We start from the raw sequence: 115,343 nt of genomic DNA, 5'->3' as shown, positions 1-115,343 counted from the left end.
GTCAGAGTTGTAATTTCTTTTTCAAAAGAAACGTAGAATAAATCTTTAACCGGATTCGGATAATATTTAAGGGTAGGTACGTCATAATCTGTTGCCGTATCAGTCGCTTTTTTATGGGAAACTGTTTTGGTTTGAGCAAAAGACAGTGAGCAGCTAATTAATAAAAGTAATAATATAGCGTAAAGTTTTTTCATATAACAATATTTAAAAAGCAAAATACTGAATATTAGTGCATTCAATTCTTCTACGCTTTACTAGTGTTGTGAACAAAATCATATTCGTTTGTTGTGTTGAAACTTTGAAGTGAGATTCAAGCGTTTCGGGAAATTTCGAGGAGATTTGTGTCGTTTTCAGATTTGCTTTATCTGTGGATCAAATAATTGAAATTGATGAGTTAGGTCATCCTTATTCAAATGATTTCAAAGACTAGCTTTAAAGTCTTTCATTTGTCATAGTAGAAAAAAAACCTTTTAAAATCTTTAATTTAAAGAGTTTAAAAGGCTTTATATAAAGTTGAGATTATAAATTTGAACCTGACGACAACAAGTAATTGAGCGATTTCAATTTTTGCATTTTGGAATTTGGATTTTCAAAATTTGGAATTTAACTCACTTAGTCTCCAAAATAGTATATATATCCTACGTTAAGCCAAACCTGAGAGTCGTTTGATTTATTTTCTTTGTATCTGTTTTTATTCGGGTTTAATCCGTCAACCCAATCAGAACTAAAACCTTGGTAACGAATATCAAGCATTAAATCACTCATGTCATTTAATCGGTAATGTACTCCTACGCCGGTTATTACAGAGAAAACTACACCGTTTTCCTCAGAAAAGCCATATTTTCGGCCATCAGAAGGGACAAGGTATTTTGGATAAGTCGTTTCCGGAGTTCCTAAAGGGCCTAAAGAAGAACTCACTTTGGTGGAGTAATAGCTGGCCATAAATCCTAAACTTAAATAAGGACTAAACACGCCAATGCTTCTTTCGTAATCATGTATTTTCATGAAAGGAGAAAATTCTAGTTGTGCACCAAGGTTTAATAAAGTAGAACTACCGGACATAGCTTTGAGCTGTTGCGTCGATAACTTAGCAGGATTTCCTTCAACGGATGCTCCAAAATGATTTAGCTTAGTGGTGTTAAATGACAATTCTGATCTGACCTTAAAATGTTCGTTAAAAAAACTACCTCTGTTGCTATTTGCAGAAAAGTTAATGAAGTGTACAATCCCCAAGCCGAAACCTGTGTTTCCTATAGTAGTGTCAAAATTATTTCTTTCGCCATAATCTGACTGAAAAGATACGGGTCCGAATATTATTCCTACTTCTTGTGCGAAAGATTGCGCATTGCTGTTTGTGGTGAACCCTAATAGGGCGAATAATGTGATTACTATAGTTTTAGGCATGAGTTTGGGCTTTCAAATCTTGGCAAATATATAAAAAACAAGTCCGAATCAAAGTATAAAATTGCGCTATTAGAAAATAAGTACTAAAATGCTTAATTTGCTACTTTTAATAGGGTTGTTTTGATCTAAATTTAGAAGTGTAAAATAGTATTTTTCGGTTTGTTTGAAAAAAATATAATTCGGTGATTCAAATGAAAAAAAATAACAGTAGAATTATCATTTTATCCTATCTTTGCGTGTCAAAACGAAAACGTTTTCTTAAACGTGTTTGCTAAGTTTACAAGGAGTGTAAATAAAATAATTTACTAGAATAATTTATTTAAAAAATGGAACAAAAAATAAATGAATTTATGGCTCTTGTCGAGTCAAAAAATCCAAACGAGCCAGAATTTCTTCAAGCCGTTAGAGAATTTGCAGAAACGGTAATTCCATTTATCGCTGAAAGAAAAAAGTACGATGGAAAAAACTTACTTCTTAGAATGGCTGAGCCAGAACGTTCTATAATTTTTAGAGTTCCATGGGTAGATGATAAAGGAGAGATAGTTGTAAACAGAGGTTTTAGAATTCAGATGAATTCTGCAATCGGACCTTACAAAGGCGGAATTAGATTTCATCATACAGTGAATTTGTCTGTATTGAAATTTCTTGCTTTTGAACAAGTTTTTAAAAATAGTTTAACGACACTTCCTATGGGAGGTGGAAAAGGAGGTTCTGATTTTGATCCGGAAGGAAAATCTGATGGTGAGATCATGCGTTTCTGTCAATCTTTTATGACTGAATTATGTCGTCATATTGGTCCTGATCTTGACGTTCCTGCAGGTGATATCGGTGTTGGTGCCAGAGAAATTGGTTATTTATTTGGTCAATACAAAAGAATCAGAAATGAGTTTACCGGTGTTTTAACCGGGAAAGGACTTGCCTATGGTGGTTCATTAATTCGTCCTGAGGCTACCGGATACGGAGTTGTTTATTTTACAGATCAAATGTTACGTACTATCGGACATGAGATAAAAGGAAAAAGAGTTGCTATTTCAGGTTTCGGAAACGTGGCTTGGGGTGTTGCTTTAAAAATTAATGAATTAGGAGGGAAAGTGGTTACCATTTCCGGACCTGATGGTTATATTTATGATGAAGAAGGTATCTCTGGAGACAAAATCGAACATATGGTCGAAATGAGAGCAACCGGAGATAACAGAGCAGAAAACTACCTTCTGAAATATCCAAATGCTGTTTTCCATAAAGGAAAAAGTCCTTGGGAAGTAAAAGTAGATATCGCTATTCCGTGTGCAACTCAAAATGAATTGAATGGTGAAGATGCTCAAAAACTAATTGATAATGGAGTATTGTGTGTAACAGAAGCTGCTAATATGCCTTCTACATTAGATGCTATTAAATTATTCTTAGATAATAAAGTATTATTCGCTCCAGGAAAAGCTGCAAACGCAGGTGGAGTTGCTGCCTCTGGGTTAGAAATGACACAGAACTCAATTCGTCTGAACTGGACTAGTGAAGAAGTAGATTTAAGATTAAAAGATATCATGGTTGGAATTCACAACCAATGTAAAAAATATGGTGCTGGTGATGACGGTTACGTAAATTACGTAAAAGGTGCTAACATTGCCGGATTTGTTAAAGTTGCAGATGCTATGCTTGCTCAAGGTGTAGTGTAATTTTAATTATAATTTATTAAATGCCTTCATTCGTCTTAAGATGAATTGAAGGCATTTTTTTTTGTTTCATTATGAAAAAAAACTCGCCACGAATTGCACAAATTCTCACGAATTAAATTTTTTAAACTTTGGGAAATCCTTTTAATCTGTGAAATCCGTGGCAAAACAAAAAAAAGTAGCCGCAGATTTTGCAGATTAAAAGGTTTTTTTTCTGATTAGTAGTTGTTGTTCGTCAATCGGATTCGGAGAAAAACAAAACAATTCGTGGAAATTCGTGCAATTCGCGGCAAAAAACCTCGCGGTCAATTGTATGAACTTTGACGGATTAGTTTTTTTCTGATGCAGCGTTGCTAATCAGCAATTGAGTTTAGGTTGTAAATTATTTATGAAGAGAACAAAATTCAAATACTTACGTTTGTAGTATATTTGTTTATCTATAGCTAGCTGATAATGAGAAAAAGGTTTTTGTGTATTTTGTTTTTGTTGCTTTTGCAATTGAGTTTTGGGCAAAACGCCTTATCCTGGCAAGGATATTTTTCGTTTAACGAGATAAAGGATGTTTCAGAAAGTTCGACAACTGTTTTTGCGGCTTCAGAAAATGCATTGTTTTCTAAAAATTCGACTACGAATACAATCAAAACAACGACAACTGTTGATGGCTTGTCCGGGCAAACTATTTCGGCATTATATTATAGTGAAAGTTCTAAAAAGACTTTAGTGGGTTACGAGAATGGTTTGCTGATTCTTGTTAATGAAAAGGATGGAGGAATCGTAAAAAAAGTTGATATTATCAACAAACAATTGCCTTCAAATCTAAAGAGAATCAATCATTTTATGGAGTATAACGGATTGGTCTATGTTTCCTGTGATTTTGGAATTGTTCAGTTTAATTTGAAAACCGCTCAATTTGGAGATACCTATTTTATAGGTGACAATGGGGCACAGATAAGTGTAAAACAAACTGCTTTTTTTAACGAATCTATTTTTGCTGCAACCTCTAGCGGAATCAGAAAAGCAGCTATTGCAAATCCGAATCTTATTGATTTTAGTCAATGGAGTACCTTAAATCCGGGAGATTGGGCCAGTGTGGAGACTTTTGACACAGAGCTTGTAGCAATAAATGCTACAGGATATCTTCATTGGTATAATTTGAATGCATTTGTTGGATTTCTTCAGCTTTCTGAGCCTTCTGTGGATTTACGTGCAAAGAATCATCATTTGTTTGTTACAACGCCTAAAACGGTTTATGTGTATAACAACCAGATGGTGCTGAATCGTCAGATTGCAAATACTCAGGTTCTGAATGATAAATTGAGTTTTACTTGTGCTACTGCGGTGGGAGATATACTTAGTATTGGTACAAAAGAGAATGGATTGTTTTCTTCGACACTTTCAGGAGTGTCCGTTTTTGAGAATAATACCCCAAGTGGGCCAGTCCGAAATAATATCTTTTCGATGGATGCGACTCCAAATGTGCTTTGGGCTGTTTATGGCGACTATGATATATTCTACAATCCTTATGGTTTAGATAGCTATGGCGTTAGCAGATACAATGCTTCGGGTTGGTTGAATATTCCTTATGAAAGTGTTTTTGATGCAAAATCAATGACACGTGTTGTAGTAAATCCAAATAATGAAAAACAGACCTATATCAGTTCTTTTTTTTCAGGGCTTTTAAAGGTTGATAATGATGTGCCAACTATTTTATATAATGAAAAAAACAGCGGTTTAGAATCGTTGACTTTTTTAGGTTCGAATTATATAGATGTACGTATAAATGGGACTGCTTTTGATAAATCAGGGAATTTATGGATAACCAACAGTTTGGTTAAAAATGGTCTGAAGGTTTTATCGCCGAATGGACAATGGCAAAGTTATTCCATGAGTTCGATTATTTCGGATAGTAATGGTACAAGTTATGGGAACATAGTCATAGATAAAAATGGCGTAAAATGGATTGGAACAAATAAAGAAGGATTGGTAGCTTTTAATGAAAAGACCAATACATTTAAGAAAATAGCAACCGGAGACGATTTAGGAAATCTGCCATCAGTAGACGTGAGAGCGGTTGCAGTAGATACTAAAGGACAACTCTGGATAGGTACTACAAAAGGATTGCGGGTTTTGTCAAATGTCAGTAGTTTTCAATCCGAGAGTCAGTTAAAAACAAATTCAATTATTATTATCGATGATAATCTGGCTCAGGAATTATTGTACGAGCAGTTTGTAACAGCTATTGTGGTAGACGGAGCAAATAACAAATGGATCGGAACTCTGGATTCCGGGGTCTTTATGGTATCGCCAAATGGACAGGAAACAAAATATCATTTTACGGTAAATAATTCGCCTTTGCCAAGTAATGCGGTTAACGATATAAAGATTAACAGTGTAACAGGTGAAGTTTTTATAGCCACTAATAAAGGGATGGTTTCTTTTAAAGGAATAGCCACCAGTGCCAATGAAAACCTGAATAATGTGTTTGTGTATCCAAATCCCGTGCGACCAGGTTATTCCGGAACTGTAAAAGTGGCCGGATTAATTGATAAAGCTAATATTAAAATAACCGATATAGAAGGGAATCTGGTTCATGAAACAACTTCCGAAGGAGGTACAATCGAATGGGATACAACCGCTTTTGGCAGATATAAAGTAGCTTCAGGCGTATATATGATTTTTATTTCGGCTCAGGACGGTGAAGAAACCAAAGTCAAAAAAGTGATGATTATTAGATAATTTTAGATTTCAAGTTTCAGGTTTCAAGTTTTATTCCCGGTTTTTCAACTTGAAACCTGAAACTTGAAACTTGAAACAAAAATAAACACCCTCACAAACAAACAGTTAAAAAAGTGCAGATCAAAACCAAAGCAATAGTAATTTCAGCTTTAAAATTTCAGGAGAAAAGTTTGATTGTGAAGTGTTTTACGCTGTCAAACGGTTTGAAATCTTATTTTGTGCGCGATGCTTTTTCGGGTCGTAAAGCCAGTCAGAAAATTGCCTATTTTCAGCCTTTATCAATATTAGAAATTGAAGCAGTTCATAAAAATAAAGGGACTTTAGAGAATTTCAAGGAAATAAAAACGGCAGTCCCTTTTCAAAGTATTCATACCGATATTGTAAAAAGTACGATGGTGATGTTTCTGTCTGAAATGCTCCATTATTCTATTCAGGAAGAAGAGAAAAACGAATCACTTTTTTTGTTTTTAGAGACCGCTTTAACCTGGTTGGATCAGCATGATGAAATTTCTAATTTTCATTTAATATTACTTCTGGAGACAACTAAATATTTAGGATTTTATCCCGATGTTTCCGAAATAGATTTGCCTTATTTTGAGATTTACGATGGTATTTTTACACTTTTTCATGGTGTAGGTTCGCTGACGGAACAGGAGAGTACTTTGTTTAAAAAATTGATTGAGCTAAAATTTGATAGCGATCAGAAAGTCTTTCATGTCCTTGAAAGACAAATACTCCTTAAAATTCTGATTGATTATTACCGTTTTCACTTAGATGGATTTAAGAATCCGAAATCTTTAGAGGTTTTAAAAGAAGTTTTCTCTTAAATTTTCGAAAGCTGCGATCTTTTTTGCTGAATTTATTAGAAATTTCGTGACTTCGTTCTTTTTTCTGTCATCTTTTATCTATTTTCCTCAAAATTCCTTACTTTCGCACCTCGTTTAAGAATAGGATAAAATGAGTACAAAATTTACTGAATACAAAGGACTTGACTTGCCAACAGTGGCATCAGAAGTATTTGATTTTTGGAAGAAAGAAAATATATTTGAAAAGAGTGTAACTACGCGTGAAGGTGCTGAACCTTTTGTGTTTTTTGAAGGACCTCCTTCAGCCAACGGCTTACCGGGAATTCATCACGTGATGGCACGTGCTATTAAAGATATTTTTTGCAGATATAAAACTCAAAAAGGTTTTCAGGTAAAAAGAAAAGCCGGTTGGGATACGCACGGATTACCTGTAGAATTAGGTACCGAAAAAGAACTTGGAATTACAAAAGAAGATATTGGTAAGTCAATTTCTATCGAAGAATATAACGAAGCGTGTAAAAAAACCGTAATGCGTTATACTGACGTATGGAATGACCTAACCGAAAAAATGGGGTATTGGGTAGATATGGAAGATCCGTATGTGACTTATAAACCTAAATATATGGAGTCTGTTTGGTGGCTTTTGAAACAAATCTACGATAAAGGTTTGCTGTACAAAGGATATACCATTCAGCCTTATTCTCCAAAAGCAGGAACAGGATTGTCTTCTCACGAAGTAAATCAGCCTGGTGCTTACCGTGATGTCACTGACACTACGATTGTAGCACAGTTTAAAACAGTTGCGGAAACTCTGCCTTCTTTTTTACAAGGTTTTGGTGACGTTCACATTTTAGCCTGGACGACTACTCCTTGGACACTGCCATCCAATACTGCGTTGACAGTTGGACCAAAAATTGATTATGTGTTAGTTAAAACTTTCAATCAATATACTTTCGAGCCAATAAATGTTGTTTTAGCGAAGAACCTGGTTGGAAAACAATTTGGAAAAGGATTTTTTGCAAGTACTGAGGAAACTGATTTCGAAAATTTCAAATCCGGAGATAAAAATATCCCGTATGCTATACTAACAGAAGCTAAAGGTGCTGATTTAGTAGAGATTCGTTACGAACAATTATTGCCTTATGTATTACCATATCAAAATGCAGAAAATGCTTTTAGAGTAATTTCAGGAGACTTCGTAACAACAGAAGACGGAACCGGAATTGTACATACCGCTCCGACTTTTGGTGCGGATGATGCTAAAGTAGCAAAAGAAGCAAAACCGGAAGTTCCGCCTATGTTGGTGTTGGACGAAAGTGGTACTGCCGTTCCTTTGGTAGATTTACAAGGAAAATTTACTTCGCATATGGGTGAGTTTGCCGGAAAATATGTTAAAAACGAATATTATGACGCCGGACAAGCTCCTGAGCGTTCGGTAGATGTTGAAATCGCCATTCGTTTAAAAGAAGAAAATAAAGCTTTTAAAGTTGAAAAATATGTTCACAGTTACCCACACAGCTGGAGAACAGACGAACCGCTTTTATATTATCCGTTAGATTCCTGGTTTATCAAGGTTACTGACGTAAAAGATAGGATGTTCGATTTGAATGAAACAATTAACTGGAAACCTAAATCTACCGGTGAAGGACGTTTCGGAAACTGGCTGAAAAATGCCAACGACTGGAACTTATCTCGTTCTAGATATTGGGGTATTCCATTGCCAATTTGGAGAACGGAAGACAAAAAAGAAGAAGTTTTAATTGGTTCTGTTGAAGAATTATATAACGCAATTGAGAAATCTATCGAAGCCGGTTTTCAAACAGAAAACCCTTTTAAAGATTTTGAAATCGGAAATATGTCTGAAGCAAATTATGATTTGATCGATTTGCATAAAAATGTAGTAGATCAGATTACTTTGGTTTCAGCTTCAGGAAAACCAATGAAACGAGAAAGCGATTTGATCGATGTTTGGTTTGATTCTGGTGCAATGCCTTATGCACAATGGCATTATCCTTTTGAAAATAAGGATAAAATCGACGAGAATAAAGATTTTCCTGCGAATTTTATCGCTGAAGGAGTAGATCAGACTCGTGGATGGTTTTATACGTTACACGCTATCGGAACTTTGGTTTTTGATAAAGTGGCGTACAAAAATGTAGTTTCAAATGGTTTGGTTTTAGATAAAAACGGACTAAAAATGTCAAAAAGTAAAGGGAATTCAATTGATCCTTTTACAACAATTAAAGAATACGGTCCTGATGCCACACGCTGGTACATGATTTCGAATGCAAATCCTTGGGATAACCTAAAGTTTGACTTGGAAGGAATTGCTGAGGTACGACGTAAATTCTTCGGAACTTTATACAACACGTATTCGTTCTTTAGTTTGTATGCCAACATTGATGGTTTTAAATACGCTGAGGCAGAAATTCCGTTAAACGAAAGACCGGAAATCGATCAGTGGATTATGTCTGAATTGCATACGTTAATAAAATTTGTTGACGAATGTTACGAAGAGTATGAACCAACAAAAGCAGCAAGAGCGATTTCTGATTTCGTTCAGGAAAATTTAAGTAACTGGTACGTTCGTTTGTGTCGTCGTCGCTTCTGGAAGGGTGAATATGCACATGATAAAATAGCAGCTTATCAGACGCTTTATACTTGTTTACTTACCATAAGTAAATTGAGTGCTCCGATCGCTCCTTTTTTCATGGATAAATTGTATCGTGACTTGACAGTTTCTACAGGATCTGAGCAATATGCCAGTGTTCACTTGGCTGAGTTCCCGAAATTTGTCGAAAACTTTGTTAATAAAACATTAGAAAGCAAAATGCAGAAGGCGCAAACCATTTCTTCTTTGGTCTTGTCACTTCGTAAAAAAGAAATGATCAAGGTGCGTCAACCTTTGCAAAAGGTAATGATTCCGGTACTTGACGACAATCAGCGTGCTGAAATTGAAGCTATTTCCGAGTTAGTAAAAGCCGAAGTAAACGTGAAAGAAATCATACTTTTAGACGATGCTTCAGGTATTTTAGTGAAACAGATTAAGCCTAATTTTAAGGCTTTGGGGCCGCGATTTGGGAAGGATATGGGCTTGATTTCTAAGGAGATACAAGGGTTTTCTGCAGATCAGATCAATCAATTAGACAAGGAAGGGACGTTAGATATTGTTATTGCTGGAAATAACGTAACTTTATCATTAGAAGATGTCGAAATAACCTCACAAGATATCGAAGGTTGGTTGGTTGCAAATTCAGGAGGAATAACAGTTGCACTTGATATAACCATCACCGAAGAATTGAAGAATGAAGGTATTGCGAGAGAGTTGGTAAACAGAATTCAGAATATTCGTAAAGATTCAGGATTTGAGGTTACGGATAAAATTAAAGTACAGCTTAAAAGAAGTGGTCTTCTGGAAGAAGCAATTCTGAAAAACGAAGATTACATTAAGTCTGAAACACTAACAGATGATTTAGTTTTTGTTGACGCTTTGGAAAACGGCACAGAAATTGAGTTTGATGATATTAAAACAACGATATTAATTTCAAAATAATATAAAAATGGTAGATGAAATTACAAGATACTCTGACGCCGATTTGGCAGAGTTCAAAGAAATAATTCAAAATAAAATACAAAAAGCACAGGCAGATCTTGATTTAATCAAAAGTGCTTATATGAACGACTTGAATAACGGAACCGACGATACTTCTCCTACTTTTAAAGCTTTTGAAGAAGGAAGTGAAACCATGTCTAAAGAAGCAAACTCTCAGTTGGCGATCAGACAAGAGAAGTTTATTCGTGATTTGAAAAATGCGTTATTCCGTGTCGAAAATAAAACATATGGTATCTGTAAAGTAACAGGAAAATTAATCGGTAAAGAAAGGCTTAAAATCGTTCCTCATGCTACAATGAGCATCGAAGCCAAGAATTTACAAAGATAATAGCTTAGATACTTAAAAATTAGCGCTCCTTTAGGAGCGTTTTTTTTATTTAATTGTTATTTTTGCCATCAAAATTTCATAAAATGTCATTACGAAAAGCGTATTTCCTTATATTTTTAGTTTTACTTGTTGATCAGCTTTCTAAAATTTATGTAAAAACAAATTTTATTCTCGGTGAAGAAGTTGTTATTGCTGATTGGTTTAGAATTCATTTTATAGAAAATGAAGGAATGGCCTGGGGAACAAAAATTCCTGGAGAATACGGAAAGTTAATCCTGACTGTTTTTAGAATTTTTGCCGTATTCGGAATTGGATATTGGTTGGCCGATGCAATAAAAAAACGTCATTCTACTTATTTAGTCGTTGCTATTGCATTAATTTTTGCCGGTGCGGCAGGAAATATATTGGATTCTGTTTTTTACGGAGTACTTTTTGACGACAGCACACATAATCTTGCAACACTTTTTTCGCCTACTCCTTATGGTTCATGGTTTCATGGTTTGGTGGTCGATATGTTTTATTTTCCAATTTGGGAAGGGAATTTACCAACCTGGTTGCCTTTCTTTGGAGGAAAGCATTTTATGTTTTTTAATGCTATTTTTAATGTTGCCGATGTGGCAATTTCTACAGGAGTCGGAATATTATTGGTTTTCAATAAAAGAGCATTCCCTAAAGGCTAGTAGTTATTTAAAATTCCAAAAATAAATAAATTCCAAATTTCAATATCTGATGCGATGAAACTTTAGATATTGGAATTTGGAATTTTTGACTTATTGGGATTCAATTTTTATTGTACTATTTTTGTCATACAAAAATTAAGCTTATGCAAAGTCCGTCTTTCTCCATTTATGATGCTTCTGCAGGTTCGGGAAAGACCTATACTTTGGTTAAGGAATACCTGAAGATTATGCTTTCCTCGCCAAAAAACGATGCCTATCGCAATATTTTGGCCATAACTTTTACCAATAAGGCGGTTCATGAAATGAAAAGCCGTATTGTGGGGAGTTTATCTGAGTTTACCAAAGAAGTCCCTTCTGATAAAGCATCCGATTTAATGGAAGATCTGTCCCGCGATACCGGACTTTCTATTATAAAAATCAAAGCAAAATCTCAGAATATCATTAAGCACTTAATTCATAATTATGCGGCTTTTGATATTTCTACTATTGATAAATTTACACATAAGGTAATTCGTGCTTTTGCACACGATTTGAATTTACCTATGACTTTTGAGGTTACCCTGGACACCGAAAATTTATTGGTAGAAGCCGTTGATGCTATTATCGCTCAGGCTGGACAGGATGAAACGCTTACAAAATTACTTGTCGATTTTACGATGGAAAAAACCGACGATGACAAGAGTTGGGATGTTTCGCGTGAAATTCTGGAGACCGGAAGGTTAGTGCTGAATGAAAACAACCGAAACGAGATCGCGCATTTTCAGGATAAGTCGATTGAAGAATTTATCGCTATAAAAAAGAAAATGTCGGTTTTGTGTGCCGATCTGGAAAAAGTAAATGCAGAGTTTGCCGCTGAATTACTTTTTTTAATTGATAAAAACGGAATTGATGTAAAGTCTTTTTCGAGAGGAACCTTCCCAAATCATCTGGAAAGCATTAGGGATGGAAAATTCAATCCAAGGAATAAAACCTTTCATGAGTTTGAGGATATTGCCATAAATAAAACAGCAAAAGACAAAGCATTAATTGAAAACCTTATCCCGGAGTTTCTTCAAACGCTGGTTAAAATCTATAAAAATTTCGAGAAGAGAGATTTCTACAAAGCTTTTCTTAAAAACATTACGCCTTTGTCTTTGCTGAATACGGTTAGTAATGAATTGGCTAAGATTCAATCCGAGCAAAATATATTGTCTATTTCCGAATTCAACGCGATAATTTATCGCGAGATTCAGAATCAGCCGGCGCCTTTTATTTATGAACGTCTGGGAGAGCGGTATCGTCATTTTTTTATTGATGAATTTCAGGATACTTCAGAAATGCAATGGCAAAATCTGATTCCGCTTATTGACAACGCGCTTGCTGGTCAGGATGATTTAGGAAATAAAGGTACTTTGATGATTGTTGGAGATCCTAAACAGTCTATTTATCGTTGGAGAGGTGGTAAAGCCGAGCAGTTTATCGAATTGAGTAAAGGAGAAAATCCTTTTAGTAATAAAGATCAGAGATTAGAACATTTAGCTACTAATTATCGAAGTTATAGTGAGGTAATTGATTTTAATAATTCTTTTTTTAGGTTGATTTCTGCCGAATTTTCAAACGAAGATTACAAAGATTTGTATGAAAATCATAGTTTTCAAAATGCAAACTCCAAAAAAGGAGGGTATGTCAACATCTCTTTTCTTCCCGTTGTAGAGAAAAATGATTTTGGAGACGAAGAGGAAGTGACAGAGAAATCAGATTTATATGTTTTGGCTACTTTAAACACAATTCTGAATGTGGTTCGGGAAGGTTTTGAATATAAAGATATTGTTATTTTGACACGTAAAAGAGGTCAGGGAATTGCGATTGCCAATTATTTAACGGAGCAGAATATTCCACTTTTATCTTCGGAAACATTGATGATTCAAAATGCAACAGAGGTGCGTTTAATAATTCACCTGCTGAAATACTTGAATAATAGTGCTGATTTAGAGGCAAAAGCTAATTTTTTGCATTTCTTAACGGGTACTTTAGAAATCGAAATGCCGGTTCATGATTTTATTGCGCAAGGAATGGCGAACAAATTTGAAAGTGATTTTGAAAAGTGGCTTTTGACTTTTGATGTTTCGCTTTCTTTTGAGAATGTCAGAAAGAAATCTTTGTATGAGGCAGTTGAGATTATCATTTCAAAATTCGTTCTTCCGACAGAGGGAAATGCCTATGTGCAATTTTTTCTGGATATTGTTTTAGAACGCGATATAAGAAATCAGGCCGGAATAGCAGATTTTCTTAGCTTTTGGGAGAAAAATGGTGAGAAATTCAGCATTCCGTCTCCGGAAGGTAATAACGCCGTTCGGATTATGACGATTCATAAATCAAAAGGATTGGAGTTTCCGGTTGTTATTATGCCTTTTGCTGAGGAAGATTATAACAGAAAACCAAAAGATAAACTTTGGCTGGATGCAGAAGAGGAAGGCTTGGGTGTTCCAAAGGCTCTGATTGATAATAGTAGTGCTGTTGAAGGGTTTGGTGAAAATGCTTCGGCTGTTTTTAATTTGAAAAAACAGGAAGAATTACTCGATAATATTAATGTTTTGTATGTGGCGTTAACACGGGCTGAGGAACAGCTTTATGTTATTTCGCAATCATTAAAAGAAAGAAAAGATGGAGAGTTTCCAAGTAATATGGCTTCTTTTTTTATCAAATACCTGATCAATAAGGGGGTGTATGATTCAGAAAAATTAGAATATGATTTTGGGAATAGGAAGAAACTTTCACCTCCGTCAAAAGCGGCCGATTTAGTGCGGACAATTCCAATGGTTGCTGAAGTTTTAAACCCGAAGAATATAAAAATCGCGCAACGTGAAGCGCTAATGTGGGGTACGCATCAACAAGAAGCAATTTCGTATGGAAATCTTGTTCATGAAATTTTAGCTTTCGTAAAAGATAAATCCGATATTGATTTGGCTGTTACCAAGGCGATAGAAAACGGTTTGGTTACTTTTGATCAGTCTGAGAAAGTGCTGCAGACACTTCGGGAAATTGTGCATCATCCCGAATTGAGCATGTGTTTTGACGGAAAAGATAAAATTCTGAACGAACAAACGATTGTTCAGAAAGAGGGTAAGATTTTGAAGCCGGATAGGGTGGTGTTGACAAAAAGTAGGGAGGCATATCTTTTAGATTATAAAACAGGGGCAGTTAATGCGAAATATACCAGACAACTTCAGGAGTATCAGGATGCAATTGAAGATTTGGGATATAAAGTGTTAAAAAAAGCGTTGGTGTATATAGGAACAGATGTCGATGTGGTAAATTTGTGATGAAATTAATCAGTTGTTAATAGCTTAATTAGGGTTAAGTTGTTAATTTTTAATATATTAAATAACTAAAAATGTACGGAAAAATAAAAGAACATTTGCAAAATGAGTTGCAAACTATTGAGGAAAACGGAATTTTTAAGAAAGAACGTATTATTACTTCAGCTCAGGATGCCGAAATTACAATTTCAACAGGTGAAAAAGTTTTGAATTTTTGCGCCAATAATTATTTAGGACTTTCTTCGCATCCGGAAGTGGTTCAGGCTGCTAAAGATGCTATGGATACACATGGTTTCGGTATGTCGTCCGTTCGTTTTATCTGTGGTACGCAGGATATTCATAAAACATTAGAGAGAAAGATTGCTGATTTTTATGGTACAGAAGATACCATTTTGTATGCAGCTGCTTTTGATGCTAATGGTGGTGTTTTTGAGCCATTGTTGGGAGAGAATGACGCTATTATTTCGGATAGTTTAAATCATGCTTCTATTATAGACGGAGTTCGTTTGTGTAAAGCGGCTCGTTATCGCTATGAAAATAGCAACATGGAAGATTTAGAGCAACAATTGATTAAGGCTAATGAAGCAGGGGCTCGTTTTAAATTAATTGTTACAGATGGTGTATTTTCAATGGATGGACTTGTAGCGCCATTAGATAAAATCTGTGATTTAGCTGATAAATACGATGCAATGGTAATGGTTGATGAATGTCATGCAGCCGGATTTATTGGGGCTACAGGTAAAGGAACTCTTGAGGCAAAAGGTGTTATGGGAAGAGTGGATATCATAACCGGAACACTTGGAAAAGCACTGGGTGGAGCAATGGGAGGTTATACCACTGCTAAGAAAGAGATTATCGAATTACTTCGTCAACGATCAAGACCTTATTTGTTCTCAAATTCACTGGCACCCGCAATTGTAGGGGCTTCTATCAAAGTTTTTGAGTTATTAGAGAAAGATACTTCATTAAGAGATAAGTTAGAGTGGAATACCAATTATTTTAAAGAAGGTATGAAAAATGCCGGATTTGATATCATAGATGGGGATTCAGCAATAGTACCGGTAATGTTATACGATGCTAAATTGTCGCAGACTATGGCTAATGAACTTTTGAAAGAAGGAATTTATGTAATCGGATTCTTCTTTCCTGTTGTGCCAAAGGAAAAGGCAAGAATCAGAGTGCAACTTTCGGCAGCCCACACTAAAGAGCACTTGGACAGAGCGATAAAGGCTTTTGAAGTTGTCGGAAAAATGTTAAAAGTTATATAATTACCACATTGGCCGAATTTTTGTAGGTTTTTTTTAACATTTCATTTTGTATTTAAAAAATTTGGTGTTACTTTTGCTTGTAATTAACTAAATTGTAATTAAAAAAAATTAAGTATGAAACATCTTAACAAACTTTTAGTTGCTGTGATGATGGTGATGGGTTTAAGTTCTCACGCGCAAGACAGTAACAATCCATGGGCTATCTCTTTTGGAGTTAATGCCGTTGACACTAGAACTAGTGCTGGTGGAGGTAATGGTTGGATCAACCAACACTTTTCTCAGCCATTCGCTGTAAAAGACAACTGGAACATCCTTCCTTCTTTGTCTTACATCGGAGTGTCTAAATATGTTGGTAGTGGTTTCTCAGTTGGTTTACAAGGATCTGTAAACAAAATTGATAAATACGTTACTTTTAATCCATCTCACCCAAATCATGATTCAAGAGGTATGGTTGTGAGTAATCCTGGTGATTTGATGTATTACGGAATTGATGCTACTATTAAATATAGCTTCCAAGAATTAATCAAATCTAAAGTAATTGATCCTTCGTTAACTGTTGGTGGTGGTTATGTTTTCTTAGGAGACAGCAGCTACGGAACTGTTAATCCAGGTGCTGGTGTTACTTTTTGGTTTACTGAGTCTATTGGTTTAGAGCTTGCTACTAAATACAAATGGTCAGTTTCTGGAGATAGAGAAGACTCAAAAGGTGTTCCAGATGCTCCATCTCACTTCCAACACACTGCTGGTCTTGTTTTCAAATTTGGAGGTAAAGATACTGACGGTGACGGAATCTATGACAAAGACGATGCTTGTCCAGATGTTGCTGGTTTAAAACAATTCAACGGATGTCCTGATACTGACGGAGACGGAATCGTTGACGCTAGTGATGCTTGTCCAGATGTTTTTGGTTTAGCTGCATTAAACGGATGTCCTGATACAGACGGAGACGGAATTGCTGATAAAGATGATGCTTGTCCAGATGTTGCTGGTTTAGCTGCTTTAAAAGGTTGTCCTGATACTGACGGAGACGGAATCGCTGATAAAGATGACAAATGTCCTACAGTTGCTGGTCCAAAAGAAAACGGTGGTTGTCCTTTCTTAGATGCTGACAAAGATGGTGTAGCTGATAAAGATGACGATTGTCCTACAGTTTACGGTCCTGCTAGTAACAGAGGATGTCCAGAAGTAACTACTGAGGCTTTAGAAGATCTTAAAGTTCAAGCTAGAGCGGTATACTTTAACTCAGGTAAAGCTACTTTCAAAACAGGAGACAAAGAAACTCCAGCTAGATTAGATGCAATTAAAGAAATCCTTAAAAACTATCCAAACGCGAAATTCAGCATTGAAGGACACACAGATAGTACAGGTTCTGCTAAAATCAATGACAAACTTTCTCAAGATAGAGCTGACGCTGTAATGAACGCGTTAATCGAAAGAGGAGTTAACAAAGAAAACTTAGAATCTAAAGGTTTTGGATCTTCTCAACCAGTTGCAAGTAACAAAACTGCTGCAGGTAAAGCTCAAAACAGAAGAACTGAAATTAAACACATTGGTTCTAAATACCAAGGTAAACTATAATTTACAGTTTAAATAAATACTAAAAGCCATTCTTAATTGAATGGCTTTTTTTATTTTTATCAAATGATAAATACTTCCTTTCTCGAAAAAATAGCAACCGTCATTATCCAGGATTATTCAGATAAACTTGCAGAAACGACTATTATTTTGCCTAATAAAAGAGCGAAGGTTTTTTTAATTGAAGCCTTAAAAAAGGAGACTTCGCATACTATTCTTTCTCCGGATATCATTAGTATTGAGGATTTTGTACAAGACGTCGCCGCTATCCGGTCTGTTGATTCAATCGAACTGCTCTTCGAATTCTATGAAGTTTATCTTTCTATTACAGAAAAACAATACCAACAGTCATTTGAATTGTTTGCCAATTGGGCAAAAACACTTCTTCAGGATTTTAATGAAATAGATCGCTATTTACTGGATCCTGCCCATGTTTTGTCTTATCTGAAAGATATTGAAGATATTAAAAAGTGGGGAATAGAAGTAGAGAACAAAACCAAGCTTTTAGAAAATTATATTGATTTCTGGAAATTGCTGCCATTGTATTATGAGTCTTTATATAATCATCTGCTAAATAAGAGTATTGGTTATCAAGGTTTGATTTATAGGGAAGCGGTTCATAATTTAAATCATTTTTCGAATACAACTACAGGACGCAATTTTCTTTTTGCAGGATTCAATGCTTTAAATGCTGCCGAAGAAAAAATCGTGCAACATCTTTTAGCTTTAGATCAAGCCAGAATTTATTGGGATGTGGATCAGGTCTTTCTTAATGATCCTTACCACGACGCTGGGCTTTTTGTGAGACGTTTTAAAGAAAACTGGAAGCATTATAAAGGAAACCCTTTCGAATGGATTGTGGATGATTTTTCTCAATCAAAGAATATTCAGGTTATTGGAACTCCAAAAACAATTGGTCAGGCTAAGCTAACGGGAAGTATCATTGAGAATATAATTTCAGAGAATCCAACGACATCTCTCGATAAGGTAGCTGTTGTATTGGGAGAGGAAAATTTGTTAGTGCCTGTTTTGTATGCATTACCTTCCTCTGTCGGCGCACTAAATATTACGATGGGGTATTCCGGAAAAAATAATCCCTCGCAAATATTGATCGCAAAATTGTTTAAAATGCATACTAATGCACTTTCCAGAAAAGGGGAGAGTTATGTTTTTTATTATAAAGATGTCTTAGATGTTTTGACGCATCCGCTAGTGGAGCCTTATGCTAATGCAGGTAGTCTGGTTCGGATTATAAAAGAGAACAATTATACTTTTATTACACACAACAGATTGATGGAGCTCAACTCAAAAGAGTCCGAGCTATTTCAATTGTTGTTTCAGAAATGGGAGAATGGATCGATTGCGGTTTTAGAGAATATATCAACTCTTTTGTTATTGGTAAAAAAGAATTTCAGCAATGATAATGAAGAGGAAAAGATCGCTAAAGCTTTTGTCTTTGCTATTTTTAAGGTGATCAATAAGTTAATTAGCTATTATTCTAAACACAAACATATTGACAATATTGATACTTTGTATGCTATTTATAAGCAGGTAATTGATGTGGCGGAAGTTTCGTTTGAAGGGGAACCCTTAAGAGGATTGCAAATTATGGGGGTTCTGGAAAGTCGTGTTTTGGACTTTGAGACCGTAATTGTAACGTCTATGAACGAAGGTAAATTTCCCGCAGGTAAATCTCAAAATTCATTTATTCCATATGATGTCAAAAAAGAATTGGGATTGCCGACTTTTAAAGAAAAAGATGCTATTTACACGTATCACTTTTATCATTTACTGCAAAGAGCCAAAAATATTTATTTGATTTATAATACAGAGAATGATGGTTTAGATGCCGGAGAACGCAGTCGTTTTATAACGCAATTGGAAGTAGAAAAACAAGTAAAACACAATCTTACCTTTGATATTTACAATCCGGTTTTACCGGCAATGGCCAATAAGCCCATGGTGGTTCCAAAATCAGAAGCTGTTCTGGAACGATTAAAAGAAATTGCTACAGTCGGGTTTTCTCCTTCATCTTTGACGAGTTATATCAGAAATCCGATTGAATTCTATTTTCAAAAAATTCTGAGGATTAGGGAGGTCGAAGAAGTAGAAGAAAATATTGCCTTAAATACCCTCGGGACCATTATACATGAAACGTTGAAGGCTTTATATGATCCTTTTGTCGGGCGATTAATTTCGGAAGCTGATATTAAAAATTGTTTTAAATTGTTAGATGCCGAAGTGCTGAAACAGTTTAAATTAGTCTATAAAGAAGGTGAAATAAAAAAAGGACGTAACCTTTTGGCTTTTGAAGTGGCAAAACGGAATGTTTCGAATTTCCTGAAAATGGAATTAGATTTAATTTCAAGTGGAGATGAAGTTCAGATTATTGCTTTAGAAAAAACATTTGAACGTGAATTACATCATCCTGCTTTGCCTTTTCCTGTTTTGATCAAAGGAAATGTGGACCGAATCGAGTTGCGTAACGGGAAGATCAGAATTATCGATTATAAGACAGGAAAAGTTGAAAAAGCCAGTGTTGTGCTGAAATCATGGAATGGATTGACACAGGAGCTTAAAAACGATAAAATCATTCAGGTGTTGGCGTATGCCTTTATGTTTGAAACGGAAGCAAAAGGAATTCCGATGGAGGCCGGGATAATTTCGTTTAAAAACCTTAAAGCAGGGTTTTTGCCTTTCGGATTCAAAGAAGAGAAAGAATTAACAATGACAGTTTCTAAAGAAATTCTTGCCAGTTATTTAGAAGAGATTGTCGTGTTGCTAAGAGAGATTTTTGATATGACCATTCCTTTCGAAGAGAAAATAAATTAAGATAACAAGAGTGTTAATACCTGGTGTAATTCTGGAAAAAGACTACTAAATGATTTACGGAATTGTAGTAGGATGGAGTAGTTTTCTTTTTTTAAGATAATAAATGACTTTTTAGGATAGAACTGTCTTGAAACCGAGAGTTTTGTAATTTAATTTTATGAAGTAAAATTCTATAATTTTAAAGGATTATGTTCTTTTTAACAAATTTATTTACAGATGCTGTTTTTATAACAATCAAAATATAAACTATAAACAAAAGTGATTCAGGGGGTTATGATTACTGCAGAAAAAGAATACCTTTGCCGAAATTTTTAAAAGAAATTTTACAAATTACAATTTTTGCCCCCACAAAAAGAGAAAAAAGGCTGTTTCGATATTTCGAAATGGTCTTTTTTTATTTGGCAGCTTTATGATCTGAATCCGATTGCTTAGGGTTGGAGGGTAAAGTTGGGATTGAGAAAAGAGATTAGATAATCTGAATATGAAGAATATAGCATACCCAATGGGTCGAAGGTTTTATAGGTTGATAAGATCTTCGACTCCGCTCAGACTGACAATTGCAATTTCAGTAAGATTTAAGTGCTAATGAGAGTGTTACCCTGAACGGAGTCGAAGGCTTTGTAGTATATAATGACTTCGACAGTACTAATTACTTAACAATAGAGTTCAGGGATGTATTATTAAAGAAAACGAGACAATACTATTTTTAGTTCTTCTTTGTTTTCAATAGAGCTCATGTGCCCGTCTTCAAAAGTTACTAATTCTACAGTTGTGTCCTCTACTTGAGTAACGGTGTCGTCGTAGTTTAATACGGGGTCTTTTTTTCCTAAAACCAATAAAACCGGGAAAAGATTCTTTTGCAAAAGTGCTTCCCTGTCTTTTCTGACTTTCATTCCTTCTAATGAGGCAATTATTCCTTGTAAAGGTGTTTTTAAGGCAATAGTTTTAGCTTTTTCAATTTCTTTAGCAAATCTGGCTCTGTTGTTTTCGCTAAATAAATTGGCAATCGCCAAACTTACAAAACCTATGTAATTTTGTTTTACGGCTTTTATAGCACGTGTTCTGTTTAATTTTTTTTCAGGGCTGTCTTCGCGTGCCGTTGAATTTAGTAATACTAATTTTTTGATCGCAGCAGGATATAATTCGGCGAAAGCCAAACCAACATAACCGCCCATAGAATGACCAATAATCGTAGTTTTTTCAATTTTTAAATGCATTAAAATCTCCTGAACGATATTAGCATTCTCTTCCATTTCGTGTATATAACCTAAACAGTCAGATTCACCGTGCCCTAACAAATCAATTGTAATGATACGATATTGATCCGAAAAAAAGGAAACATAGTCTTTCCACATGGTTTTGTTTTCGAGAAAACCGTGAAGAAATACAACTGCTGTTCCTTGCCCGGAATCGGTATAGGAGATCTTGGTGTTTTTGTATAATAGCGTTTTCAATATAATCTGTTTAATTCTGAAATATGATTAATGTAAGTTGCGGGTTGTGAGTTGTGAGATGTGAGTTTGGAATTTGATATGTTTTGTTTGGTATAAAAAAACGGATAATTTCTCAGTCTCAATTTTCACTTTTTACATCTTATATTTCACGACCAGCAACTTGAGTTAGTTAAATTAAAACGGCTCGCATTTCTGAAAGCCGTTTGTTTTTTTATGATTTTAAAAAGGAATTAATTTCCGAGAAATATTTTTCTCGTGCGTCGAGCCATCCGTAATGTTTGGAATGTTGGAGTAAAATTAATTTTGAATTCGGAAACGTTTGACGGGCAATTTCTCCAATTTCATTACTAATAATATCTTCTTTCCCCTGAATGATTAAAACCGGGTTTTTAAAATTTTTCAATTTTGCTTTGCAGTCAAAATTCATTTTTTGCATGTCTCCCCACAATAATCCGTTTATTGTAGAATTGCCTTGTGTTAGTCTTTCTGCAATTATTGGTGCATACTTCTGGTCGTAAACATAGGCTGGTGCCATTGCTCTACCTCTTCCAATTCTTGCTTCGTAGGAAGTGTCGCCCTTTTCGATTTTGTCATTCCAATAGCTCAAAGAATCTTTTTGTGATTGATTTAATCCGGCTTCGATAAGATTGGCGCCTTTTAATAAAGTCAAATCTACTCCTCCGGAAGAGGACAAAATCAATTTAGAGATGTTGTTTGGGTAGACTGTAGCATAATAGGAAGCTAACATTCCTCCAAATGAATGTCCAAGAATACTCCATTTTTTGATTTTAAGATGCTTTCGCAACGCTTCCATATCGTCGACCATTAATTGCATTGAAATGGTCTTAGCATTTAATTTTTTCAATTTGGACTTTCCCGTTCCTCGTTGGTCATAAATAATGGTTTGTTGATTTTCAGACAAGGTTTTTGCCATATCTTCAAAACCATTACTGTTCATTCCTGGACCACCGTTAATAATCAAGAGCGGTTCGCCTTTGCCGAATGTTTTATAATAAGTCAGACTGGAATCGCTGTTCTTTACATAACCTTCGGTTTGGGCGAAAGTTTTGCCAAGGAAGATCAAAAAAGCAAATAGAAAAATCTTTTTCATTACAATGCTTATGAATTCATCAAACTTTCAATTTCATCAGCTTCAATCGGAATATTACGCATCAGGTTAAAAGGTTCTCCTTTTTCCTGAACCACTACGTTGTCTTCTAAACGGATTCCGAATTTTTCGTCCGGAATGTAAATGCCCGGTTCAACAGTGAATACCATATTGGCTTTCATTGGTTCGTGAAGCAATCCGTAATCGTGCGTGTCAAGTCCCATATGGTGAGAAGTTCCGTGCATGAAGTATTTTTTGTACGCTGGCCATTCCGGGTTTTCATTTTGTACGTCGGCTTTGTCAATTAAGCCTAAGCCAAGTAACTCAGAAGTCATGACTTTACCTACTTCCACATGATATTGTTTCCATAATGTTCCCGGAGTAAGCATTTTTGTAGCTTCGTTTTTTACTCTTAAAACAGCATTGTAAACTGCTTTTTGTCTTTCGGTATATCTTCCTGAAACCGGAATTGTTCTCGAAAGATCACTGGAGTAGTTGGCATATTCTGCCGCAACATCCAGTAAAATCAGATCTCCGGCCTTACATTGCTGGTTGTTTTCGATATAATGCAACACGTTTGCATTATTTCCTGAAGCGATAATTGGAGTGTAAGCAAAACCTTTAGAACGGTTACGGATGAATTCGTGAATTAGTTCTGCCTCGATTTCATATTCGGTAACATTTGGTTTAACAAATGGCAACAATCTTCGGAAACCTTTCTCGGTAATATCACAAGCTTGCTGAATCAAATCGATTTCTTCGCTTTCTTTTATAGAACGAATACGTTGCAAAATTGGATTGCTTTTTGCTACGTTGTGAGCCGGATAACGTTCTTTCCACCATTTTACAAAACGAGCTTCGCGGGTTTCTGTTTCAACACTTGCACGGTAATGTTCGTTGGTATTGATGTACATCGTATCGGCATAGGTCATCATTTCGTTCAAGACTTTATGAAAATCCTGCAACCAATAAACCGTTCTGATTCCTGAAACCTGAAACGCGCGTTCTTTAGTCAGTTTTTCACCTTCCCAAATGGCGATATGTTCGCTGGTTTCTTTTAGAAAAAGAATCTCTTTTTGGTTTTCGTATGGTGCATCGGGAAACAAGAGTAAAACACTCTCTTCCTGGTCAACACCACTCAGATAAAAAATATCTCGGTGTTGTGCAAATGGTAAAGTACTGTCGGCACTAACGGGATAGATGTCGTTTGAGTTGAAAACGGCAACAGAATTAGGTTTCATTTCTGCCGTGAATTTTTTGCGGTTTTTTACAAAAAGAGCGCTGTTTATTTGATGATATTTCATAGTAGTATTGTTTTTTGTACTTCGAATTTCAAAATTAATGATTTTTAAAGAAGTAGAACAAAATAGGATTATTAAAGTTTTCTTATTTGTTAGGGAGGGACTTAACCGCAAAGGGTGCAAAGTATATAACTATCGTGGTACGCAAAGTGTGCAGTGTTTTGTTCGCAAAGCGGCGAAGACGCAAAGTTTTTCGCCACTGTATGTCATTCCGAAGAATGAGGAATCACACCAACAGCTCGACAAAGATTGGCGATTTTCTTTGCGGATTCTCGTGTGATTCCTCATTTTTCGGAATGACAATATTATGGCGATAATAGAAAATTGTGAGGTTTTGCACTAGAGTCTTTTAGTTTTATGATAATTATTCAGATTCGACTCTACCTTTTATTAGATTGTTTTTTAAAATTTTGTAAGAATGATCCTTTATAATTAGTATTTTCGCTTGCATAAAACCATAAAAAGAAATCATGAACAAACTTTTTACACTGCTATTTTTGATTTTTTCGTTAATCCCTTCTGCTCATAGTCAGATTCAGTTTGATAAAAGGTATGTTCAAAGTGAAGACAGATGGGTTGCTTTTCCAGCTGATAGCACAGGGAGTTATCCATATGGATTTGTCTATATAGATTCGGAAGCCGGATTAACTTTAGATTATGCAGGAACTTTTAAAATAGACGAGAAAGGGAGATTTATGCCAACGAAAATTGAGAGGCAAAGCTTAATGAAATACAGATTGCAGCCAAATAATAATTTAATAGCATTTATTCCTGAATCAAAATATACAGAATTAGAAATTGCAAAAGAACCGGATTGGCTTAAAAATTATAAGACAAATGAAGGTTCTATAGAACGGCTTTATAAGTGGGGTTATATGTATAATGGTTGGAATGAATGTGAAAAAGCTTTGGAGTATTTAGAAAAAGCAGATAAAATCAATCCAGATTATAAAGGACTTCAGGTTGAATTGGGCTTTTCTTATAATTGTCTTAAGCGTTATCCGGATGCAATAACAGTTTTGCAAAAAGCTTTAAAGCAAAATCCATTTGATGCTTATACTAATAAAGAGTTGATTTATGCAGAAGTGAAAAGTGATGATTTGGAAGCAGCAAAAAACATTTGCCGCAAAGTTTTTAAGGAAGTTAAAAACGAAACGTACAAAGGTGAGGGGGCATACAATATTCTGCAAGGTTATTATTTAAAGAAAGATGTTAAAAATTTTGAAAGTTGGCTTTCAGAATCGAGTGCTTATTTGTTAAATAATCCAACTTTTAAAAATTTAGTAGGTCAAATGAAATCTGAGTTAAATTTGAAAGATAAAAGTAATTGATTTTTTATTTGCAAAAGGTTTAAATCTGGAATTGTGCAATCTTTATATAGGCTTATATTAAATGATTTTTATTTAGATGAAATGCAGGAACTATTAATTGAAAGTAAAGGAATAAAAACGGATCAATATTATATACCGCCCTTTGAGCTAAGAGAAGGAGAGGTTGTTATTATTTATTTGCAAGCGGGGCCTTTTTTTGATATTCTGAAAGAACAATTGACCGCTATATTTACGGGGAAAGTACAGCATGAAAATGTTAGGATAATAAAACCTTTGACTTTTGCTGAGCCTTTTCATGAATCAACTTTTAAAAGAATATTTAATCCGGTTACGGTAAATAGATATCTAAGAAAAAATGCAAATTTAAATAGTGTATTCCTATCTGAAATTTTTGCAATAGATGCTTTTGCTAAAAAAGACAAGGTAAAAAATCTTGATACGAGTCAGCAGAAACGGCTTTCGTTATGTTCGGTTTTTTCAAAAACAAGAAATATAGTTTTTGACTTAAGAGGAGAAGGGGCTTTATACTTCGCTAAAACATATAAATTTGTTAAAGATGAAATTAAAAACGGTGGAGCAGCTATTTTAATTGACTGGTCTAATGAACTGAAGAATGATTGTTCGAAATTTATAACATTAGAATGGCTAGTGAATACAGAAGAATTAATGAAGATTGGTAATGGAACTGCAAGCCTTTCCAGGATGTATTGAAAAATTAGCCTCATTATGAAATTAAATATTAAAATCAGAAAAATTGAAAGTCAAGATTTAGGCTTCGTCTACAAATCAATATGTGAACTCGAAAATGAAATTCTGGATTTCGAAATATTCGAAGAAATTTTCAATGAAAACATTTCGAATCCCAACAATGTTTATTTGATCGCCGAAAACGAAAAGGAGTATTTAGGTTTTATTAGTTTTCACACACAGAAACTTTTGCATCATTGTGGCTTAGTAGGAGAAATTCAGGAGTTTTTTATTGATAAAAGTTGTCGAGGTCAGGGAATTGGCCGTCAATTAATTATTAAAATAATGCTTTATGCGAGCCAGAATCATCTGAAAAGTATTGAAGTAGCCACAAATCGGAAGCGTGTAGAGAATGTTCTGATTTATGAAAACTTAGGTTTTGATTTGACACACAACAAGTTTACTATTTCTAATTAATTTTATAAATTCTATATTTTGATAGTATGATTGACAGAGAAAATTTAATTGCAAACTACATTGAAGGTTACAATCAATTTGATATTGATAAGATGATGATTGATTTTGACAAGACTATTGTTTTTGAAAATGTTCAGAACAACGAAGTGAATATGATTTTGACGGGATTGGAGGAATTTAGAAATCAGGCTGAGGAAGCAAAGAAATATTTTTCAAAAAGACGTCAGGTAATCACTACGTTCACACATTCGGAAAATGTTACTGAAATAGAAATCGATTATCATGCGGTACTTGGAATGGATTTTCCTAACGGAATGAAAACAGGCCAGGAATTAAGTCTGAAAGGGAAATCTATTTTTGAATTTTTAGATAATAAAATTGTCAGATTGACTGATGTAAGTTAGGGTACTGCAATGAAAGAATTGAATCCATCCATAAAACACCACTTGATAGTTGGAATTCTGATTAGCGTTTGGCTTTTTGTCTTCGCCTTTATCATAAGACCTTTTGATGATGGCACTGTAAATTTTAGAGCTTGGTTTTTGATAAGTGCCGGATTTAGTTTGATGGCTTTTTTGTGTTATGCGATTCTTTCAATCCTTCAAAAAAGAGTTTATGAGAAAACATCAAATTGGAGTATTGGCTTAGAAGCGATAAGTATTATCTTTTTTTATTCGATCTATCTGATTGGGATTTATGCCTATTATAAAAGTCCAATTTTAAATGGTGGGTATAGTTTCACGGAGTTTGTTGCTATAATATTTGTCAAAGTGGCTTTGATTTTAACTCCGGTGCTTCTTCTGGCAAGAAGGTATTTGATTAAGCTGATTCCTGTAAAAGAGGATATGTTGTTATTTAAAGGAGATAATAAACTCGATATTTTGAGAATTAAAAAATCAGATTTGGTTTGTATTTCGAATGCTCAAAATTATGTTGAGATTTTTTATATCGAGAATATTGAACTTCGTTCGAAATTAATTCGTTGTTCACTTAAAAAAGTACAGCAGGATTTTGATTTTTTACTTCAAATACATCGTTCGCACTTGATAAATCCACTGCATTTTATTTCCTGGAAAGATCAAAATACGATTGCACTTACTCAAATTGAACTCCCGGTTTCTAAAAATTATAAAGAAATTTTACGGGCATTAGAATTTCGTACCTAAAAGGTTGTGTTTTGTACCTAAGTCAATAAAATTGGCACTTACTCAGGTTTCTTACTCTAGTTTTGCTTTCTTAATTTTTAAACTTAATTATGAAAACAAAACACATTTGCCTAATCGGACTGCTACTTTTTTTGATCAGTTATTTATTATTTTCTAAAATTTTACCTCATTTTCAAAAACCAATCGATTTTGCGCATTGGTTTAATTTAATTGGAGCTTGTTTGTTGTTGTCTTTTAATGATGTTTTTCCTAAAAACAGATTGAATGCTGTCGCTTCCTTTATAACGGCCTTGGGAGTTATTGCTCATATTGGCCTTTGTACAATTGACTTTGTAATGGGGAGTTTCGGTGATGATGTGCTTGCTCAATCACAATTGAGTGTTCATATCAGTAATACGCCGGAAGTTTTTTATCCGTTTATTGCTATTGGCCCATCGTTGCTTTTTGTCGGGTTGTCTGTACATGCGATACATTTTATTCGTACCCATACCATAAGTGTTTTGATGGTTGTTCTGGCGTCGCCAACAATCGGTTTTTCTTTTTTTGTTTTAAAAAATGGAGTTTATATGTTTTTGAGTTGTTTGGTTTTCGTTTTAGGATTAGGTTTTTTACTTTTTAGAAAAGAAGAAAAAATTATAGATTGAAAAAAAGAGATCAGTAAATAGGGGGCGATTGAAATTGTAAATTTTGTTTTAATTTGTATTTTCGTTTGCTTAAAACTTAACGGTTCAATTCATCTAAATTGAAAAAATATTTAAAATACCTAATTTCTCTCTTTTTGGTTTTTGCCGTGATTGTGGGCGATGGTACTTTAAATTCTCAGCCCAAATTGTCGGGCTATTATCAATTTTCTTATGTTGTATTTAGAAGAGAATCAGATTTCAAAACGCTTCGGTTATTTAAATTTATTCAGACCAAAAGTGTTGGGAGAGTCTCGTTTTTAATACTTTTCAGCTTTTTTCAGTTCAGGGACGGTTTTAGTTTACGAACCCGAACTGTTTTAAGATTATGTGAGCTTCTTCATCAGAATATAAATTCATTTATAAAACAATCCGTTTTTGTGAATGAAAGAATTATTTCAAACCATTTTCATAAAAGTTTATACAGCGCTTAAGGGATCTTTTTTCTGAGCATTTATGCTATATCAAAGCATAAGATGATATTATAATGTCTAATCATTTATCATTTTCAAAATGTATAAACAAAATAAAACACGTTTAGAGCAATCTAAGCGACCACTTCATTGGGTAAAAAGAAAAGTAATTTTAATAATGACTGCTTTCATGCTCGGAATGGCAAGCGGAATGAATATCGAAGATACAAGAATCAAAGGAAATCAGCATTATACAGAACAGCATAAGAAGGATTGATGGGGCACTTCGATTGTTATTGTAATGTTTACAGGGTGTAAAAAACGTCAGTTTTGTCATCCTTCGGAATTGATAGACGAGACGGGCTTATGCGACAACTCTTTAATTCTAACCAATAACAAGCAACAATTGTCATTCCGAAGAATGAGGAATCACACTAGAAACTCCGGCCTGTATGTCGCCAATCTTTGTCGAATTACTGGTGCGATTCCTTGTACCTCGGAATGACAGGGGAGGTGGGGTTATGCGACAACTCTGTACTTCTAACCAATAACAAGCAACAATTGTCATTCCGAAGAATGAGGAATCACACAAGAAACTCCAGCCAGCATGCCGCCAATCTTTGTCGAATTACCGGTGTGATTCCTCGTGCCTCGGAATGACAGGGGAGGCGGGTTTATGCGACAACTCTGTAATTCTAACCAATAACAAGTAACAATTGTCATTCCGAAGAATGAAGAATCACATATGAGATGAGACTCCGCAAAGAATGTCGTCAATCTTTGTCGAATTACTGGTGTTATTTACTTCGTCTATTCGCTATCGCTCGAGTCTCCTTCGAAATGACAGGGGTTGTTTCCTGTTTGTTGGTATTTGGAATTTTTTAATTGAAATTTAAAATTTTAATCCACCCATTTATAATACCTGGCCCCAATTAAAACTGGGATTTCTTTTTCGATTCGATCTAAAACCCATTCTTGTTTTGGAGTTCTGATACTTTCTTTTTGTTCTTTTTTATGAAGTCTTTCGTAAGTCTCGAAATCAATTTCTGTGCTTTGCTCTAAATTTTCAAAAAGTTTGGTTTTGGCTAAAGCCGATTGCCATTCGGGTTGAATTGTTCCTTCAAAAACTTTTGATTTAGAACCGCTTCCGTAGGCTAAGAAACCAAATTTTGTTCCCGAAATTTCTTTTTTAGTATCATAATAATGTGCCAGAGTCGATAATAATCCCATGAAAATAGAACCTGTATAAAGATTTCCGATTAAAGAAGAAGCTAATTCTGCGGGTTGTAATTTCTCCTTTACAAAATTTCTATAGTCATCAGATTTTGCTACTTCTTTAATTTTAGTTTGATAATCTGCGGGTGTACTATCATCAGCAATGATTTTATCGGCATGATCTAAAGCATAAATTTCCGACAACATTCTTCTTCCCTGAAAAGAATAAGGCAAGTGCATGATAATACAGTTCCAGGAATTGTATAAAGTTTCGGTTGTGTTTTTCAATTTCTTGAATGAAAAGTAGGCAGATCGAGTACGATCCATATAACATTGATTCGAATACTGGCCATCAAAAACCGGTTGGTCTTTGTGGATTTCGATTTCGCATTCTAAGTTGTCAAACCAGGAGTCGTTATTGTTGTTTTGTGTAATCGCTTGTTTGGAGATAGTTCTATAGGGTTTGAAAAAATCAAAAACACCTTTGGTACTGGTAGCCCAATTTTCGTCAAAAGCAATAATTCTTGGGTTTGAAGTTACCAACATAGCCAAAGCTCCGGCCCCTTGTGTATATTCTCCTGTTGAATTTAAGTCGTATTTGGCAAAATCGGTTGTAACTACAATCGCTTTTTTAGTCGGATTCAGTTTTACAAAGTCAATACAGTTTTGTAGGGCGTCAACACCACCAATACAGGCAAAAGTAAAATCAACCACATCACATTCGGCTAAAACATCTTCGCCAAACTTTTGTTCCATTAAAGCAATCAGGAAAGAACTAATAGGTTTAGAGCTATCGATAGCACTTTCGGTCCCTACATAAATCCGACTGATTTCGTTTAGGTTTATTTGGTTTTCGGTAATTAGTTTGGTTAAAGCATTTGCTCCAAAAACTACTGCATCCTGGTGTGCATCCGGTAAAGTCATTTTGATTAACCCAAGTCCTTTTTCTAATTTTTCGGGTTCTATATTTCTGGCAACTGCCAAAGTTTTGATAGGTAAGTGTATGTTGGCTACATCAAAAGAGATAGCGTCAATTCCTGTTTTCATTCTCATTTTTTTTGAAGCCGATAAAGGTAAAATTATGCTGTTAGAATTTAGTTGTTTTGAGACAGTAAAATTCTTGTGAACTTTATTTTTGAGGAAAACAAATCAAAAGGCGGTAAAAAATAACAATTTGGTAATTATATAAAAACGAGTAATTTGTTAAAATGGCTTGCAAAAAAAATCTATTTTCTTGTTTTTAAATAATTTGCAATAATCGAGGGGAAAGCTCTTTAAAATCATTATAAATAAGAGCGAAATGGTTGTAGTTGATGTCTAATTGCTTTATTTTTGTATAATTTTTTAAAACAAACTACTTAAACTCTTATGGCACAATCTGCACTATTGAATGCTTCCATCTTAAAGAAAGTGGCTATGGCTCTTTCGGGAATATTCTTAATCACGTTTTTAGCGCTGCATGTTTCCTTAAATTTTATTTCTATTATTAGTGTAGACGTTTTTAACGAAGCTTCTCACTTTATGGGATACAATCCGCTGATACAATATGTAATGCAGCCTGTTTTGGCAGTTGGTGTAATTTTCCACTTCGTAATGGGATTTATATTGACAGCACAAAATAGCGCAGCAAGACCAATTGCATACGCAAAATACAATGGAGCGGCAAATGCTTCTTGGACTTCAAGAAATATGATTATTTCTGGACTGGTTATTTTAGCTTTCTTAGGATTGCATTTTTATGATTTCTGGTTTCCTGAAGTTTCCTATAAGTATATAGTTGGAACTGCTCCGGATGCTACAAGATATTATGGTGAGTTAGTTCACAAATTTCACGATCCAATTCGTACAGGAATATACTGTGTGTCTTTCGTTCTTTTAGGTTTTCACCTTTGGCACGGATTCAGCTCTTCTCTTCAATCAGTGGGGATGCACAACAAATATTCAAGATTCTTAAGTAAAATCGGTTATGGATTTGCGGTTGTAGTACCGGCACTTTTCGTGATAATCGCTTTAGTTCATCATTTCATCAATAATTAATATCATTATATAATGGCATTAGATTCAAAAATCCCAAAAGGTCCAATTGCGGACAAATGGACAGATTATAAAAATCACATTAATTTAGTAAACCCTGCTAATAAACGTAATTTAGATATTATTGTAGTTGGAACAGGTTTAGCTGGAGGTTCTGCTGCGGCTACTTTGGCTGAATTAGGATATAACGTAAAAGCATTTTGCTTTCAGGATTCACCAAGACGTGCGCACTCTATTGCTGCACAAGGTGGTATCAATGCGGCAAAAAATTATAAAGGTGACGGTGACTCTGTTTACAGATTGTTCTATGATACTGTAAAAGGTGGAGATTACCGCGCACGTGAGGCAAACGTTCACCGTTTGGCTGAAGTTTCTGCTAATATTATTGACCAATGTGTGGCTCAAGGAGTTCCGTTGGCTCGTGAATATGGCGGATTATTAGATAACCGTTCTTTTGGAGGAACTTTGGTTTCTCGTACTTTTTATGCACAAGGACAAACCGGACAGCAATTATTGTTAGGAGCTTATTCTGCAATGAACCGTCAGATTGGTCGTGGAAAAATAAAAATGTACAACCGTCACGAGATGCTTGACATTGTAATCGTTGACGGAAAAGCGAGAGGTATTATCGCTCGTAATTTGATTACAGGAGAAATAGAAAGACATTCTGCTCACGCGGTAGTAATTGGTTCAGGAGGATACGGAAACGTGTTTTTCTTGTCAACAAATGCTATGGGAAGTAACGCTACAGCAGCTTGGAAAATACATAAAAAAGGAGCATTTTTTGCTAATCCTTGTTATACGCAAATTCACCCAACTTGTATTCCGGTTTCAGGAGATCACCAGTCAAAACTGACTTTGATGTCTGAGTCGTTACGTAATGACGGTCGTATTTGGGTTCCTGCAAAACTGGAAGATGCGAAAGCAATTCGTGAAGGAAAGAAAAAAGCGACTGATTTATCAGAAAGTGAAAGAGATTATTTCTTAGAAAGAAGATATCCTGCTTTTGGTAACTTAGTGCCACGTGACGTTGCGTCTCGTGCTGCAAAAGAAAGATGTGATGCCGGTTTTGGAGTTAACAAAACGGGTGAAGCAGTTTACTTAGATTTCGCAGCAGCAATTAAACGTTACGGAACTGAAGATGCTTATGTGAAAGGTTTAGATGATAAAGATGTTGCTTTGGTTACTAAATTAGGAGCTGCAATCGTGAAAAGTAAATACGGAAACTTATTCCAGATGTATTACAAAATCGTCGATGAAGATCCATATACAACACCAATGATGATTTATCCTGCGGTTCACTATACAATGGGTGGAACCTGGGTTGATTACAACTTAATGACTACAATCCCGGGATGTTTCTCAATCGGAGAGTCTAACTTCTCAGATCACGGAGCAAACAGACTTGGAGCTTCTGCCTTGATGCAAGGTTTGGCTGATGGTTATTTTGTATTGCCTTACACGATTGGAGATTATCTTGCACCGGATATTAAAATGGGAGAAATCTCTATAGATTTACCGGAATTCTTAGAAGCTGAGAAAGCTGTTAAAGATCAAATTGAGAAATTTATCAATAATAAAGGAACACATTCTGTAGATTATTTCCACAAAAAATTAGGAAAAATCATGTGGAATAAAGTAGGTATGGCTCGTAATGCTAAAGGTTTAGCTGAAGCTATCGAAGAAATTGCCGCTTTACGTGAAGAGTTTTATAAAGATGTAAAAGTACCGGGAAGTGCTAACGAATTTAATCAGGAATTAGAAAAAGCAACTCGTGTTGCCGATTTCTTAGAATTAGGAGAATTGTTCGCGAAAGATGCTTTACACCGTAACGAATCTTGTGGAGGTCACTTCCGTGAGGAGTACCAAACAGAAGAAGGAGAAGCACTTCGTGATGACGATAACTTTGCCTATGTGGCAGCTTGGGAATACAAAGGAAAACCGAGCGATGCTGTATTACACAAAGAACCTCTGAATTACGAAAATATTAAATTAGTACAGCGTAGTTACAAATAGATTTTGGTCAAAAGGCCAAAGTCTAAAGTCTAAAGCCTTATACTTTTGACTTTATGACTTTTGACTTTCGACTTCAAAACTTTTAAAACTTAAAAAAAGATGAAACTTACATTAAAAATATGGCGTCAAAAAAACGCCCAAGATAAAGGAGGAATAGTTGCTTATCCAATTGATGGAATCGAGCCGGATATGTCTTTCCTTGAAATGCTTGACGTTCTTAACGAGCAATTGATCAATAAAGGAGAAGAGCCGGTAGCATTTGACCACGATTGTCGTGAGGGAATCTGCGGAATGTGTTCTTTGTTTATTAACGGAGAAGCACACGGACCGGATAGAGGAGTAACAACTTGCCAGTTACACATGCGTATGTTTAAAGATGGTGATACGATTTTTATAGAACCATTTAGAGCAAAAGCTTTCCCGGTAATTAAAGATTTAGTTGTTGACAGAAGTTCTTTTGACAGAATTCAACATGCAGGAGGATTTATCTCGGTAAATACTTCAGGAAATACAATTGATGCCAACACCATTCCGATTAACAAAGACGATGCAGACAAATCTTTTGATGCTGCTGCTTGTATTGGTTGTGGAGCTTGTGTGGCTACTTGTAAAAACTCATCAGCAATGTTGTTCGTTTCTGCAAAAGTATCTCAATATGCATTATTGCCACAAGGTAAAGTGGAGGCAACAGATCGTGTTTTAAACATGGTACACCAAATGGATTTAGAAGGTTTTGGTAACTGTACTAACACCGGAGCTTGTGAAGTGGAATGTCCAAAAGGAATTTCTCTTGAGAATATAGCACGTATGAACCGTGAGTATTTAGCAGCAAGTTTGAAAGGATAATTCTAGAAATAGTTTTAAATAAAAAAAAGGATCGTTATGATCCTTTTTTTATGTTTAATAAATTAATAATTAATTCAAGTTACTAGTCTAAAAAAAGAACAGTAAGCGAGAGAAGTGAAAAATCTCTAATTTTTAAATGGTCTTTATCAATTGCCTCCAGTTTTAACTGGAGATTATTTAGTAAAAAAGCACAAAGGCTTCAGCCAAACGAAAGTTCGGCTGAAGCCTTTTTATTAGTGATCAATTCTTTACCTCCAGTTTAAACTGGAGGCAATTCAAAAAAAAACTATATTGTTTATATTCGGCTTATAATTTGCAATTAAAGAAATAATGAATTAGCAACTTGAATTAATTAGATAGTTGTAAATCATTATCTCATCGCACAATTTTATTCGTAATACAATTGAGAAGCTTTTATCTCTTCTTTTTCTTTCCCTTCCTGTTGAATAAAACAATTTAAGACAGTTCCGCCAACCTGATCAAAATAAGAAATATTGAATTTATGAAAACCTTTTTCAAGTTTTACTGCTCCGTAGGCTTCGTTTAACCAATGAATGTCGTCATTGTTAACGATTAATTCATCGTCTATAAAAAGCTTTGATCCGTCATCTGAAAGGGTCGAAATGGTATAATTTGCCGTTTCCGGAACGTAGATATATCCGCTGAATTTTAAGCCGATATAACGCTCTGTTTTTGTTTTCCATTTTTCGCTGCTTATGGTACCTTCAAAAATACCGGAATTAACAGGTTTGGCAAATTCTAAATCTTGTACTTGTTGAAATAGAGTTCCGGTGTAATAGTCGTATTTCAGACCTTGTTTGGTTGGCTTTGTGGTTAAAGCCGGTTTTAAGTCAGGATTTCTAACCAGTATTTTGTTGATAGAGCTTTTTCTGCCACTCGGACTAATCTGAACTGTTTTAATGATTCGATATTCTCCTTTTGGAATGTTTATGGTTGTCGGTTTTTCATACAATACGGCAGTTTCGTCAGGATTGTAACCGTCTATGGTATAAAAAATTTGCCCGTTTTTGATTGTTGGTTTTAGATCCAATATGTATTGTGAAGCTATTAAAGCGGTTTCATTTGAGCCAAATGGAGTTGGAACTTTGTATAATCTTTTTTGTGCTTCCAATTTTTCTAAATGATGAGGCATCTGATTTAGCGTAAAATTGATGTAATTTTTATTTTGAGGTTGTGTCCAGGCAATTTCTGCCAAAGCAAACATTCTGGGGTACAGTTGGTAGTTTAATTTGGCCGGATTCGTTAAATATTCCGACCAAAGATTGGATTGTACACCTATAATGTATTTTTGTTGATCGATTGTTAAACTGTCTACCGGTGTCGGATTGTAATTGTATATTTTGTCGACCGTGATTAATCTACCAACGGTTAGAGGCTCTTGCGGGGAATAACCTTGATTATAATCCAGATAAAGTACTTGTTCGGGATTCATGATTACAAAATGGTTTTGTTTTGCGGCGGCAATTCCACCGGATTCACCACGCCATGACATTACTGCTGCGTTGGGAGCAAGCCCGCCTTCAAGCATTTCATCCCAGCCCAGAATTTGTCTTCCGTTTGCGTTGAGGAATTTTTCTATTCGTGTTGTTAGGTAGCTTTGTAATTCGTGTTCGTTTTTTAATCCAAGATCTTTGATTCTTTTTTGGCAATTCGGACAAACTTCCCATCTTGCTTTTGGACATTCGTCTCCGCCAATATGAATGTATTTACTAGGAAATAAGGCGATAACTTCGGTCAGAACATCTTCCAGAAAAGTAAACGTTTCTTCTTTTCCGGCGCAAAAAATATCTTCAAAAACACCCCAGAATTCAATGACTTTATAAGTGCGATCCGGGAAACAGGATAAATTTGGGTAAGCGGTAACGGCGGCTGTGGCATGTCCCGGCATTTCGATTTCGGGAATGATGTTTACATAATGCGCTTCGGCGAATTTAACAACGTCTTTGATTTCTTCTTGTGTATAATAACCTCCGTAAGGATTACCGTCAAAAAAACGAGGGAATCTCTCGAATTTATTGCCTACCAAGGTTTGTGCTCTTTTAGATCCGATTTCGGTTAGTTTTGGGTATTTTTTTATCTCAATTCTCCAACCCTGGTCATCGGTTAAATGCCAATGAAAATTATTCAATTTATAATAAGACATTTGTTTGATAAAATCTTTTATAACGGCAGTAGAGAAAAAATGGCGACATACATCTAAGTGCAAACCGCGATAAGAATAACGAGGTTCGTCTTCGATGGTGACACAAGGGAGTTTTATTTCTTTTTTATCAGTTAGTTTATTCGGTAGCAGTTGCAGCAAGCTTTGAACGGCATAAAACAATCCTTCTTCAGAACCGGTTACACTGATTTTTTTTGAAGTGATACTTATCTTATAAGCTTCTTTATTTAGAGAAGCAGAAGGATTTTTGGCGGTAAAGAGAACTTCGATCGAACTCTTTTTGGAAGGTAAACCTCCGTTAACGGCAGTTTCAAAAAGTTGTGCCGTTTTAAGTTCTTTTGGACTGAATTTCTTATCCTCGAAAACAACTTTGATTTGTCCGTTTAAGCGAATACTATCACCTGTTGTTTTATAGTAGTTTGGAGCCGGAATGATAGACTTATTCTCAGAAGAATGCTGTGCGTTTCCGATAGAATAACAAAAGATCAAAAAAAATAGTAGCCTTTTTTTCATTGGTTTGTTTGTATTAGTTAAAAACAAATATATTGTTTAGGGTTTTATTTGCAAAAAATATGCAAAAGCTAAGATGGCTTAAATGTCTTTAAAATAGTATGATTAACTTTTTTATTACTTCATGTTATATTTTGTTTCGCAATATTATTGCATTAATTGATTACATTTGTTGTAACAAAAACGAATTTTCATGAGTAATGATAATGAAGCAGTAAATTATACTAAGGAAGAACGTAAAAGTCATATTCTAAAAGAAATTAACCTGCATACCCGCGTAAGTTTTGAAACACTTTCTGTGAAGTTATGTGTTTCGGAAGATACCGTGAGACGAGATATTAATGAACTCGAATCAGAGTCCTTATTGATTAAAGTTAAAGGCGGTGCTATGACCAAAGCGTACCACCACTCTTCCTCAAATCAAACTTATGCCGGCGAGTCGAAACAAATTATTGCGCAAAAAACGATAGGACTTCTTCATGATGGGATGGTTTTGTTAATTGGAGGCGGAACGACAATCAGAGAGTTTATCCGTTTGATTCCGAATGATTTAAGTTTGACTATTTTTACGGTTACTGTTTTGTCTGCTGTTGAACTTTTGGATAAGCCTAATGTTAAAATTATAATGATTGGCGGTAGTATTTCTTCGTACAGCCAGATGTGTGTGAGTGGCGATGTTTACAATCAGTTGGCGAATATTAAAGTTGATTTATTGATTTTAGGAACCAATGCTTTAGATATCGAAGGCGGTTTCTCAGATTCTGACTGGGAAACGGTTCAGGTGAAAAAAGCAATGATCCAGGCTTCTCAAAAAACAGCTATTTTAACTATTTCTGAAAAATTAGATACGGTGTTAAAAATGAAAATTGCCAGCTTATCCGAGGTAGATTATGTGGTTACCGAAGTAGATCCCGATCACGAAAAATTACAATCGTATAAGAAGGCAGTTCCAAGTTTAGAGTTTATCTAATTCCAGTTTTTCATTAAAAAATTAATCCAGTTCTGATGAAAGATGTTTTTTAGATCTTCGTCAGAATAGCCTTTGTCTTTAAAAATCAGTACCAGTTTTTGTAAATCGGCAATGGTATCTAAGTCGTATGGTCCTTGTTCTGTTCCAAAAGCGCCATCAAGATCAGAGCCTATGCCGATGTGATTGGTATTTCCGGCCAATTGACAAATGTGATCCATATGGTTAAAAACCGTTTCCAGATTGCATTGTGTTCCTAAAGGCGTAGAAACTCCTCTTTCCCAATTCGGGACCAGCATCCAGGCATCTAGAGCACCGCCGATAACAGCTCCTCTCGAAATTAATGCCTTAATCATTTCATCGCTGTATTGTCGGTTATGGTTTACCAGGCTTCTGCAGTTGTTGTGACTGGCCCAAACCGGACCGTTATAATGATCTAAAGCTTGCCAGAATGCATCATCGCATAAATGAGTAGCGTCGAGAATAATATTCAGACGCTCCATTTCTTTTAATAAATCGATTCCGTTTTGGTTCATTTTTCCGGTTGCATCTGTTCCGTTTGCGTAACGTCCCGGCCCATAATGTGCAGGTCCAATAGCTCTCAATCCATAATTGTATGCTTTTTCCAGATAAGAAATATCAACAATCGAATCAGCACCTTCTAAGCTTAGAATATAACCGATAGGTTTTTTATCGTTTGGACTGCCGTCATTCCATACGTCAATTTGCTTCTGAAGCGATTTTTTATCTGTAATAGCAACCATTTCGCCGGCTTCTTCCATGGCTTTGTACCAGGTTAGCTGTCCTTGTGTTTGTGCCCAGGCTTGTTCAGGTGAATTCCAACCCGGTATGATACTGCCCGGTTTTACAAAACGTGCTATTTGTGTGGCAACCACAATGCCAATATTGCCTTTTCGTAAATCAGGAAAGGAAACTGTTGCTCGTTCGCGATCCGGTTTGTCGGTCATTCCTTTTTCTAAATGACGTAATGTTTTGACATCATTTCTTAAATCTCTGTTCCATTCCATTGCATTCATGCTCAGGTCTAAATGGGCATCTATTATAAACATAGTGGGAATCTTAAATTTTAAATACTAATTTTTCTGTTGCGTGCCTCAATAAGCCATTGATCGCAGATTTGATGTTCGGTATTGACAATCTGAACGGTCTCATAAAGGGCGCAGGTAGGGCAGACGTGATAGGGGATGGCGTAAATAGTATCGCCAATTTTATATTCGTTTTTGCCACGGTTTTCTATAATTAAATGTTCTTCTGAGTGTGAGGTTGGGATTAAGTTTTCATCATTCAAAATCACTAATCGTTTGTCTATCGGATTCTCTGAAGCAACTGCTTTGTAACCAATATCAATGCAGAATGTTGAGGGAGTCGGTTTGGAAATAATCGTTCCGACAAGAACAGCTGCGGGTTTAAAATTTTGTTCGGGTAAATTAAGGCTGTAATTAATATCCCAGAAAACAAAAGTACCCGGACTGCATTCTACGTTTGTTTGCTCGGCATAAAAAGGAAATGTATTAGAACCTCCGGCGACTATTTTTAATTTATGGTTTAACTTTTGCTGTAGCGACTCTATTTTTTGATTGATGATTGAAAACGAATGCGAAGCTTCCAGTTTTCGTTGGTCAACACTTCCTTTGAGATGGCCGTCATAAATATGAATTCCGGCAAAATGAAGGTTTTCTAGCTGAACTATTTCTTCGGCTAAAGCCAACCAGTCCTCGGTGATTGAAATTCCGGTTCTGTTCATTCCGGTATTTAAATCCAGATAAACTGTAAGTTGTAATTGTTCTTTTTTGGCAATTTCATTTAATTCTTTTGCTGATGTAATGTTGTCAACAATGGTCGAAAATTCAGAAAAAGGGTATTTCTGAACTAGAGAAATCCATCTTTTCTGACGTACTCCAATAGGCTGATAGGCTAACAGAATATCCGAAATACGATGAATTGCAGCGAGCTCAGCTTCGGCAATTGTGGCGCATTTAATTTTGTTTATGCCGTAAACTTTAAACAAATCAAGGATTTCTCCGGTTTTATGTGTTTTAATGTGTGGTCTTAATTTCTGAACATCACCATTTACAGCTGCAATCAGCTGTTTGATATTGTATTGCAGACGATCTTCATGAACGGCCAAAAAAGGAGTGTCGATTAGTGTTTCGGAATTTATTTTCCACCATTTTTCTTCCATAATTCAGGTTCTTGTTTTTTCGATAACTTCAATTACATTTTGAAAGGCTTCAACTGATTTTTCATAAGTCAATTGCGCTAAGAGCTCTTTAGAAAATAAATTTGATCCAATTCCAACGCAGACAACGCCCACTTTAAACCATGATTTTAAGTTGCTTTCCTCTAAAGTTACACCACCGGTAGGCATTAGTTTTAAGTCCGGAAAAGGAGCTTTTATGGCTTTTACATATCCGGGGCCACCAATTTTATCAGCAGGAAACAGCTTTACTACTTCTGCACCTAATGCATTAGCGTGCAGTATTTCGTTTAGAGTAGCAGCTCCGGGAATCCAATACACGTTGTTTTGTTGGCAATACTTACCAATTTCAATATCGGTATGTGGACAAACAATGCAATCTGCTCCTAATTGATGATAGGTTTGCGCATCATTTAAGGTCAAAATAGAACCGACTGCTATTTTTAAGTCCAGTTTATTGGCATTTCTAAACGCAATCATTTGGCTGAAAACTTCCTTTGCATCATTGGAACGTGCTGCAAATTCGATGATTTTAATGCCGGTATCTGCCGCTGATTTCAATAAGATTTCGGCAGTTTGAATATTGATTTGAGTTACTAATGGAAGTACGCCTTGTGTTTTTAAAATGCTGTACATATTTGGGGAAATTTATCTGTTGATTCTGTTGCTTGTGCCATTTTTGATAAAATGACTTATTTCGGTTGGGTTGCTGATGGCAAAATCTCCCGGTATACTTTGTTTGATTACGCCACAGGCTGTTGCCCAATTTATGGTATCCTGACCAGAAAAGGTATTGGTAAGCCCGTAAAGCAAACCTGCAGTAAAGGCATCTCCTGAACCAATTTGATCGGTCACCAGTTGTATTTTATGTTCTGCGGATTCGTAAAAATGATTTTCATGTAAAAGCAATCCTTTGTATAAATGTGCCGGGCCGTCTGATTTTCTGAAACTCATCGCAAGGGTTTTCAGAAAAGGCATTTTTGTTTTTAACAACTCGAATGTCTTTTGAAAGCGATTAGCATCGGATTCGTTTGGGTCGGTTTTTATTCCGAAGTAAATTTCTATTGCATCTAAATCGGCAATGGTAATGGTACTGTAATGGAGTAGTTCCGGCATTATATCAGCCGGTTTTTTTCCATACTGCCATAATTTCGATCTGAAATTAAAATCAGATGAGATGGGTAATCCTTTTTTATGTGCGGTTATAATGGCTTCCTCGCAAACTAATGCGGCTTCATAAGAAACACCGGGACTAATTCCGGACCAGTGAAAATGGGTTGCATCATTCAAAACGTGGTTCCAATCAATTTGGTTTTCTTTAATGGTAGCAAAAGAAGAATTGCTTCGGTCATAAATAACCTGTGATTGTCTGATTTGATTTCCGGCTTCGACAAAATAGAGTCCTAAACGTTCTCCGCCATAGACGCAGTTTGAAGTGTTTACTTTGTATTTCTGAAGTTCGTTTAAAGCCAGTTGTGCTAAATCATTTTGCGGTAATCGCGTAATATAATCTGTTTGAATTCCTAATTGGGAAAGTAAAACACAAACATTGGCTTCGGCTCCGCCAACATGAACACGCATTTCATTGGCTTGCGTAAAACGATACCCGTCGGTAACATGCATCCGGAGTAAAAGTTCGCCAAAAGTTGCGATTTTTGTTTGTGAGGTATTTGTATTCATCTTTATGTTTTTTTGTACAGATTTACAGATTGAGTAATTTTTGTTATAGCCACGAATTTAATTAATTATCGCAAATCATTGCATTTAATTAACTCGGGGGAGTCGAACAATTCGTGGCATACAACTTTTAATCATTTGAATCTGCGGTATTTTTTTTAAGCCACGAATTTCGCCAATTTACACAAATGATTGCGTTGAATTAATTTGAGACAAACAATTTTCAATTATTTGAATCTGTGAAATCTGTGGTGTTTTTTTAGCCACGAATTATACTAATTTACACAAATCGTTGCGTTGAATTAATTTGAGACAAACAATTTTTAATCATTTGAATCTGTGAAATCTGCGACATCTTTTTTAGCCCCGAATTATACTAATTTACACAAATGATTACGTTGAATTAATTTGCGACAAACAATTTTCAATCATTTGAATCTGTGAAATCTGTGGCATTTTTTAACCACGAATTAAACAAATTGTTGCGTTGAGTTAATTCGTGTAAATTAGTGCAATTCGCGGCAAATAATTTTTAATACAATTCAAAGACGGCTTCTACTTCTACCGGGATATTGTCCGGTAAAGAGCCCATTCCTACTGCGCTTCGTACTCCGATTCCGTTTTCCTGACCCCAAACCTCAGCAAACAATTCGCTGCAGCCGTTAATTACATACGGGTGTCTTAAAAAATCTTCGGTGCAATTCACCATACCAAGTACTTTGATAACTCTTTTTACTTTGTTCAGACTTCCAAAATTGGTTACAATGGTAGAAAGCATGGTCAGTCCAACTTGTCTGGCGGCCAGTTTTCCTTCTTCAATGTCCATTTCGTTGCCAATTCTTCCGATAATTAGGGATTTGTCATCCCGAACCGGACCGTGTCCTGAGAGGTATAAATATTTACCATCAACTAAATAAGGTTTGTAAATACCAAGTGGCTGTGGTGCCGGTGGTAATGATAAGCCTAGTGTTTCAAATTTTTCTTGTGGTAATAAATTCATGATATTAATGTATAATTGAGTTTAAAATAAAAACGAAAATGATTCCTAAAACCGATACTAAGGATTCCATGACAGTCCATGATTTGAAAGTATCTTTCAGGCTGATATTGAAATATTCCTTAAACATCCAAAAACTCGGATCGTTTACATGGGAGCACATTAAGCTTCCGGCTCCTACCGATAATACTAAAAGATTGGGGTCTAGATGATTGGTTTGTAGTAAAGGTAGTAAAACGCTGGCAGTCATTAGGCCTGCGGCTGTTGCAGAGCCAACACAAACGCGGATTATTGCGGCCATTAGCCATGCCAATATGTAGGGGTGTATGTTTGTTTGTGTTAGTACAGCAACAATAGTGTTGTTTACGCCGCTGACGATCATGACCTCTTTTAAGCTTCCTGCGCCACCAACAATTAAAACGATTAAGGCAACATCTTTTATGGCAGCTGCGTAATCATCCATTACAGACTTTAGGCTTCTGTTCATGCGTATACCTAATGTGTAAGTGCAAATCAACAGCGAGATTAACATGATCATGCTTGGTTCGCCTATTGTTTTGCCTATGTTAAGTGCTGTTTCGTTTTTTGTAAATAAAGGCAATAATGATGTTATTGTTAATCCAAAGACCGGAAATAATGCAGAAAATAAACTAATCGAAAAACTCGGAAGTTTGCCTTCATTTGCAATTTCTTCTACATTTAGAATTTCATGATTGGATTCTGTTTTAATGTTTTTCAGCAGATTTGAAAACAATAAACCTGCGATAAAAATAGTTGGGATGGCGATTATAATTCCATAGACCAAAACAAGACCAATGTCAGCATTTAAAATACTGCTCAATGCCATTGGTGACGGATGTGGAGGCAAAAAACCGTGCGCTACTGAAAGTGACGCAAGCATAGGAATTCCTAAATATACTTTTGATAGTTTAAATTGATGGGCTACTGAAAAGATTAGTGGTACTAACAAAACAAATCCAACACTATAAAATAGAGGTATCCCTACAATAAAACCGGTAATCATCAGGCCTAAACGGACGTATTTTTTACCTGTCCATCCCATAACAGTTTTAGCTATCACATTGGCTGCTCCGGACGAAACGGTGAGTTTACCAATACAGGTTCCAAAAACGATGATCAGAGTTATGGAGCCCAACATTTCGCCCAGACCTTTTTGTACAGTCTGAGATAAAGTGTCTATCGGCAGGCCCAAAGTTAGGCCTGCTAATAAAGCTGTTATTATAAATGCGATAAAAGGATTGATTTTAAACCATGCGATTTGCAGGATTAAAAAAGCAATGCAGACAGTAAGAATTAAAATGCTCATTTATTTCTATTATATTATTTATCCCACCATGTTTTTGTTGTGAACGTATCTGCGCCCTGGCGTTTGATGGCTTCAGCTAAGTTAGCTGAATTCACCGAATATTCGCTTACAGGGTATCTTAAACGTCTTGGTATTGTTCCGTTTGTGACATTTCCGGGAAAGTTTACCGGTACTAACGCGGGGTATCCGGTTCTTCTCCAGTTGGAGTAAATTTCCTGTTCGTCTACAAAAAGAGCTACCCAGATTTGAGAGTGTATTTGATTCATTTTCTGATCAAAAGTTCCTGCTGCATTATAAGGATTTGCCGTTAGATAAGGTGTTGCATCGGTAATCGCATAAGTTGGGCCGTAGATTCCCATGTTTAGGAAAGATGCTTTTACAGCTTTTTCATATAAATCTTTATCGGTTTCGGCAGTATACCAGCCTCTTATTGCTGCTTCTGCTAAATAAAGTTGTGTTTCGGCATTACCTAAAATCATTAAGGGAGCATCATATCTGAAAACCGTACTTTGGTTAGGTTCAGAATAAGTGCCTTGTTCTGCTGCAGACGGAGCTATTTTTGTTCCGTTAGGGAAACCTTTTTGCACATCAGCGGCATTATTCTGTGTTGTTCCTTGCCAAACGCCCGCATAAACACTGATTCTTGGGTCAGCAGTTGCTTGCAGCACATCTATAAAGGTTTTGGCTAGTTTTCCGCCTTCTGTGTTTTTTTGACCAAAGGAATCTTTTGCGAAATCAAGACTTCTGGAATCTATACCGGCCGGATTTCTGTTGAAATCATTTGGTCCGTCTGTATATTTCATAAGGGCATTGTCGGTTCCGTTTATAATTACTCCGCCGGCGATGGCCTTTGTTACCCAGGTTTTGGCTAAAGCCGGGTCAACTTTTGTTAGTCTTAAACCTAAACGAAGCATTAAGGAATAAGAAAATTTCTTCCATTTCGCGATGTTACCATCATATATTAAATCGGCCTTTCCGAAACTTACTTTGGCAGGGTCTAATGCAGTTGCTGCTTCATCAAGTTCTTTTAAGAGATCTTTGTATATGAATTCCTGAGTGTCATATTTTGGAAGAAAATGTTCATTCGTATAAGCTTTTGCCGCCTCGGTATAAGGTACGTCTCCGTACAAATCGGTCATACGGTGGTAGATATAAGCTTTCCAGATTCTTGCGATGTTCAATTTGTTGCTATCGGTTGGGCTATTCTTCAATGCATTGATTACCGTTTGAATCTCATTGATAGCGGTTGGATATCCTCTGTTGAAATAGGCTGAGAAATAAACCTCATTGTTCAGGTACTTGTCTCCAACACCCGATGCTTCTTTGTAAGTAGCATAATGTTGCAGCATACCACCACATTCTAAAACATTTGTAAAGAAGTAACTGTTGTTTAAGCCATCAAGTTGAGATTGACTGAATATGAAATTAGGATTGGCGACTTCAACAGAATTAGGATTGGTGTTGATTTCTTCAAAGTCTTTGGTGCAGGCTGTCATACTACCTAGTAGTACGGCTGCTATATATAAATAAGTTCTCTTTTTCATGATGTGGTTCTTTAAAATTTAACGTTTAAACTTAGTCCGAAACTTCTTGTTCTTGGTACCCCAAATTGTTCTACACCTTGTGCATTTCCGGCACTAAATACAGATTCAGGATCTACGTTTGGTGTTTTCTTGTAAAGGATGAACAGGTTTCTTGCTATAAAAGAAACAGAGGCTCCCTGAAGTTTAGATAAAAATCCAATTTTTTCAATTGGTAATTCATAACCAACAATAATCTGTCTTAATTTTACAAAACTGGCATCGTAGACAAAATAAGAAGATATGTTTCTTAAACCATCATAGTAGGTTCTTAGGTTTGCCGGTGAGATAACCATGTTTACCGGGTTTCCATTGGTGTCAACACCTGAAATTGGTAATCCGTTTTCACGTCCTTCTAAAGTTAGTTTGGTCAATCCCATACGAGTTCCGTACAAATCAGTTCCGGAGTATAGATCTCCTCCGAATTTTCCGTCAATTAAAAAGCTGAAGGATACGGATTTGTATTTAAATTCATTACTGATACCTGCTGCCCAAGGATGAACTCCTTGTCCCAGTTCTTCAAGTGATCCTTGTGCTACAGTTGCAGTGCCATTGCTTACATTATAAACGGTGTTACCATTTGCATCTTTAAGAGGTTTGTAACCTTTGATGATACTGTACGGGCGGTTAACATCACTGTTGATTGTTACATATCCGTTTACAGAGGTTGCCATAGTAAGTGAATTTAATTGGCCTGTAAGCGATTCAACAGTGTTTTTGTTGTAAGATCCATTGATGGTAGCATCCCATGAGAAGTTTTCCGAATTGATGATTTTTCCGCTTAATAAGAATTCAACTCCGGTATTCTTCATTTTCCCAAGGTTTAGTAAGGCTGTTCTGGCACCCGATGCATTAGAAATTGTTGTTTCTACAATATCATTGGTTGTGGAACGATCATACCATGCAAAATCAAGGTTCAGGCGATTGTTGAAGAAACCGATGTCAGTACCTACCTCAACTGTGGTAGAGGTTAGTGGGCTTAACGTTGAGTTTGGAACTCTTGATCCTGTGGTGCTTTGTAATTGCTGACCGTTATGTCCGCCCTGAATCATAGAATAAGATTGATTTAAAGCATATGGATCAGGAGTTGCTCCACCTACTTGTGCCCAGGAAGCTCTAAGTTTAGTGAACGAAACCCATTCCGGCATTTTAACAATATCTGATAGGATAACACTTGTTCCTACAGATGGATAAAATATAGTATTGTTGTCTTTTGAAAGGGTAGAGAACCAATCCTGACGTCCTGTGAAGTTTAAGAATACAACATTTTTATAATCCAGATCTGCTGCAGCGTATACTGAGTTTGTTTTGGTTTTCCCATAAGGATAGCTGTACGTTATAGTGGCTAAGTTGGTTAAAGAGTAAAAATTATCCAGTACAAAGTTTGATCCGTCTATTCTGATTTCGTCTCTTAATGAAGTTCTGGAATTTACTCCAAGTAAGGCATTTAAAGAGAAATCTTTGTAGATGTTTTTCTTGGTGTAATTTAGGATGGCTTCGGAGTTGATATTTGATAATTTTACTTTTGAACCTTGTCCGTATCCAACCGGGTTGTTTAAACTGGTTTTTGGGATATAACCGTAGAAATCATAATTGGTAAAATCCTGTCCGATTCGTCCCTGAAGGAATAGTTCCGGAGTAAAGTTTACTTTTACATTCAGCATTCCGATAAAACGATTTTTGGTGTCGCTATTTTGAATTTGATTTACGGCAAAGTATGGGTTGGTAGCAACGGCAACAGGATTCCAGGCGATTTCTTTGCCATTTGCATCATATCCCGGAGATAGGTTTCTAATATCGACCGTGTTGGCTATCATATAAGTTCCCCAGTTCGGGTTGGCTTCGGCATCAGAAACGGTTGTTCTGTTGTCTGTTTTGTCAATGTTGTATTGTGCGACTACATCAAATTTTAGCCAATCTGTTAAGTTGACATTGGTTGCTATGTTAATACTTTTGCGATTAAAACTTGAATTAGGTACAACACCTTGATTGTCCATATTCATAAGAGAAAGACGTCCGGATGCTTTTTCACTACCTCCGGATAGCGCGATAGAGTTAATAAAGGTTGTTCCGGTTTGGTAGAAATTTTTAATATTATCTTTCTGAGGAGAGTATGGTCTTTTTACACCATCAAACTGAACGACATCAGTTCCGTCCATTTTTGCTCCCCAGGACCAACGTCCAAATTCTATGGCCTCGGCTTGTGTTGTGGGTTTTTTACCTAATGCCCCTGCTCCGTATTCGTATTGCCATTCCGGTTTGATTGATGGAGTTTCAAAAGTAAAAGAAGAATTATAATCTACACCGATTCCTTTTTGTGCTGCTCCTCTTTTGGTTTGAATTAAAATTACACCATTTGCGGCATTCGCGCCATATAAAGCTGCAGCTGTTCCTCCTTTTAGTACGGTAATACTTTTGATATCGTCCGGATTGATGACCGAAGTTCCGTCTCCTCTGTCTACATTAATCCTTGGAGATCCTGGTCCATTACCTATTCCCGGTAAGTTCAGCTGGGTGTTGTCTATAGGTAAATCATTTACAACATACATAGGTTGGTTGTTTCCGTTTAAGGAACCATTTCCTCGAATCACCACTCGGGTTGATCCTGTTGGTCCTGTTGCGGTGGCACTTACGTTAACACCTGCAATTTTTCCGGCTAGAGCATTTGTGATATTGGTTTCTTTTGCTTTGGTAAATTCGGTTCCCTTAAGTTCTGTTACGGCATAAGATATTGCTTTGCTGCTTTTTTTAACACCCAGTGCAGTTACTAAAACTTGCTCCAGTACATTTTCAGCCGGTTTTAGGCTTATAGTTACATTTGTAGTGCGGTCTAGGTTATATTCTGTTGTTTCATAACCCATATAAGTTATGATAATTGCAGTCTCGTTTTCCGGAACTTTTATTTTGAAATTTCCGGATTCATCAGTAATAGTTACTATTTTGTTATTGCTTTTTGCATAGATGGTTGCTCCTGCAATTGGCATTCCATCATCTTGACCTGTTACTTTTCCTGTAACTTCAATTTGATTGGTGCTTTGTTCTAAAACATGCTTTTTTATTGCAAACTCGTGGGCATTTGCTGAAAAAAACATTCCTCCAATTAAGGCTAGAGATAATAGTCTGGTTTTCATAATAATTTGGTTTTCATTACTTTAATGATTTTTTGGTTTTGATAGGTGTTCAAATATATATAATTTATTTGCAGCTAAAGCAATATTTTTGCAAAAATATTGCAATATTTTTGCAAGTTTTTTTTACTTCTTATTTTTTTATTCGAAAAAAGCTGATGTTTATTGGGGTTGTGCCATTTAGGATAAGAGGGAGTACTGTATCTTGTGTTTGGTTTTGTGAAAGCTTTTTTTTACAATGTGAGGATTGTGGGAATTCGGTTGTGTTTTGCTGTGAAAAGTGATAAAAAATGATTTCCTGCACAAAAAAAAATACTACCACCCATAATTCATTGTGAATTACAGATGGTAGTATTGGCAGTATGAAACAGGGTATGTTGGGTGAAAAATTGTGATTTAATCTACATCCCACCAAACTTTAGCGAGCCAACTATTGTTATTGTATTTTGCACTTGCAGCCTCAAAGTTGTCTTTGTTACTTGTAGATTCTTCTACCGGATAAGGCATTCTTTTAGGGACAACTCCGTTGGTTTCGGAGTCGGCGCGTGTGATTTTAATCAGAACAGGAAGATTGGTTCGTCTGTAATTGCTGTAGCCTTCCATTCCGTTTAAAAATAGAGTTAGCCATTGTTGTGTAACTATTTCTTCAAGTTCTTTTCCCGGAGTAAGGTTTTTTGTAGCGAGAAAGGCTGTAATTTCGTTATTATTTATGATGCTGGCATCTTTAAAAATTATCCATTGTCTGATTCCGGCTTCGATTCCAGTTTTGTAAAAATTTTTAACATCTCCGGAATATAGTCCTCTGAAAGAAGCTTCTGCTAAGAGTAGCATTGTTTCAGAATAGGTTAAATGCAGGTACGGCGCGGAGTTTTCGTATAAATAAGGCTGGAAAGTTGAAAGGTTAGCAACGGAAGGTCTGTGATCCCATTGGAAATTATTTGGATTAATTCCCACATAGTCTCCAGTTGAGTTTGCCTGGAACCATATCTTTTTTCTAGGGTCTGTTCCTAGTAAATCCATTAGAATACTGGTCGGATGGTCGTATATAAGTACATTGCCTTTAATTGCATGAGATAGCCCGTTACCATTGTTTAGTGCACCTGTTGTAAAGGGAAGAGTAGAGTCGTGTTTCATATAACAGTTGTCATCGTTACTGGTAAATATACCACCCGTGACTGCTTTCTGGATCTGTTCCTTTGCTAATGTGGGTTCTACTTTTGAAATTCTCATAGCGCAACGCAGTCTTAAAGAATTGATCAGCTTTTTCCATTTCGTGATGTCGCCGGAATAGAAGATATCTCCTTTTACCGGTTCAGTCCCGGATCGTAATTGATTTTGGGCTTCGTCCAGAACTTTGAAAAAGTCTGTATAAATGTCTTTTTGATTGTCGTATTTTGGATAAAAAATATTTTTGTAATATCCTAAACCTGCTTCGGAATAAGGGATGTCACCATATAAGTCAGTTAAACGTTGAAAAACCATTACTTTTAATGTTTTGGCGATAGCGTTTAAGTTGTTGAATTCGGGTTTTCCATTTGTTCTTTCGAGAACATCTACTAAATTTTGTACTAGTCCAGTGCCGTAATTGGCGTTCCAAAGTGCTTCCTGATATTCTCTGCTGGCTGTAAAATGCGCTCCGTAACGAGAAACAGACCATGATCCGCCAATGTGTTGTACAAATGCTTCTCCGTAGATAAGATTGGCTCTCCATTGTTCAAATACTCCTCCCGATAAAGCTGCCTGAATTCCTGTTATTTGGGCTGATGGATCGATGGTTACAAAGGTTTCCGGATTTGTATTGGTTTCTCTGAAAAGTTCGTCGTCTGCACAATTAGTGGTGGTAAGCAGGAGTACTGTTGCCAGTATATATTGGGTTAATTGTATAGTGTATTTTTTCATTTTGATGAGGTTAAAGGGTTAAAATGATAGTTGAAAATTAAAGCCGTAGGATCTTCTGTAAGGCAAAGAGCCATATTCAAACCCTTGTCCGTTTCCGCTGGTATAAGTTGATTCCGGATCGATATTTGGAACCTTGGAGTATATGGTCCAAAGGTTTCTGGCGATAAGAGAAAATTTAAATCTGTCAAATCCGGTACCTTTAAGCCATTTTTTTGGAAAATCGTAGCCTATGGAAGCTTCTCTAAGTTTAACATAGGAAGCGTCATAGATGAAAGGTTCCGGTGTGGTGTCGTCTCCGTATAATCCTCTCCAGTAAGTTTGGGGACTGACAGGAGTGGTGTTGTTTTGGTATCCGGTCACATTGCCGTTGTTGTCTTTAATTTGGGTTACCCCCTGTACAATAAGTCCTGCTCCGGCGGGCATTTGTTCTATTTCGGTTAATGTTTTGCCGGCAGCAAGTTGTTGTGCAACCCAGTTGTTGTATTCTTCTCTTCCTTCAATGGTTTTATCTAAGAGTCCACTGGCAGCCGCGCTGGCATTGGTCATAGAATATACATTGCCTCCAAATTTCATATCCAGATTGGCTCTCAGGCTAATTCCTTTGTAGGAGAGATCGTTGGTAATTCCGCCAATCCAGTCCGGGGCAGTTTTTCCTAAGCTTTCAAGACCTTGAGTTAATAACGGTAGTCCGTTTGGTCCGATGATAATTTGTCCGTCAGGAGAGCGTTGGAATTTTTTTCCATAAATCTCGGTAGAAGTTTGACCTACTTTCGCGACAATTTGTGCACCTGCCCATCTGGCGTTAGAGATTACTTGCAGGTCGGTTTTGTCGGTTAGTTCCAGGAGTTTGTTTTCGTTTTTTGCAAAATTAAGGGTGATATCCCAGTTAAAACCATCAGGGTTTCTAAAAATTCCGGCTGTAATCAAGGCTTCGAAACCTTTGTTTTCGATTGTACCTGCATTTGTAACAGCGCTTGTATAACCTGATGTTTGTGAGGTGTTTAATAGGATTAACTGGTCTTTGGTTTTGGTGTAATAATAGGAAAGGTCAAGTTGTAAGCGATTCTTAAAGAAACCTAAATCTACTCCTGCCTCGTAACTGGTGGTAAATTCCGGTTTTAAGGAATTGTTTGGAATGAAATTGGTTGCAATAGAGCCAATAGGATTTCCTAGCAAAGGTTTTGTTTGTATGTTGTAATTAAGGGCTGTGCTGTAAGGTGCTTCCAATGCTTTTGCGGTTCCTGCCCATGAAGCTCTTATTTTTCCAAAAGACAATACATCGCTTTTGATGTCTAAGCCATCAGTAAAAATAAAACTGGAGGATACCGACGGATAAAAGTAGGAATAGTTATTGTTATTGCCTGAACTAATGGCGGAAGCAAGAGTTGAATTCCAATCGTTACGCCCGGTAAAATCTAAAAAGAGGTAATTTTTGTAATTGGCTCTAAGATAGGTGTATAAAGAGCGTACCAGTATTTCATCATTGGTTTTCGGAGCCAAAACGCTGGATAGGAAATTAGCTTGTTTGTTTACTCCATTGGTAATCATGTCTGTAAGAGTAACGCCGGTGATGGTTCTCTGTGTGTTCCTTTGATTTGCTCCAACGCCCAGATTTATATTAAAATCCCCGAATGTTTTTTGAGCATTTAAAATGGCTTCCGTATTGTATTCCTGAAAGGTTGTGTTGTTGTTTATTAAGGAGCCGTTCTGTCTGGCTGCCCAGGTCGTTCCCTCGTTAACAAAATCGGAGCTTTCGAAGGTAAAACGATCAATTCCGGCTCTGGCGGTACCACTTAGCCAGCTTGTAAAGTTGTAGGTAGCGCTAAAATTAGCCAGTATTCTGTGTTTTTCGGTTTCGTTTCTGTTTTCGTGTAATACAAAATAAGGGTTTAGTCGGTTGGAATCGGTATTCCATGGGTAGTAATTGCCGTCTTTGTCTTCGTAATTTTTTAGCCACGCCTGATCAATGTTTGGAGCTAATGAAGCTACAGATAGTCCAAGATTGCCGGCATCATCTGATAAAGCTGGTCGGTTAATGGTGTTTTCTGTGATATAGCTGAATTTGGCATCGATTGTTAGTTTTTCTGTCTGTGAGTTGACGCCTAGTGTGAATGTGTTTCGTTTTAATCCGCTTTTAGGAACTACATCGGTAGCATCAAGATTGGAGTAGTTTAATCTGTAAGTAGTATTGTCTCCTCCTCCTGATAAGCTAAGGCTGTTGTTTGCGGTTATTCCGGTTCTGAAAAAATCTTTGATGCGGTTTTCTACATATTGGTAGGGTTTGTAGGAACCGTCAAAGATTCTGGTAGTGGTATTACCGGGAGATCCGAATTTTGGACCCCAGGCAGTGGTAGTAGAGTTTCTTCCATTTACAATGTTGTTAGGATTGGGCAGTGCGCCGTTTGATCCGGTACCGTAGTCTTTTTGATAGTCTTTGAAATTGGTACTGATTTGGTCTAAAGTCGTGGTGCTGTTCCATTCGGCTTTTAGAGAGTTCTTTTTTCCTTTTTTTGTTGTAATAACGATAACACCATTGGCGCCACGTTCTCCGTATAGTGCACTCGCGGCACCACCTTTCAATACAGAAATATTTTCAATATCATCGATATTTAAACTTGATAAGCCGTCGCCGTTATCGACACCGTCGGCATATCTTCCCGATTTAGAGCCTGTTACTGCAGCAAGTCCCGTATTTCCTAATGTAACGCCGTCTATTACAAATAAAGGTTGGTTGTCTCCACTGATAGATCGGTTTCCTCTTATTACGATGCGTGAACTACCTCCGATACCTCCGGTAGTTTGTGAGATGTTTACTCCGGCAATTTTTCCATATAAGGATTGTGCGACGCTTATGGTAGGATTGTCTGCTAAATCTTTTCCTTTTACATCCTGAAAAGAGTAGCCTAATTCTTTTCGCTCTCTTTTTATTCCAAGTGCTGTAACTACAACTCCTGAAAGTGCTGTTGCGGCGGCTTCTTTTAGTTTTACGTTAATGATGGTGGCATCACCTATAAGAATGTTTGCGGTTTCGAGTCCTAAGAAAGAAATAATAAGTGTTTTTCCTTTTTGTACATCAATAGAAAATTTACCATCAAAATCGGTGGTTACTCCTTTTTTTTCGTCTTTTATGAGTACAGTGGCTCCTGGTAGTGATATTCCATTAGAATCGGTGACGGTTCCTTTGATTGTTTTTACCTGTCCCAATGTGATTTGAGTGGTAAGAAGTAATATAAATAGTAAAATGGTTTGTTTCATTGTTTTGGTTTTAGTTAGTTCTGGTATGTTGACTTTTTTTTCTTTTCCACTAATTAGAAAGGAATTTATGATTCGCTTTATTGTAGGGGAAATGTTGTGTAAATACTACACTACTTTTTCTATCGGTTTAATATAGATTATGATTGTAGCGTTGTACTATTCAAAGCGCATTTTTATTTATGAAATTTTAGTCCAATGCTTTTTTATTGCAAGAAGACTTGTGGTTTTCATAAATTGTGGTGTTAGTGAATTGTTTAGTAAAAGGGGGTGTTTTTGTCATAATTGAATGTTTTTTAAGGGGTTAAATTTTATTTAGCGGTCAAATATATATAATTTGCATTCATTATGAGCAATATTTTTGCATAAATAATGCAATATTTTTGCAATATTTTTTCTGTTAATGTTTTTTTATTCTAAAAAGACTGATGTTTGTTGGGTTTGTGTCTTTTTTGATCAGGATTTTAAAGAGTCGGAAAGAAGATTGAATTTTTGTACTTTAAAAAAGGTATTTTTGTAAGATGAAAATCGCATTAATCCAATCAGATCTATATTGGGAACAACCCGATAAAAACCGAAATCACTTCGAACAAAAAATTAATGGAATCACTGAGGCCGTTGAGCTAATTGTGCTTCCCGAAATGTTTGCTACAGGATTTACTATGAATGCAAAACAAGTCGCCGAAACCATGCAAGGGGAGACGGTTCTGTGGATGCAATCTTTGGCAAAACAAAAAAAATGTGCTATAACAGGAAGTTTGATTATTGAAGAGAATAAACAGTATTACAATAGAATGTTGTTTGTTTTTCCGGATGGAAAAATACAGCAGTACGACAAACGTCATTTGTTTTCTTTAGCCAGGGAAGATCAATTTTATACCGGTGGGACTCAGAAAGTAATCGTGGAATATTCAGGTTGGAAAATCTGTCTTCAGATTTGTTATGATTTAAGGTTTCCGGTTTTTGCAAGAAATGTAGAAAATTATGACCTGCTACTGTATGTTGCCAATTGGCCGAAAGTACGCATAAATGCTTGGGATGCTTTGTTAAAAGCCCGTGCAATTGAGAATTTAAGTTATGTGATTGGGGTAAACAGAGTAGGGACGGATGCTAATAATTACGAACATGTCGGGCATTCTCAGGTTATTGATTTTCTTGGAAATTTTGTTTTAGAGCCTCAGGAAAATGAAGGCGTTTTTATAGTAGAAATAGATAAAGAGGTAATGCTCGAAACACGTAAAAAACTTGATTTTTTAGGGGATAAGGATCATTTTGCAATTCACATTTAATAGAATAAAAAACTTTAAGATTACTCTAAAATTATAATTTCTTCTTTTGGGTTTTTAATCCGAACAGTGATTTTTTTGTATACCCATTCTGTTCCTTTTTTGTGAGCAGTAAGATCTAGTTTTCCTGTGGCCTTACTGCCGCTTATTCTAAAAGAGGAACGAACAGAATTATTGTTGTTAGAATAAGAAGTGTTTCCTTCCAGAATAGCTAATTTATCAATAGACTCTATTTTGCCAAAAACGTCAAGAACTCTTGAATTTGTATTCGCCTGATCAATTGCTTTTTGGTAAAGTGCATTGTCGGTATAAGCCTGAGCCATATCGCTGATGTCTTTTCCTGAATTTACAGATAATAGAAGAGTGAAAAGAGCTATTAATAGGAGAGAGGAAGGCAATGACCATTTCCAGTTTTTTTTAAACCAGCTTTCTTTCTCGATAAGGTCATTGTTCATTGTTTTTCTTTTTATTAGCGTAATCTTTTAAGTGTGATTTGTAAAAAAAAACGTATTCAATAACATAGAAACATAAGTTTTCAGTACAAATAGGGTTTAAAAAGAAACATGTTTTTATTATATAGTCAAACTATGAGAGCTATTTAAAAGGCTTTCTTTTTCTTTTCAGCTTCTTTTTTCTTTTTCTCGTCCTGTTTTTTCTCTACTTCCGGATTGTATTGCACGCTTAGATCTAAGGTTTCTTCCCAGTCCCAATTGGCTCGGACATCAATCTCTTTTTGGGAATAGTTGATCTCTTCGGGTTGTATTTTTTCTAAATAATTTCCTGCATCATACATTCGGTTTTTATTGTCATCATAAATAACGCGAACTGTAAATGCATCCGGTGACAAAAGATTAAACTCAAGCTTGGTTTTTTCTTCAGAGTATTCGCTTGCGATTACAACATCTCCTTTTTTATTTGTTAGTTCTACGATAATCGGAAATCGTTTTACGTTTGTTAAATTCAATCTAAGATTGGCGTAATCTGTTAGTTCTTTTGTGTTTAATTTGTAGGATAAAGTATCGTTTGTCTTTTCGTAAAAATCAGTTAGAGCACCTGGAAAAAAGGTGAAATTGTATTTTTCCAGCGGTTCTTTTTTGAAATCAACATATAGTTTCTGGTCAAATTCATCATATTCTGTAGTGAAATCAACGGCTACAGAATCTTTGTTGACTAATTTGATTTTAGATCTGTCAAATTTTACCAATGGAGTTTCAGTTTCTAAGGTAAATCGGTCTCTGAAATTAATGGTCCCGCTTTGTACTGCCTTTATGTTCAGGGTGTCTTTTTTCTGGTCTTTAATTTTAAAAGTAAATTTCTTCTTGTAATTTTCCTTTTCAATCTCTATAGTTAAAGAGTCTGTTTTTAGGGGTTTGTACCACACTTGTAAAGAATCCTTTTTAGGGAATTGAGTCACTATAGTTTCCAAAATTTGGGAATTGTTTTTTAATACAATTTTTGGCTTTGAATTTTTAAAGTTCTGTTTTCCGTCGTATGGCAGGTATAGCCTGTTTCCGGAAGCTTGTATTGGTTTTAAAACTTTTAATGGCAGTGTTTCTTTGAATAATTTTAGTTCAAAAACACTGTCGTTTGGAACAGTAATGTAATTCTTCAGGAAGGCAATTTTGTCGTCTTTAGGGTTAAATTTATTGTTGTTTCCTTTGTCTTTTAAAGCCATCAAAAGATATTTTCCGGCTTTTAGATTTTCTAATTTAAATGTTTTTAAACTATCTAAAGTGTTCGTAATGTATCTTGGATTTTGTTTGTAAATTAAAGAGTCTTTAAAAGTATCATTGACTTCGTAAAGCATTACGGAAACAAAATTATCAACGTTTTTTTCATAAGCATCTTTGACCGTTCCGCTAATAGAAAGCGAATCAATATAACTGCCCGTAGAAAAAACATACTTAAGCTGGTTGTATGGATTTCCTTCGTTATTGTCTGTTATACTTTGTCCGAAATTTAAACTGTATGTGGTGTTGGGTTGTAAAGTGTCTCTAAGCTTTATGCTTATAAATTTACTGGCATTAGAAGGAGTGATTATAGGTTCCAGCTTCATAGGAGGCGAGATAATCAGCTGCTTGTTGGCATTTTTAAGTTTTATATATTCATCAAAAGTCAGGATGATTTCCTTGGCTTTGAAATTAGTCGTGAAATTTTTTGGTGTGCTGTATTTTAAAACGGGAGCCAGAGTGTCTTTCAGTCCGCCGGTTATGCTGCCTCTTTTGGCGCAACTCAACATTAAAAAGACTAATAAAAAGGATATATATCTGAAGTTGTTTTTCAACATAACGTTTTTAAATTTGATTGCACAAAATAACGATTATATTTGCTTTAATTGAAATTTTTTATCCATTTATTAGGATTTCGGGCTTTTGATCCTGATGCTTTTTTAAGCTTTCAAATTATGAATTTGATATAATTTCTTATTTTTGACCTTAAATGTAATTTTCCCCGGTTTTGATAAAAAAAGTTTTTTTGGGTTTGTTGGTTTTTTTACTCTTCTCCTGCAGTAAAAAAGAAGAGCCGATAATTGCCTTTTATTATTGGAAAACAATTTTCAAATTGTCTGAAACCGAAAAAGAAATTCTGGAAGAGCATAAAGTAACAAAACTTTATGTTCGTTATTTTGATATTGGCTTGCAACCTCAAACGCAGGAACCAATTCCGATTAGTCCGATACGATTTCAGGAAAGTAGTAGCAGATTTACTATTGTTCCGGTGGTTTTTATTCAAAATAAAGTCATGCTGCAATCTCATTTAGACATTGAGAATCTGGCTCAAAAAACGATTCGCCTGGTTGATGAGATTAGTGCCGCAAATAAAATTGCTTTTAAGGAAGTTCAAATTGACTGTGATTGGTCGTTAAACAGTAAAGGCAATTATCTGAAGTTTATTGATCGTTTTAAGAAACTTTCACAGAAAAAACTTTCGGCAACAATCAGACTGCATCAGGTGAAATATTTCAAAAAAACAAAAATTCCAAATGTTGATTCCGGTGTTTTGATGTATTACAATATGGGTTCTATTGCGCCCGATTCGTTAAACTCCATTTACGATCAGAAAATTGCAGCAAGATATCTTAAGAGTTTAAAAAAATATCCGTTGCCTCTTGATTTTGCATTGCCGATATATTCCTGGGGAGTTCATATCAGGAATCAGAGAGTGATTGGTTTACGCTCGAAATTGAGTTTTGATGAACTTAAAAAAGACAAAAATTTTGAGCAGACAAGTACTTTTTTCTTCAAAGCAAAACAATCAAATTATAAAAACGGAGTTTTTTATGAAGAAAACGACCTGCTGAAAATAGAAACGATCTCTTCCGAAGATTTGAAACAAATGGCGAAAGAGTTAGATGAAAATACGGCCCAAGCGCCAAAAGAAATTATATTTTACGATTTAGACGAATTCAATTTAAAAAACTATGAAAAGAATATTTTTGAACAAGTTGTTTCTTGTTTCTAGTGCCTCTTTGCTTTTTGCTTACGGAATAATTTATGCCTGTGGAGGCGGAGACGATTGGGATTTTTTTGGTTACAATTCGAATTTTACGCCCGAAACATTTGCAGATAAGTCGTATTCGCCGCTTTTTTTGTCGGGAGATTTTTTTTATGGAATCGGATCTGATACTGAGCACAATTCAAGGTTTAATGAAGTTATTAAACAGGATTGGGAGAATTATTTAAAAGGGAAAGCAGATACTGCAACGGTGCGTTATTTTCTAATTGGTCCTAATGAAGAAGTGGCTTATGAAGATCGAAAGAAGCCGTTAAAAAATAAAGTGGAAATAGAGCAACTTCATGTTTTTTATAAAACGAAAAAAGAGAATAAAACTTCTCTTAAGTGGGGTAAAATAATGAGTCTGAAAGAGGCTAAAATTAAAAGTTTTATTGAATTTTTATATTTGGCACAGAAAATAGAAACGGTTTCTATCGCTGAGGATTATTGGAGCTATGACCCTGTTGTGGCTAAAACATTCAATGATAAGAAGATGATTCAGTCTATTGAGAATGTTTATAATACGACTTCAGATCCGTTTCTGAAAAACAGATATTGGTTTCTTACTATGAAAGCACGATTTTATAGTAACGACAAGCAAAAAGCGATTTTGTTTTTTAATAAAACCGAAGCTTCAGTTGCTAAAAATACACTGTATTACAGAGCGCTGTCTTATGTGGCGGGTATAAATTATCAGCAAAATAAGTATGCGACTTCCAATTATTTGTATGCGCAGGTTTTTGATAAATGTCCTGAGATGAGAGTCGTTACGGCTTATTGTTTCCATCCGCAGAACACTGCCGATTGGAATAAATCATTGGCAATGGCTAAGAATAACAAAGAAAAAGCAGCGCTTTGGGCAATTCACGGTTATTATAAAGATGAAAAGCAAGCCATTGAAAAGATTTATGAATTAGATGCAAAAAGCGAACATCTGAATTATTTGCTAACCCGATTGATTAATATACAGGAGCAAAGCATAAACAATTCGTTTCAGCAGAACAGAGGAAATGAAGATAATCTTCCGGTAAAATGGCAAACTGTTGCAGAGAATAGAGCAGAAAATTATGCCAAACTAGATAAAGCGGCTTTTGATTTAACAGCGAAAATTGCTGCCAGCGGAAATACAGACAAACCTTATTTATGGGATATTGCACTTGGTTATCTGCAAACTTTAAAAGGAGATTTCGCTGGCGCAGATAAGAATTTTGACAAAGCGGCAAAAACACTTCCAAAAACAGAATTGGCAGGTTATCAGTTGAGGTTGTTGCGTTTTGTGAACGCGATGAGTAAAATAGATAAATTGACAGATCAAAATGAAAAGACGATTCTGGCTGATTTGAATTGGTTATATCAGGAGCTTCCAAAAACATACAAAGGAGAGACGTTTCGTTATCATAATGCGGTATTGTGGAGTAAGAATTATTTGGCGGCACTTTACAAAGCAAAAGGAAATCCTGTAATGGCAGAACTTTTTGGTACTTCTTCGTACGGTTATTGGAATTCGGGTAATGCTTTTTATGATAACGAAAAAGAGCTGCTGGACATGAAAGCCTTTTTGTCTAAACCAAATAAGACCGAAATGGAGAAAATTGGTGCCGGAATTTATGGTTTTAAATTAAAAGACATCAGTAATTTTCAGGCTGTTCAGGCAACCTTTAAGAATAAAATTCCGGAGGCAATTGCTTTTTTACAGCAGGCAGATTCTGTGCAGTATGCTACTTTTTTGGGTAATCCGTTTAATGGAAACATAAAAGATTGTCATGATTGTGATCACGCAGCCTACCAAAAAAAGAAATATTCTCAAATTGAATTCCTGAATACGATAAAAACAATGCAGGATAAACTGGCTCAAAAGGAGGATGTTTATACGAATAGTTTATTGTTGGGGAACGCATTTTACAATATTACCCATTTTGGAAATGGAAGATCTTTTTACGAAATTAATATCTTAGGTTACGGCTCGAGTCCGTATTCTTTTAGGGATTCGATGAAAGCAATGATTACGGATTGTACGGTTTCGAAAATGTATTACCAAAAAGCGTTTGACGCAGCGACAACCAAAGAGCAAAAAGCAAAATGTATTTATTTAATAGCTAAGTGTGAGCGTAACGAATATTATAACAATAAATATAATAAGGTAAACAGCTGGTGGGAAATTCAGGATGATAAAATCAATTTTATTGCTTGGAATGGATTTAAAATGTTGAAAAAAGATTATTCGGACACGAAGTATTATCAGGATGTAATTGCAGAATGCGGTTATTTTAATACGTATGTTAACCAATAAGAAGAGCGGGTTTTAAAAAAATAATAGAAGAAAAATGGTAAACAAAATAGAACATATCGGAATTGCAGTTAAAAACATGGACGATGCCAATGTATTGTTTGAAAAGTTACTTGGTGTTCCGTCTTATAAAATGGAATCTGTAGAAAGCGAAGGCGTTCTAACTTCTTTTTTTCAAACGGGGGTAAATAAAATTGAACTTTTATCGGCAACAAATCCGGAAAGTCCAATTGCGAAGTTTTTAGAGAAAAAAGGAGAAGGAATTCATCATATCGCTTTTGATGTTGAAGACATTCAGACCGAAATAACGCGTCTGAAAAATGAAGGTTTTGTGCTGATCAATGAGGTTCCCAAAAAAGGAGCCGACAATAAATTGGTGGTTTTTTTGCATCCAAAAAACACAAATGGGGTTTTGGTGGAGCTTTGTCAGGAAATTAGATAAAAAAAAGCGATTTTTTATTTGTTAATAAGCTGTTGAAAATCAATAATGTTGTGTGAAATAAGGGCAGCAGTTGTAAATTAAATAGAAAACATCTCTTAAAATATTTGGTGCGAATGAAAAATAGTAGTAATATTGCATCCTCAAACCGGTCCTATAGCTCAGCTGGTTAGAGCACCTGACTCATAATCAGGTGGTCCCTGGTTCGAGCCCAGGTGGGACCACTAGTAAAATCAAGCCTTACAGAAATGTGAGGCTTTTTTTATTTGGTCTAAGTGTACTTTTTAAGTGTATTTTGATAATCACTCTGCCTTTATTCCAATCAAAGTCATATTTTGGGTTTTGCATAAATTAGTAATAAAGGGAAGACCAGACTGCCTCCCTTCTCTAATTAAATCATTTTATTAAAATGAGTCTTTCCGTTACCTGCCTCAATAAAAGTGTACATTTTGGATGTCCATATGTCTACATCGATATTCAAAAAAAATCTACAGGAAAATTTGGGTCTGTTTTTCAGCCTAAAATATAGTTATCCGTACTTATTGGACGTTGTCACTCCTGTATTTGCTCTATTGAATTATTTGGTAAATACTAGTAAAAACTATGAATTTATTATTTAGTTTGAGCGCATAACCTCATTTTGGAGAATAATTTGTTTTTTCATTGGTGTTTGGGTCAATTCGAGATATTTATCATTAAACGAATGATATGAAACTAAAATTAACATCAAAACAAATGCTTATGCTACTTTACAAAGTAGGTGTGCCAAAAGGAAAGATTATCTCAGCGACAGGAGAGGACTTAAATAAAATTTTGAAAAAAAAAATATTTAAGTACAACTAATAAGTCTGTATGTAATCAACACTAAAAAAGAATCTATTTTATAGGGGTTTTTTGTGCAAAAGTTTTGTTATTTAATTGATTTTTATCTTTAATAAATTCTTTTATAGCAACAGCAATTACTTTAGCAAGTGGAACAGGGACACCATTACCAATCATTTTAAACTTTTTTGACATTGATAATTCACTGGGTAAAACATAACCGTCTGGAACCCCTTGTATTCTTAAAGCTTCTCGAACTGATATTCGTCTATTTTGGTAAGGATGTAAATGAACTTCATTATTCCCATAACAAGCAGTTGGACTATATCTGTATCTATGCAATCTCTTAAAAGAAGGTCGGTTTGTCTCGCCTTCTTGTATGTTAAGTAATTTATTAAGATTAGGTTTTAAAGGAAAATATTCTTTTGCATTATCAATTATTAGTTCGTTTTCGGGTGAGACTAAACAACTTTCAACGCATAGTTCTATTTTTAAGTTTAAAGGTTTTATAGGATTTTCTCCAAAAGGATTTAAATTACCCCATTCATATTCTTTAGAAACATTAATGTTTTGCTCATTAACGGGAAATGGAAACCAGTTTGGTTTGAGATTCCCTTTTATTAGATTTTTCTTTATACCAATAAAAAAAACTCTTTCTCTATTTTGAGGTACTCCAAAATTTAAAGAATTAAGGATTTTAGAATCAACATGATACTCCTTTTTTACTTTGTTTAATAATTTATTTAAAAACTCACTTGTTTCTTTTCTTTTTACTAAGCCGGTAACATTTTCCATAACAAAAAAAGTCGGTAGCAATTCTAATATTTTGTTTAAATAAATTACAGTTAATTTTCCTCGTTCTCCATTGAATCCTTTAAGTTTTCCATTTATACTAAAATCTTGGCAAGGTGGTCCACCAATCATACCAAAATTTTTTGGTTTCCCATTAGGGAATGCTTCTTTAATAATTTCTTCAGATGATATTTCAACTATGGATTTAGTATTGAAAATTTCTGCTTCTGTTTCATTTCCTATTGATTTTCTCCATGAAGTTATTCCGGCGGCATGAAGTTTTGCAAATGTTTCATCAAATTCATTTGTCCAAACAATTTCAAAACCTGCTTGTTCAAAGCCCATATCCATAAAGCCTCCACCAGAATAAAAAGATAGTATAGGAACTTTTTGTTCGTGTTCATTATTCATAAACTATAGTAAAGTTGTTAGCAGTTGCGTTTAGTGACTTCTTTGTTTTTTTTAAATTGTAAAGTATTATATTTTTACCAATGAGAGATTCAAAATTTTCTTTTTTTTCTATTGTAAAACCATTTATTAAAATTTGTTTGTCTTGCATCCTTAACTGTAAACCTAATGTGTCATTATTGAATTGATTTACCTTTTCAATTATTCCAAATAAATCATTTACTGACTCAAAATTAGTGATTAGCCAATTTGAATAAAAACTACATCCTGGTCTATAAGAACAGTATTTACAATTCTCTATTGAAGGTTTTGCAATTGATTTTATGTCATTTTTTGTTATAAATGAATTTGTAGTATCAAGAAAGGTCAATATTTCTGAATAAATTTTTTCACAATCACTATTTTCAAACTTTACTTCAATATAATCATTCGACAAACTTACGATGAATAATGCTTTCGGGTATTTTCCATTCATTAAAAAATACAAGTAAGCATAAAGTTTTAATTGAGTTTCGTATTCTTTTTTTAGAATTTGCTCTGTTATTCCGCTTTCATCTATTGAGTCAGAATAAACTTTCCCGGTTTTGAAATCTAAAATTGTTGTTCCTGAATCATTCTCAACTATTAAATCAGCAATACCAACAATGCTTTTATTTGAATTTTCTAATCTCTTCTCAGGGTGAAATTTATTTGGTGAAGTTCTTGACGACCTACTATTTTTATCTTGTTTCTTCCGTAAGATATTTTTAATTTGAATTTTCTTTAGTGCAAAGTCAGGAACAAAATATTTTAAAGGCGTAATACTCGACAAACCTTTTTCTTTTAATTCTTCTTCCTTTTTGTTTATTAAATCATCCCATTTTTTGGAAAATATTTGCTCATCATTAATTATTCCTTTTGAAATTAACTCAATCATTTTGTGAACGATGGAGCCAAAATAAGCATTGGTATTTAATGGTAATAATGGTTGATAACCATATGAATTAGCTAAAACTAGTTTATATGGGCAAGTAATGGCTGAGTTATATTGACTTACAGAAATATGATTCAGATTTGTTATTTTACAGTTGTTTAACTTCCGAATCATTTATTCATAATTTTTTCAAAGCACCAGCCTATTCTTCTCTGAAGATTAAATGTGTCTAAACATTCAAAATCATCTTCTATATTTCCACCCTTTACTTGAATATATTCATGAGCCTCACTAATTCTATCTGTGTACCAAGCATCTTCTTCGGGATTTTCTAATTTCCAAAATGGATGAACAATTAAAATTATTTTTCGTCTTCCGTTCTTTAGGGCACCATGTTTTATCGCTGGAAGTCCATTGAAGTCAATAATATAATCTTCTCTTTGATTTCCTTCTTTTACAAAAAAGCTTTCAACGAATTGGTCTCTAAGCGTTTTGGCAAATACCAACCAATTTTTTATTTCAATTGTATTGAACTTACCGTCAGCGCCTGATTTATAATTTTTATCTTTAAAGATTTGTAAAATTCCTAAACCTAAACGCCAGTCTAACAAACTATGCCAATTCATGTTTCTGTAGACCTTCAAACAATCATAACAAGCATCATAGCATCTGCCTTCATGTTCTTCTGAATGAATTCTTTTTGTATATGTACCAATTGACTTTGGCGATAATGCGTCATCAAGTATTAATTCAAAATCTTCAAATAATTTTCTTACGAATCCTGAGCCATTTGGAAGTTCATCGGTTAGTATAATTTCTGCCACATTCTTTTTAATTATATCGTCTATTTCTTTTCTCGTTATATCAGCAATTTCAATCTCTGTTGGGTCAACATCGAGTTTATCAGCTAAAACTCTTTGTAATAAGAACGCAGCAGAATAAAAGCCAGCTCTTACTCCAATGGATTGTCTGTCAGAAAAATTAGAAGTTGATTTAATAATGTGGTCCAAATTAATTTCTGGTGCGACAGAACTAGGATGAAATTTCAAAATTTCTGTTTTTTTGTTTATTGCTAGTGCAAATGGAGTTTCATCTACTTTATTTAAAAAATCTATTCTATAACCATCCTCAGCTTTAAACGTATAGCCATTAGCTGTTGTTGATGGTATTAATGCTTTATGAACCCATTGATTTTTTAAAGTAATTGTTTGATGAGTTTCTGGATTAAAATTTCTTAAATCAAAATAGCTGCCCTCATATAGTTTGTCACTGTTCGTATTTACTCTCCAAGTCACGTCTTTATCTGAAATGAGAAGTTGTGTATTTGCAACATTTTTAATTTCTCTCTTTGCTTCTTCAGCTGTTGAATTATCAGCATAAATAGGTGGTCGGTTTGTAACAAAATCGGCTTCATCTCTATTATCTGTTCCTAGTAAAAAGTCACCTCTATATGCCTTTGGTGACTTTATTATGAACTTACCGTATGTTTTTTCATCATGATTGCCACATAAGCAGAAAAGACCTTCCGGCTCTTTATCAATATCATAAGACTTGCTATATCCACATTTTTTGCACCTCTCCATCCATCTATTTAAATAGAAAGGAGAATTACCAGTTGTAAAAGTATCATCTTTATTAGCGATAGTGTCTCTGCCATTAATGTCTTTTCCTTTTACAATTTCAGATGTAAATCCAATAGATTGATAAATTGCTTTGTCTTTTGTTTTTTGGGCTCCAGGAGCAAATTCATAAACTGCCATTGCTTGTCCTCTGTCAATTTTTAGCGTTTCATTATTAGAGGTTGTACCATGGTAAAAATATTTTACATCAGTGGGCATTCCAAACATTGGTAGAATACCCCCTTCAGCAAACTTTTGAGAAATATCGTTGGTTGGAATTTCAGGATTCACTACAACACTTTCCAGTTTAGCAATAAATCCTTCTTTAGTTGATGTGTCTAAAAAATGATTTTGAAACTGTGTTTTTAAATGGTTTAACTGATGAGGTATGATACATTCAACTATCGATTTAACAGTGTCATGATTAATATTTATCCAGTTTGTTATTTTAGTTTTGTAACTATCCCAGTTGTGAATTTTTCCAAAAACGCCATGTATACTTGATTTACTTTCGTCAAAATTTTCGTTAACTTCGATTGTCGAATATGCTTGTCTTAAAACTTCTTTTGAAATTAATCGTAAGCAAATTCTCTCTTGTTTCATTGTCAGGAATGGAGTAGGAGGACTATCGCCTGTAATTTTTTGAGGATTAGAAAAATAAAATTCATCGTGACTTCTACCTCTGCAAAATGTAAGTATAACAGAATATGCTTGTCCTCGTCTTCCTGCTCGTCCAACTCTCTGCTGATAGTTGAATCTTTGTGGTGGCATATTCGCTAACATCACTGCTTGTAATGCTCCAATGTCAACTCCAACTTCCAAAGTTGTTGTGACGCTTAATAAATCGATTTGTTTTACAAGTGGGTTTCCTTCCGATTGCAAAATAACATTTCTAAAATGTCGTTGTCTTTCAAATTGATTATCTGTTTGTCCAGTTAATTCTTCGCAATGAATTCTTATTGGCTCTCTGTTTTGAATCATTGCCGAATGTGATAAGTAATTTTCTTCCCAGACTTTTTCACAAGTTGTTTTATGTAAAGGGTCGAGTCGAGATTTTGTTTGTGTACAAACTCCGCCGGAAAAATGAAGATGAGCTCTTCTGCTTCTACTACTTAGCCAAACTTCGTCTTTTGCCATTGAAGCTTTTATGTATAAATCTTCAAACTGTAGACCTGTATCTCCTTTTAATAGGTTTATATCTGTTAGCAATTCAAAAATGTTTTGCCCTAGTAGTGTATCAGAAATAGATAAGCGGTCAGCAACATTGCTGATATAACCTCTACATAAAGTTGGTAAATTATAGTATGTAATAATATCAAACGGAAAATTGTCTTCATCAACCTGATTGTGATTATATTTATCTCCTAAAATTCTAATTACAGAATTTACAATTTCAAGAAAAACATTTGGGGATAATCCAACTATATTAGCATATTTTGAAAGTACTGGCGTCTCAGGATTAATTGTTAGATATCCTAAGGCAGAACTTTCAAACGAATAGAATAATGAAGCAAAAAACATATTCGCCATTTTTCTTAATGTTCCCTTTTTTATTTCTTTGATAAATTCATCATCAACACCTTCAGCCCATTGTTGTGGATTCTCGAAATGAATCACTTTATACCAAGGAATTTTAGTTGCGGGTGTTGATTGTAATCTAATGTCATTACCTCCCGGATTAATTCCTAATTCTGCTAATCGTTTAATTAATGGAGCTAGATTTAAACTATTTGTATAGTCAATTAAATCTCGGACTTTAATAATTCGTGTTTCAATTTCTTGAATTTTTCGCAAAGCAAAATCCTTTTCCTTTATTGCTTTAGCTGTTGTTCTTGCTGTGTTCGCATCATTCCAAACATCATCAACTTCATCAACAAGTTCATTATTCTTTAATCTAAATTCGTTAATTTTTTTCGTGTCATTTTTTTTGAATGCTTTTAGAATTTCAAGTTTGATTATTAATCGATTGTTTAGCTCACGAATCAAAAGCTCTCTCAATAAATCTATAAAATGATTTCTCTCAATACCATTTGCAACTTGTGCAGAATCTTCCCTGCTGTCCGAAAATACAACTAACTTTCTTTCATCTTGCTTATTTGGTAGCTGATACATTAATTCCTTAGCAAACATTTGACTTGATTTAGCAAAACCCGTTCTAAAACCTCTGATTGATGAGATTTTGTTTTTAATTATGGCTTGCTTATGTTTACTGTGATTAATACCACAACTAGGGCAAACACAAGGTGTTGCTTTATGTGTGTCTAATATTGCTTGATTGAATGCGATATCTAAGCGTGAAGATTTTTCATGAGCAATTTTGAAATAGTATCCTTTGCGCCAGTTTTTAGGTTCTTGCTCAGCTTTTTCGTACGTTTCTTTAACATCTCCTGAATAGATGTTTATTGACGCTTTCTCCCAAGTGGAGATATAATCTTTTTGGTCGATAGAATTATTTAAAGTAGCTTGCCTCCAATATCCATTTGGTCTTTCATGAGGTTCTAATTCTTGTTTACCCTGTACCCAAAAAATAGCATATTCTTGGTAGGTTCTTTTCTCTAGAAGTTTGTGAGGTGTTTTCTCTGGAATACCTTCGATATTAGGACTAAGTGGAAGTAGTTCGAAAAAACTATTTGTATCATCAGATGCTTTCAATCGGCTACCACCAAAGAGAGTTGTTCCACAGTTATCGCAATAGAGTAATTCTAAAACTCTAAAACCTTTCTCCGATTTTATTTGTGCTTGAGGATATAATTTCCCGACTGTTCTTTCTTCATCCTTAAATTCATCTGAGATATCCTTCTCATTTAATGAACCCCACAGTCCTTCAATGTTGCGGAAAAAATAATGAAATCTGAATCGTGGTAGTTTTGATTCATCATTTTCTCGTTCAATTTTCTTATACTCATCCATATCATACATGGAACGTAAAATGAGTAAACCACTAATCGCATTTCTTAAATCTTCTTTTGAACTTTGTTCTCCAAATATTTTCTCTGTTAAAATGTTTTTGTCATCGATATCTCCGTCAGCTCTTAATGAACAAACTGCTCTCTCGTTTCCATCTATTTTACAAGAATTGTATAATCGTTCCCTTAATTCTAGTTTTTTGTTAAGCAGAACTTTTAAAAGTAGTTGTCTTGGTTCTGCTTCTTCTAAAGTTATATTGGCAAACGATTTTAAATCATTTGAAGAAATTAAACATTGTTTCTTAAATTCTTCTGAGTTAATATTTCCATTTACTGAATAAAAAGCTTTGCTGATTTTTTTAAATGGTTCAATAGGAAGTTTTGCTATTTCATTTGAAAGAGGGTGAATAAGGTTGTTTTCACCTTTTATAATAGCAAATGAATCTTTTGCATCTGTAACTCCAAAAAAATCTTGAATGAAATCAATACTCTTTGAATCATTTGCATCAAGAGAAGCAGAAGAAGCTAGTATTTTTAATTGAGAATGATTTGGATGTAATCCTAATCTATTTAAAATTAGTTTTAACAAATATGCTACTTCTGTTCCTTGGGTTCCTCTGTATAAGTGTAACTCATCAATAATTAAATGAAAAACTCTGTTTTCTTTTTCTTTTATTTTCTCTTCAGATGAAAGGTTTTTTGAAAAATCGTCATTGCAATTGAGCCAATCTTTTGTCTTGTCAAAAATTCCGCTATCAATCTCTCTCATGAGCATAATGCTTAGCATCGAGTAGTTCGTAATCATTATGTCGGGTGGCGAAACTTGCATGTCAAATCTTGTTCGCATTTCAGCACCATCTAACCTCGGATAGAATGCCGTTAAATTTTCAGCAGTGTCGTTCAATGCTTCAGGTATATTTTGATTCTCATCAATGTGCTGTTTAATATCCTTAGAAGACTTTTCAAGAGCTATTAGTTCTTTTCTTAGTTGCTCAACTTTATGTTTATTTATTTTTTTTGCTCCATTACTGTCGAATGCATGTAATTCTCCTGATGATGGAGTGTTGCCTGTATACCTGCCAAAATAAATTGAGTTATTGTTAGCTTCAGTTTTCAACCATTCTCTTGTCTTGTCAGAATCAAGAGCTTTTCTCAATCTTGTAAGTTGGTCTTCAACCAAAGCATTCATTGGATAAAGAATAAGTGCCCTTACTGCTTGCGGTCTGCCATCGTTGGGTCTTTGTCTTACTTCTGGGCTGAGTTTGAAATCTTTGACAATATCTTTATCATTCAAATTAATATTGTTCCACCAATAATTTTTATTTGTGCCATTAGATTTTTCCCATTTTGAAAGCTCTTTTGAAAGTTGTGCAAACAAGGGTAATAAAAATGATTCTGTTTTTCCAGAGCCGGTACCTGATGTAATAATACAATGCTTTTTGTTCATTGCTTGCTTTAGCATATTTGCCTGATGTGCATATATAGGAAAAGAATCAGAAAACAAACCAGTTTTTACTAATGATTTAAATGTTTCTAATTCCTTATCAGTCATATTTGGAACTTCACTTTTTGTAAGCTGTGAAATTGTGAGGTTGCTAGATTTGTAATCTGGCAATGGTTCAATCCAAGGTTCTCTATATAAAACTTTATCGGTATTTAATTGGACTTTTCGCTCTGAATTTACCGAAGTGAATTTAGTGTCAAATGCAGTTTCTACATAGCGTATATAGTTGTCTTTGATTGTATCAAAAGCTGTAATTGGGTCTTTCATGGCTTACCAGTCGTTTTTGAATTGAATATCTTGATTGAATTTCTTGAATAAATTTTCTGCAAATAGTTTGGGAACATTTTGATAAAACTGATATACCAAATTAGAACCATTCATATTTACATTTTTATAATAGGGTACCTGTCCACTAAGTAACATGATTGATTCTGCTATTAGTCGTGGAAGTTGAACATATTTTGGTATTGCTAACTCTTGCGTATTGTTGTTGTAATAAATTACTTTTTTCTTCTTTTCCGAAAGCAACAAGAATTTTCCCCAGTTCCTATCTATTTCGTATGATTTGTTGTCAAGCCAAAGAATATATGTATACTGATATCGAATGTAATATTCTTGTAGTGAAAGATTTTTATCAATTTCTCCTTTGTCTTTTGTAAATCTCAAAACATCTATGTCAAATACTTTTCTTGCCCATTCGTAGTTTGGTCTTTCAACAAACTTATTTGCTAATATGTTTTTCTTGTAACCCTCAATAGTTTCGCTAAAACCTTGTAAACCAAACTGTATAATTTGGGGTTGAGAGATTAATTTATCTGTAATTTTAAATTCGATGTTTAAATCATTTGCTACTCTTTGTAATTTTTTCCATGCATCAGTGGAATTTTTACAATTTGCTGGCGTTAGTCGAATTAGGTCTGGTAAATAATAAATTTCTAATTGTTTGTCTTGTGAAGTTATTTCAAGATTTATCTCATTTGTCATACATCTATCTTGCAAGTCGTCAATAAATGCTTTAGAACGACCTCCAATCAAAATTGCTATTACAGAAGAATTGGAAGGAATTATTACAAATTGTGGTTTGTTTATTGAAATTTTATTAAGTGAATAATCATAATCTAAACAGCCTAAGTAATCGTAAAAACTAATTGAAGTTTGTTTGACGTATTTTGGACTTTGCTGAAATTTTGATAATTCCCAAACTTTTTCAATACTCTCAACCGAATCAACAATTTGAGAAAACTCTTCGAATTTTAAATTTCTTCTTGTACTCATTATTTGTAGAATCAGATTTCCTTTTTTTAATTCATATTGATTAACAATATTAGAAAATTCAATTGGAGTGTATTTGGAAGAAAAGAAAGGTAATGACCATGAATTTTGTTTTTGCCACTCATTGTAAGTCGTATTACTTCCTACAACATAGAACTCGTCTTCGGGATGACTAACTTCTCCAAATCTGTTACGTTTTGTTGAATTTTCATTTACGATATCGAGTGGATTAAATTCAACATCAATAATCTGATAAGGTAGTTCAGAATTAAGCAAATTTTCATTTTCAATCGTGACTAAAAAATTTTTATTACAAGTAATATTTTCAGGAATAATAAATTCCTCCGGAGCAGATGAATTTGGCTCTAAAAAAAAACGTTCATTTGTTTCTGTAAAGTCTAAAGATATTTTTTCACTTCCATCCGCACCATGAATGTAAATCTTTGGTAATAAGTTTTTTAGATAACTTCTATTGTCAATCTTAATTCCACCTATAAATTCTAGTTTTTTCTTTGTTGTAATTTGTAAAATCTCTTCTGTCGGATGAGAACTAGGAGGATTCTTAAATTTGAAGAGATTAAAACCTGAAGGGACATTATCATAATCAATGAAACTGAAATCGCCTTTCGAAAATGTTGCACCCCAGTCTTCAATGCTTTGTTTTTTTGAATCAACGCAAAGTAGATACATCAAAGATTGTCTACTGACTTTGTCGGTTTCAATTAAATTATCAGAAGGTAAGCCAAAGTATGAACCAGAAATGTAAATGATAATTTCATTGTTTGTTGCGCTTGCCTTCCATTTATTTTGCTCGTCCTGCAGGTTTAAATTTTGATTAAAAGTAATGGTTATAGGTTTTGAATATCCGTTTCCGTAGTTTCCGATTTCGGTTTCTCCTAAGTATAGGTCATTAGGGAAATCATTCTTGGAGAATAAGTAGTAAAAGTGTTCGAAGGATTCATCTGTTTTATTCAACTTAAAAGCGGAAAAAAGTGTTGCATAAACCCAAGCCGATTTTGGTGTTAAAACATCTTCATTTTCATTGTATTCAATAACATATCCTTTCCAATTTCGGTACTCTCTTATAACAATATCAAGAATTATTTTGCGAAGAGGATTCTCTTCATCTGATATAATTGAAATAATTCGAGCATTAAATCCTGCCTCTGCTATGCCATGACGGACAATCATTCTTTGAAATTGTTTTTCAGGAATAATTGAATAAGGTGCAATATTGGCTTTCCAAAAAATGTTTGGAATGTCTCTAATGTTTTTTGGTGTTAATAAGCATTGTGAAAATGCTTTACTTACATAGACCCAATTCTGATTTCCAAGTCGTCTTTCGGTGAAATAGCCGTAATCAGTTTTATAATACTCTTTGCTCCACTTTTCTAAATTATTCCAAACCCAATCAACGCTTTCAATCGTTCCTGTTACTTTGGTTGCAATATTATTGTTAGTTAAGAAATTATTTAAGGGAGGAAAAAAAGAGTTCGTCCTGAATTCATTATTATCAGTTAATGGAATTATAAAAGAAACCAGGTATCCAATATAGAAAGGATAGACAATCTTAAATGTCGGACTGTAAATTGAAACGCCATCAATGCATAAGTTATATTGATTCCTCGATTCAAAGACTGCTCTTTCAAATGTTTTCCATTTGTTTGCAACAACTAGGAACTTATCAATGAAATTATTTTTAGAGGTTGTTTCAGGAAATCTACCTCTAATGGCTTTACAGAAATCTTCCCAACTTTCAGCCTCATCTGTGAAGTTAAACTTTTGAATACCTAATTCGGAAATTTCTTTTTTTGTTATATATAATAGGACTTCATTTCCTGCTTGTGAAGGATTGAAAAAGTATTCTCCGATAATATGATTCCATTCAAGATATTTCATTGTTAAATAAGCAGTAAACGTAAAAGCCCAGTTTTTTTGAGCAACAGTCAATAAGTGTTAAAGCTTTGTTCCAAATGTATGGAAAAAGAAATGTTATTATTAAAAGAAACGTAATATTTTTAATGCAAAAGATAATAAATTCAGCTTAATGAGTAGTGTGATTTATATCTCTTCTTTGATTATATTTTACATTGTCAATTTTCCAAAAGTATTGAATTAATATTTTAAATAACCACGTAGTTTCACGCGTTATATTAATTTTAAAATAAATATTCTATAGCAAATTTTATTTATAGATTTACTTAAAGTTGGTTGGAATAGACGTTTTGAAATTGCCTAATGAGATAATATTCCTAGGATTATATCAGAGAGATTTCAATAGCCTTTTCAACAAAAGTTTTTATAATTCTTCAATTTGAGCTATTATCATTTCACATACACTGTTATTAGTATCGAAACGATTAAAAAAATAAGCGCAATTATGTAAACATAAAAGCTACAATCAAATTTCTTGTAAAACTTTTTGTGCATTTGATTTAAATTTCCCCATATTGCTTCATTACGCTCCAAATCTTTATTATGGGCAATATTTCCTTGTATTGTGGAATATTCAAATGCAATTTCTTTTAAATGATTACTTAAACTGAAAAAAGTAAAAAGTGAACCAAATAATAACAGGATGGAGAAAAAATATAAAGGTGTTGCTATACAATGTTTGAGAATAATATATTTAGGTGCTAACCAAATAACTGATGAAGCAAACCCAATTGTTGCTACCACAAATGTTAAAAATAAATTGGTTCTTTCTGTTTTTGCTTGATGACCAATTAGTTGCCAATCTATCGCATTTCTTCTGTATTCGCTTTTTTTTGCCACTTGTTTATTTTATTAGGATTTATAATTTTTTTTATTGTGTAATTGTATATAATCTAAATCTTAATCAACTCAAATTAATTTTTGGAGATAGTATTTCTTTATTGTTAAACCATTATTGTCTCATTACTTGCTTCACCTATTATACTGAAAAAAGTTCTTATAAAAGTCTCAATGTTTGTTTGTTCCAATTTCCAAACAGTTGAGCTTACTCTAAAGCGAACGTTTTGGTCTTCAATATTTACGGATATTCCGTTTTTTCCATTATTTAGATTGCCTTTTTTTATCTCAACTTCGTTAAAATCAGTGAACACGGCGTCAATTTTGTGTCCAATGTTGCTGATAACTTTGGCATTTATTCGAAGGTATTCAATATCTGGTTCTGTTCCGTCTAGAGGCACAACTATTAGAGCATAATTATTCTTTTGTTCAGTTGCTGTTTTTGCTTGCAGTGGTGTCATTGCCGCATGTTCTTTTCCTGTAGCTTTTAATTCTATTAACCAATTATTTATTTTAAAACCTTCTCTTTGATTTTCGCTATTCACAAAGTCAGATGATTCTTCTGTTAATATGTAATCGCTTCCAAACGGTTCTCTATCTATATTAACGATTATACCTTTTTCATTAAGTTGCTTTACATATTCCTTGAATAAATCTTCTATAAGTTTACCTATGGTTTGGTTACGATTAATAAGTTTTTTTTGATTTAATCTTTTCTCGTATTCCATTCTTATGTATGGGTCATTAAATATTTCTTGAACTAGTTCAGGGTCCGCATCACTAGTAATCATATTTGTAATAGCTTTGTCCCAACTTAACCTAAGTTCATCAGTTGGCAATGTGTTCCTAATCAAATCAGATACACCAACACCTAATTTGTTTAGAAAGGATTGTTGTCTGGAACCACGAATTGTTTTTATTAAATTTTCGTCTCCCTTAAATAACTCTGAAAGATTTTTTGAAGAAGGTGTTTCACTAACAAATTTTGTTTCTGAACCTTCTATTTCACTTTTAACATTTATCCAATTCAATCGCTTTGCACGAGAAACCCATAAACATTGTTTTAAATGAATTGGATTTTCGACTCCGTCAATTATTATTTCTTGTTTGTCAATATCAAATAATGTGTCTTTTTCAACAGCTTCTGTAAGTAAAAATTTTAATCGTTCTAAACTTGATTTCTGTGTTGTATTTCTACCATATATGTTTCCATCTGTTGCGGTCAGATAAGCAAAATCTGAAAATGAAATTTTGAATTTATACTTAAGTTGTCCATCGCTATCTCTTAAAAGATTTAAGTCATTTTCATTGATAATTAAATGTTCTAATAATTTAATTGTTGCATATTCTGTTTTAATAACTAACGGATTCAAATGAACGAATCCATTTTCACTTAGAAAATGATAATCATCTATATCTAAAAAATTGTTATAAATATCATTTAGAGTGTCTTTGTCTCTTACTAAAACAGAATACATCGGAAATTCAGGTTCAAAATATGATTTTGGTGTTAGTAAAAGATGTTCAGATTTTGGAAAATGGTCATAAATAAAGGTTTCATCATTCTTCTTACTTGCTCCGGTTAAAACCTTTAAATCCTTAATAGTCTCTTTATTACCATTTGAAATAAGCCACTTTAAAAATTTAGCATTGCATTCTTGAAAAGATATATTGTTGAAATCTGATTCTGGAAAGATGTTTAATTCTGACTTTAATTCATTTATAGCATCTTTTAAGGTGAAATTTTCGACACTACTAATGTGTAAAGTATTAACTTTTCTGGAGAAAAGTTTATCAGCATATCTTAATCCAACCAAATCAGAAATTGAAATTAAATAATCATCATTACATTTGTCCCAATAAATGCCTTCAGCTTTTCTAAATAGGTCTCTTTGATTTAAGTAAATATTTTTCTCTAGCGGGAATTGTCCTTTTATATCATTTATCAAAGAATAAAATTTATTTAGCCAATAATAGCCTTCTGCTTTTATTGATTCATTCAGTACAGGTAATGTTTTTTTTTGCTCAACGAATTCTAACAATTCATTTATACCCCATACGAATTTTAAATTATAAATATTATCTATTTCTGGGTTTATTAATTTTACTCTTTCGGCTACTTTAACCCAATTAGAGAGTTCTCCGATTACTGGAATTTTTAAAGATGATATTTCTGATAATAGTTTCCATAATTCATTTATGTTTTCCTTTTTCTCAGAATATGGGATAGTTAATTCGTTAAGGCAAGTATAATCATTACTATCTTCTTTAAATTTAATTATTGTCTTAGATGCAAGTAAAACAAGAGTTTCATTCTTTACTTTAGTTAGCCATTCGTGGTCAACCCATTTAAGGTCCTTGGAAAGTTCAAAATCAAATAGTTCATATATTCCATGAATATTTTTCTCTTTAAATAAATCTGCAAATAATAGTAAACTGTTTGATAAGGCTTCACTAATTATTTCCTTGTTTATTGATTCATTTAGACCTTCAGATACTTTTTTTAGATAAATTCCATCACGCTCAACTCTTGGTTCAAAATTTATTGAGTTAATTATTATTGGAATTCCTACTTCTTCAGTCCCAATTAAAGGAAATGTGTAGTATAGTCTTGGATAATTTTTCGTTAGAGAGAAAACTCTTTCTATACCATTGTCTAATTGAGTGATAATGCAGGCATCATATTTTTTATCTACTTGGATGTATGCTTTTAAACTTGTTTTGTTATTCCTATCTATTAGAGTAGTTATTTCCCACTCATTTATAGACTTTTCATGAGTTTGAATCAACGATTTAGAAAAAGTTTTTGTTTTGCCATTTTCAATTACAATTACTGATTCGATTTGTTCATTGAATAGTTGAGTAATTGTAATAAGTTCATCTAGACACTGTAATCCTATTTTTGACGTTTCTTTTCCTTTCTCATTTAAATTATAAGTAAATTTTGTTTGAAACTCATCTTCCCCTAAATAACTTATGGTTCTAATTGAATTGTCAAACTGACTATTTGATTCTTGTTGTAAATTATAAAAATGTTCGTTGTCAGTTGCATTGCGGTTTAGTAAGAATTGGAAGCATCCTTGATTATTTGTAAGTTGCCCTGATATATGTACTTCTTTTGAGAGTAGATATGTTGTCATAAATCCTGTTCCGAATCGACCTGTCTTACCTTCTTTATTGTTTTTTGATGAGCCTTGAATAATTAAGCTTAAAATATCATCTAACTCAAACGGATTACCCGTGTGTGAAAATGATATTTGATTTTCGCTAATTTCTATTTTTACTTTTAATCTCTGATTTTCTTCAACTGAGTCTTTAGCGTTTTGGAGTAATTCCCAAAACCAACGTTTCTCATAATCTTCTCTTTCATTTTCTCTGGCAATAATATCCCTATAAACACTGTCAGCGTGTCTTATTTCTGCGATTTCGTGTCGTCTTTGCTGTATCTGTTCTTTTTGAATCATTATATTTCAATGTTTGATAGTTCTTTTTTCTTATGGTAATCTCAATAAATTTAATAGCCTAAATATTTGATTTTGCTACATTTTTTTATTTAAATTCAGATGCACATATATAGTTTTAGTAGGTTTTTTTTTAAAATCCAATATACATTTTAATCTTTATAAATCATCCAGCGAACATGCTTTTTTGTTGGATATTTTTGAGGGTATTTAGGTGGTCTTTAAGTGCACTTATTAAGTGGAAAAATGCGCGATTTTGTTGAATTTTGCAATTATAGATTTTATAAGTAACTAATAGACAGATATGCAGTTAAGTAATAGTGTTACTCATAATCAGGTGGTCCCTGGTTCGAGCCCAGGTGGGACCACTACTTTAAGATAAAAAGCCTTTACAGAAATGTAAAGGCTTTTTTTATGCTTGTCAGTCTGAGCGAAGTCGAAGACCGTTTGTTAAATAGTCAGCGGTTGTTTTTTAGGTAATCTTGAAGCAGCGAAAACGGCAACGTATAATAAAAAAAAGATAGGTAAGAAAAAGGAGTTGCGTGTACCGATACTGTCTTCATCCAACATTAATCCTTGTAAGGGAGGAATAAGTACGCCTCCTAATACCATCATTAGAAGCAGTGCTGCGCCTTGTTGCATATGCTTGCCAAGGCCTTTTGTCGATATGATGAAAATGCAGGACCACATCAAACCACTAAAATTTGCTTCGGCGATTATGCAGTACATGCCTATTTTTCCGGTGAAGAAAAAACTGCAGTAAATTAAAGCAATAGAAGAAATTGAGGCATACAGTAACATCTTTTCCGGTGATTTGCCGCTTAGTAGTAAAACGAAAGGCAGGATAAAAATAAAGGGCAAATAATCTATTATCTGTGTTAGATCGGTCCCATTTAATCCGTTTGCCAATAATAGTATGCAAAAAGCTACTACTGGTGATAAAAATAAAAAAAGAGTACTGATATACTTGGTGAAATTAAAATTATATGCCGCAGCAGTCCAACGTCCGATCATCAAGCTTCCTCCAAAAAGACTGAAATAATGCATCGCATCTTTTACCTGAAGGTTCAGAATTTTTGAAGAACCTATCAATGCGGGAAGGTTATTTTGTAAACTTGTTTCGCTGCCTGCGCAACAAAAGACAGCAATCATTCCCATTTGCAATTGAGGATATTGTAAAACACTTCCGGTGCTAATAGTGTTTTTTGTTGTTTTTTCGTTTGGAGGCAATTTCATAATATAAAAACAAACCGCAAAAAACAGATAGAGGCAAGTAATAGTCATGTATATGGGCTGCAAATAGGATAGTGAAATAATCAAATCAGAGCCGGATATTTTGTCAAAAATAAAAGAGTTAACTATTGGAGGTGTAATCGTAATTCCAAATGCATGAAAACCGCTGGCTAACAGGAGTCTGCTTGTGCTGTGTAATTCATCGCCCAATTTTAGTATTAGTGGATGAGCTACGATCTGCTGTGTAGAAAAACCTAGTGCTAGAGTGAAAAAAGAACTTACAAGAAGTAAATAAGAATTTGTATTGGTTGCAATGACTAAACAAAAGGTGCCGATTGCCGATAAAAGTAATCCTGTTATCATTACTTTTCGGGAGCCGAAATTCTCGAGCCAACTGAATCTTTTTATAGCGATAAGTAAATAAAGTAATGATCCGAAAAGATAAGCCACGTAGAAAGAAAAGTCTACTAGATGAGATTGAAAGTTAGTCAAGGAGAATTTAGCTTTTAATAAAGGAATGAATAGTATATTTTCACCTATAGTAAATCCCCATAAGAAAAAGATTAATGTTATTGTAGTAATAACAGAGAAAGGGGATGAGGGGGAGGTCGATTTTGGGGGCATAATTGTTGTTTTAGGGGTTCTTTTTTGATTGGTTGTTTCAGGATTTTTATTTTTAATGTTTAACTGAAACCGTTGAGTAAGGGGTTGTAAATGTTGGGGTTAATTTGGGTTATAAGGTCGAGAATCGAATTCAGTCGTAGTAAGGAGTTCTTGTTTGCCTGTTTGTATAATAATTTAATAGGGCTTTGTCGAAGTCTTACAGAAGGTAATCTTTAGTTCTGTTAAGTTCACTGCCTTATAGATACATTAGTTGTATTTCCTGAGTACGATCTATATGGTCATAAATAGGTTTGACTTGAGCGAGGCTGTTTTTTGTTATTTTTTTTGATTTTCCAGTAGTGTGCTTTTAATGCAAATATGCTAAGGCACGGGTAGGACCATGGTTAGTTGGCTTTTTCTTTTAGATACATATTTGTAATGTGAATAATAAAATTAAATCAGCTTTTATGCGGTTCATGAGAAGTTTACGGAATGTTACTTGAGGTTTTTGGGGCCGTTTTCGGGAAGCTGATATTTTGTTGGTGAAAAGAAGTCTCTGGCAGTATGGGGATTTATAATGTATGGTTTAAAGTTTGCCATACGCTCTGAATTTATTTATGTCTTTTGGTTTGTGCTTGATAGATTAAAATTTGGAGGCTTAAACTGTTTTCGGATGTGTTTTAAATCCTTTACTTTTTGTATAGTTATACATTAAATTCACTTCTTTCAGACTCAGTTATAGTTTTTATTGGAAATTTCTTATTATCAGATAACCATTCTTTTCAAAAGGGCTAATCTGATCTTTCTCTATTAATTTATTTTTTCATTTAGCTAAGTCTTAAAAGTGGCGACTAAAGTATTTGTTAAAAAAATAATGCTTGTTCAAAATAGCATTATAGTGTTTTTTTAAACAAGTAGTGCCATTATAAACTGAGAAATCAATTGGACTTTATTCTGTTTTTTTTGATTTTAGAAGTCCGGGTGAGTTGCCTGTATATTTTTTAAAAACCGTATAGAAATATTGAGGAGATGAGAAGTTTAAATCATAGGCAAGTTTAGTAAGTGACAATTCCGGCTCTGACTTAATTCTTTCTGTGGCAATTTTTACTCTTTCCCTTTGTATGTAATCCATCGGTGTAAAACCGGTTAATTCTTTAAAAAGACTCTTAAATCTTGACTCGGAGAGGTTGACTTCCTTTGCTAGCATTTCGATTGAAATATCGTATGCAAGGTTTTCATTAATATAATGCACTAATTTATCCAGTCTTGCGGTGTCAGGTTCTGTTTTTTCAGGATTAATATGATCCAGTAATTCTAATAGTAAAGACTGAGCTAATAGATGCAGTCGTATTTTTTTTAGAACTTCCGGCTCTTGTTTGTTGTCTGCCAAATATATTTTTTCTAATATTTTTTTTACTTCTTTTCCTGCTCTGAATTTTCTTACGTCTTTCTGAATTAGAAATTCACATAGTTTAATAAGATTGTTAGATGTTGGCTTTTCCATTTTAATAAGGAGCCAGAATAAAACTCCTTTTTCTTCGGGGAAACCTCCTGAACCATGAACTTCTCCGGGGTAATGTATAAAAATGTCACCACCATTTGCTAAGTAGCGTTGGTTATTAACTTCAAAAACCTGTTTGCCTTTATCCAGATAACAAATTTCTATCATGTTTTCATGCACATGATTCAGAAGTTCGTCCTCTGCTTTGTTGTAACTGTACTTTCCTAAAACTTGCAAGTCTGAAAAATTATATTTTTCGAAAAGTATAATTTTTCTATTTTTGATTACTGTTTTATTATGTTTCATAGAAAATTTATTTATTCATTTTAATAGAAATTGACGAATAAAATTTGGATTTATTACATATCTGAACTCAATTGATGTTTACTGTAGGAATATCATAATAAATCACTATGTTTTACGCTTAATTTTCTGATAATTAATATATTGGTGCGGTCTGAAGCTTGTTTTGATAAAGCTGCAGATGTCTTTTTTATGGCAGATGATTTTTGTAAAGATTTTGAGAAAACGATATATTTTTTTGTTGCAAGAATTGTCTTCTGTTTGCTGTTTAAAAAAACGGCTTATAAATATGAAATGATTGAAACTGATTAAGTAATAGTCTTTTATTAATCGAGCTCTGTTGAGATTATAAAAAAGCATCATAAATTTTGTGAAGCTTTTTTTATTTGTAAAACTTGCATTTGACCGAAAAACTTATACATTTGTCGGGAATTTGAGCGTAAGCCCTTGTTTTTGTGAGAATTGTAATAAGAAAAATAATTTAATAATATACTGTGCTGTTTTTCAGCATGTTGAAAATTATGAAGATATCAAAGCCTATTTTTTTTGTGTTTCTTGTGACCTTGATTAGTGTTTCGAGTGTAATGGCTGAGAATGGTCCCCCAGAGCCGCCAAGAACCGGTAAGGCAGCTGCAGGTCCACCAACGCCACCGGATGGCGCCATTGATCAAAATTTGATGATTTTAGTTCTAGGTGCTTTATTTTTGGGAGTGCATACTGTATATAAAAAGAATTTAAAAAGAAAAGCTTCAATGTAAATTGAAGCTTTTTTTGTAAAGAATATTTTAAAAGTTACCCGTTGGAGTGTGATAAAAGAATACACTTAAAAGTACTTAGATATAAGTCTATCTGTATAAAAAATAAGTACACTCAATGTGTTGAAATTATTTGTTTATAGCATAAAGTCTGGAAATGTATTTTCCTACTACATCAAATTCCAGATTAATTTTAGTCCCGATTTTGAAGTTCTTAAAATTGGTGTTTTCGTAAGTGTAAGGAATTATCGATACACTAAATTCATTTGTTTTAGAGTTTACAACGGTAAGACTAACACCGTTTACGGTTATTGAACCCTTTTCGATAGTGATATTGCTTAAATTTTTGTCATATTCAAAAGTATAATTCCAGCTTCCGTTTGCTTCCTGTATGTTGGTGCAACTTCCAATCTGATCTACGTGACCTTGTACAATATGTCCGTCAAGACGATCACCAAGTTTCATTCCTCTTTCCAGATTGACGATGTCGTTTGTTTTCCAGTCGCCTATGTTGGTTTTTAGAATGGTTTCTTCGATTGCGGTTACGGTATAAAAACTGTCTTTTATAGCGACAACGGTTAGGCAAATTCCGTTGTGAGATACGCTTTGATCGATTTTTAATTCATTGGTGATGGAAGACTCAACCGTTACATGAAGGTTGTTTTGGTCTTTCTGTATTTCGTGAATTCTTCCTAGGGTTTCTATGATTCCTGTGAACATTGTTGTTTTATTTTACTAAATTTGCACATCAAAATTAGTAATAAATAAACTGAGCTCATGAATAAAAAAGCAGAAAATATAATTGTTGGAATTTCAATAGGGGATTTAAACGGTATTGGAAGCGAAGTTATATTAAAAACATTCGAAGATTCTCGTATGTTGGAACTCTGTACGCCGGTTATTTTTGCCAATGCCAAAATACTTTCTTTTGTTAAAAAAAGTGTTACTTCTACTATTCAGTTTCATGGGGTAGATAAATTAGATCAGGTTTTGCCCGGAAAAGTGAATGTCTTTAATCTTTGGAGAGAAGGTGTGGATCTTAATTTCGGAACAAATGATGCGAAAATTGGCGAGTATGCTATAAAATCTTTTGTTGCTGCTACAAAAGCGCTAAAGGACGGATTAATTGATGTTTTGGTTACCGCTCCTATAAATAAATACAATATTCAGTCGGAAGAATTTAAATTCCCGGGGCATACAGATTATTTAGATCAGGAATTAGAAGGCAATGCGCTTATGATGATGGTTCAGGATAATCTGAGAGTTGGTTTGCTAACAGATCATGTGCCTCTGAATGAAGTTTCTTCACATTTGACAGAAGAGTTGATCACAAGAAAAATAGAAACTATAAAAAAATCCTTAATTCAGGATTTTAGTATTGTAAAACCAAAAATTGCAGTTTTAGGACTAAATCCGCACTGTGGAGATGGTGGAGTGATTGGAAAAGAAGATGATCAGATTTTAAAGCCGGTTTTGAAAAAAATATTCGATAAAGGAACTATGGTTTTTGGGCCATTTCCTGCCGATGGTTTTTTTGGAAGTAGTCAATATGAAAAATATGATGCGGTTGTAGCGACCTATCATGATCAGGGGCTTATTCCTTTTAAAACGCTTTCATTTGGTAAAGGGGTTAATTATACAGCAGGGTTAAACAGAGTAAGAACCTCGCCGGATCACGGTACGGCTTATGATATTGCCGGGAAAGATAGTGCAGATTACAATTCATTTAAAGAGGCTGTTTATCTTGCTATTGATATTTTTCGCTCGCGTAATCAGCATGAGGAGATTACTCAAAAACCACTTAAAATAAAAGAAAAACAGTTATAAACAAAAAAAGGTGAATAAGATTATTAGTTTTATAATAATTTTATATCTTTGCACCCCAATTCAGGTATCTGAGTTTTAGATACAGAGTGGACAAATTGATGTTGAAATGAGCAAAACAAAAGAATTTTTAATTCCTTTCGTAGGATTAAAACTAGGAAAACACCATTTTGAGTATCAAATAAGTAACGCGTTCTTTGAGAACTTTGATTACGACGAATTTCAAAATTCGGATATCAAAGTGGCTTTAGTTTTAGATAAGAAAGGCAACATGATGGAGTTGGATTTCAAACATAAAGGAACAATAAATGTGCCTTGTGATCTGACAAGCGAAGAATTTGATTTACCTATAAAAGGGAAAATGAAATTAATTGTGCGTTTCGGAGATGAATTCAATAACGACAATGAAGAGTTGCTGATCTTGCCGCATGGAGAGCATGAAATAGATGTTGCACAGTACATTTATGAAATGATTGCGCTTTCGGTACCGCTAAAACGAGTTCATCCAGGAGTAAAAGACGGAAGTTTGCAAACCGAAGCTTTGACAAAACTGAACGAACTAACGGTAAAAGAACAAAAAGAAGAGAGTAAACAAGAAGAAGATATTGACCCGCGTTGGGACAAATTAAAGAAACTATTAACGGATAAATAATATAGTAAAATGGCACATCCTAAGAGAAAAATCTCGAAAACAAGAAGAGATAAGAGAAGAACACATTATAAAGCTACTGTAGCTCAGATCGCTACATGTCCTATTACTGGAGAAGCACATTTATACCACAGAGCTTACTGGCATGAAGGTAAAATGTATTACAGAGGGCAAGTTGTTATCGATAAATCTGTAGCGGTTGCTTAATACGTTTTTGTAAATGATACTGGAACTCTCACATAGTGGGAGTTTTTTTTGTTGGGTATAATTTTCTTTTTTTAAGAAAACAGATACAAATTCGCTTTGTTTTTTTTTGTAATTTTCAAGTCTTTTAAAAATTTTTCAAATAGGAGTATTTGGAAGGAAATAATAGAATATAATGAATACAATCACAGCCGCAATTACCGCTGTTGGAGCTTATGTTCCTGACTTTGTACTTTCGAACAAAGTTCTAGAAACAATGGTTGATACCAATGACGAATGGATTACCACTCGCACCGGAATTAAAGAAAGAAGAATTCTTAAAGATGCTGATAAAGGAACTTCGTTTCTTGCTATAAAAGCAGCACAGGATTTAATAGCGAAAGCTAATATTGATCCTTTAGAGATTGATATGGTTATTATGGCAACAGCTACAGCAGATATGCCAGTGGCTTCTACGGGAGTTTTTGTTGCTTCACAAATTGGAGCTACAAATGCATTTGCATACGATTTGCAAGCGGCATGTTCCAGTTTTTTATACGGAATGTCTACGGCTGCAGCTTATGTTCAGTCAGGACGATATAAAAAAGTACTATTGATTGGTGCCGATAAGATGTCATCAATTGTTGATTATACAGATAGAGCGACTTGTATTATTTTTGGAGACGGTGCAGGTGCTGTTTTATTCGAGCCAAATTACGAAGGTTTGGGTTTACAAGATGAATATTTACGCAGTGATGGCGTAGGGCGTGATTATCTTAAGATCGAAGCCGGTGGTTCTCTACTTCCTACTACACTAGAGACTGTACAAAATAAACTTCACAATGTTTTTCAGGACGGGAAAACCGTTTTTAAATACGCAGTAACTAATATGGCCGATGCCAGCGAATTGATCTTAAAAAGAAACAATTTGTCTAAAGATGATGTGAGCTGGTTAGTAGCACATCAGGCAAACAAACGTATTATTGATGCGACAGCAGGCAGAATGGAACTTGAAGATTCTAAAGTATTAATGAATATCGAAAGATATGGAAATACAACTTCAGCAACCTTGCCATTAGTGCTGAATGACTTTGAACATTTATTAAAAAAAGGAGATAATATTATTTTTGCCGCTTTTGGTGGTGGATTCACTTGGGGATCTATTTACCTAAAATGGGCTTACGATAAGAAATAAATTAAAACTAAAAACAAATCATTATGGATTTAAAAGAAATTCAAAACCTAATCAAATTTGTTGCAAATTCGGGAGTTGCAGAAGTGAAGTTGGAAATGGATGATGTGAAAATCACAATCAGAACAACTTTGGAAACAAATGTAACAGAAGCTACTTATGTGCAACAATTACCTGCTCAACCTGCATTACCACAAGCAGTTGTTCCTCAACAGGCTGCTCCGGTTGTTGTAAATGTTAGCACTGATACACCAGCTGCAACAGAAGATTCTAAGTATATCACTATAAAATCTCCAATTATTGGAACTTTTTATAGAAAACCATCTCCGGATAAAGCAGTTTTCACTGAAGTGGGAAGTACTGTTGCTAAGGGTGATGTTCTTTGTGTAATTGAAGCAATGAAATTATTCAACGAAATCGAATCAGAAGTATCAGGTAAAATTGTGAAAATTCTTGTTGATGATATGTCACCGGTAGAATTTGACCAGCCTTTATTTTTAGTTGATCCATCATAAAAATTTAGATTTTAGATTTTAGATTTTAGATTGATTTGACAGTAAATATAAAGCTGTTTGAACATCTAAAATTATCTAGTTATCAAATTGTCTAATTATCTAATTAAAATTAAGATGTTTAAAAAAATATTAATTGCGAATAGAGGAGAAATTGCTCTTCGTGTAATTCGTACATGTAAAGAGATGGGAATCAAAACTGTAGCGGTTTACTCTACAGCTGATGCAGAAAGTCTACATGTTAAGTTTGCTGACGAAGCGGTTTGTATAGGTCCTCCTCCAAGTAACTTATCGTATTTGAAAATGTCAAATATTATTGCTGCTGCTGAGATTACCAATGCAGATGCAATACACCCAGGATATGGTTTTCTTTCTGAGAACGCTAAATTCTCAAAAATTTGCCAGGAGCACGGAATCAAATTTATTGGTGCAGCTCCTGAAATGATTGACAGAATGGGGGATAAAGCTTCTGCAAAAGCAACAATGAAAGCTGCAGGAGTACCTTGTGTACCAGGTTCAGACGGATTGTTAGAGTCTTATGAACAAACAGAAAAACTGGCTAAAGAATTTGGTTACCCGGTAATGTTGAAAGCTACTGCCGGTGGTGGTGGTAAAGGAATGCGTGCTGTTTGGAAAGAAGAAGATTTGTTGAAAGCCTGGGAAAGCGCACGTCAGGAAGCTGGTGCTGCTTTTGGGAATGACGGAATGTACATGGAGAAACTTATTGAAGAACCACGTCATATCGAAATTCAGGTAGTAGGAGACTCTTATGGAAAAGCATGTCACCTTTCTGAAAGAGATTGCTCGGTACAACGTCGTCACCAAAAACTTACTGAAGAAACACCTTCACCTTTCATGACAGACGAATTGCGTGCTGCAATGGGAGAAGCTGCTGTAAAAGCGGCTGAATTTATTAAATACGAAGGAGCCGGGACAGTAGAATTTTTGGTTGACAAACACAGAAATTTCTATTTCATGGAAATGAATACCCGTATTCAGGTAGAGCACCCGATCACAGAACAAGTTATAGATTATGATTTGATTCGTGAGCAAATTATGGTGGCTGCAGGAATTCCGATTTCCGGAAAAAACTATATGCCACAATTGCATGCTATAGAATGTCGTATTAATGCTGAAGATCCATATAACGATTTTCGTCCTTCACCGGGAAAAATTACTACGCTTCATATGCCGGGAGGTCACGGAGTACGTTTAGATACTCACGTTTACTCAGGTTATAGTATTCCGCCAAATTACGATTCGATGATTGCAAAGTTAATTACAACTGCACAATCTCGTGAAGAAGCGATTAGCAAAATGCGTAGAGCTTTGGATGAATTCGTTATCGAAGGAATTAAAACAACAATACCTTTCCACAGACAATTAATGGATGATCCAAGATATATTGCAGGAGATTATACCACTGCATTTATGGATACTTTCAAAATGAATCCAATCGAATAATTTTAAAGGCTGTCAATTTTGACAGTCTTTTTTTTGCTTATGTATTTAATTTGTTAGGGTAATTTGATAGAAATTATACTTAACGCATAGAAACATAGACATTAATCTATATATGGGTATGAAAAAGAAACACATTTCTATCACATAGTTAGGCTATGAGATTTTAGACAAGTGAAACGCCTTTTTTTGTTGTTGTTTTCAAAACTATGTTCCTGTGTGTTAAAAAATAATTTGCCCAACTGGTAGTTTTAGTAATATACTCTGGTTTATTCGTTTTGTATTTTTATAAGTAAACACTATTTGTGTATACTTTTTATACACTATTTCGTAATAGTATACAGTTTTCTTAATTTTTGACTTTTGTTGTATTTTGTTCTGAGCCCATTAAAAATGGAGGCTTACGGCGTTTGATAGTTGGTTTTTCAGTTGCGGCATAATAATTTCATTATCCTAAAGCGTATAACAACTATTAAATAACTAAATATATACATTATGAAAAATTTATTTTTATCAGCCGCAATCGTTTTGGGAAGTTTAACTTCATTTGCTTCAACTTCTCCAGTTAGTACTACAACAGTAAAAGTAATCTCAGTTCAGGAAGATTATACAGAAATAAAATTAGAAGAAGTACCTACTGCTGTCACAGACGCACTTAAAAAAGCATATCCAACTGCAGTACTTTCAAAAGCATTTAAAAATGCAAATTCAGAATACAAATTAGAAGTAACAGTTGGAGATAAAACCGGAAATCTTTTTGCAAATGCAGATGGGACCTGGATTAAAAAATAAGTATCTTAGTTCCTCTTAAAAATATTCGATAAACACTATTAAATATACGCACTATGAAAAAATTATTTCTATCAGCCACAATCGTTTTGGGAACTTTGACTTCATTTGCTTCAACTTCTCCCCTTACTACTACAATCGTAAAAACAATATTAGTTCAGGACGAATATACTGAAGTGAAACTGGAAGAAGTACCGGTTCCAATTGTAGAGGCTCTTAAAAAAGCCTATCCAACTGCGGTGCTTTCTAAAGCTTATAAAAATGCAGGTTCCCAATATAAATTAGAAGTTACTGTTGGGGACAAAACGGGGAATCTTTTTGCAAATGCAGACGGAACCTGGATAAACAAGTAATCTAAAAAAAAAACTATAAATTATGAAAAAATTAATCTTAACTGCGGCAATCGTTTTTGGAACTTTGTCTGTGCAGGCTGGAACCACTTTTATAAAAACCACAAAAGTCCAGTTAGAAACTACTCAGGATGGGTATAAAGAAGTTGATGCTGTTCCAGCTTTCATTAAAGCCGCTGTAGATAAAGCTTATCCGGGTGTAAAGATTGAGAAAGCATACATTAACGATAAGAAAGAGTATAAACTGGATATTATTGTTAGAGATGTTAAGTCAACTGTGTTTACAGATGAGCAAGGGATTATTATGAAATAACTAATTATTAAATTAACCCAATAAAACCCAACATTATGAAAAAGTTAGTAGTAGCTACAGCAATCGTTTTAGGAAGTTTAACTGTTAACGCAGCAACAATTCCGTCGCAAGAAAATTCAATAAATCAATCAGTACTTATTCAGGATGAGTTTACTGAGGTTAGTGCAGATGCTGTTCCGGCAGCAGTAAAATCAACAGTTGAAAAATCTTTTCCGGGTACAAAGCTTGACAAAGCCTATGTAAACGAAAAGAAAGAGTACAAACTTGAAATCTCTAAAGGAGAAAGAAAGTATACTATATTCTCTGATGCTGCAGGAAATATTATAAAAAAATAAGTCATGAAAAAGATAGTTTTAGCAGCAGCAATCATTTTAGGTAGTTTGTCCATTTATGCTACTACGATTGTACATTCTGAAGAAGTAAAAACGGAATCAGGTTTTCAAACGGAGTATACTGAAGTTGGTACAGATGCTGTTCCGGCAGCAGTAAAAACAGCATTGGTAACTGCTTATCCCGGTGCAAAATTGGTTAAAGCTTATGTAAATGAAAAAAAAGAGTACAAATTAGATATATCAGTTGGTGACCAAAAGGCTACTGTTTATTCAGATGTCAATGGCAACTGGTTGAAGATATAATTAGGTGAATTAGATTTATGTTTTTGGTAAAAAAGAGATTGTTGGATAACAATCTCTTTTTTTTTGCAAAATTTTATGAAAAGACAAGTTTAATAGTATTATTTTAGCAAAAAAGTCACTAAAAGCAAATGCCAAAGATATTACTAATAGAAGATGATATTTCGTTCTGCAAACTATTGGAGAAGTTCCTGATAAAGAAAGAATATGAAGTAATCATTGCCTTTTCAGCTGCCGAAGCCCGATTAGCGGTTAAAAATCAATTATTTGATTTGATTTTAACCGATCTTCGATTACCGGATTCTGATGGTATAGTGCTTATGACTGAATTTAAGGCCACAAACCCTGAAATACCTGTGATTCTGATGACAGGATACTCAGATGTGAATACGGCTGTAAAAGCGATCAAAAATGGCGCTGCAGACTATATTTCGAAACCGTTTAATCCCGATGAGGTTTTGTTGGTTATTACAAACGCTTTGCAGACTCCTCAAACGGAAGTTCCGACAAAAGAAAAGAAAGCGGTCAAAAAACAAACTGCCGTTACAGAAAGCGAATTTGTAAAAGGAATTTCTGTTGCTTCAAAAAAATTACTGGATCATATTCAATTGGTAAGTCCAACAGATATGTCGGTTTTGATTATTGGAGAAAGTGGTACAGGGAAAGAAATTATAGCTAAAAGTATTCATCAACAAAGTACTCGAAAAAGCAATAATTTTATTGCTGTCGATTGTGGTGCAATCCCAAAAGAATTGGCTGCAAGTGAATTTTTCGGACATTTAAAAGGATCTTTTACCGGAGCAATCAGCGACAAAATGGGCTATTTTGAAGCGGCTAACGGGGGGACTCTTTTTTTAGATGAAATAGGAAATCTCTCGTATGAAAATCAGATACAATTGCTGAGAGCACTTCAGGAGCGAAAAATCAAACCCGTAGGAAGCAACAAAGAAATTAACGTTGATATCAGGATTATTACCGCTACTAATGAAGATTTACGTGAAGCCGTTAAAAATGGTGATTTTCGCGAAGATTTATACCATAGAATTAATGAATTCTCTATTCAGTCGCCTTCCTTAACAGACAGAGAAGAAGATTTAATGGTTTTTGCCGATTATTTTCTGGAGAAAGCCAATCAGCAATTGAATAAAGAAATCATAGGTTTTTCACCCGATGTAATCAGGATTTTTCAAAACTACAGCTGGCCCGGAAACTTACGCGAACTTCAGAATTGCGTAAAACGTGCCACCTTATTGTCACGTGGTATGTATATTGAAAGTGATGTGCTGCCAACAGAGTTTTTTCAGATAGAAAAGCAACAGAATTCCAAAGGAAATTTCTCGCTGTCAGAAAATGAAAAAGAGGCTATCATTCATGCTTTATCTAAAGCGCAGAATAACAAATCAGAAGCAGCTAAACTGCTTAAAATTACCAGAAAAACACTTTACAATAAATTAAAGCAGTACAATATAGATTAAGCTATTTCTTGTCTTAAGGAGGTAAAAAGGGTTTCGATCTGGGTTTTTAAACTGTCAAAGATACTTTCTAAATCAGAATTTTTAAATTCGTTTTTTTCTAAAGCTTTTAGAATAGTGGCGATTTCATTTGCCTGAATTTGCTTAAACATGGGGGCAATTCGGTGTGCAATAACGGTAATTTCGGCTGTATCTTGAGCTTTTATGGCTTCGTTTAAATAGGTAAGATTTTCTTTAGTACTGTCAAAAAACGAATTTATAACGTCTCTCAAGGCCTCAGTATCGTTGCCTAAAAAATCTTTTAGGGTTTCTAAAGAGTATAGGGACTCGTTTGAAGACAAACCGTCAGTAGCTGTCATCTCATTATTTGACAAAGGAGTCTTCTCCATAACATGATGTATCGTTTCTAGTAACATTTTGGGAGAATACGGTTTTTTGATAACTGTGGTGAATCCGGCTTCTGTATAAACTGAAAAATCTAAATCTGTTCTCCCTGTCAATGCAATTACGGGCTGATTCTTGAATGTTGAAATAGTAGTGTTTTTTAATTTCTCTATAAACATAAAACCATCCATTTCGGGCATTTGAATGTCTGTGATGATAAAGTCAAAATCGGTAGTAGCAATGACTTCTAAAGCTTTCGCAGCTTCGTTAAAAGATAAAACATGATGGTTTTCGAGTTTTAAAACGCCGCTTGTTAGATTCAATAAATTGCTGTCATCATCAATAACAATGAAAGTCAGTTTTTTTGTATTGATGTTAAAAGGCTGTGTTTTGGTGGTAGCGGTTGTATTTTTGCTGTTGTCAAATACTAAAGGGAGTTTGATTTCAAAAGTGCTTCCTTCTCCAAAAGTACTTCTAAGGGTTAGGCTTCCTTCCAGAATGGCGATTATTTTTTGGCAAATAGACAGACCTAAGCCGGTTCCGCCGTATTTTTTTTCAATATTCTCATTAGCTTGTGCAAATTCTTCAAAAACCAATTGCTGATTTCCTTTCTCAATTCCAATTCCGGTATCTTCAATTGTTATGGTAAAAAAGGCAGTGTTCTCCGGCACATAAGCGCTTATCTTGATATAGCCTTCTTCTGTGAATTTATAAGCATTTCCAATTATATTGGTCAGGATTTGCTTTAAGCGAAAAGGATCACCTATTATTTTGTTGTTTAGCTGTCCGTCAACATTGATAATAAGATCAATATTTTTGTTTTTATAAACCGTCTGAATATTTTTGGCAGCGTCCTCAATAATCTCAGGTAAAAGGAAAGGTACTTTTTCGATGCTGATTTTCCCGGCCTCGATTTGAGAAAAATCCAATAAATCCTGTACCAACTGCGAAATATAGTCGGAGGAGTTTTTAATGTTTTTTACGAAATAGGATTGTTTGGTAGTAACATCAGAATTGCCCAAAAGTTCGGTGTAGCCTACTATAGTACTCAAAGGTGTTTTCAGATCATGACTTACCGTTGAAATTAATTGCTCACGGCTTTTTAGCAGGTTTTTGGTTTTGAAATTGGCAATCTCCAACTGTTTTTTATACAATTGTGATTTGGAATAATCGCTTACAATCAAAACAGAGAAGAATACCGTCAATAACAAGCCGATAATAGCTGATGCCGTTACAATATCATTGACTTTTTTAAGCGATTTTTCTTTTAATGAATTGTTCTTTATAGAGTTAATAATGATCTCGCGCTCTATAACACGAAGTACTTTTCTAAGTTGTTCCGAGATCGCAATTTCATTCTTAAGCAATTTGTTCTCCTCAAAATTCAGCGACTCCTTCTTTTTCTCGGCTTTTATTTTGACATTGCTCAAGAGCTTTTTTGAATTGGCTAAAATAGAATCAGAGGCTTGTTTGCTCAACGTATTGGTGCTGTCGTCGGGAATATTCTGATTGAGATAATCAACATATTTCTGAAGGACATTGCGTTGGTAGTTTCCCAATTGATTAGGATTTTTAGTAAAATCCTGAAGTTCCAGTTTACGGAGCTTAAACTCCATTTTGGTAATTTCATTAATAGCGGTATTGACCGAGACTTCATCGTCGGCTTTGTTTTTTATGGTTTTTAGTTGTCGGATATTGTCTGTTTTTTCAGATAAAAAATACGTAACACTGTCTAATAAAGCTTTTTGATATTCTGTAGTGACGATTTGTTTTAACGTATCGATTCTTGCGCGTAAGGAATCTGTTTCAATAAGGTAATTTTTGAAGTCGTTTTCAGAATTTGTCTGAATCGTTTTTCGGGCTAAACTCTCTGTTTTGTATACATTGGAGAAGAGTTTACTGACTCTTAGAATTTTCGTTTTCTCATAACCTATTTTTTCTTCGAGTTTGTTGTAAACGATATTTTCAGAATAGAGAAACCAACCAACCGTAACAACTAATCCCAGTAATACAATATAACTGAAGAGTACTTTAAGCGGCATGTAGTTTTTTTTACTCTCCATAAACTAGGGTAACAGGGATTGCAAGGTTTTTTGAAATTGAAACAACCGCAATTTATTTAAATTTTTCTGATTAAGGTTTATAAACCGCTCCTAAAATCTTATATAATTTTAATTCGAAGCTAAAAAAAACCGCAGATTTTAAAGACGAAACAAGTTCAATCTAAAAAATCTGCGGTTGTATTTTAATTTTTACGAGTAATTTTTAAACTTTAGAAATAATCATTTTAATCCTTTTAATCTGCGGCAAAAAGAAACTGCCACAGATTTCACAGATTTAAAGGATTTTTTTCTGATTCAATCGAGTTCAGATTATTAATCTTTTTAACCAATGACTATATTTTAAGTTTTTTTTTCGTGAAAATTAGTGCAATTAGCGGCTATTTTTTTTGATAGATGGTTATAGCGTTTCGTTTAACCATTTAAAAAATTCACCTTGCCAAACCTGAGCATTTTGTGGTTTTAGAACCCAGTGATTTTCTTCCGGGAAATAGACTAAACGACTTTTAATGCCTCTTAACTGTGCAGCCTGAAAAGCTTCTTGTGATTGTCCGATTGGCACACGGAAATCTTTTCCTCCCTGTACAATCAAAATAGGTTTGTTCCAGTTTTGAACGAAGTTTGCAGGATTAAAAGTAGTATAGGTTTTTTGTGCTATTGCATTGTCTTTTTCCCAGTAAGCGCCACCAAAATCCCAGTTGTTAAAGAAAACTTCTTCTGTTGTTCCAAACATACTTTGTGTATTGAAAACACCATCATGCGCAATAAATGTTTTGAAACGGTTTTTATGAATTCCGGCTAAGTAAAATACAGAATAACCTCCGTAACTAGCACCAACACAGCCTAAACGAGACTTATCAACATAGCTTTCTTTCGCGACATCATCTATTGCAGACAAATAATCATCCATAACCTGTCCGCCCCAGTCTTTACTGATTTGTTCATTCCATTCTACTCCGTGTCCTGGCATTCCGCGTCGGTTTGGAGCTACTACTACATAACCTTTAGCAGCCATTAAAGAGAAATTCCAACGGAATGAGTACGATTGTGTCAAGGCAGATTGTGGTCCTCCCTGGCAGAATAGAAGAGTTGGGTATTTTTTTGTAGCGTCAAAATTTGGAGGAAGAATTACCCATACCAACATCTTTTTGCCATCGGTTGTTGTCACGTAACGTTTCTCTGTTTTACTTAACGTTAGTGTTTTGTAAGTTTCTGTATTGACATTAGATAATTGTTTCCAGGTCTTTTTCTTCAGATTGTAAGAAAAGATTTCAGCAGCATGATTCATGTCTGTTCGCGTTACGATGATATCGTCACCTGAGAAACCAACTAAATCACTTACATCAAAATCGCCACTTGTTAATTGACGAACCTGAATGGCTATTTTTGTTAAGCCTGGGAAATTTACTTCAAAAAGTTGTTTTGTTCCATCTACCGGTGCTACAAAAAATACTTTTTTCCCGTCTTTGCTCCAGATAAAATTATCAACAGTTCCGTCCCAATTAGCAGTTAAGTTAGTTTTGATTCCTTTAAATTCAACAATAATGTCATTTTTGTCTGCTTCATAACCATCACGTTTCATTTGCAACCAGCTAAGATTTCCGGTTGGAGAAAATTGTGGTGCGGTATCATAACCTAAGTTGCCTTCTGTTCTGTTTACCGTTTTTTGAGTTTCTAAATTGTACTCATAAATATCAGTGTTTGTTGATATAGCGTAAGCAGTTCCGGCTTTTTTCTTGCACACATACAAAATGCTTTTTCCGTCAGGAGACCAGATATAATCTTCGTCACCACCAAATGGTTTTTGTGGACTGTCAAAAGTTTCACCTTTAAGGATATCAATTCCTGCAGCTTCTTTGTTGATGCTTTTGTAAAAAACGTGATTAAATTTTCCTTCGTTCCAGGTATCCCAATGACGATAGTCTAAACCGTCGTAAATCTGAACATCAGATTTATCTAAATTCGGATAGAAATCTTTTCCTAAAACTTTATCGATTTTTACTTCTTCGTTGTAGACTAATAAAGTTCCGTCCGGCGAAATGTTTTTGTCTCGCAACACGTCTTTTGTATCTTTAATTTCTGTTGCATTTCCACCAATTACAGGCAAAATGTAAAACTTAGAATGCGATTTGTTTTCCTCCACGGAAGGAGTCGTAACTTTAAAAACAACATTTTTTTCATCTTTTGAAAGTCCAAGTGGTGTAACTCGGCCTAATTTCCATAACAATTCAGGTGACATTACACTCTGTCCGATAGCGTTTAAACTCATCATTATTAAGGTTGTGAATACTACTTTTTTCATAATTGATAATCTGATTTTTGTGGTGCCTAAAGTACGAAAATTAAATTCCAATTTATCAAATCCCAAATTCCAATCTTTTAAAATATAAATCAAAGCCTAATTGTCACCCTGAGCGAAGCCGAAAGGCAAATTCCAAATTTTGTTAATGTTTCTGGCAATAAAGTTAAATCAATATCTAATGTCACCTTATCTAATGTCACCCTGAGCGAAAGCCGAAGGGCAAATTTTGTTAATGTTTTTGCCAATAAAGTTAAATAGCACCTAATGCCCCCCTGAGCGAAGTCGAAGGTTATGATTCCTAATTTCAGATTCCAAAGTTAGCGAGAGAGGGAGTTTGGAATTTGGAATTTAAAATTTTAGAATTTATTTTTTACTATAAAAAATTCTCTATTTTTATAAAAAAATCACTCATGGAATTAAGTTATTGGGAACTTAAAAATTGGTTCACTAATGTAGATTATACCATCGTGGGAAGTGGCATAGTTGGTTTGCATGCAGGATTGCGCTTGCGCGAAAGATTTCCAACCGCCAAAATTCTGATTTTAGAAAAAGGAATGTTACCACAGGGTGCAAGTACCAAGAATGCCGGTTTTGCTTGTTTCGGAAGTCTTTCTGAAATTTTGGAGGATCTGAAAACACATTCTGAAGAAGAGGTGGTGCAACTGGTTGAAAAACGCTGGCAAGGGCTGCAATTACTTCGAAAAAGATTGGGGGATACTGCTATAGATTTTAAACCCTATGGCGGTTATGAACTTTTTCTCAAAGAAGAGAACAATGGTTTTGATGATTGTGTAAGCAAATTACCTTTTATAAATACTATTTTGAAACCACTTTTTAAGGCTGATGTTTTTGACAAAGAAGTGGATAGGTTTGGGTTTAAAAATATTGAAGATTATTTGATTTTTAATCCGTTTGAAGCTCAGATTGATACCGGGAATATGATGCAGGAATTATTGAAGCAGGCGATTGCAGCAGATATTTTAATTTTGAATCAGCAAACCGTAACCTCTTATTTGGATACAGGAACTCAGGTCGAAGTGGTTTTGAATGATTTTAGTTTTACTTCGAAAAAAATACTTTTTGCAACAAATGGTTTTGCAAATGCTTTGACAAAAGGTGCGGTGCAACCTGCAAGAGCACAGGTTCTTATTACTGACCCAATTCCGAATTTAGATGTGAAGGGAACTTTTCATCTGGACAAAGGCTATTATTATTTCAGGAATATTGGTGATCGGATTTTACTTGGTGGAGGGAGAAACCTTGATTTTGAAACGGAAAACACTACAGAATTTGGTCAAACCAAAATTATTCAAAATAAATTGGAGGATTTACTTAAAAATGTAATTTTACCAAATCAGGAATTCCGAATCGCCCATCGTTGGAGTGGCATTATGGGAGTAGGGAACAGTAAAAATCCGGTAGTTACGCAATTGTCTGAAAACGTGTTTTGTGGAGTGCGTTTAGGAGGGATGGGTGTAGCGATAGGAAGTTTAATAGGAACAGAATTAGCAGATTTAATATAATGGCAGTCAAAAAACCAGCACCAAAAGCAACAACCGCAAGTAAGCCGAAACCAAAAGCATCTCCTAAGAAGTCGAAACGTTCGTTTGGAGAAAAAGTAAAATTGTTTTTTATTAAACTAATGCTGTGGTTTTTCGGAGTTTCAATTGCCTCAGTGATTTTATTTAAATACATACCCGTTCCTTTTACGCCTTTGATGGTGATTCGTGCCATCGAAAATAAAGTCGGAGGTAAAGAAGTCTATTTTGATCATGACTGGGAACCTATTGATAAAATTTCAATGAATCTGCAAAAAGCGGTTATTGCCAGTGAAGACGGTACTTTTTTATCGCACAATGGTTTTGATTTTAAAGCACTTCAGAAAGCTTATAAAAGCAACGAGCGCGGACGCAGAATCCGTGGGGGAAGTACTATTTCGCAACAAACGGCTAAAAATGTTTTCTTATGGCAGGGAAGAAGCTATTTCAGAAAAGGTTTAGAAGCCTATTTTACGGTTTTAATAGAAGTAATATGGGGTAAGGAACGTATTATGGAGGTCTATCTGAATAGTATCGAAATGGGTGATGGTGTTTATGGTGCCTATGCAGCAACAGAACACTGGTACCGACGTGATGCTTCGAGTTTAACACCAATGCAGGCTGCCGGTATTGCAGCGATATTGCCAAATCCCAGAAAATTTAAAGCAACAGGCTCGTCAAGTTATATCAACAGACGTAAAGAAAGAATTGTTCGTGAAATGCGTGCAGTTGGAAAAATAAATTACGATGGAAAGTAAAAAAGTCTTCGCAGGACTTCTGATCTTGACATCACTTTTTGTTTCTGCACAAGGAAAGACTAAAGAAATTGGCCTTATTTCAGATAACGATTTATATACATCGTCTAAAAATGATATGTATTATACCAATGGTTTGGAGTTTTTCTACAGATTCCTATCGAAAAATGATAATGAAAAAATCAATAAAAAGATAACTGAATTTCGGGTTGGACAATATATTTACAATCCACGATATATCAATATTGAATCCCGTAATAACAATAACCGTCCCTATGCAGGGTATCTTTTTGCCGAAGCCGGACGGAGCTTTTTTTACAATAGCGAGTCCGTCCTGAAAACAGATTTTCAATTGGGATTTATAGGGCAAAATTCTCTTGGAAAAGAAATGCAGGAAGCTTTTCATCATGTTATCGGATACAAAGCGGTATACGGTTGGGAAAATCAAATTCATAATGCTTTAGGATTGCAGGCGCATATTATGTATTCGAAGAAATTATTTCCAAACAAGCCCAACGATTTTGCGGACCTTCATTTTCAGTCCGAGGCAAATGTCGGAACTATTTTTACCGGAGTTTCTACAGGTTTTTTGACCCGGATTGGATTTAAAAAATTACTCCCAATGTATGATTCTAATTTGCATGATGCTTCTGTGAGTGCTAATCCTCAATATAGGGTCAGGGAGTTTTATTTTTATGCTATGCCAAGTGTGCAATATCAGTTTTATGATGCGACGATCGAGGGAAGTTTGTTTAATGACAAAAGCCCGGTAACTTTTGAGCTCGTTCCGCTCCGTTTCAATGCTGAGTTTGGATTAAAATACCGTCATGATAATTTCAACTTGTCATATTCCTTTATTTATCACGGAAGAGAATTAAACAGCCACGAGATAACCGGATCTTTTTATGGTTCGATTCGGGTAGCGTATTTGTTAAAATAATCTGCTGGTTGAGTTGGTTTAAGGAAATAACTATTTTTTGGCGGAAATAAAAGGTGTTTCAGTTACTCATATAAAATAAGGAAATAAAAAAACAGTTTTTACCCGCGTCTTTGCGAAGTAAATCCGTTGTATCTGCGTCAAAAAAACGGCTCTAAACCAATGGAGAGATAAAAATCTTTGCGAGTATCGTGGCTATTTAACCGCAAGGGCCACAAAGGTTTTGGCAAGGTTCGCTAAGATAAAAAATAACAGTATCGATAAAAGCTTTGTGGGCTTTGCGATAAAAGCTAACAAAAATCCTTGCGGCCCTTGCGGTTAAACTTCCTAAATAGGTCTCAAAATAAAAAAAAGCCATAATCTAGGACTATGGCTTTTGGTATATGTTTTATATAGAATGTCGTATTTTATAATTTCAGGGTACTAATTCAGAAATATTTAAAAATGATACTAGTTCAAAAAACAGATACTTTTTCTTTCAAAGGTGTTGGAATACGATCCGTTGCCTCAATTATATTTTAATGTTATTTTATATTTTTTATGCATTAGCAGATACTCGTAAAGAGTGCGAAATCATTAGGAATTAAACAAGAATTGACTCATTAAAACCGGCATTATTTTGTATCGCGCCTCGCTAATTTTTTGCAAATGTACGAAGAGAAACTTTATTAAATTGTCAATTTTGCATTAAAATTTTCTAATTTAAGGTAAATTTTTGCTAAAAATAAGTCGGCTCTTTATGGAATAGGTAATTTGCGAAGAAATTACACTGGCAATTTTTATGAATTAAAGTTGAAAATCAAACCAAGGAGAAGTGTTAAGTATTTAAAAGTAAGGTTAATTCAGTTTTCTATTGTTAAACAGTTGCTTTAAGCCCAATGCTGGTAAGGGCTATATCGATTTCAGGAAAGGGCAATTAGATTAAAATGGGATGCAATTTTTAAATGTAAGAATGTACTTTGTTTTTTTTTAATTTGTGATAATTTAGGACGTGTTTGTTTTGTAGAAGGGGGGCTAAGGAGTCATTATTTTTCGATAGAATCTTACTAAACAGGAAAAAAATACCACATTAGAATTTTAGGGATAGCATTTGTGCTAGCAGGAAATTTTCGAATAAAAACAGTTGCAGTCCGCAGAGAAAGCCTCTGTTTCTATTCAAAAAAATCTCAAAATATTAATTTTAATCTTTAGAATAAAAGATTTCCTGCCCATCCTCATAAATTCTCTTAATTCCTTTTATTGATTTTTCTTCAGAAATGATTTTAATACGAAAAGTATCTATACCGTCAACCATAAATAAATCTTGTTCCAGAGGAGTAAGTAAAAAAGAGGTTCTGTTATTCCATTTGTAGTATAGATTATTAGTCTCGTATATTAGTTCGGCTTTTCCGTATTTACCTTGATATGATTTTAGAAGTAAGGGGTCAACATTTATGGGGTTCTGTCTGTTTTTAATGATTGGGATAACCCATTTAATATCGTTTAGTGAATCTTTGTTTTTCGACATTAGCTTTTGCAGGGCTAATAAATGTGATGTGTTTATGGCTTCTTCACTTTTGCATAAAACATCCGGCTGAACTCCTTTTCCTTCGAAATCCAGATTTGTAACAGGGTCTTTTATTTCTCCAAAAGGGATGTTAACAGAAAAACCGTTAGGTAATACTTTACGGTCAATAGGATGAGCACCACCGGCGGTTTTTTCGCCTACTATAGTGACACGTTTTAAATTCTGAAGAGAATAGCTCATCCATTCCGCTGCTGAGAATGTGGCTCCACTGGTTAAGATGTAGATATCGATACTGTCCAGGCGTTTGCCGGGTACGGAGGGTAATAGCCACATTTCTCTCTCTATTTTCTTTCTGTCTTTTTCATAGTAGTAATATTTGTAAAGAGGTAATTCTTTATCAGAAAAGAAATAACTGCTGATAAATTGCCCCATTTCCATTACTCCACCATTATTTTTGCGTAAATCTATAATCAGTGCCTCTGTGTTGTTTAAAACCTGCATCATCGCAGCAGCAGTTTCGCTTGCTATAGCAGGATCTTCAAAATAATTAAACTCTAAATAACCAATATTGCCTTCTAAAATCCGTGCTTGCTGAAATCCAAAGTTCTTTTTCTTTGCATCGGTTAGTTGTTGTGCTTTGATTTTTTTCTGTGTTTCTGCATCTGTGTTTTTTTGCTGGCTTTCTGTCCACTGCGGATCATACATTACTCTGAAATGTAAATCTTTGCTAATCTCTAAAAGATCAGTATTCAGTTTTAATGCAAATTCTGTGGGATTTAGAGCGTTTTTATAGAGTCCTTTTTTATAATTTTCACTGAGTTTTTTCTTTATAACTAAGGTAATGTTTGGTCTTATGTAGAATTCTTCCAGTTTTTTATTGAGGGAATCGATAATTTGCTTTTTATGTAAGTCCGTGAAATTGGTTTCTCCTTTATTAGTCGATTCTTTCTGTGAATACAAAGAAATAGAGAAAGATAATACTGCTAAAATTATAAGATGTTTCATTTTATGAGATTTTGCAATTTGAGATTATTTTATGGAGAATACTGTCCAGTAATTCGATTTCGTTCGCAGATATTCCGTCAAGAGCAGTTTTGCGATTTAGTTTAAAAACAGGAGTCAGCTGGACGATTGTTTTTTTGCCTTTTTCGGTTATTACAAGTTTTGATTTTCTTTTATCGGATTCATTTATTTCTCTTGTCAGATATTCTTTTTTGACCATTAGTTCAATTATTCGGGTAATCGATGCATTGTCTTTAAAGATTAGTTTTGCCATTTCAATTTGAGAAATTTTTGAATTCTCGTTTAAGATTATTAATACTAAACATTGATCAACTGTAATATCGTTAACAACCTTTTGTATGTTTTTTTGACTAATTTTTCGGTATTCCTTAATGGCCTGCTCTATAGTGTAAAGTACAGTTCCGGTTGGAGTTTTGTTGCTCATAGTTAAGTGGTTAGATATAATTATATTTGATATATCAAATATAATTAATTAGTTGAATAATTGATTCTAAATTGTTATAAAATTTACTGGTCTGAAAAAAGCACCCTTATTTTAGGTAATCGTAACTAATAGATGAAGTGATCAAAATGAAATTGTGAACTTGAAGTGTCGGGTAACAAATCTATTAAAGGGTTGATATAGTGATATAATCATAAAAAATAGAAATCATGAAAACCAATTTAATTAAGATCGGATATTTATTTTTATCAGTATTGTTTCTTGGTAGCTGTACAAATAATGATCAACCCAATCCAACTTTGGCTTGTCCTAATACTGATATTCTTGGTTTGGCGTTTACGGGAAATATAAATGATGCAAGCGCAACGCCTACATTTGGCTATTTAGATAATGCAACAGCAATCTCGAATTGGGTACCTGTTGCTAACATAAGTATTACCAATCCTGCTACACCAACCTATTTACAAATGTCGTCTGCCAATAATGCTGTTTATAATCCTGTAACGGGAGATTATAAGTTGGTTATTGCCGAAGAAAGAAGATTAATAACAATTACGCCTGCGGGAGCAATTTCTTTTGCACCAATTACAACCGGAATTTCGGGGGTCAACATTACAAATGCTCCGGTGTATTCAGGTGGTAATTTGTATTTTGGAAACCTGACGTACACCGGCGGAAATATGGTTTTTAGTGTTTTAGATAATGGTTATGCGTTGGTTAATTCTGTTACGATTCCAAGTGCAAACATTAGCGGTAACTATTCCTGGAACTTTACATCGGCATCCGACGGTAATGCATTTATATATTTTGCCATTGGGAATAATGTTATAACCTATAACAGAGCGGCAAATACAATCGTTGCCTCTATGATTGGTGGAATTGCATCGGGAACAATTGTAGGTTTAGAATTTAAAGGAGCAAATAAGTTGTACGCTTTACACGAAGATTCATCTGTTGCCAATACAAAGCTGGTAGAAATTGATATGACAAATCCTTCGGCTGTAACAAAAACAGATATAATACCGTTGGGGTTTCAAATGAATTATGAGTTTTTCAGTACCACTTATAATGAGTGTAATCAAAAATTTTATTTGTCTACACCGGATACTAGTGGCAGTAATTTACCAGCGCGCAATATTCGAATCGATTTGGCTGGAACACCAACCATTGTTACGCTCCCGGCAACAAATACCTGGATTTTCGGATTGGTTTTAAAACGTTAGTTCATAAGTTGTGAAGGTTTGCATGAAGATCGGTTTTGGTGTTGTAAGCCAGTTCCTGTGTTTGCAGAGCAATTTTTTCACGCAGATTTAGCAGATTTATTCGAAATATTTTTTATCGATATCAAAGAGCAAAATATCGGCTTAATCTGCTAAATCTGCGTGTATAAAAAGAAACTTTGTGCTTTTGCGCCTTGCGATAAGAGCAAACAAAATTTCTTGCGTTCTTTGCGGTTAAAATAAACTACACGTTTTGATAGAAGAAGTTTTTATAAAATGCCACAACTTTTGAACTTGATCCCAAATACATAGTTAAATCCTTTTAATCTATGGCAAAAAAGAAGCCCTTGTAAAAAATTACAAGGGCTTTTACTTTCAGTGGAGAATACCGGAGTCGAACCGGTTACCTCTTGCCTGCCAGGCAAGCGCTCTAGCCAAATGAGCTAATCCCCCAAAGCGTTGCAAATAAAGTCAATTTATTATGAAAAAACAAATTTCAAAGCACATCAGATGAAAATATTTTTCAAAACCGTAACTTTACGATCAAATTTATTTTTATGAGCTCAGATTATCAAAGCGGATCTATACAAACCACGATTCAAAATGCTGTTGCAACTGTACAATTTGGCCATCCGGCCAGTAACTCTTTTCCGAAAGCCCTATTGAAACTCCTGACGGCCGAAATTAATTCGTTAAGTCAGAATGAAACCGTTTCGCTGATTGTTTTGCGAAGCGATGGGAATAAGGTTTTTTGCTCAGGCGCTTCCTTTGACGAGCTTTTGGCTGTTGAAAATGAAGAACAGGGCAGAGAATTCTTTTCCGGTTTTGCCCATTTGTTAAATGCCATGCGCAGCTGTTCGAAAATTATTATAGGTCGTGTTCAGGGAAAGGCCGTTGGTGGTGGTGTTGGAATTATTGCAGCCTGTGATTATACTTTAGGAACTCCTGAAAGTGCTGTGAAACTATCCGAACTTGCCATAGGGATCGGTCCCTTTGTAATTGAACCTGCCGTTTCGCGTAAAATTGGTAAAATGGCTATGGCTGAGATGACACTTGCAGCCCACGAGTGGAAATCGGCCGATTGGGCCCTTCAGAACGGATTGTTTTCTAAAATTTATAGTGCTGATGAACTTGATTCGGCTGTTGAAAGTTTGGCTCAAAAATTAAGTTCCTATAACCCGGAAGCCTTGTTCGAAATGAAAAAGATTATTTGGGAAGGAACGGAAAACTGGGGTTCTTTGCTTTTTGAACGTGCTGCAATTACCGGAAAGTTAGTTTTGTCTGACTTTACCAGAAAAGCTTTGACACAATTTAAAAAATAAGATTGCGGAGGATGCTGCTTTTTTATCGCGTGCAGAAATAACTTTGAAGTGTTTTTAGAAACATCTCACATCTCACATTTCACATTTCACAATTCAGATTAATTTCTAAAACCTACTAAAAATGACTATCATCTCATTACTGCAAAAAATTGACGTTGCTGAGAAAATGAAAACCGCTCCTGATAGCAGTTATCAAATTGGAGTTGTGATCGGATCGTTTATTCCTTTCGTGATTTTAATCGGAATTGCCTATTTAATGTATAACAGAGCTAAAAAAAGAGATGAAAACGGTTATTAATTTGTAAATTTGCAACCTAAAATTCAAATCGATGAGTAATATCAGAATTACAAAACAATTTAGTTTCGAAACCGGGCACGCTTTGTACGGTTACGACGGAAAATGCAAAAACGTTCACGGACACAGTTATAAATTATCGGTAACAGTTATTGGCTCGCCAATTACAGATCGGTCAAATGTGAAATACGGAATGGTTATCGATTTTTCGGATCTAAAGAAAATTGTAAAAGAAGAAATCGTCGATCAGTTTGATCATGCGACTGTTTTTAATGAAACAACACCACATGTCGAGTTGGCAAATGAACTTAAAAATCGTGGACATCACGTGATTTTAGTCGATTATCAGCCAACAAGTGAAAATATGGTAGTTGATTTTGCAGATAGAATCATGGCACGTTTACCTGCTGAAATCTCGCTTTTCTCATTAAAACTTCAGGAAACAGAATCTTCGTTTGCAGAGTGGTATGCGAGTGATAATCAGTGATTAAATTCCAATGGTTTAAATTCCAAATTCCAGAAAGTAAATTAATGCCTAATGTCACCCTGAGCGAAGCCGAAGGACCAAAAAATAAATTAATACCCAATGTCATTCTGAGCGAAGCCGAAGGACACCCTGAGCGAGGCCGATGGGCCAAAAGCCAATTAATACCTAATGTCTCTCTGAGCGAAGTCGAAGAGTTAAACGTATTCAACATAAATGATTTCAAATAAAAAAGTATATTTTGCTTCTGATCAGCATTTTGGAGCTCCGACTCCGGAGTTGAGCTTTCCGCGTGAACAAAAATTTGTGGCTTGGCTCGAAGAGGTGAGGCACGATGCGGAAGCTATTTTTTTATTGGGAGATTTGTTTGATTTTTGGTTTGAATACAAAACCGTTGTTCCTAAAGGGTTTATTCGTGTTTTGGGTAAACTTGCTGAAATTCGGGATAGTGGAATTCCGATTTACTTTTTTGTCGGAAATCACGATTTGTGGATGGAAGATTATTTTCAAACGGAATTAAATATACCTGTTTATCATGATAATAAAGAGTTTACTTTCAATAATAAAACATTTTTAATCGGTCATGGTGATGGCAAAGGCCCCGGTGATATGGGGTACAAACGAATGAAAAAGGTATTTACTAATCCTTTTTCTAAGTGGCTTTTTCGTTGGTTGCATCCCGATGTTGGTGTTCGATTGGCGCAATACCTGTCAGTTAAAAACAAATTAATTTCGGGAGATGAAGATGTGAAATTTCTGGGTGAAGAAAACGAATGGCTAGTGCTATATGCCAAGCGTAAACTCGAAACCAAACACTACGATTATTTTGTTTTTGGACACCGTCATTTGCCAATGATTATTCCCGTTGGTGAAAACGCCAATTATGTAAATCTGGGCGATTGGATTGGCTATTTTACCTATGGTGTTTTTGACGGAAATAACTTCGAACTTCTAAAATTCGAGAAATAAACAGTAACTTTTAGACTGTATCTTAATTTAAACCTGCACCATATACGTATTCTTCCAGTTCAATTTTAAACAAAGAACCTTCGACCAAATCTTTAATCGATTTTAATTCGGTCATAGAAACAGCAAGGTCTATTTGAGAGCAAGGTGTTTTTAGCAAAAATTTATGACAGGAGTATTTTAATTCGCAGGCTTCACAACAAGCATTTTCTATTAAACTATCCTCGATTAAATCACAAAACTGATTCAATTCCTGAACAGTAAAATAAAAACCGGTTTCTTTAAAAACGAGTTGTACTTTCTCAGATATAACTTGTTTTCCATTTTTCCAGTAAAAGGATATTCCAAAATTGTTATGGTATATTTGCGCAATTTCTCTCATCGTAGATCTTTTATTTCAACAAATATAAATATTATTTATATTAATTCTAAATAAAAAAATCATAAAATAGCATTTTTTTGTTAACCATATAAGTGATGTTAGTTCATTTAAATTCGAACTGTATGGATTGCGTTCTGTTTTAACCGGAAGTGAAGAATTGATTATTGATAAAAAGGCTTTAACTGAACTTCTTTGAGTGCTCAGTTAAAGCCTTTTGTGTATTTCTAAATTACCCTATTTAAAGCAGGCGGTAATTTTTATATGTTGAGGTAGTAAGCTTAAATTTAAATGAACTTATATCACTTATATGGTTTAAAAACAGCAAACAGCAAGTGAATAGTTACTCCATATTTTGATGCTCTTCCATATCTTTCTGCAAATCTAAATTTCTAAATGTTGGAGATTGTATTCCAAAGCCCAATACGGTTAAAAGCGTCATGCTTCCGCCAAAAACGACTGAAGTTACCGTTCCCATTAGTTTGGCCGTTAAACCGCTTTCAAAAGCCCCTAATTCGTTAGAAGAACCAACGAACATCGAGTTAACGGCAGCTACACGTCCTCGCATATGGTCGGGAGTTTTAAGTTGTAAAATGGTTTGGCGGATTACAACTGAAATTCCGTCTGCAACACCACTCAGAAATAAGGCCACAACAGACAACCAGAAAATAGTGGAAACTCCGAATAAAATAATACACAAACCGAATGCAAAAATGGCTACTAAGAGTTTCATCCCGGCTCTTTTATACAAAGGAACGTAGGCGGAGACTAACATGGTAATAAAAGCACCAATAGCTGGTGCTGCTCTTAGAACGCCAAATCCTTCGGGACCAACTTTTAGTATGTCTTGAGCAAAAACCGGTAATAAAGCAACTGCTCCTCCAAAAAGTACAGCAACCATATCCAGTGTAAGTACGCCCAGAATCGTTTTATTGTTGAATACAAATTTGAGACCTTCTTTTAAACTTTCCATAACCGGTTCTCCGATTTTAGGGTTCAAAATTGGCTTTTTACTGATTTGTGTTAAGGCTATTAAAGCAAAAAGTGAAAAGGCAAAAACGGCACACATGGACCAGTGCACTCCGATGAAATTAATCGAAAATCCTGCAACGGCCGGTCCCAGAACCGCTCCAATCTGCCAAACCGTACTACTCCAGGTGGCAGCATTTGGATATACTTTTTTAGGTACGATAAGAGATAGTAAAGAAAAAATAGTAGGGCCAAGAAATGCACGTACCAATCCGCCCAAAAAGACTAAAGAGTAAATCGAGTACAAAATAACAGTAGAAGACCACCCGTCGACTATTTGTGGCCAGGTCAGTAAGAACAGACCGAAACTAATTACAGAGAAGCCCAAGATACATTTTACTAATAATCCTTTTTTCTCTCTTTGATCGACTATGTGTCCGGCAAATAAAGCCATCGAAACGGCCGGAATAACTTCCATTAAACCAATAATTCCCAAAGAAAGCGGATTTTTGGTTAAGCTGTAGACTTCCCATTCGATTACAATAAATTGCATGGACCAGGCAAAAACCATGGCAAAACGCAATAATAAAAACACATTAAATTCTCTATATCGTAGCGCCTGATACGGGTCGGCTTTTTTTGCTTTATCTTTCATTTGTTCTGATGTCTTTTAACATAAGTTGAGTAGAAACGGTATTGTTCCATTCGTTTTCAGCAATAGTGTAGGCGAGCTGAAATGTATTCTGATTTTTTGTGAGGTCTAATTTTTTTCCAAGACCAAATCCAATTGCGGCAATTCCGTCAGAACCATATTGTTTGACAAAAAGCCTTAGATGCTCTTCGTCTGCTCCCAACGTTTTGCCATAACCGGTATCTTTTATATCAGTGGTCATAAAGACTGGCGTCATGTTTTGGGGGCCAAAAGGTTCAAACTGTTTTAGAATCCGAATCAGTTTTGGAGTAAGATCTGTAAAATTTATTTGAGCATCAATTTCAATTTCCGGAGTTCGCATTTCCGGAAGTATGGTTTTTTCTATTTGTTTTTCAAAAGCCGCTTTAAAAGGCTGATAGTTTTCTGCTTTTAATGTCATTCCGGCGGCGTACATATGACCCCCAAATTGTTCGAGATGTTCAGAGCAGGCATCCAGTGCATTATAAACATCAAAACCTTTTACCGATCGGGCAGAGGCGGCATATTTATCGCCGCTTTTTGTAAAAACCAATGTAGGGCGATAGTAGGTTTCAATTAATCTTGAAGCTACAATTCCGATAACGCCTTTGTGCCAGTCTTCCTGAAAAACAACGGTCGAAAATCGGTCCTGCTCGTTGTTTTCTATAATTTGCTGAAAGGCTTCTTTGGTGATTTTTTTGTCCAGATCCTTACGATCAGCATTGTATTGCTCGATTTCTGATGCAAATTGTTGCGCCTGTTCAAAGTTAAATTCGGTTAACAGTTCTACTGCGTGATTCCCGTGTTTGATTCTTCCTGCTGCATTTATTCGCGGTGAAATAATAAAAACGACATCAGAAATATCTAAAACTTGCTTTTTGATTTGATGGATCAAAGCTTTGATTCCCGGCCTCGGAGCACTGTTGATTACTTGTAACCCGAAATAAGCCAGAACCCTGTTCTCACCTGTAATGGGTACAATATCTGCAGCAATTGCCGTGGCAACTAAATCGAGGTAAGGAACCAAATCGGCTATGGTTTCATTTCTGTTTCTTCCCAAAGCCTGAATCAGTTTAAAGCCTACGCCACAACCACATAATTCATCGTAGGGATAGAAGCAATCTTCTCTTTTCGGATCCAGGATGGCGACAGCATCCGGCAGAAATTCTCCGGGTCTGTGGTGATCGCAAATAATAAAATCAATGTTTCGTTCTTTTGCGTAGGCAATGTGATCGATCGATTTTATTCCGCAGTCAAGAGCAATAATTAACGAAAACCCATTGTCATTGGCAAAGTCAATTCCTTTAAAAGAAATACCGTATCCCTCGTCATAACGATCCGGAATATAAGTGGCAATATTGGGATAATGAGATTTTAAATACGAAGAAACCAGCGAAACAGCCGTTGTTCCATCGACATCATAATCTCCGAAAACCAAAATATTTTCCTGATTTTTGATGGCCTCTTCTATACGGACAACCGCTTTGTCCATATCCTTCATTAGGAAAGGATCGTGCAGATGTTCTAGTGAAGGGCGAAAGAAAGTTTTAGCTTCTTCAAAAGTTTCAATGCCACGCTGAATCAAAAGTGTTGCTACAAAATCTTCAACATTTAATGCCTGAGCCAAATGTTTGATTTTGTCTTCTGAAGGTTTTGGTTTTAAAGTCCAGCGCATTTTGATTGGAGATTTTAGATTGGAGATTTTAGATTGAAGATTTTAGATTGAAGATTTTAGATTGAAGATTTTAGATTGTAAACTAAAGACTAATCACTAATGACTAGGTACTTATAATTTTATGTTATTTTGCCTCCAGGGCTGTTCCTTCAAACCTAATTCCGTTCCAACCGGTTGTAATGAAGTTTCTGATGTTTTGATGGTTTGTTCCGTTTGGATCATTTAAAACTTCATCAAAGTAGTAAGCTCCGAAACAAGCTAAAGTTTGTTCTTGCGTTAGGTTTTGCAATTTGGCAAAAGCAAATACCTTGCAGGAGCCTGAATTTTCTCCTGCAGCATTATGTTGTGTTCCGTTTTGAAAAGCAGTTGGGGTGAAGCTATAATTTTCTTCTACAGTAGCAATGGTTTCAGTAAAAGCAATTGCTGTTGGAGTTTGATTTAATTTCTCTAAAAAGGCTTGTATCGACATTTATTTTATTTTTTATGCCACAGATTTAAAAGATTTATAAAGGATTTTTACTTTGTGCTAATCTGTGAAATCCGTGTTTACTCTTGTTTTTATTCGTCATCCTTAGAAAATTTACTTTTCTTAGGCTCTTTTGTTATTGTTTTTCCGGCAACTACTACTACAATTTCGCCTCGTGGTGCTGTTTTTTCAAAATGAGTTAACACTTCTTTTGCCGTTCCGCGTACATTTTCTTCGTGCAATTTTGATAATTCTCTGCAAACGCAAACTTGTCGGTCTTCTCCAAAATACGTCACAAATTCGACTAATGTTTTTAGTAGTTTATGTGGAGAAACATACAGTATCATGGTTCGCGTTTCTTCCGCTAAGGCTAAAAATCGGGTTTGACGCCCTTTTTTCTCCGGAAGAAAGCCTTCAAAGATGAATCGGTCGTTGGGCAAACCGCTGTTAACTAGAGCAGGTACAAAAGCAGTTGCCCCGGGTAAACATTCCACCTCAATTTTGTTTTCAACACAAGCACGGGTTAATAAAAAACCAGGGTCTGAAATAGCGGGAGTTCCTGCATCTGAAATTAAGGCAATAGTTTCGCCGGCTTTCAGGCGTGCAATTAAGTTTTCTGTTGTTTTGTGCTCGTTGTGCATATGATGGCTGTGCATGTGCGTGCCAATTTCAAAATGCTTTAGGAGTTTACCGCTCGTTCGCGTGTCTTCAGCCAAAATCAAATCAACTTCTTTCAGAACCCTGATGGCTCTGAAGGTCATATCTTCGAGATTGCCAATAGGCGTTGGAACGATATATAATTTAGACATAAGTTGTTTTAATAGTTAACAAGGATTGTACAACTTGGCACGAACCCTAATAATTAGTGTAAATTTGTGAAATTCGTGTTAGGCAAATTTCTTTTCTACAATTTCAAGAAAACGTTGTGCATAATCGTCTTTCCCTGTCCAATTGTTGTAATCCGGTTTTACCATATTTTCAATAAACTCTACCGCTTCACCATAAGAATCAAAAGTCAATAATTGATTTAGAACACGACTATAATCCTCAGTATTGTTTCCGAAAAGGTTTTTGGTAAAGGCAATTCGGTCATTCAAATCAATATGAAAACCTTTTGCCAGTTTTTCGTTTAATGAAGTTGTTTTTGTTTCTGTTTTTTCTATAACGATAGTTTCAACTGTTTTATTTTCTTTAAGTTCCGGAATTGATGAGGTAGGAGTCACGGCTTCGAAACTATCTACTTTTACAAATTCGGCATCGGCATAATTAACTCCAAAATCTTCAAACAAAAACTGAATCGGGTTTTGTTTTACTTCTGTTTCTTCCTTCGGTTTGTCTTCCGGTTCTGCCGTAAGTTCGAAAGCAGGTTTGAAATCCGGAATCGGTTTTAAATCGCTTTTGGTTGTAAAAGAAAGTTCTTCTTTTGTTTCGGTTTGTTCCGGTTCTTCAGAAACAGATCCTTCAAAAGCAAGTGTTTCAATTTTTTCTTCTGTTTGTGTTTCACTTACAGGATCTGCGTTTTTTTCAATTAGAATTTCTTCGAACGCTACAGCTATAGGTTCAACGATTGTCTCTGCAACTGATTCCTCGCTTTTTTCGGATACGACTTCTTCAATAGTTGCAGCAATAGGTTCAACAATTGTTTCTGCTATAGGTTCTTCGATTTTTTCGACTACGACTTCTTCAATGGTTGCAGCAATAGGCTCAACAATTGTTTCTGCAGTAGGTTCTTCGATTTCTTCTCCGGGAATTTCGATTACAGGCTCTTCTTCTGAATCCTCTTTAACTTCAGGATCAGGAAGTGCTTGTACTTCTGCAGTAGTTTCCGGACTTTCTTCAATAACAATTGGGATTATTTCTTCTGTTTGGATAGCAATAGGAGTTGAGTCTTCTTTTTCAAAAATGCTTTCTACATGAGACTCTGTTTCGCTGCGTCCAATAGTAGGTTTCAACGAATCGAAGTTTTCGTCTATAAATTTCAGAACTGCAAGTTTTTCATATAATTTCTGTGTTTCAAGATATAACTGATTGATATCGGATTTGCTTTTAAGCTTTAAAATTCGATGTGCAATGCTGATTAAATCGGCTTCCAATTTTTTTTTCATAACTGTTGAAATTATAGTGAATACGGTACTTTACTGTGTTTTTAAATGATCTGTGTGGTATTGATTTCGAAAGAAGAATTGCTTAATCGTACTTTTATTTCTGTTAATAAGCGTTTGCGAATCTTCTGATTTGATAAAAATTATCTATTTTTGAAAAATGTAAAACAGCAATTTTTTACGTCAAATTATTACCAGTACAAAGTAATAAAAACTATTCATTTTAAAAGGTAGAAAAATACAAAATGTTTCTCGAAAATACAGTAAATCACAAAGAACAATTTGGTTGGATTGAAGTTATTTGTGGATCAATGTTTTCGGGTAAAACCGAGGAGTTAATCCGCAGATTAAAACGCGCCCAATTTGCCAAACAAAGAGTCGAAATTTTTAAACCCGCTATTGATACCCGCTACCATGACGAAATGGTAGTATCACACGATGCTAACGAAATTCGTTCAACACCGGTACCGGCAGCAGCTAATATTTTAATTCTAGCACAAGGTTGTGATGTAATTGGGATAGATGAAGCACAATTTTTTGATGACGAAATTGTTACGGTTTGTAATGATTTGGCTAATCAGGGAATCCGCGTCATTGTTGCGGGATTGGATATGGATTTTAAAGGAAATCCTTTCGGACCAATGCCGGCGCTTATGGCAACGGCAGAATATGTTACTAAAGTACATGCTGTTTGTACCAGAACAGGAAACTTAGCCAATTATAGTTTCAGAAAAACAGATAATGACAAGCTGGTTATGCTTGGTGAAACAGAAGAATATGAGCCGCTTAGTCGTGCCGCCTATTATAATGCCATGAAAAAGAATCAGGAGAAATAGCTTTTTTTGATTTTCTAAATAACATTAAAACATAGTAAACAATGCAAAAAAAGGAAAGTAAAGAAAGACAGAATATTCGGTTGATGATTACGGTTGGAATTGCATTGGTTTTGGTGTTTGTAATTCAGTTTTATTTTTATAAAACTACAGATGAAGCAGATGCTGAAATAAAGGAATTGGTGGTGAAGTACAATACAAATTGCCCACTAATGATACAGGAGGGAATTCGTTTAGATAGTGTAAGTCTGCCGGAGCAAAAAGAAAAAGTGGCCCAGTACAACTTAACATTGGTAAACATAGAAAAAGAAAAGACAGATCTTAATGTGGTTCACAAGGAGATTGAAAAAAGTCTTCTAAGTACCGCCAAAGCAAATCCCGGTCTAAGAGTTTTTGCAAATAATGATCTTACCTTAGTGTACAGTTATAATGATAAAAATAAGGTGTTTTTGTTTAAAGTTACCATAATGCCGGATCAGTATAAATAAGTAGATTTTAGTTGAAAAAATAAATAATTGAGTAGTCCTGAAAAAGGTTGACTGGATTAATATTTTAAAATAATTAAACTGGAATAGAATTCGTTCTGTTCCAGT

The 115,343-nt window shown here is 34.8% G+C and carries 88 protein-coding genes and 2 tRNA genes (1 of these 90 running past the window's edge); 51 read left to right on the top strand and 39 right to left on the bottom strand.

Features of this window, described 5'->3' with window-relative positions; translation table 11 throughout:
- Both G3A47_RS05410 and G3A47_RS05405 read right to left on the bottom strand, forming a co-directional pair.
- Window positions 1–194: the 5' portion of a T9SS type A sorting domain-containing protein gene (locus G3A47_RS05410; protein WP_166921165.1), read on the bottom strand. Its footprint begins 151 nt before the window's first position; 194 of the gene's 345 nt are visible here — the first part of the coding sequence; its start codon is at window positions 192–194; its stop codon lies off the left edge, out of view.
- Window positions 195–612: 418 nt separating this feature from the next.
- Complete coding sequence (locus G3A47_RS05405) at window positions 613–1,404, bottom strand: THC0290_0291 family protein (RefSeq protein ID WP_166921164.1); 792 nt, start codon at window positions 1,402–1,404, stop codon at window positions 613–615.
- A gap of 326 nt (window positions 1,405–1,730) precedes the next feature.
- On the opposite strand from G3A47_RS05405, the gene gdhA reads away from it, so the two are divergent.
- From gdhA to G3A47_RS05355, 10 genes are all read left to right on the top strand, one after another.
- Entirely contained in the window at window positions 1,731–3,074 is a 1,344-nt protein-coding gene (gdhA, locus tag G3A47_RS05400) for an NADP-specific glutamate dehydrogenase (protein ID WP_166921163.1), read from the top strand.
- A 450-nt stretch (window positions 3,075–3,524) separates the two neighbouring features.
- Window positions 3,525–5,807 carry a type IX secretion system anionic LPS delivery protein PorZ gene (porZ, locus tag G3A47_RS05395; protein WP_166921162.1) on the top strand — a complete coding sequence of 761 codons (2,283 nt, stop codon included), beginning with the start codon at window positions 3,525–3,527 and terminating at the stop codon, window positions 5,805–5,807.
- A 113-nt stretch (window positions 5,808–5,920) separates the two neighbouring features.
- Window positions 5,921–6,634, top strand: a complete 714-nt coding sequence (gene recO / locus G3A47_RS05390; protein WP_166921161.1) for a DNA repair protein RecO — start codon at window positions 5,921–5,923, stop codon at window positions 6,632–6,634.
- 130 nt (window positions 6,635–6,764) lie between these two features.
- On the top strand, window positions 6,765–10,166 hold the full coding sequence (gene ileS, locus G3A47_RS05385) for an isoleucine--tRNA ligase (protein WP_166921160.1): 3,402 nt from the start codon (window positions 6,765–6,767) through the stop codon (window positions 10,164–10,166).
- Window positions 10,167–10,173: 7 nt separating this feature from the next.
- Window positions 10,174–10,554 carry a TraR/DksA family transcriptional regulator gene (locus G3A47_RS05380; RefSeq protein ID WP_035681592.1) on the top strand — a complete coding sequence of 127 codons (381 nt, stop codon included), beginning with the start codon at window positions 10,174–10,176 and terminating at the stop codon, window positions 10,552–10,554.
- A gap of 83 nt (window positions 10,555–10,637) precedes the next feature.
- Window positions 10,638–11,234, top strand: coding sequence for a lipoprotein signal peptidase (locus tag G3A47_RS05375; protein ID WP_166921159.1), 597 nt, complete (start codon window positions 10,638–10,640; stop codon window positions 11,232–11,234).
- A 143-nt stretch (window positions 11,235–11,377) separates the two neighbouring features.
- The gene (locus G3A47_RS05370; RefSeq protein ID WP_166921158.1) at window positions 11,378–14,536 is read left to right on the top strand and encodes a UvrD-helicase domain-containing protein; all 3,159 of its coding nucleotides are present in this window, start codon (window positions 11,378–11,380) and stop codon (window positions 14,534–14,536) included.
- A 71-nt stretch (window positions 14,537–14,607) separates the two neighbouring features.
- Window positions 14,608–15,801, top strand: coding sequence for a glycine C-acetyltransferase (kbl, locus tag G3A47_RS05365; protein WP_166921157.1), 1,194 nt, complete (start codon window positions 14,608–14,610; stop codon window positions 15,799–15,801).
- A gap of 114 nt (window positions 15,802–15,915) precedes the next feature.
- Window positions 15,916–17,379: an OmpA family protein gene (locus tag G3A47_RS05360; RefSeq protein WP_166921156.1), complete on the top strand. Its 1,464-nt coding sequence runs from the start codon at window positions 15,916–15,918 to the stop codon at window positions 17,377–17,379.
- A 63-nt stretch (window positions 17,380–17,442) separates the two neighbouring features.
- The gene (locus tag G3A47_RS05355; RefSeq protein ID WP_166921155.1) at window positions 17,443–20,208 is read left to right on the top strand and encodes a PD-(D/E)XK nuclease family protein; all 2,766 of its coding nucleotides are present in this window, start codon (window positions 17,443–17,445) and stop codon (window positions 20,206–20,208) included.
- Window positions 20,209–20,888: 680 nt separating this feature from the next.
- Here the strand turns inward: G3A47_RS05355 and G3A47_RS05350 are convergent.
- The 3 genes from G3A47_RS05350 to G3A47_RS05340 form a co-directional block, all read right to left on the bottom strand.
- Window positions 20,889–21,662 (bottom strand): alpha/beta fold hydrolase, encoded by a 774-nt coding sequence (locus tag G3A47_RS05350; protein WP_166921154.1) that lies wholly within the window; start codon window positions 21,660–21,662, stop codon window positions 20,889–20,891.
- A gap of 211 nt (window positions 21,663–21,873) precedes the next feature.
- On the bottom strand, window positions 21,874–22,773 hold the full coding sequence (locus G3A47_RS05345) for an alpha/beta fold hydrolase (protein WP_166921153.1): 900 nt from the start codon (window positions 22,771–22,773) through the stop codon (window positions 21,874–21,876).
- Between the two features lie 8 nt (window positions 22,774–22,781).
- Window positions 22,782–24,074 (bottom strand): aminopeptidase P family protein, encoded by a 1,293-nt coding sequence (locus tag G3A47_RS05340; protein ID WP_166921152.1) that lies wholly within the window; start codon window positions 24,072–24,074, stop codon window positions 22,782–22,784.
- Window positions 24,075–24,541: 467 nt separating this feature from the next.
- Between G3A47_RS05340 and G3A47_RS05335 the strand changes: the two genes are divergently transcribed.
- From G3A47_RS05335 to G3A47_RS05305, 7 genes are all read left to right on the top strand, one after another.
- Complete coding sequence (locus G3A47_RS05335; RefSeq protein ID WP_166921151.1) at window positions 24,542–25,402, top strand: tetratricopeptide repeat protein; 861 nt, start codon at window positions 24,542–24,544, stop codon at window positions 25,400–25,402.
- A gap of 33 nt (window positions 25,403–25,435) precedes the next feature.
- Window positions 25,436–26,113 (top strand): hypothetical protein, encoded by a 678-nt coding sequence (locus tag G3A47_RS05330; RefSeq protein ID WP_166921150.1) that lies wholly within the window; start codon window positions 25,436–25,438, stop codon window positions 26,111–26,113.
- Between the two features lie 15 nt (window positions 26,114–26,128).
- The gene (locus G3A47_RS05325) at window positions 26,129–26,566 is read left to right on the top strand and encodes a GNAT family N-acetyltransferase (RefSeq protein ID WP_166921149.1); all 438 of its coding nucleotides are present in this window, start codon (window positions 26,129–26,131) and stop codon (window positions 26,564–26,566) included.
- 26 nt (window positions 26,567–26,592) lie between these two features.
- Entirely contained in the window at window positions 26,593–26,970 is a 378-nt protein-coding gene (locus tag G3A47_RS05320) for a nuclear transport factor 2 family protein (protein ID WP_166921148.1), read from the top strand.
- 9 nt (window positions 26,971–26,979) lie between these two features.
- On the top strand, window positions 26,980–27,732 hold the full coding sequence (locus G3A47_RS05315) for a LytTR family DNA-binding domain-containing protein (RefSeq protein ID WP_166921147.1): 753 nt from the start codon (window positions 26,980–26,982) through the stop codon (window positions 27,730–27,732).
- 89 nt (window positions 27,733–27,821) lie between these two features.
- Window positions 27,822–28,376 carry a hypothetical protein gene (locus G3A47_RS05310; protein WP_166921146.1) on the top strand — a complete coding sequence of 185 codons (555 nt, stop codon included), beginning with the start codon at window positions 27,822–27,824 and terminating at the stop codon, window positions 28,374–28,376.
- 549 nt (window positions 28,377–28,925) lie between these two features.
- Window positions 28,926–29,102 (top strand): hypothetical protein, encoded by a 177-nt coding sequence (locus G3A47_RS05305; RefSeq protein ID WP_166921145.1) that lies wholly within the window; start codon window positions 28,926–28,928, stop codon window positions 29,100–29,102.
- A gap of 623 nt (window positions 29,103–29,725) precedes the next feature.
- Here G3A47_RS05305 and G3A47_RS05300 read toward each other — a convergent pair.
- The gene (locus G3A47_RS05300; RefSeq protein WP_166921144.1) at window positions 29,726–31,087 is read right to left on the bottom strand and encodes a hydroxymethylglutaryl-CoA synthase family protein; all 1,362 of its coding nucleotides are present in this window, start codon (window positions 31,085–31,087) and stop codon (window positions 29,726–29,728) included.
- Between the two features lie 321 nt (window positions 31,088–31,408).
- On the opposite strand from G3A47_RS05300, the gene G3A47_RS05295 reads away from it, so the two are divergent.
- The 3 genes from G3A47_RS05295 to G3A47_RS05285 all read left to right on the top strand — a co-directional run bounded on the left by G3A47_RS05295 (window position 31,409) and on the right by G3A47_RS05285 (window position 34,936).
- Window positions 31,409–32,077: a succinate dehydrogenase cytochrome b subunit gene (locus G3A47_RS05295; RefSeq protein WP_166921143.1), complete on the top strand. Its 669-nt coding sequence runs from the start codon at window positions 31,409–31,411 to the stop codon at window positions 32,075–32,077.
- Window positions 32,078–32,089: 12 nt separating this feature from the next.
- Window positions 32,090–34,090, top strand: coding sequence for a fumarate reductase/succinate dehydrogenase flavoprotein subunit (locus G3A47_RS05290; protein WP_166921142.1), 2,001 nt, complete (start codon window positions 32,090–32,092; stop codon window positions 34,088–34,090).
- A gap of 99 nt (window positions 34,091–34,189) precedes the next feature.
- Window positions 34,190–34,936: a succinate dehydrogenase/fumarate reductase iron-sulfur subunit gene (locus G3A47_RS05285; RefSeq protein WP_166921141.1), complete on the top strand. Its 747-nt coding sequence runs from the start codon at window positions 34,190–34,192 to the stop codon at window positions 34,934–34,936.
- Window positions 34,937–35,324: 388 nt separating this feature from the next.
- Here G3A47_RS05285 and G3A47_RS05280 read toward each other — a convergent pair whose 3' ends face one another.
- The gene (locus tag G3A47_RS05280) at window positions 35,325–37,631 is read right to left on the bottom strand and encodes a family 20 glycosylhydrolase (RefSeq protein WP_166921140.1); all 2,307 of its coding nucleotides are present in this window, start codon (window positions 37,629–37,631) and stop codon (window positions 35,325–35,327) included.
- A gap of 190 nt (window positions 37,632–37,821) precedes the next feature.
- Here G3A47_RS05280 and G3A47_RS05275 point away from each other — a divergent pair, with 190 nt between their 5' ends.
- The gene (locus G3A47_RS05275; RefSeq protein WP_166921139.1) at window positions 37,822–38,598 is read left to right on the top strand and encodes a DeoR/GlpR family DNA-binding transcription regulator; all 777 of its coding nucleotides are present in this window, start codon (window positions 37,822–37,824) and stop codon (window positions 38,596–38,598) included.
- Here G3A47_RS05275 and G3A47_RS05270 read toward each other — a convergent pair.
- The 10 genes from G3A47_RS05270 to G3A47_RS05225 all read right to left on the bottom strand — a co-directional run bounded on the left by G3A47_RS05270 (window position 38,595) and on the right by G3A47_RS05225 (window position 54,676).
- Window positions 38,595–39,665: a dipeptidase gene (locus G3A47_RS05270; protein WP_166921138.1), complete on the bottom strand. Its 1,071-nt coding sequence runs from the start codon at window positions 39,663–39,665 to the stop codon at window positions 38,595–38,597. The genes G3A47_RS05275 and G3A47_RS05270 overlap by 4 nt on opposite strands.
- A 17-nt stretch (window positions 39,666–39,682) precedes the next feature.
- Window positions 39,683–40,798, bottom strand: coding sequence for a D-TA family PLP-dependent enzyme (locus tag G3A47_RS05265; RefSeq protein ID WP_166921137.1), 1,116 nt, complete (start codon window positions 40,796–40,798; stop codon window positions 39,683–39,685).
- A 3-nt stretch (window positions 40,799–40,801) separates the two neighbouring features.
- Complete coding sequence (locus G3A47_RS05260) at window positions 40,802–41,449, bottom strand: bifunctional 4-hydroxy-2-oxoglutarate aldolase/2-dehydro-3-deoxy-phosphogluconate aldolase (RefSeq protein WP_166921135.1); 648 nt, start codon at window positions 41,447–41,449, stop codon at window positions 40,802–40,804.
- Window positions 41,450–41,461: 12 nt separating this feature from the next.
- On the bottom strand, window positions 41,462–42,493 hold the full coding sequence (locus G3A47_RS05255; protein WP_166921133.1) for a sugar kinase: 1,032 nt from the start codon (window positions 42,491–42,493) through the stop codon (window positions 41,462–41,464).
- A 529-nt stretch (window positions 42,494–43,022) separates the two neighbouring features.
- On the bottom strand, window positions 43,023–43,490 hold the full coding sequence (locus tag G3A47_RS05250) for a RidA family protein (protein WP_166921132.1): 468 nt from the start codon (window positions 43,488–43,490) through the stop codon (window positions 43,023–43,025).
- 4 nt (window positions 43,491–43,494) lie between these two features.
- Entirely contained in the window at window positions 43,495–44,814 is a 1,320-nt protein-coding gene (locus tag G3A47_RS05245) for a gluconate:H+ symporter (RefSeq protein WP_166921130.1), read from the bottom strand.
- Between the two features lie 14 nt (window positions 44,815–44,828).
- Window positions 44,829–46,358 (bottom strand): SusD/RagB family nutrient-binding outer membrane lipoprotein, encoded by a 1,530-nt coding sequence (locus tag G3A47_RS05240; protein ID WP_166921128.1) that lies wholly within the window; start codon window positions 46,356–46,358, stop codon window positions 44,829–44,831.
- A gap of 11 nt (window positions 46,359–46,369) precedes the next feature.
- A complete protein-coding gene (locus tag G3A47_RS05235) occupies window positions 46,370–49,525 on the bottom strand; it encodes a SusC/RagA family TonB-linked outer membrane protein (RefSeq protein WP_166921126.1) in 3,156 nt (1,051 codons plus the stop codon).
- A 393-nt stretch (window positions 49,526–49,918) separates the two neighbouring features.
- Window positions 49,919–51,421: a SusD/RagB family nutrient-binding outer membrane lipoprotein gene (locus G3A47_RS05230; protein ID WP_166921125.1), complete on the bottom strand. Its 1,503-nt coding sequence runs from the start codon at window positions 51,419–51,421 to the stop codon at window positions 49,919–49,921.
- Window positions 51,422–51,439: 18 nt separating this feature from the next.
- Window positions 51,440–54,676 carry a SusC/RagA family TonB-linked outer membrane protein gene (locus tag G3A47_RS05225; protein ID WP_166921123.1) on the bottom strand — a complete coding sequence of 1,079 codons (3,237 nt, stop codon included), beginning with the start codon at window positions 54,674–54,676 and terminating at the stop codon, window positions 51,440–51,442.
- A gap of 518 nt (window positions 54,677–55,194) precedes the next feature.
- Here G3A47_RS05225 and G3A47_RS05220 point away from each other — a divergent pair.
- On the top strand, window positions 55,195–55,962 hold the full coding sequence (locus tag G3A47_RS05220; protein ID WP_166921121.1) for an amidohydrolase: 768 nt from the start codon (window positions 55,195–55,197) through the stop codon (window positions 55,960–55,962).
- Window positions 55,963–55,982: 20 nt separating this feature from the next.
- Here G3A47_RS05220 and G3A47_RS05215 read toward each other — a convergent pair whose 3' ends face one another.
- Window positions 55,983–56,414 carry a cytochrome c oxidase assembly factor Coa1 family protein gene (locus tag G3A47_RS05215; protein WP_166921119.1) on the bottom strand — a complete coding sequence of 144 codons (432 nt, stop codon included), beginning with the start codon at window positions 56,412–56,414 and terminating at the stop codon, window positions 55,983–55,985.
- Between the two features lie 143 nt (window positions 56,415–56,557).
- The gene (locus tag G3A47_RS05210) at window positions 56,558–58,246 is read right to left on the bottom strand and encodes an Ig-like domain-containing domain (protein WP_166921117.1); all 1,689 of its coding nucleotides are present in this window, start codon (window positions 58,244–58,246) and stop codon (window positions 56,558–56,560) included.
- Between the two features lie 275 nt (window positions 58,247–58,521).
- Here G3A47_RS05210 and G3A47_RS05205 point away from each other — a divergent pair, with 275 nt between their 5' ends.
- From G3A47_RS05205 to G3A47_RS23945, 5 genes are all read left to right on the top strand, one after another.
- Window positions 58,522–59,421: a hypothetical protein gene (locus tag G3A47_RS05205; RefSeq protein ID WP_243860386.1), complete on the top strand. Its 900-nt coding sequence runs from the start codon at window positions 58,522–58,524 to the stop codon at window positions 59,419–59,421.
- On the top strand, window positions 59,381–61,744 hold the full coding sequence (locus G3A47_RS05200) for a hypothetical protein (RefSeq protein ID WP_166921114.1): 2,364 nt from the start codon (window positions 59,381–59,383) through the stop codon (window positions 61,742–61,744). The genes G3A47_RS05205 and G3A47_RS05200 overlap by 41 nt, the downstream gene beginning before the upstream one ends.
- Window positions 61,745–61,778: 34 nt before the next feature.
- A complete protein-coding gene (mce, locus tag G3A47_RS05195; RefSeq protein WP_166921112.1) occupies window positions 61,779–62,183 on the top strand; it encodes a methylmalonyl-CoA epimerase in 405 nt (134 codons plus the stop codon).
- A 147-nt stretch (window positions 62,184–62,330) separates the two neighbouring features.
- Window positions 62,331–62,404 (top strand) — tRNA-Ile (locus G3A47_RS05190).
- 484 nt (window positions 62,405–62,888) lie between these two features.
- Window positions 62,889–63,023, top strand: coding sequence for a hypothetical protein (locus G3A47_RS23945; protein ID WP_256371221.1), 135 nt, complete (start codon window positions 62,889–62,891; stop codon window positions 63,021–63,023).
- A 33-nt stretch (window positions 63,024–63,056) separates the two neighbouring features.
- Here G3A47_RS23945 and G3A47_RS05185 read toward each other — a convergent pair whose 3' ends face one another.
- The 8 genes from G3A47_RS05185 to G3A47_RS05150 all read right to left on the bottom strand — a co-directional run bounded on the left by G3A47_RS05185 (window position 63,057) and on the right by G3A47_RS05150 (window position 82,292).
- Window positions 63,057–64,205 carry a DNA cytosine methyltransferase gene (locus G3A47_RS05185; RefSeq protein ID WP_166921111.1) on the bottom strand — a complete coding sequence of 383 codons (1,149 nt, stop codon included), beginning with the start codon at window positions 64,203–64,205 and terminating at the stop codon, window positions 63,057–63,059.
- Complete coding sequence (locus G3A47_RS05180) at window positions 64,198–65,289, bottom strand: PD-(D/E)XK nuclease family protein (RefSeq protein ID WP_166921109.1); 1,092 nt, start codon at window positions 65,287–65,289, stop codon at window positions 64,198–64,200. Before G3A47_RS05180 ends, G3A47_RS05185 begins: the two co-directional genes overlap by 8 nt.
- On the bottom strand, window positions 65,286–71,411 hold the full coding sequence (locus tag G3A47_RS05175) for a DEAD/DEAH box helicase (RefSeq protein ID WP_166921107.1): 6,126 nt from the start codon (window positions 71,409–71,411) through the stop codon (window positions 65,286–65,288). The genes G3A47_RS05180 and G3A47_RS05175 overlap by 4 nt, the downstream gene beginning before the upstream one ends.
- Window positions 71,412–71,414: 3 nt before the next feature.
- Complete coding sequence (locus tag G3A47_RS05170; protein WP_166921105.1) at window positions 71,415–74,315, bottom strand: hypothetical protein; 2,901 nt, start codon at window positions 74,313–74,315, stop codon at window positions 71,415–71,417.
- Between the two features lie 426 nt (window positions 74,316–74,741).
- A complete protein-coding gene (locus G3A47_RS05165) occupies window positions 74,742–75,191 on the bottom strand; it encodes a hypothetical protein (RefSeq protein ID WP_166921104.1) in 450 nt (149 codons plus the stop codon).
- A gap of 104 nt (window positions 75,192–75,295) precedes the next feature.
- The gene (locus tag G3A47_RS05160) at window positions 75,296–78,652 is read right to left on the bottom strand and encodes an ATP-binding protein (RefSeq protein WP_166921102.1); all 3,357 of its coding nucleotides are present in this window, start codon (window positions 78,650–78,652) and stop codon (window positions 75,296–75,298) included.
- 447 nt (window positions 78,653–79,099) lie between these two features.
- Window positions 79,100–80,506 (bottom strand): MFS transporter, encoded by a 1,407-nt coding sequence (locus tag G3A47_RS05155; RefSeq protein ID WP_166921100.1) that lies wholly within the window; start codon window positions 80,504–80,506, stop codon window positions 79,100–79,102.
- 928 nt (window positions 80,507–81,434) lie between these two features.
- Window positions 81,435–82,292, bottom strand: coding sequence for an AraC family transcriptional regulator (locus tag G3A47_RS05150; protein WP_166921099.1), 858 nt, complete (start codon window positions 82,290–82,292; stop codon window positions 81,435–81,437).
- A gap of 518 nt (window positions 82,293–82,810) precedes the next feature.
- Between G3A47_RS05150 and G3A47_RS05145 the strand changes: the two genes are divergently transcribed.
- Window positions 82,811–83,047, top strand: coding sequence for a hypothetical protein (locus G3A47_RS05145; RefSeq protein ID WP_166921097.1), 237 nt, complete (start codon window positions 82,811–82,813; stop codon window positions 83,045–83,047).
- 126 nt (window positions 83,048–83,173) lie between these two features.
- On the opposite strand, the gene G3A47_RS05140 is transcribed toward G3A47_RS05145, so the two are convergent.
- Complete coding sequence (locus G3A47_RS05140; RefSeq protein WP_166921095.1) at window positions 83,174–83,764, bottom strand: riboflavin synthase; 591 nt, start codon at window positions 83,762–83,764, stop codon at window positions 83,174–83,176.
- Window positions 83,765–83,821: 57 nt separating this feature from the next.
- On the opposite strand from G3A47_RS05140, the gene pdxA reads away from it, so the two are divergent.
- From pdxA to G3A47_RS05080, 12 genes are all read left to right on the top strand, one after another.
- Entirely contained in the window at window positions 83,822–84,871 is a 1,050-nt protein-coding gene (gene pdxA / locus G3A47_RS05135) for a 4-hydroxythreonine-4-phosphate dehydrogenase PdxA (RefSeq protein ID WP_166921093.1), read from the top strand.
- Between the two features lie 106 nt (window positions 84,872–84,977).
- Window positions 84,978–85,520 carry a YceD family protein gene (locus G3A47_RS05130; protein WP_166921091.1) on the top strand — a complete coding sequence of 181 codons (543 nt, stop codon included), beginning with the start codon at window positions 84,978–84,980 and terminating at the stop codon, window positions 85,518–85,520.
- A gap of 9 nt (window positions 85,521–85,529) precedes the next feature.
- Window positions 85,530–85,724 carry a 50S ribosomal protein L32 gene (rpmF, locus tag G3A47_RS05125; RefSeq protein ID WP_007137315.1) on the top strand — a complete coding sequence of 65 codons (195 nt, stop codon included), beginning with the start codon at window positions 85,530–85,532 and terminating at the stop codon, window positions 85,722–85,724.
- Between the two features lie 172 nt (window positions 85,725–85,896).
- On the top strand, window positions 85,897–86,895 hold the full coding sequence (locus tag G3A47_RS05120) for a beta-ketoacyl-ACP synthase III (RefSeq protein ID WP_166921089.1): 999 nt from the start codon (window positions 85,897–85,899) through the stop codon (window positions 86,893–86,895).
- Between the two features lie 23 nt (window positions 86,896–86,918).
- Window positions 86,919–87,407 (top strand): acetyl-CoA carboxylase biotin carboxyl carrier protein, encoded by a 489-nt coding sequence (gene accB, locus G3A47_RS05115; protein WP_166921087.1) that lies wholly within the window; start codon window positions 86,919–86,921, stop codon window positions 87,405–87,407.
- A gap of 114 nt (window positions 87,408–87,521) precedes the next feature.
- The gene (gene accC / locus G3A47_RS05110) at window positions 87,522–88,868 is read left to right on the top strand and encodes an acetyl-CoA carboxylase biotin carboxylase subunit (protein WP_166921085.1); all 1,347 of its coding nucleotides are present in this window, start codon (window positions 87,522–87,524) and stop codon (window positions 88,866–88,868) included.
- Window positions 88,869–89,360: 492 nt separating this feature from the next.
- Window positions 89,361–89,657, top strand: coding sequence for a hypothetical protein (locus tag G3A47_RS05105; RefSeq protein ID WP_166921083.1), 297 nt, complete (start codon window positions 89,361–89,363; stop codon window positions 89,655–89,657).
- Between the two features lie 53 nt (window positions 89,658–89,710).
- Entirely contained in the window at window positions 89,711–90,007 is a 297-nt protein-coding gene (locus G3A47_RS05100; RefSeq protein WP_166921081.1) for a hypothetical protein, read from the top strand.
- Window positions 90,008–90,029: 22 nt separating this feature from the next.
- On the top strand, window positions 90,030–90,317 hold the full coding sequence (locus tag G3A47_RS05095; RefSeq protein WP_166921079.1) for a hypothetical protein: 288 nt from the start codon (window positions 90,030–90,032) through the stop codon (window positions 90,315–90,317).
- A gap of 35 nt (window positions 90,318–90,352) precedes the next feature.
- The gene (locus G3A47_RS05090) at window positions 90,353–90,652 is read left to right on the top strand and encodes a PepSY-like domain-containing protein (protein WP_166921077.1); all 300 of its coding nucleotides are present in this window, start codon (window positions 90,353–90,355) and stop codon (window positions 90,650–90,652) included.
- Between the two features lie 3 nt (window positions 90,653–90,655).
- The gene (locus tag G3A47_RS05085) at window positions 90,656–90,952 is read left to right on the top strand and encodes a hypothetical protein (protein ID WP_166921075.1); all 297 of its coding nucleotides are present in this window, start codon (window positions 90,656–90,658) and stop codon (window positions 90,950–90,952) included.
- Between the two features lie 128 nt (window positions 90,953–91,080).
- Window positions 91,081–92,424 carry a sigma-54-dependent transcriptional regulator gene (locus G3A47_RS05080; protein ID WP_166921073.1) on the top strand — a complete coding sequence of 448 codons (1,344 nt, stop codon included), beginning with the start codon at window positions 91,081–91,083 and terminating at the stop codon, window positions 92,422–92,424.
- On the opposite strand, the gene G3A47_RS05075 is transcribed toward G3A47_RS05080, so the two are convergent.
- Both G3A47_RS05075 and G3A47_RS05070 read right to left on the bottom strand, forming a co-directional pair.
- Window positions 92,421–94,847, bottom strand: a complete 2,427-nt coding sequence (locus G3A47_RS05075) for a hybrid sensor histidine kinase/response regulator (RefSeq protein WP_243860385.1) — start codon at window positions 94,845–94,847, stop codon at window positions 92,421–92,423. The two genes, G3A47_RS05080 and G3A47_RS05075, sit on opposite strands and share 4 nt — an antisense overlap.
- 418 nt (window positions 94,848–95,265) lie before the next feature.
- Window positions 95,266–97,167, bottom strand: coding sequence for a S9 family peptidase (locus G3A47_RS05070; protein WP_166921069.1), 1,902 nt, complete (start codon window positions 97,165–97,167; stop codon window positions 95,266–95,268).
- A 410-nt stretch (window positions 97,168–97,577) separates the two neighbouring features.
- On the opposite strand from G3A47_RS05070, the gene G3A47_RS05065 reads away from it, so the two are divergent.
- Genes G3A47_RS05065 through G3A47_RS05055 form a run of 3 tightly spaced genes read left to right on the top strand, consistent with a single transcriptional unit; the run spans window position 97,578 to window position 100,400 of the window.
- Window positions 97,578–98,690 carry an NAD(P)/FAD-dependent oxidoreductase gene (locus G3A47_RS05065; RefSeq protein WP_166921067.1) on the top strand — a complete coding sequence of 371 codons (1,113 nt, stop codon included), beginning with the start codon at window positions 97,578–97,580 and terminating at the stop codon, window positions 98,688–98,690.
- Window positions 98,690–99,463 (top strand): monofunctional biosynthetic peptidoglycan transglycosylase, encoded by a 774-nt coding sequence (gene mtgA / locus G3A47_RS05060; RefSeq protein WP_409994005.1) that lies wholly within the window; start codon window positions 98,690–98,692, stop codon window positions 99,461–99,463. The genes G3A47_RS05065 and mtgA overlap by 1 nt, the downstream gene beginning before the upstream one ends.
- The gene (locus G3A47_RS05055; protein WP_166921065.1) at window positions 99,453–100,400 is read left to right on the top strand and encodes a lipid A deacylase LpxR family protein; all 948 of its coding nucleotides are present in this window, start codon (window positions 99,453–99,455) and stop codon (window positions 100,398–100,400) included. The genes mtgA and G3A47_RS05055 overlap by 11 nt, the downstream gene beginning before the upstream one ends.
- Window positions 100,401–101,577: 1,177 nt before the next feature.
- Here the strand turns inward: G3A47_RS05055 and G3A47_RS05050 are convergent.
- Complete coding sequence (locus G3A47_RS05050; protein WP_166921063.1) at window positions 101,578–102,909, bottom strand: S41 family peptidase; 1,332 nt, start codon at window positions 102,907–102,909, stop codon at window positions 101,578–101,580.
- Window position 102,910: 1 nt separating this feature from the next.
- The gene (locus G3A47_RS05045; protein WP_166921061.1) at window positions 102,911–103,351 is read right to left on the bottom strand and encodes a MarR family winged helix-turn-helix transcriptional regulator; all 441 of its coding nucleotides are present in this window, start codon (window positions 103,349–103,351) and stop codon (window positions 102,911–102,913) included.
- Between the two features lie 227 nt (window positions 103,352–103,578).
- On the opposite strand from G3A47_RS05045, the gene G3A47_RS05040 reads away from it, so the two are divergent.
- Window positions 103,579–104,592 (top strand): hypothetical protein, encoded by a 1,014-nt coding sequence (locus G3A47_RS05040; protein ID WP_166921059.1) that lies wholly within the window; start codon window positions 103,579–103,581, stop codon window positions 104,590–104,592.
- A 376-nt stretch (window positions 104,593–104,968) separates the two neighbouring features.
- Here the strand turns inward: G3A47_RS05040 and G3A47_RS05035 are convergent.
- Window positions 104,969–105,042: transfer RNA gene (locus G3A47_RS05035), tRNA-Ala, on the bottom strand.
- 104 nt (window positions 105,043–105,146) lie between these two features.
- Here G3A47_RS05035 and G3A47_RS05030 point away from each other — a divergent pair.
- From G3A47_RS05030 to G3A47_RS05010, 5 genes are all read left to right on the top strand, one after another.
- Window positions 105,147–105,911 (top strand): enoyl-CoA hydratase/isomerase family protein, encoded by a 765-nt coding sequence (locus G3A47_RS05030; protein ID WP_166921057.1) that lies wholly within the window; start codon window positions 105,147–105,149, stop codon window positions 105,909–105,911.
- Between the two features lie 121 nt (window positions 105,912–106,032).
- Window positions 106,033–106,209: a hypothetical protein gene (locus G3A47_RS05025; protein ID WP_166921055.1), complete on the top strand. Its 177-nt coding sequence runs from the start codon at window positions 106,033–106,035 to the stop codon at window positions 106,207–106,209.
- Window positions 106,210–106,240: 31 nt separating this feature from the next.
- On the top strand, window positions 106,241–106,693 hold the full coding sequence (locus G3A47_RS05020; protein WP_166921053.1) for a 6-pyruvoyl trahydropterin synthase family protein: 453 nt from the start codon (window positions 106,241–106,243) through the stop codon (window positions 106,691–106,693).
- A 44-nt stretch (window positions 106,694–106,737) separates the two neighbouring features.
- Entirely contained in the window at window positions 106,738–106,920 is a 183-nt protein-coding gene (locus G3A47_RS05015) for a hypothetical protein (RefSeq protein WP_166921051.1), read from the top strand.
- Window positions 106,907–107,659, top strand: coding sequence for a UDP-2,3-diacylglucosamine diphosphatase (locus G3A47_RS05010; protein WP_166921049.1), 753 nt, complete (start codon window positions 106,907–106,909; stop codon window positions 107,657–107,659). The genes G3A47_RS05015 and G3A47_RS05010 overlap by 14 nt, the downstream gene beginning before the upstream one ends.
- 22 nt (window positions 107,660–107,681) lie before the next feature.
- On the opposite strand, the gene G3A47_RS05005 is transcribed toward G3A47_RS05010, so the two are convergent.
- The 6 genes from G3A47_RS05005 to G3A47_RS04980 all read right to left on the bottom strand — a co-directional run bounded on the left by G3A47_RS05005 (window position 107,682) and on the right by G3A47_RS04980 (window position 113,920).
- Complete coding sequence (locus G3A47_RS05005; protein ID WP_166921047.1) at window positions 107,682–108,038, bottom strand: hypothetical protein; 357 nt, start codon at window positions 108,036–108,038, stop codon at window positions 107,682–107,684.
- Between the two features lie 340 nt (window positions 108,039–108,378).
- On the bottom strand, window positions 108,379–109,659 hold the full coding sequence (locus tag G3A47_RS05000; protein WP_166921045.1) for an MFS transporter: 1,281 nt from the start codon (window positions 109,657–109,659) through the stop codon (window positions 108,379–108,381).
- Complete coding sequence (recJ, locus tag G3A47_RS04995; protein WP_166921043.1) at window positions 109,649–111,349, bottom strand: single-stranded-DNA-specific exonuclease RecJ; 1,701 nt, start codon at window positions 111,347–111,349, stop codon at window positions 109,649–109,651. Before recJ ends, G3A47_RS05000 begins: the two co-directional genes overlap by 11 nt.
- A gap of 124 nt (window positions 111,350–111,473) precedes the next feature.
- Window positions 111,474–111,818, bottom strand: a complete 345-nt coding sequence (locus G3A47_RS04990; RefSeq protein WP_166921041.1) for a HopJ type III effector protein — start codon at window positions 111,816–111,818, stop codon at window positions 111,474–111,476.
- A gap of 89 nt (window positions 111,819–111,907) precedes the next feature.
- Complete coding sequence (rsmI, locus tag G3A47_RS04985) at window positions 111,908–112,624, bottom strand: 16S rRNA (cytidine(1402)-2'-O)-methyltransferase (RefSeq protein ID WP_166921039.1); 717 nt, start codon at window positions 112,622–112,624, stop codon at window positions 111,908–111,910.
- Window positions 112,625–112,702: 78 nt separating this feature from the next.
- Entirely contained in the window at window positions 112,703–113,920 is a 1,218-nt protein-coding gene (locus G3A47_RS04980) for a hypothetical protein (protein WP_166921037.1), read from the bottom strand.
- Between the two features lie 242 nt (window positions 113,921–114,162).
- On the opposite strand from G3A47_RS04980, the gene G3A47_RS04975 reads away from it, so the two are divergent.
- On the top strand, window positions 114,163–114,753 hold the full coding sequence (locus tag G3A47_RS04975; protein ID WP_166921035.1) for a thymidine kinase: 591 nt from the start codon (window positions 114,163–114,165) through the stop codon (window positions 114,751–114,753).
- Between the two features lie 41 nt (window positions 114,754–114,794).
- On the top strand, window positions 114,795–115,238 hold the full coding sequence (locus tag G3A47_RS04970; protein ID WP_166921033.1) for a hypothetical protein: 444 nt from the start codon (window positions 114,795–114,797) through the stop codon (window positions 115,236–115,238).
- Window positions 115,239–115,343 lie beyond the last annotated feature (105 nt).

Source organism: Flavobacterium poyangense (assembly GCF_011751075.1).
GTDB classification, from domain to species: domain Bacteria; phylum Bacteroidota; class Bacteroidia; order Flavobacteriales; family Flavobacteriaceae; genus Flavobacterium; species Flavobacterium poyangense.
This window is presented reverse-complemented; position numbering and strand designations above follow the sequence as displayed.

Coding starts and splice junctions, on each gene's coding strand:
- G3A47_RS05405 (WP_166921164.1), bottom strand. CDS start 1,404: ATGCCTAAAACTATAGTAATCACATTATTCGCCCTATTAGGGTTCACC.
- gdhA (WP_166921163.1), top strand. CDS start 1,731: ATGGAACAAAAAATAAATGAATTTATGGCTCTTGTCGAGTCAAAAAAT.
- porZ (WP_166921162.1), top strand. CDS start 3,525: ATGAGAAAAAGGTTTTTGTGTATTTTGTTTTTGTTGCTTTTGCAATTG.
- ileS (WP_166921160.1), top strand. CDS start 6,765: ATGAGTACAAAATTTACTGAATACAAAGGACTTGACTTGCCAACAGTG.
- G3A47_RS05380 (WP_035681592.1), top strand. CDS start 10,174: ATGGTAGATGAAATTACAAGATACTCTGACGCCGATTTGGCAGAGTTC.
- G3A47_RS05375 (WP_166921159.1), top strand. CDS start 10,638: ATGTCATTACGAAAAGCGTATTTCCTTATATTTTTAGTTTTACTTGTT.
- G3A47_RS05370 (WP_166921158.1), top strand. CDS start 11,378: ATGCAAAGTCCGTCTTTCTCCATTTATGATGCTTCTGCAGGTTCGGGA.
- kbl (WP_166921157.1), top strand. CDS start 14,608: ATGTACGGAAAAATAAAAGAACATTTGCAAAATGAGTTGCAAACTATT.
- G3A47_RS05360 (WP_166921156.1), top strand. CDS start 15,916: ATGAAACATCTTAACAAACTTTTAGTTGCTGTGATGATGGTGATGGGT.
- G3A47_RS05355 (WP_166921155.1), top strand. CDS start 17,443: ATGATAAATACTTCCTTTCTCGAAAAAATAGCAACCGTCATTATCCAG.
- G3A47_RS05345 (WP_166921153.1), bottom strand. CDS start 22,773: ATGAAAAAGATTTTTCTATTTGCTTTTTTGATCTTCCTTGGCAAAACT.
- G3A47_RS05340 (WP_166921152.1), bottom strand. CDS start 24,074: ATGAAATATCATCAAATAAACAGCGCTCTTTTTGTAAAAAACCGCAAA.
- G3A47_RS05335 (WP_166921151.1), top strand. CDS start 24,542: ATGAACAAACTTTTTACACTGCTATTTTTGATTTTTTCGTTAATCCCT.
- G3A47_RS05325 (WP_166921149.1), top strand. CDS start 26,129: ATGAAATTAAATATTAAAATCAGAAAAATTGAAAGTCAAGATTTAGGC.
- G3A47_RS05320 (WP_166921148.1), top strand. CDS start 26,593: ATGATTGACAGAGAAAATTTAATTGCAAACTACATTGAAGGTTACAAT.
- G3A47_RS05315 (WP_166921147.1), top strand. CDS start 26,980: ATGAAAGAATTGAATCCATCCATAAAACACCACTTGATAGTTGGAATT.
- G3A47_RS05310 (WP_166921146.1), top strand. CDS start 27,822: ATGAAAACAAAACACATTTGCCTAATCGGACTGCTACTTTTTTTGATC.
- G3A47_RS05305 (WP_166921145.1), top strand. CDS start 28,926: ATGTATAAACAAAATAAAACACGTTTAGAGCAATCTAAGCGACCACTT.
- G3A47_RS05300 (WP_166921144.1), bottom strand. CDS start 31,087: ATGAAAACAGGAATTGACGCTATCTCTTTTGATGTAGCCAACATACAC.
- G3A47_RS05295 (WP_166921143.1), top strand. CDS start 31,409: ATGGCACAATCTGCACTATTGAATGCTTCCATCTTAAAGAAAGTGGCT.
- G3A47_RS05290 (WP_166921142.1), top strand. CDS start 32,090: ATGGCATTAGATTCAAAAATCCCAAAAGGTCCAATTGCGGACAAATGG.
- G3A47_RS05285 (WP_166921141.1), top strand. CDS start 34,190: ATGAAACTTACATTAAAAATATGGCGTCAAAAAAACGCCCAAGATAAA.
- G3A47_RS05280 (WP_166921140.1), bottom strand. CDS start 37,631: ATGAAAAAAAGGCTACTATTTTTTTTGATCTTTTGTTATTCTATCGGA.
- G3A47_RS05275 (WP_166921139.1), top strand. CDS start 37,822: ATGAGTAATGATAATGAAGCAGTAAATTATACTAAGGAAGAACGTAAA.
- G3A47_RS05270 (WP_166921138.1), bottom strand. CDS start 39,665: ATGTTTATAATAGATGCCCATTTAGACCTGAGCATGAATGCAATGGAA.
- G3A47_RS05265 (WP_166921137.1), bottom strand. CDS start 40,798: ATGGAAGAAAAATGGTGGAAAATAAATTCCGAAACACTAATCGACACT.
- G3A47_RS05260 (WP_166921135.1), bottom strand. CDS start 41,449: ATGTACAGCATTTTAAAAACACAAGGCGTACTTCCATTAGTAACTCAA.
- G3A47_RS05255 (WP_166921133.1), bottom strand. CDS start 42,493: ATGAATACAAATACCTCACAAACAAAAATCGCAACTTTTGGCGAACTT.
- G3A47_RS05250 (WP_166921132.1), bottom strand. CDS start 43,490: ATGAATTTATTACCACAAGAAAAATTTGAAACACTAGGCTTATCATTA.
- G3A47_RS05245 (WP_166921130.1), bottom strand. CDS start 44,814: ATGAGCATTTTAATTCTTACTGTCTGCATTGCTTTTTTAATCCTGCAA.
- G3A47_RS05240 (WP_166921128.1), bottom strand. CDS start 46,358: ATGAAAAAGAGAACTTATTTATATATAGCAGCCGTACTACTAGGTAGT.
- G3A47_RS05235 (WP_166921126.1), bottom strand. CDS start 49,525: ATGAAAACCAGACTATTATCTCTAGCCTTAATTGGAGGAATGTTTTTT.
- G3A47_RS05230 (WP_166921125.1), bottom strand. CDS start 51,421: ATGAAAAAATACACTATACAATTAACCCAATATATACTGGCAACAGTA.
- G3A47_RS05225 (WP_166921123.1), bottom strand. CDS start 54,676: ATGAAACAAACCATTTTACTATTTATATTACTTCTTACCACTCAAATC.
- G3A47_RS05220 (WP_166921121.1), top strand. CDS start 55,195: ATGAAAATCGCATTAATCCAATCAGATCTATATTGGGAACAACCCGAT.
- G3A47_RS05215 (WP_166921119.1), bottom strand. CDS start 56,414: ATGAACAATGACCTTATCGAGAAAGAAAGCTGGTTTAAAAAAAACTGG.
- G3A47_RS05210 (WP_166921117.1), bottom strand. CDS start 58,246: ATGTTGAAAAACAACTTCAGATATATATCCTTTTTATTAGTCTTTTTA.
- G3A47_RS05200 (WP_166921114.1), top strand. CDS start 59,381: ATGAAAAGAATATTTTTGAACAAGTTGTTTCTTGTTTCTAGTGCCTCT.
- mce (WP_166921112.1), top strand. CDS start 61,779: ATGGTAAACAAAATAGAACATATCGGAATTGCAGTTAAAAACATGGAC.
- G3A47_RS23945 (WP_256371221.1), top strand. CDS start 62,889: ATGAAACTAAAATTAACATCAAAACAAATGCTTATGCTACTTTACAAA.
- G3A47_RS05185 (WP_166921111.1), bottom strand. CDS start 64,205: ATGAATAATGAACACGAACAAAAAGTTCCTATACTATCTTTTTATTCT.
- G3A47_RS05180 (WP_166921109.1), bottom strand. CDS start 65,289: ATGATTCGGAAGTTAAACAACTGTAAAATAACAAATCTGAATCATATT.
- G3A47_RS05175 (WP_166921107.1), bottom strand. CDS start 71,411: ATGAAAGACCCAATTACAGCTTTTGATACAATCAAAGACAACTATATA.
- G3A47_RS05170 (WP_166921105.1), bottom strand. CDS start 74,315: ATGAAATATCTTGAATGGAATCATATTATCGGAGAATACTTTTTCAAT.
- G3A47_RS05160 (WP_166921102.1), bottom strand. CDS start 78,652: ATGATTCAAAAAGAACAGATACAGCAAAGACGACACGAAATCGCAGAA.
- G3A47_RS05155 (WP_166921100.1), bottom strand. CDS start 80,506: ATGCCCCCAAAATCGACCTCCCCCTCATCCCCTTTCTCTGTTATTACT.
- G3A47_RS05150 (WP_166921099.1), bottom strand. CDS start 82,292: ATGAAACATAATAAAACAGTAATCAAAAATAGAAAAATTATACTTTTC.
- G3A47_RS05145 (WP_166921097.1), top strand. CDS start 82,811: ATGAAGATATCAAAGCCTATTTTTTTTGTGTTTCTTGTGACCTTGATT.
- G3A47_RS05140 (WP_166921095.1), bottom strand. CDS start 83,764: ATGTTCACAGGAATCATAGAAACCCTAGGAAGAATTCACGAAATACAG.
- pdxA (WP_166921093.1), top strand. CDS start 83,822: ATGAATAAAAAAGCAGAAAATATAATTGTTGGAATTTCAATAGGGGAT.
- G3A47_RS05130 (WP_166921091.1), top strand. CDS start 84,978: ATGAGCAAAACAAAAGAATTTTTAATTCCTTTCGTAGGATTAAAACTA.
- rpmF (WP_007137315.1), top strand. CDS start 85,530: ATGGCACATCCTAAGAGAAAAATCTCGAAAACAAGAAGAGATAAGAGA.
- G3A47_RS05120 (WP_166921089.1), top strand. CDS start 85,897: ATGAATACAATCACAGCCGCAATTACCGCTGTTGGAGCTTATGTTCCT.
- accB (WP_166921087.1), top strand. CDS start 86,919: ATGGATTTAAAAGAAATTCAAAACCTAATCAAATTTGTTGCAAATTCG.
- accC (WP_166921085.1), top strand. CDS start 87,522: ATGTTTAAAAAAATATTAATTGCGAATAGAGGAGAAATTGCTCTTCGT.
- G3A47_RS05105 (WP_166921083.1), top strand. CDS start 89,361: ATGAAAAATTTATTTTTATCAGCCGCAATCGTTTTGGGAAGTTTAACT.
- G3A47_RS05100 (WP_166921081.1), top strand. CDS start 89,711: ATGAAAAAATTATTTCTATCAGCCACAATCGTTTTGGGAACTTTGACT.
- G3A47_RS05095 (WP_166921079.1), top strand. CDS start 90,030: ATGAAAAAATTAATCTTAACTGCGGCAATCGTTTTTGGAACTTTGTCT.
- G3A47_RS05090 (WP_166921077.1), top strand. CDS start 90,353: ATGAAAAAGTTAGTAGTAGCTACAGCAATCGTTTTAGGAAGTTTAACT.
- G3A47_RS05085 (WP_166921075.1), top strand. CDS start 90,656: ATGAAAAAGATAGTTTTAGCAGCAGCAATCATTTTAGGTAGTTTGTCC.
- G3A47_RS05080 (WP_166921073.1), top strand. CDS start 91,081: ATGCCAAAGATATTACTAATAGAAGATGATATTTCGTTCTGCAAACTA.
- G3A47_RS05075 (WP_243860385.1), bottom strand. CDS start 94,847: ATGCCGCTTAAAGTACTCTTCAGTTATATTGTATTACTGGGATTAGTT.
- G3A47_RS05070 (WP_166921069.1), bottom strand. CDS start 97,167: ATGAAAAAAGTAGTATTCACAACCTTAATAATGATGAGTTTAAACGCT.
- G3A47_RS05065 (WP_166921067.1), top strand. CDS start 97,578: ATGGAATTAAGTTATTGGGAACTTAAAAATTGGTTCACTAATGTAGAT.
- mtgA (WP_409994005.1), top strand. CDS start 98,690: ATGGCAGTCAAAAAACCAGCACCAAAAGCAACAACCGCAAGTAAGCCG.
- G3A47_RS05055 (WP_166921065.1), top strand. CDS start 99,453: ATGGAAAGTAAAAAAGTCTTCGCAGGACTTCTGATCTTGACATCACTT.
- G3A47_RS05050 (WP_166921063.1), bottom strand. CDS start 102,909: ATGAAACATCTTATAATTTTAGCAGTATTATCTTTCTCTATTTCTTTG.
- G3A47_RS05045 (WP_166921061.1), bottom strand. CDS start 103,351: ATGAGCAACAAAACTCCAACCGGAACTGTACTTTACACTATAGAGCAG.
- G3A47_RS05040 (WP_166921059.1), top strand. CDS start 103,579: ATGAAAACCAATTTAATTAAGATCGGATATTTATTTTTATCAGTATTG.
- G3A47_RS05030 (WP_166921057.1), top strand. CDS start 105,147: ATGAGCTCAGATTATCAAAGCGGATCTATACAAACCACGATTCAAAAT.
- G3A47_RS05025 (WP_166921055.1), top strand. CDS start 106,033: ATGACTATCATCTCATTACTGCAAAAAATTGACGTTGCTGAGAAAATG.
- G3A47_RS05020 (WP_166921053.1), top strand. CDS start 106,241: ATGAGTAATATCAGAATTACAAAACAATTTAGTTTCGAAACCGGGCAC.
- G3A47_RS05015 (WP_166921051.1), top strand. CDS start 106,738: ATGCCTAATGTCACCCTGAGCGAAGCCGAAGGACCAAAAAATAAATTA.
- G3A47_RS05010 (WP_166921049.1), top strand. CDS start 106,907: ATGATTTCAAATAAAAAAGTATATTTTGCTTCTGATCAGCATTTTGGA.
- G3A47_RS05005 (WP_166921047.1), bottom strand. CDS start 108,038: ATGAGAGAAATTGCGCAAATATACCATAACAATTTTGGAATATCCTTT.
- G3A47_RS05000 (WP_166921045.1), bottom strand. CDS start 109,659: ATGAAAGATAAAGCAAAAAAAGCCGACCCGTATCAGGCGCTACGATAT.
- recJ (WP_166921043.1), bottom strand. CDS start 111,349: ATGCGCTGGACTTTAAAACCAAAACCTTCAGAAGACAAAATCAAACAT.
- G3A47_RS04990 (WP_166921041.1), bottom strand. CDS start 111,818: ATGTCGATACAAGCCTTTTTAGAGAAATTAAATCAAACTCCAACAGCA.
- rsmI (WP_166921039.1), bottom strand. CDS start 112,624: ATGTCTAAATTATATATCGTTCCAACGCCTATTGGCAATCTCGAAGAT.
- G3A47_RS04980 (WP_166921037.1), bottom strand. CDS start 113,920: ATGAAAAAAAAATTGGAAGCCGATTTAATCAGCATTGCACATCGAATT.
- G3A47_RS04975 (WP_166921035.1), top strand. CDS start 114,163: ATGTTTCTCGAAAATACAGTAAATCACAAAGAACAATTTGGTTGGATT.
- G3A47_RS04970 (WP_166921033.1), top strand. CDS start 114,795: ATGCAAAAAAAGGAAAGTAAAGAAAGACAGAATATTCGGTTGATGATT.